104 protein-coding genes, 1 tRNA gene, 1 other RNA gene and 1 other annotated feature are annotated in these 114,679 nt (G+C 55.8%); of the genes, 57 read left to right on the forward strand and 49 right to left on the reverse strand.

Features of this window, described 5'->3' with window-relative positions; all coding sequences use genetic code 11:
• Positions 1-4 precede the first annotated feature (4 nt).
• Both glnK and amtB read left to right on the forward strand, forming a co-directional pair.
• On the forward strand, positions 5-343 hold the full coding sequence (gene glnK / locus B3511_RS04055) for a P-II family nitrogen regulator (protein ID WP_040076890.1): 339 nt from the start codon (positions 5-7) through the stop codon (positions 341-343).
• A 33-nt stretch (positions 344-376) separates the two neighbouring features.
• Positions 377-1,663, forward strand: a complete 1,287-nt coding sequence (gene amtB / locus B3511_RS04060) for an ammonium transporter AmtB (protein ID WP_046884446.1) — start codon at positions 377-379, stop codon at positions 1,661-1,663.
• 62 nt (positions 1,664-1,725) lie between these two features.
• Here amtB and tesB read toward each other — a convergent pair whose 3' ends face one another.
• Entirely contained in the window at positions 1,726-2,586 is an 861-nt protein-coding gene (gene tesB / locus B3511_RS04065; protein ID WP_040076888.1) for an acyl-CoA thioesterase II, read from the reverse strand.
• Positions 2,587-2,793: 207 nt separating this feature from the next.
• Here tesB and B3511_RS04070 point away from each other — a divergent pair, with 207 nt between their 5' ends.
• Positions 2,794-3,363 carry a YbaY family lipoprotein gene (locus tag B3511_RS04070; protein ID WP_040076887.1) on the forward strand — a complete coding sequence of 190 codons (570 nt, stop codon included), beginning with the start codon at positions 2,794-2,796 and terminating at the stop codon, positions 3,361-3,363.
• A gap of 30 nt (positions 3,364-3,393) precedes the next feature.
• On the opposite strand, the gene B3511_RS04075 is transcribed toward B3511_RS04070, so the two are convergent.
• A complete protein-coding gene (locus B3511_RS04075) occupies positions 3,394-3,705 on the reverse strand; it encodes an MGMT family protein (protein WP_212477014.1) in 312 nt (103 codons plus the stop codon).
• 161 nt (positions 3,706-3,866) lie between these two features.
• Between B3511_RS04075 and ffs the strand changes: the two genes are divergently transcribed.
• Together ffs and yhdJ are read left to right on the forward strand one after the other, a co-directional pair.
• An RNA gene (gene ffs, locus B3511_RS04080) (signal recognition particle sRNA small type) lies at positions 3,867-3,963 on the forward strand.
• 130 nt (positions 3,964-4,093) lie between these two features.
• A complete protein-coding gene (gene yhdJ, locus B3511_RS04085) occupies positions 4,094-4,999 on the forward strand; it encodes an adenine-specific DNA-methyltransferase (protein WP_286777583.1) in 906 nt (301 codons plus the stop codon).
• Here yhdJ and B3511_RS04090 read toward each other — a convergent pair.
• Positions 4,971-5,993, reverse strand: a complete 1,023-nt coding sequence (locus B3511_RS04090; protein ID WP_286777584.1) for a type II restriction endonuclease — start codon at positions 5,991-5,993, stop codon at positions 4,971-4,973. The two genes, yhdJ and B3511_RS04090, sit on opposite strands and share 29 nt — an antisense overlap.
• Before the next feature lie 317 nt (positions 5,994-6,310).
• On the opposite strand from B3511_RS04090, the gene B3511_RS04095 reads away from it, so the two are divergent.
• On the forward strand, positions 6,311-6,562 hold the full coding sequence (locus B3511_RS04095) for a hypothetical protein (RefSeq protein ID WP_040076884.1): 252 nt from the start codon (positions 6,311-6,313) through the stop codon (positions 6,560-6,562).
• Positions 6,559-6,777: a hypothetical protein gene (locus B3511_RS04100; protein WP_286777585.1), complete on the forward strand. Its 219-nt coding sequence runs from the start codon at positions 6,559-6,561 to the stop codon at positions 6,775-6,777. The genes B3511_RS04095 and B3511_RS04100 overlap by 4 nt, the downstream gene beginning before the upstream one ends.
• 144 nt (positions 6,778-6,921) lie before the next feature.
• Here the strand turns inward: B3511_RS04100 and B3511_RS04105 are convergent, their stop codons facing one another.
• On the reverse strand, positions 6,922-8,343 hold the full coding sequence (locus B3511_RS04105; protein WP_286777586.1) for a PLP-dependent aminotransferase family protein: 1,422 nt from the start codon (positions 8,341-8,343) through the stop codon (positions 6,922-6,924).
• Positions 8,344-8,427: 84 nt separating this feature from the next.
• On the opposite strand from B3511_RS04105, the gene B3511_RS04110 reads away from it, so the two are divergent.
• The 4 genes from B3511_RS04110 to B3511_RS04125 all read left to right on the forward strand — a co-directional run bounded on the left by B3511_RS04110 (position 8,428) and on the right by B3511_RS04125 (position 13,790).
• Positions 8,428-9,039, forward strand: a complete 612-nt coding sequence (locus B3511_RS04110) for a YczE/YyaS/YitT family protein (protein WP_046884518.1) — start codon at positions 8,428-8,430, stop codon at positions 9,037-9,039.
• Between the two features lie 76 nt (positions 9,040-9,115).
• Positions 9,116-10,186, forward strand: coding sequence for a LacI family DNA-binding transcriptional regulator (locus B3511_RS04115; RefSeq protein ID WP_046884517.1), 1,071 nt, complete (start codon positions 9,116-9,118; stop codon positions 10,184-10,186).
• 103 nt (positions 10,187-10,289) lie between these two features.
• Positions 10,290-13,376 (forward strand): beta-galactosidase, encoded by a 3,087-nt coding sequence (locus B3511_RS04120; RefSeq protein ID WP_286777587.1) that lies wholly within the window; start codon positions 10,290-10,292, stop codon positions 13,374-13,376.
• A gap of 60 nt (positions 13,377-13,436) precedes the next feature.
• Complete coding sequence (locus B3511_RS04125) at positions 13,437-13,790, forward strand: DUF1428 domain-containing protein (RefSeq protein WP_046884438.1); 354 nt, start codon at positions 13,437-13,439, stop codon at positions 13,788-13,790.
• A 42-nt stretch (positions 13,791-13,832) separates the two neighbouring features.
• Here B3511_RS04125 and B3511_RS04130 read toward each other — a convergent pair whose 3' ends face one another.
• The gene (locus B3511_RS04130; RefSeq protein WP_046884437.1) at positions 13,833-15,392 is read right to left on the reverse strand and encodes an EAL domain-containing protein; all 1,560 of its coding nucleotides are present in this window, start codon (positions 15,390-15,392) and stop codon (positions 13,833-13,835) included.
• 219 nt (positions 15,393-15,611) lie between these two features.
• Between B3511_RS04130 and B3511_RS04135 the strand changes: the two genes are divergently transcribed.
• Together B3511_RS04135 and ykgO are read left to right on the forward strand one after the other, a co-directional pair.
• Positions 15,612-15,872: a type B 50S ribosomal protein L31 gene (locus B3511_RS04135; RefSeq protein ID WP_046884436.1), complete on the forward strand. Its 261-nt coding sequence runs from the start codon at positions 15,612-15,614 to the stop codon at positions 15,870-15,872.
• A gap of 2 nt (positions 15,873-15,874) precedes the next feature.
• Entirely contained in the window at positions 15,875-16,015 is a 141-nt protein-coding gene (gene ykgO, locus B3511_RS04140; protein WP_063451669.1) for a type B 50S ribosomal protein L36, read from the forward strand.
• A gap of 71 nt (positions 16,016-16,086) precedes the next feature.
• Here the strand turns inward: ykgO and B3511_RS04145 are convergent, their stop codons facing one another.
• The 5 genes from B3511_RS04145 to acrA form a co-directional block, all read right to left on the reverse strand.
• Complete coding sequence (locus tag B3511_RS04145) at positions 16,087-16,551, reverse strand: YlaC family protein (RefSeq protein ID WP_040076876.1); 465 nt, start codon at positions 16,549-16,551, stop codon at positions 16,087-16,089.
• Between the two features lie 275 nt (positions 16,552-16,826).
• The gene (locus B3511_RS04150) at positions 16,827-17,045 is read right to left on the reverse strand and encodes an HHA domain-containing protein (RefSeq protein WP_040076875.1); all 219 of its coding nucleotides are present in this window, start codon (positions 17,043-17,045) and stop codon (positions 16,827-16,829) included.
• Positions 17,046-17,053: 8 nt separating this feature from the next.
• A complete protein-coding gene (tomB, locus tag B3511_RS04155; protein WP_046884434.1) occupies positions 17,054-17,446 on the reverse strand; it encodes an Hha toxicity modulator TomB in 393 nt (130 codons plus the stop codon).
• A gap of 491 nt (positions 17,447-17,937) precedes the next feature.
• Positions 17,938-21,075, reverse strand: a complete 3,138-nt coding sequence (acrB, locus tag B3511_RS04160) for a multidrug efflux RND transporter permease subunit AcrB (RefSeq protein ID WP_286777588.1) — start codon at positions 21,073-21,075, stop codon at positions 17,938-17,940.
• Positions 21,076-21,097: 22 nt separating this feature from the next.
• Positions 21,098-22,291, reverse strand: coding sequence for a multidrug efflux RND transporter periplasmic adaptor subunit AcrA (gene acrA / locus B3511_RS04165; RefSeq protein WP_040076872.1), 1,194 nt, complete (start codon positions 22,289-22,291; stop codon positions 21,098-21,100).
• 142 nt (positions 22,292-22,433) lie between these two features.
• On the opposite strand from acrA, the gene acrR reads away from it, so the two are divergent.
• Positions 22,434-23,087: a multidrug efflux transporter transcriptional repressor AcrR gene (acrR, locus tag B3511_RS04170; protein WP_046884432.1), complete on the forward strand. Its 654-nt coding sequence runs from the start codon at positions 22,434-22,436 to the stop codon at positions 23,085-23,087.
• A gap of 112 nt (positions 23,088-23,199) precedes the next feature.
• Positions 23,200-26,553 (forward strand): mechanosensitive channel MscK, encoded by a 3,354-nt coding sequence (gene mscK / locus B3511_RS04175; protein WP_286777589.1) that lies wholly within the window; start codon positions 23,200-23,202, stop codon positions 26,551-26,553.
• 3 nt (positions 26,554-26,556) lie between these two features.
• Here the strand turns inward: mscK and rsmS are convergent, their stop codons facing one another.
• On the reverse strand, positions 26,557-26,718 hold the full coding sequence (rsmS, locus tag B3511_RS04180; protein ID WP_046884430.1) for a pleiotropic regulatory protein RsmS: 162 nt from the start codon (positions 26,716-26,718) through the stop codon (positions 26,557-26,559).
• Between the two features lie 12 nt (positions 26,719-26,730).
• Positions 26,731-27,258 (reverse strand): primosomal replication protein N'', encoded by a 528-nt coding sequence (gene priC, locus B3511_RS04185; RefSeq protein ID WP_286777590.1) that lies wholly within the window; start codon positions 27,256-27,258, stop codon positions 26,731-26,733.
• A gap of 50 nt (positions 27,259-27,308) precedes the next feature.
• Between priC and B3511_RS04190 the strand changes: the two genes are divergently transcribed.
• From B3511_RS04190 to B3511_RS04230, 9 genes are all read left to right on the forward strand, one after another.
• Entirely contained in the window at positions 27,309-27,686 is a 378-nt protein-coding gene (locus B3511_RS04190) for a DUF454 family protein (RefSeq protein ID WP_040076868.1), read from the forward strand.
• A 152-nt stretch (positions 27,687-27,838) separates the two neighbouring features.
• Positions 27,839-28,390, forward strand: coding sequence for an adenine phosphoribosyltransferase (gene apt / locus B3511_RS04195; RefSeq protein ID WP_040076867.1), 552 nt, complete (start codon positions 27,839-27,841; stop codon positions 28,388-28,390).
• Between the two features lie 88 nt (positions 28,391-28,478).
• On the forward strand, positions 28,479-30,413 hold the full coding sequence (gene dnaX, locus B3511_RS04200; RefSeq protein WP_040076865.1) for a DNA polymerase III subunit gamma/tau: 1,935 nt from the start codon (positions 28,479-28,481) through the stop codon (positions 30,411-30,413).
• Positions 29,743-29,807, forward strand: a sequence feature (DnaX frameshifting element). It overlaps the preceding gene by 65 nt.
• Positions 30,414-30,466: 53 nt before the next feature.
• Positions 30,467-30,799: a YbaB/EbfC family nucleoid-associated protein gene (locus B3511_RS04205; protein WP_032616874.1), complete on the forward strand. Its 333-nt coding sequence runs from the start codon at positions 30,467-30,469 to the stop codon at positions 30,797-30,799.
• Complete coding sequence (recR, locus tag B3511_RS04210) at positions 30,799-31,404, forward strand: recombination mediator RecR (RefSeq protein WP_286777591.1); 606 nt, start codon at positions 30,799-30,801, stop codon at positions 31,402-31,404. Before B3511_RS04205 ends, recR begins: the two co-directional genes overlap by 1 nt.
• 111 nt (positions 31,405-31,515) lie before the next feature.
• The gene (gene htpG / locus B3511_RS04215) at positions 31,516-33,390 is read left to right on the forward strand and encodes a molecular chaperone HtpG (protein ID WP_207293127.1); all 1,875 of its coding nucleotides are present in this window, start codon (positions 31,516-31,518) and stop codon (positions 33,388-33,390) included.
• A gap of 218 nt (positions 33,391-33,608) precedes the next feature.
• A complete protein-coding gene (gene adk, locus B3511_RS04220) occupies positions 33,609-34,253 on the forward strand; it encodes an adenylate kinase (RefSeq protein ID WP_040076861.1) in 645 nt (214 codons plus the stop codon).
• Positions 34,254-34,377: 124 nt separating this feature from the next.
• On the forward strand, positions 34,378-35,340 hold the full coding sequence (gene hemH, locus B3511_RS04225; RefSeq protein WP_040076860.1) for a ferrochelatase: 963 nt from the start codon (positions 34,378-34,380) through the stop codon (positions 35,338-35,340).
• A gap of 62 nt (positions 35,341-35,402) precedes the next feature.
• The gene (locus B3511_RS04230; RefSeq protein WP_286777592.1) at positions 35,403-36,707 is read left to right on the forward strand and encodes an inosine/guanosine kinase; all 1,305 of its coding nucleotides are present in this window, start codon (positions 35,403-35,405) and stop codon (positions 36,705-36,707) included.
• 72 nt (positions 36,708-36,779) lie between these two features.
• On the opposite strand, the gene ybaL is transcribed toward B3511_RS04230, so the two are convergent.
• Together ybaL and B3511_RS04240 are read right to left on the reverse strand one after the other, a co-directional pair.
• On the reverse strand, positions 36,780-38,459 hold the full coding sequence (gene ybaL, locus B3511_RS04235; RefSeq protein ID WP_046884425.1) for a YbaL family putative K(+) efflux transporter: 1,680 nt from the start codon (positions 38,457-38,459) through the stop codon (positions 36,780-36,782).
• Between the two features lie 232 nt (positions 38,460-38,691).
• Positions 38,692-39,912, reverse strand: coding sequence for an MFS transporter (locus B3511_RS04240; protein WP_286777593.1), 1,221 nt, complete (start codon positions 39,910-39,912; stop codon positions 38,692-38,694).
• Positions 39,913-40,075: 163 nt separating this feature from the next.
• On the opposite strand from B3511_RS04240, the gene ushA reads away from it, so the two are divergent.
• The gene (gene ushA, locus B3511_RS04245; protein WP_046884423.1) at positions 40,076-41,728 is read left to right on the forward strand and encodes a bifunctional UDP-sugar hydrolase/5'-nucleotidase UshA; all 1,653 of its coding nucleotides are present in this window, start codon (positions 40,076-40,078) and stop codon (positions 41,726-41,728) included.
• A gap of 40 nt (positions 41,729-41,768) precedes the next feature.
• Here ushA and ybaK read toward each other — a convergent pair whose 3' ends face one another.
• The 3 genes from ybaK to copA all read right to left on the reverse strand — a co-directional run bounded on the left by ybaK (position 41,769) and on the right by copA (position 45,833).
• A complete protein-coding gene (ybaK, locus tag B3511_RS04250; RefSeq protein ID WP_040076855.1) occupies positions 41,769-42,248 on the reverse strand; it encodes a Cys-tRNA(Pro)/Cys-tRNA(Cys) deacylase YbaK in 480 nt (159 codons plus the stop codon).
• A 199-nt stretch (positions 42,249-42,447) separates the two neighbouring features.
• A complete protein-coding gene (locus tag B3511_RS04255; protein WP_286777594.1) occupies positions 42,448-43,242 on the reverse strand; it encodes a TraB/GumN family protein in 795 nt (264 codons plus the stop codon).
• 92 nt (positions 43,243-43,334) lie between these two features.
• Positions 43,335-45,833, reverse strand: a complete 2,499-nt coding sequence (gene copA / locus B3511_RS04260; RefSeq protein WP_286777595.1) for a copper-exporting P-type ATPase CopA — start codon at positions 45,831-45,833, stop codon at positions 43,335-43,337.
• A 107-nt stretch (positions 45,834-45,940) separates the two neighbouring features.
• Between copA and cueR the strand changes: the two genes are divergently transcribed.
• Positions 45,941-46,351: a Cu(I)-responsive transcriptional regulator gene (gene cueR / locus B3511_RS04265; RefSeq protein WP_207293133.1), complete on the forward strand. Its 411-nt coding sequence runs from the start codon at positions 45,941-45,943 to the stop codon at positions 46,349-46,351.
• On the opposite strand, the gene B3511_RS04270 is transcribed toward cueR, so the two are convergent.
• The 5 genes from B3511_RS04270 to tesA form a co-directional block, all read right to left on the reverse strand.
• Positions 46,348-46,800, reverse strand: coding sequence for an NfeD family protein (locus B3511_RS04270; RefSeq protein ID WP_207293134.1), 453 nt, complete (start codon positions 46,798-46,800; stop codon positions 46,348-46,350). The two genes, cueR and B3511_RS04270, sit on opposite strands and share 4 nt — an antisense overlap.
• Positions 46,797-47,711, reverse strand: a complete 915-nt coding sequence (locus tag B3511_RS04275; protein WP_040076850.1) for an SPFH domain-containing protein — start codon at positions 47,709-47,711, stop codon at positions 46,797-46,799. The genes B3511_RS04270 and B3511_RS04275 overlap by 4 nt, the downstream gene beginning before the upstream one ends.
• A gap of 168 nt (positions 47,712-47,879) precedes the next feature.
• Entirely contained in the window at positions 47,880-48,734 is an 855-nt protein-coding gene (locus B3511_RS04280) for a co-chaperone YbbN (RefSeq protein ID WP_046884418.1), read from the reverse strand.
• A gap of 57 nt (positions 48,735-48,791) precedes the next feature.
• Positions 48,792-49,601, reverse strand: coding sequence for an SDR family oxidoreductase (locus B3511_RS04285; RefSeq protein WP_286777596.1), 810 nt, complete (start codon positions 49,599-49,601; stop codon positions 48,792-48,794).
• On the reverse strand, positions 49,591-50,214 hold the full coding sequence (tesA, locus tag B3511_RS04290) for a multifunctional acyl-CoA thioesterase I/protease I/lysophospholipase L1 (protein ID WP_040078576.1): 624 nt from the start codon (positions 50,212-50,214) through the stop codon (positions 49,591-49,593). Before tesA ends, B3511_RS04285 begins: the two co-directional genes overlap by 11 nt.
• Here tesA and ybbA point away from each other — a divergent pair.
• The 3 genes from ybbA (at position 50,185) to B3511_RS04305 (ending at position 54,610) form a co-directional block, all read left to right on the forward strand.
• Positions 50,185-50,871, forward strand: coding sequence for a putative ABC transporter ATP-binding protein YbbA (gene ybbA / locus B3511_RS04295; RefSeq protein ID WP_046884516.1), 687 nt, complete (start codon positions 50,185-50,187; stop codon positions 50,869-50,871). The genes tesA and ybbA overlap by 30 nt on opposite strands.
• Positions 50,868-53,282 (forward strand): putative ABC transporter permease subunit YbbP, encoded by a 2,415-nt coding sequence (gene ybbP / locus B3511_RS04300; RefSeq protein ID WP_286777597.1) that lies wholly within the window; start codon positions 50,868-50,870, stop codon positions 53,280-53,282. Before ybbA ends, ybbP begins: the two co-directional genes overlap by 4 nt.
• A 182-nt stretch (positions 53,283-53,464) precedes the next feature.
• Positions 53,465-54,610, forward strand: a complete 1,146-nt coding sequence (locus B3511_RS04305; protein WP_046884415.1) for a porin — start codon at positions 53,465-53,467, stop codon at positions 54,608-54,610.
• A 119-nt stretch (positions 54,611-54,729) separates the two neighbouring features.
• Here the strand turns inward: B3511_RS04305 and mnmH are convergent, their stop codons facing one another.
• The 7 genes from mnmH to ppiB form a co-directional block, all read right to left on the reverse strand.
• Entirely contained in the window at positions 54,730-55,800 is a 1,071-nt protein-coding gene (gene mnmH / locus B3511_RS04310) for a tRNA 2-selenouridine(34) synthase MnmH (protein WP_286777598.1), read from the reverse strand.
• Between the two features lie 79 nt (positions 55,801-55,879).
• On the reverse strand, positions 55,880-56,947 hold the full coding sequence (gene purK, locus B3511_RS04315) for a 5-(carboxyamino)imidazole ribonucleotide synthase (protein ID WP_212476997.1): 1,068 nt from the start codon (positions 56,945-56,947) through the stop codon (positions 55,880-55,882).
• A complete protein-coding gene (purE, locus tag B3511_RS04320; protein WP_046884412.1) occupies positions 56,944-57,453 on the reverse strand; it encodes a 5-(carboxyamino)imidazole ribonucleotide mutase in 510 nt (169 codons plus the stop codon). The genes purK and purE overlap by 4 nt, the downstream gene beginning before the upstream one ends.
• Before the next feature lie 173 nt (positions 57,454-57,626).
• Positions 57,627-57,815: a hypothetical protein gene (locus B3511_RS04325; RefSeq protein ID WP_286777599.1), complete on the reverse strand. Its 189-nt coding sequence runs from the start codon at positions 57,813-57,815 to the stop codon at positions 57,627-57,629.
• A 70-nt stretch (positions 57,816-57,885) separates the two neighbouring features.
• A complete protein-coding gene (locus B3511_RS04330) occupies positions 57,886-58,095 on the reverse strand; it encodes a YdgH/BhsA/McbA-like domain containing protein (RefSeq protein WP_040076836.1) in 210 nt (69 codons plus the stop codon).
• A 143-nt stretch (positions 58,096-58,238) separates the two neighbouring features.
• Positions 58,239-58,961 carry a UDP-2,3-diacylglucosamine diphosphatase gene (lpxH, locus tag B3511_RS04335; RefSeq protein WP_286777600.1) on the reverse strand — a complete coding sequence of 241 codons (723 nt, stop codon included), beginning with the start codon at positions 58,959-58,961 and terminating at the stop codon, positions 58,239-58,241.
• Between the two features lie 3 nt (positions 58,962-58,964).
• Positions 58,965-59,459 carry a peptidylprolyl isomerase B gene (ppiB, locus tag B3511_RS04340; RefSeq protein ID WP_040076834.1) on the reverse strand — a complete coding sequence of 165 codons (495 nt, stop codon included), beginning with the start codon at positions 59,457-59,459 and terminating at the stop codon, positions 58,965-58,967.
• Between the two features lie 174 nt (positions 59,460-59,633).
• Between ppiB and cysS the strand changes: the two genes are divergently transcribed.
• Positions 59,634-61,019 (forward strand): cysteine--tRNA ligase, encoded by a 1,386-nt coding sequence (gene cysS, locus B3511_RS04345; protein ID WP_040076833.1) that lies wholly within the window; start codon positions 59,634-59,636, stop codon positions 61,017-61,019.
• Positions 61,020-61,147: 128 nt separating this feature from the next.
• Here cysS and B3511_RS04350 read toward each other — a convergent pair whose 3' ends face one another.
• The 5 genes from B3511_RS04350 to folD all read right to left on the reverse strand — a co-directional run bounded on the left by B3511_RS04350 (position 61,148) and on the right by folD (position 65,826).
• Positions 61,148-61,672: a metal-dependent hydrolase gene (locus B3511_RS04350; protein WP_212476987.1), complete on the reverse strand. Its 525-nt coding sequence runs from the start codon at positions 61,670-61,672 to the stop codon at positions 61,148-61,150.
• A 71-nt stretch (positions 61,673-61,743) separates the two neighbouring features.
• Complete coding sequence (malI, locus tag B3511_RS04355; protein ID WP_046884407.1) at positions 61,744-62,760, reverse strand: Mal regulon transcriptional regulator MalI; 1,017 nt, start codon at positions 62,758-62,760, stop codon at positions 61,744-61,746.
• 84 nt (positions 62,761-62,844) lie between these two features.
• Positions 62,845-64,344 (reverse strand): PTS transporter subunit EIIC, encoded by a 1,500-nt coding sequence (locus B3511_RS04360; RefSeq protein ID WP_046884406.1) that lies wholly within the window; start codon positions 64,342-64,344, stop codon positions 62,845-62,847.
• 401 nt (positions 64,345-64,745) lie between these two features.
• Complete coding sequence (ybcJ, locus tag B3511_RS04365) at positions 64,746-64,958, reverse strand: ribosome-associated protein YbcJ (RefSeq protein WP_233801038.1); 213 nt, start codon at positions 64,956-64,958, stop codon at positions 64,746-64,748.
• 1 nt (position 64,959) lies between these two features.
• On the reverse strand, positions 64,960-65,826 hold the full coding sequence (gene folD, locus B3511_RS04370; RefSeq protein ID WP_040076827.1) for a bifunctional methylenetetrahydrofolate dehydrogenase/methenyltetrahydrofolate cyclohydrolase FolD: 867 nt from the start codon (positions 65,824-65,826) through the stop codon (positions 64,960-64,962).
• Positions 65,827-66,147: 321 nt separating this feature from the next.
• Between folD and fimA the strand changes: the two genes are divergently transcribed.
• From fimA to sfmF, 5 genes are all read left to right on the forward strand, one after another.
• Positions 66,148-66,711 (forward strand): type 1 fimbrial major subunit FimA, encoded by a 564-nt coding sequence (gene fimA / locus B3511_RS04375; protein WP_040076826.1) that lies wholly within the window; start codon positions 66,148-66,150, stop codon positions 66,709-66,711.
• Between the two features lie 226 nt (positions 66,712-66,937).
• A complete protein-coding gene (gene fimC, locus B3511_RS04380) occupies positions 66,938-67,603 on the forward strand; it encodes a type 1 fimbria chaperone FimC (RefSeq protein ID WP_286783330.1) in 666 nt (221 codons plus the stop codon).
• A 14-nt stretch (positions 67,604-67,617) separates the two neighbouring features.
• Entirely contained in the window at positions 67,618-70,182 is a 2,565-nt protein-coding gene (locus B3511_RS04385; protein ID WP_286777601.1) for a fimbrial biogenesis usher protein, read from the forward strand.
• A 19-nt stretch (positions 70,183-70,201) separates the two neighbouring features.
• Positions 70,202-71,200 (forward strand): type 1 fimbria D-mannose specific adhesin FimH, encoded by a 999-nt coding sequence (fimH, locus tag B3511_RS04390; protein ID WP_286783332.1) that lies wholly within the window; start codon positions 70,202-70,204, stop codon positions 71,198-71,200.
• Positions 71,193-71,714, forward strand: coding sequence for a fimbria assembly protein (gene sfmF / locus B3511_RS04395; RefSeq protein ID WP_286777602.1), 522 nt, complete (start codon positions 71,193-71,195; stop codon positions 71,712-71,714). The genes fimH and sfmF overlap by 8 nt, the downstream gene beginning before the upstream one ends.
• A gap of 48 nt (positions 71,715-71,762) precedes the next feature.
• On the opposite strand, the gene fimZ is transcribed toward sfmF, so the two are convergent.
• From fimZ to B3511_RS04410, 3 genes are all read right to left on the reverse strand, one after another.
• Positions 71,763-72,395, reverse strand: coding sequence for a fimbria biosynthesis transcriptional regulator FimZ (gene fimZ, locus B3511_RS04400; RefSeq protein ID WP_040076822.1), 633 nt, complete (start codon positions 72,393-72,395; stop codon positions 71,763-71,765).
• Between the two features lie 734 nt (positions 72,396-73,129).
• Entirely contained in the window at positions 73,130-73,870 is a 741-nt protein-coding gene (locus B3511_RS04405; protein WP_286777603.1) for a DNA-binding response regulator, read from the reverse strand.
• Positions 73,871-73,896: 26 nt separating this feature from the next.
• Positions 73,897-74,529, reverse strand: a complete 633-nt coding sequence (locus tag B3511_RS04410; RefSeq protein ID WP_286777604.1) for an EAL domain-containing protein — start codon at positions 74,527-74,529, stop codon at positions 73,897-73,899.
• 350 nt (positions 74,530-74,879) lie between these two features.
• On the opposite strand from B3511_RS04410, the gene B3511_RS04415 reads away from it, so the two are divergent.
• The 11 genes from B3511_RS04415 (at position 74,880) to B3511_RS04465 (ending at position 88,266) form a co-directional block, all read left to right on the forward strand.
• Positions 74,880-74,956, forward strand: a tRNA-Arg gene (locus B3511_RS04415).
• 254 nt (positions 74,957-75,210) lie between these two features.
• The gene (locus tag B3511_RS04420; RefSeq protein ID WP_286777605.1) at positions 75,211-75,666 is read left to right on the forward strand and encodes a hypothetical protein; all 456 of its coding nucleotides are present in this window, start codon (positions 75,211-75,213) and stop codon (positions 75,664-75,666) included.
• Positions 75,667-75,975: 309 nt separating this feature from the next.
• Positions 75,976-76,251: a DUF1471 family periplasmic protein YahO gene (gene yahO / locus B3511_RS04425; protein ID WP_286777606.1), complete on the forward strand. Its 276-nt coding sequence runs from the start codon at positions 75,976-75,978 to the stop codon at positions 76,249-76,251.
• 317 nt (positions 76,252-76,568) lie between these two features.
• Positions 76,569-77,654 carry a YncE family protein gene (locus B3511_RS04430; RefSeq protein WP_046884399.1) on the forward strand — a complete coding sequence of 362 codons (1,086 nt, stop codon included), beginning with the start codon at positions 76,569-76,571 and terminating at the stop codon, positions 77,652-77,654.
• Between the two features lie 53 nt (positions 77,655-77,707).
• Entirely contained in the window at positions 77,708-79,897 is a 2,190-nt protein-coding gene (locus B3511_RS04435) for a TonB-dependent receptor (protein WP_233801058.1), read from the forward strand.
• A 120-nt stretch (positions 79,898-80,017) separates the two neighbouring features.
• Positions 80,018-81,991: a PhoX family protein gene (locus B3511_RS04440; RefSeq protein WP_286777607.1), complete on the forward strand. Its 1,974-nt coding sequence runs from the start codon at positions 80,018-80,020 to the stop codon at positions 81,989-81,991.
• Between the two features lie 104 nt (positions 81,992-82,095).
• A complete protein-coding gene (pheP, locus tag B3511_RS04445; RefSeq protein ID WP_286777608.1) occupies positions 82,096-83,484 on the forward strand; it encodes a phenylalanine transporter in 1,389 nt (462 codons plus the stop codon).
• A gap of 312 nt (positions 83,485-83,796) precedes the next feature.
• On the forward strand, positions 83,797-85,035 hold the full coding sequence (locus B3511_RS04450) for an MFS transporter (protein WP_046884396.1): 1,239 nt from the start codon (positions 83,797-83,799) through the stop codon (positions 85,033-85,035).
• A gap of 14 nt (positions 85,036-85,049) precedes the next feature.
• The gene (locus B3511_RS04455; RefSeq protein ID WP_286777609.1) at positions 85,050-86,075 is read left to right on the forward strand and encodes a sugar phosphate isomerase/epimerase family protein; all 1,026 of its coding nucleotides are present in this window, start codon (positions 85,050-85,052) and stop codon (positions 86,073-86,075) included.
• Complete coding sequence (locus B3511_RS04460; RefSeq protein ID WP_286777610.1) at positions 86,068-87,210, forward strand: Gfo/Idh/MocA family protein; 1,143 nt, start codon at positions 86,068-86,070, stop codon at positions 87,208-87,210. Before B3511_RS04455 ends, B3511_RS04460 begins: the two co-directional genes overlap by 8 nt.
• 75 nt (positions 87,211-87,285) lie before the next feature.
• Positions 87,286-88,266: a LacI family DNA-binding transcriptional regulator gene (locus B3511_RS04465; RefSeq protein ID WP_207293149.1), complete on the forward strand. Its 981-nt coding sequence runs from the start codon at positions 87,286-87,288 to the stop codon at positions 88,264-88,266.
• Between the two features lie 3 nt (positions 88,267-88,269).
• Here the strand turns inward: B3511_RS04465 and B3511_RS04470 are convergent, their stop codons facing one another.
• Together B3511_RS04470 and B3511_RS04475 are read right to left on the reverse strand one after the other, a co-directional pair.
• The gene (locus tag B3511_RS04470; RefSeq protein ID WP_040076718.1) at positions 88,270-89,514 is read right to left on the reverse strand and encodes a mechanosensitive ion channel family protein; all 1,245 of its coding nucleotides are present in this window, start codon (positions 89,512-89,514) and stop codon (positions 88,270-88,272) included.
• A 79-nt stretch (positions 89,515-89,593) separates the two neighbouring features.
• On the reverse strand, positions 89,594-91,030 hold the full coding sequence (locus tag B3511_RS04475) for an MFS transporter (RefSeq protein WP_286777611.1): 1,437 nt from the start codon (positions 91,028-91,030) through the stop codon (positions 89,594-89,596).
• Positions 91,031-91,138: 108 nt separating this feature from the next.
• Here B3511_RS04475 and B3511_RS04480 point away from each other — a divergent pair, with 108 nt between their 5' ends.
• The 3 genes from B3511_RS04480 to B3511_RS04490 all read left to right on the forward strand — a co-directional run bounded on the left by B3511_RS04480 (position 91,139) and on the right by B3511_RS04490 (position 93,840).
• Positions 91,139-92,017, forward strand: a complete 879-nt coding sequence (locus B3511_RS04480) for a helix-turn-helix transcriptional regulator (RefSeq protein ID WP_286777612.1) — start codon at positions 91,139-91,141, stop codon at positions 92,015-92,017.
• A gap of 24 nt (positions 92,018-92,041) precedes the next feature.
• Positions 92,042-93,076 carry a DUF2157 domain-containing protein gene (locus B3511_RS04485; RefSeq protein WP_286777613.1) on the forward strand — a complete coding sequence of 345 codons (1,035 nt, stop codon included), beginning with the start codon at positions 92,042-92,044 and terminating at the stop codon, positions 93,074-93,076.
• A 155-nt stretch (positions 93,077-93,231) separates the two neighbouring features.
• Positions 93,232-93,840 carry a hypothetical protein gene (locus tag B3511_RS04490; protein WP_286777614.1) on the forward strand — a complete coding sequence of 203 codons (609 nt, stop codon included), beginning with the start codon at positions 93,232-93,234 and terminating at the stop codon, positions 93,838-93,840.
• 28 nt (positions 93,841-93,868) lie between these two features.
• Here the strand turns inward: B3511_RS04490 and nfsB are convergent, their stop codons facing one another.
• The 3 genes from nfsB to B3511_RS04505 all read right to left on the reverse strand — a co-directional run bounded on the left by nfsB (position 93,869) and on the right by B3511_RS04505 (position 95,591).
• Complete coding sequence (nfsB, locus tag B3511_RS04495) at positions 93,869-94,522, reverse strand: oxygen-insensitive NAD(P)H nitroreductase (protein WP_040076712.1); 654 nt, start codon at positions 94,520-94,522, stop codon at positions 93,869-93,871.
• A gap of 120 nt (positions 94,523-94,642) precedes the next feature.
• Positions 94,643-95,011 carry an MmcQ/YjbR family DNA-binding protein gene (locus tag B3511_RS04500; protein ID WP_286777615.1) on the reverse strand — a complete coding sequence of 123 codons (369 nt, stop codon included), beginning with the start codon at positions 95,009-95,011 and terminating at the stop codon, positions 94,643-94,645.
• Positions 95,004-95,591, reverse strand: a complete 588-nt coding sequence (locus B3511_RS04505) for a TetR/AcrR family transcriptional regulator (protein WP_040076710.1) — start codon at positions 95,589-95,591, stop codon at positions 95,004-95,006. The genes B3511_RS04500 and B3511_RS04505 overlap by 8 nt, the downstream gene beginning before the upstream one ends.
• Positions 95,592-95,781: 190 nt before the next feature.
• Here B3511_RS04505 and B3511_RS04510 point away from each other — a divergent pair, with 190 nt between their 5' ends.
• Entirely contained in the window at positions 95,782-96,885 is a 1,104-nt protein-coding gene (locus tag B3511_RS04510) for an MBL fold metallo-hydrolase (protein WP_286777616.1), read from the forward strand.
• Between the two features lie 32 nt (positions 96,886-96,917).
• Positions 96,918-97,259 carry a RamA family antibiotic efflux transcriptional regulator gene (locus B3511_RS04515; protein WP_040076707.1) on the forward strand — a complete coding sequence of 114 codons (342 nt, stop codon included), beginning with the start codon at positions 96,918-96,920 and terminating at the stop codon, positions 97,257-97,259.
• A gap of 40 nt (positions 97,260-97,299) precedes the next feature.
• Here B3511_RS04515 and B3511_RS04520 read toward each other — a convergent pair whose 3' ends face one another.
• Entirely contained in the window at positions 97,300-99,444 is a 2,145-nt protein-coding gene (locus tag B3511_RS04520; RefSeq protein WP_286777617.1) for a TonB-dependent siderophore receptor, read from the reverse strand.
• A 123-nt stretch (positions 99,445-99,567) separates the two neighbouring features.
• On the opposite strand from B3511_RS04520, the gene B3511_RS04525 reads away from it, so the two are divergent.
• Positions 99,568-101,136, forward strand: coding sequence for an alpha/beta hydrolase-fold protein (locus B3511_RS04525; protein WP_286777618.1), 1,569 nt, complete (start codon positions 99,568-99,570; stop codon positions 101,134-101,136).
• Here the strand turns inward: B3511_RS04525 and B3511_RS04530 are convergent.
• Positions 101,122-101,370 (reverse strand): DUF1158 domain-containing protein, encoded by a 249-nt coding sequence (locus B3511_RS04530; RefSeq protein ID WP_040076702.1) that lies wholly within the window; start codon positions 101,368-101,370, stop codon positions 101,122-101,124. The two genes, B3511_RS04525 and B3511_RS04530, sit on opposite strands and share 15 nt — an antisense overlap.
• A 486-nt stretch (positions 101,371-101,856) precedes the next feature.
• On the opposite strand from B3511_RS04530, the gene B3511_RS04535 reads away from it, so the two are divergent.
• Positions 101,857-104,580 (forward strand): cation-transporting P-type ATPase, encoded by a 2,724-nt coding sequence (locus B3511_RS04535; RefSeq protein WP_286777619.1) that lies wholly within the window; start codon positions 101,857-101,859, stop codon positions 104,578-104,580.
• Positions 104,581-104,668: 88 nt separating this feature from the next.
• On the opposite strand, the gene B3511_RS04540 is transcribed toward B3511_RS04535, so the two are convergent.
• Positions 104,669-105,790, reverse strand: a complete 1,122-nt coding sequence (locus B3511_RS04540; RefSeq protein ID WP_286777620.1) for a YbdK family carboxylate-amine ligase — start codon at positions 105,788-105,790, stop codon at positions 104,669-104,671.
• A 256-nt stretch (positions 105,791-106,046) separates the two neighbouring features.
• On the opposite strand from B3511_RS04540, the gene B3511_RS04545 reads away from it, so the two are divergent.
• The gene (locus B3511_RS04545; protein WP_046884380.1) at positions 106,047-106,520 is read left to right on the forward strand and encodes a cold-shock protein; all 474 of its coding nucleotides are present in this window, start codon (positions 106,047-106,049) and stop codon (positions 106,518-106,520) included.
• 63 nt (positions 106,521-106,583) lie between these two features.
• Here the strand turns inward: B3511_RS04545 and B3511_RS04550 are convergent, their stop codons facing one another.
• Positions 106,584-107,039 carry a hypothetical protein gene (locus tag B3511_RS04550; RefSeq protein ID WP_286777621.1) on the reverse strand — a complete coding sequence of 152 codons (456 nt, stop codon included), beginning with the start codon at positions 107,037-107,039 and terminating at the stop codon, positions 106,584-106,586.
• Positions 107,040-107,425: 386 nt separating this feature from the next.
• Here B3511_RS04550 and B3511_RS04555 point away from each other — a divergent pair, with 386 nt between their 5' ends.
• The gene (locus tag B3511_RS04555; RefSeq protein ID WP_286777622.1) at positions 107,426-108,124 is read left to right on the forward strand and encodes a GNAT family N-acetyltransferase; all 699 of its coding nucleotides are present in this window, start codon (positions 107,426-107,428) and stop codon (positions 108,122-108,124) included.
• A gap of 42 nt (positions 108,125-108,166) precedes the next feature.
• On the opposite strand, the gene betA is transcribed toward B3511_RS04555, so the two are convergent.
• The 3 genes from betA to betI are packed head-to-tail and all read right to left on the reverse strand — an operon-like array spanning position 108,167 to position 111,918.
• Positions 108,167-109,831 carry a choline dehydrogenase gene (betA, locus tag B3511_RS04560; protein ID WP_286777623.1) on the reverse strand — a complete coding sequence of 555 codons (1,665 nt, stop codon included), beginning with the start codon at positions 109,829-109,831 and terminating at the stop codon, positions 108,167-108,169.
• A gap of 13 nt (positions 109,832-109,844) precedes the next feature.
• On the reverse strand, positions 109,845-111,317 hold the full coding sequence (gene betB, locus B3511_RS04565) for a betaine-aldehyde dehydrogenase (protein ID WP_286777624.1): 1,473 nt from the start codon (positions 111,315-111,317) through the stop codon (positions 109,845-109,847).
• A gap of 13 nt (positions 111,318-111,330) precedes the next feature.
• Positions 111,331-111,918 (reverse strand): transcriptional regulator BetI, encoded by a 588-nt coding sequence (betI, locus tag B3511_RS04570; RefSeq protein ID WP_046884375.1) that lies wholly within the window; start codon positions 111,916-111,918, stop codon positions 111,331-111,333.
• A 128-nt stretch (positions 111,919-112,046) separates the two neighbouring features.
• On the opposite strand from betI, the gene betT reads away from it, so the two are divergent.
• Entirely contained in the window at positions 112,047-114,080 is a 2,034-nt protein-coding gene (gene betT, locus B3511_RS04575; RefSeq protein ID WP_046884374.1) for a choline BCCT transporter BetT, read from the forward strand.
• A gap of 245 nt (positions 114,081-114,325) precedes the next feature.
• A complete protein-coding gene (locus B3511_RS04580) occupies positions 114,326-114,667 on the forward strand; it encodes a DUF6572 domain-containing protein (RefSeq protein WP_286777625.1) in 342 nt (113 codons plus the stop codon).
• Positions 114,668-114,679 lie beyond the last annotated feature (12 nt).

The raw sequence follows: 114,679 nt of genomic DNA on the forward strand, positions 1-114,679 counted from the left end.
ATTTATGAAGCTGGTTACCGTGGTAATCAAACCGTTCAAACTCGAAGACGTTCGCGAAGCGCTGTCTTCCATTGGTATTCAGGGGCTGACTGTCACCGAAGTGAAAGGCTTTGGTCGTCAGAAAGGCCATGCAGAGCTCTACCGCGGGGCGGAATACAGCGTCAACTTCCTGCCAAAGGTAAAAATTGATGTGGCGATTGCCGACGATCAGCTGGAAGAGGTGATAGATATCATCAGCAAAGCGGCCTACACCGGCAAAATTGGCGACGGCAAAATTTTCGTTGCCGAACTGCAACGCGTCATTCGTATTCGTACGGGCGAAGCCGACGAAGCAGCGCTGTAAAACACCGGGCACACAGTGATAGGGATCAAGATAATGAAGAAAACAACTCTTAACGCGGTTCTGGGATCGTTGGCGTTGTTGCCAGGCCTGGCAATGGCAGCGCCGGCGGTCGCCGACAAAGCGGATAACGCTTTTATGATGATTTGCACCGCACTGGTGCTGTTCATGACCATTCCCGGGATCGCGCTGTTCTACGGCGGCTTGATTCGCGGTAAAAACGTCCTCTCTATGCTCACTCAGGTTGCGGTAACTTTTGCGCTGGTCTGCGTGTTATGGGTGGTATACGGCTACTCGCTGGCGTTTGGCGAGGGTAACGCCTTCTTTGGCAGCTTCAACTGGGCGATGCTGAAAAATATCGAACTGACCGCGGTAATGGGCAGCTTCTATCAGTATATCCACGTAGCATTCCAGGGCTCTTTCGCCTGCATCACCGTCGGGTTGATTGTGGGGGCGCTGGCGGAACGTATTCGTTTCTCTGCGGTGCTCATTTTTGTCGTGGTCTGGCTGACGCTCTCTTATGTGCCCGTGGCGCATATGGTTTGGGGTGGTGGTCTGCTGGCTTCTCACGGCGCGCTGGACTTTGCCGGCGGGACGGTGGTGCATATCAACGCCGCCGTTGCGGGTCTGGTTGGGGCGTACCTGATTGGCAAACGCGTTGGTTTTGGCAAAGAAGCCTTTAAACCGCACAACCTGCCGATGGTCTTCACCGGCACCGCGATCCTCTATTTCGGCTGGTTTGGCTTTAACGCCGGTTCAGCAAGCTCAGCAAACGAAATCGCGGCGCTGGCTTTCGTCAACACCGTGGTCGCGACCGCCGGTGCGATTCTCTCCTGGGTATTTGGTGAGTGGGCCGTACGAGGCAAACCCTCTCTGCTGGGCGCCTGTTCCGGTGCCATTGCGGGCCTGGTCGGTATCACCCCCGCCTGTGGTTTCGTTGGCGTCGGCGGCGCGCTGATCATTGGTATCGTCGCGGGTCTGGCGGGTCTGTGGGGCGTAACGGCACTGAAACGTATTCTGCGTGTGGATGACCCTTGCGATGTGTTCGGCGTGCACGGCGTTTGCGGTATCGTCGGCTGCATCATGACCGGTATCTTCGCAGCCACCTCGCTCGGCGGCGTCGGTTACGCAGAAGGTGTGACCATGACTCACCAGGTGCTGGTGCAGCTCGAGAGCATCGCGATTACGGTAGTGTGGTCTGGCGTGGTGGCCTTTATCGGTTACAAGCTGGCCGACATGACCGTGGGTCTGCGCGTACCGGAAGAGCAGGAGCGCGAAGGGCTGGACGTCAACAGCCACGGCGAGAATGCTTACAACGCATAGTCAATAACGAAACGGCAACCCTGGGTTGCCGTTTTGCTTTTATGAGCATCCCCCTGTCTGGGTTAGCCGCGGTTGCGCATGACCCCTTCCTGTACCGTCGATGCCACCAGAACACCGTCCTGCGTATAAAACTCACCCCGCACAAACCCACGCGCGCTGGATGCCGAGGTGCTCTCCACGCTATACAGCAGCCACTCGTTCATATTAAACGGACGGTGGAACCACATAGAGTGATCGATGGTGGCTACCTGCATTCCTTTTTCCAGGAAGCCTACTCCGTGCGGTTGCAGCGCAACAGGCAGGAAGTTGAAATCAGAGGCGTAGCCCAGCAGGTATTGATGCACGCGAAAATCTTCCGGCACCGTACCGTTGGCACGGATCCACACCTGGCGCGCAGGCTCTGCGGTGTGACCTTTCATCGGGTTATGAAATTCCACCGGGCGGATCTCCAGCGGTTTATCGCAAAGAAACTTCTCTTTGACCTGCGGTGGCAACAGATGTGAAAGGTCGCGGGCGATTTCGGTTTCAGAACGGAGATCATCCGGTGCCGGGGCAGGGGGCATGGTTTTCTGATGCTCGTAGCCCGGTTCTGGTGCCTGGAAAGAGGCGGTCATATAGAAGATGGGTTTACCATTTTGCACCGCGGCAACGCGACGGGCACTAAAGCTGTTGCCGTCGCGCAGCACCTCGACGTCATAAACGATAGGTTTTTGACTGTCGCCCGGGCGTAAAAAGTAGCTGTGGAAGGAGTGGACCAGGCGTTCTGCGGGTACGGTCTCTTTAGCCGCATAGAGAGCCTGCCCCACAACTTGACCGCCAAAGACCTGGCGTAAACCCAGATCTTCGCTTTGCCCCCGAAAGAGTCCTTCCTCTATTTTTTCCAGGTTAAGTAATGTCAGCAGATTGTTTAGTGCCTGACTCATAATCGTCCTCAATAAATACGCCGTGGCGAAAGATAGCCAGAGTATAACGCAGAAATACAAGTGGTCCGATGGGTGCAATAGTCTGAATAACGAGGCGAATCCAGGCATAAATAAGTGATGTGTGCCACACTTACTCACGTTAACTTTGTTTAACCACTCTTCTGGCGGTATCGATCCCGCTGGTGCATTGAAGATAAGGAGAACTCAATGAAACTCGTGCACGCGTTAAGTGGTTTAGCGGTAGCGGTTGCTCTGACCGCCTGTGCAGACAAAAGTGCAGACATTCAGACGCCAGCGCCTAATCCAAATACCTCCGGCGTAGCGACACAGCCAACTATTCAGCAGCCATCAGTAACCGGTTCAGTCTGGATCCGTCAGAAAGTGGCGTTACCGCCTGACGCGGTGTTGACCGTCACCCTGTCTGATGCCTCGCTGGCCGATTCTCCATCAAAAGTTTTGGCACAGAAAGCGGTGCGAACCGAGGGCAAACAGGCGCCATTTAGCTTCGTCCTGCCTTTCAATCCGTCTGATGTGCAGCCCAACGCCCGGATTCTGTTAAGTGCAGCGATCTCGGTCGACGATAAGCTGGTGTTTGTCACCGATACGGTGAAACCGGTGATTAACCAGGGCGGTACCAAAGCCGATCTGGTGCTGGTGCCTGTACAGCAAATGGCAGTCCCGCTCCAGCAGAGCGGTGGCGCGACGACGACGGTGCCATCAACCTCACCGACGCAGGTTACGCCATCTTCCGCAGTGCCTGCACCAACGCAGTACTAAGACCCTATCCCCTCCCGCCCGGGAGGGGATTTAGTAAATCCACCGGTAGTGCTGCAAATCAATTTCACCCTTTCCCGATACCTGTATCCCTTCAGCCAGCAGTGCCTGACGCTGGCGTTGTAAATCCGGGCCTGTGAGGGAAATTTGCCCGTGGCGGTTGACCACCCGATGCCAGGGCAGAGTGCTGCCTTCCGGGAGCCGTTTAAGCACGCCGCCGACCTGTCGTGCGGCACGTGGCGAACCCGCCAGACGTGCTACATCGCCATAGGTGGTAACCGTTCCCTCGGGGATGGAGGCGACAATTTGCCATACCCGCTGCGGGAATCCGTCGTGCTGTTCCATGAATACTCCTGCTGACTGAGCGAAATAACGGAGAATAATAGCGCAATCACGGGCCATGCTGCGCAATAAACCATCATCCGATCGCGGTTAACTTGCAATTGCGATCCTGTGCAGGGATAATGCGCCAGCGCGTTGGTTATCAACGCTCTCAATGGGGGCTCTGTTGGTTCTCCCGCAACGCTACTCTGTTCACCAGGTCAGGTCCGGAAGGAAGCAGCCAGGGCAGACGACGTGTGTGCCGGGATGCAGCTGGCAGGGCCCCCACCCAATTCCCCCGCTGTAAATTCTCTTTTTCCCATTCAGGCTACAATAACCCTCTGGCAGATAGCTTGAGTATGGTTATTTATACAGTTAATATTGACGATAAACGTTCCTGGTGAGATGGCGCATGAAAATTGACATCAACGCAAAATATTACGGAGATAACAGCACTAAAATCGTCCATGGCGATGCGCTGACAGAGCTTAAAAAGCTGCCAGATGCCAGTGTCGATCTGGTTTTTGCCGATCCTCCCTACAATATTGGCAAGGATTTCGATGGCCTGCGTGAACTGTGGGACGAAAAGGAATTTCACGCCTGGCTGTTTGAGTGCATTGATGAGTGCCACCGCGTCCTGAAAGAGACGGGCACCATGTACATCATGAACAGCACTGAGAACATGCCCTATATCGACATCAAATGTCGCGAGCTGTTTGAGATTAAAAGCCGCATCGTCTGGGCTTACGACAGCTCTGGCGTGCAGGCAAAGCGTTTCTTCGGCTCAATGTATGAACCGATCCTGATGATGGTTAAAAACGCGAAGAAGTACACCTTTAATAGCGATGCTATCCTGGTCGAAGCGCCTACCGGTGCGAAACGCGCCCTCATTGATTACCGAAAAAACCCGCCGCAGCCCTATAACACCCAAAAGGTGCCGGGCAACGTCTGGGAGTTTCCGCGCGTGCGTTTTTTGATGGATGAATATGAAAACCATCCGACGCAAAAGCCGACGGCGCTGCTGAAAAGAATTATTCTGGCGTCCTCTAATCCGGGCGATGTGGTGCTCGATCCTTTTGCGGGCAGCTTTACCACTGGCGCGGTCGCCATTGAGTGTGGGCGTCAGTTTGTGGGAATTGAGATCAACGAAGAGTATGTGAAGATGGGGATCCGTCGCCTGGCGGTGGCCTCGCACTTCACAGAGCAAGAGCTCGAAAAGGTGAAAAAGCGCAAAACCAAAAACCTCTCTAAAAACGTAAGGGGCACCAATACCCCTCACGACGGGCCGACTAATCCAGAAGACCATATTCCAGTTTGAAGTTTTCGCAGATTACCGCTTTTAGCTGCTGGATCTGCGCCTCCGACTTCGCCACCGTGCCGAGGATAGCTTGCAGCGTCGGCACGGTGATAATCTCTTCAAACAGCGACATATAACCGTCTGCCACCGCCTGTTCCATCGATTTTAGCGCCTTGTTGCGAATGGCGTTAAAGGCCTCGTCGGGCGTCTTCAGCGTTTTGATAACAAAGCTGATCGGGAATTTGTTGGTCTTATCAAAGTCGAGAAAGTACTTCTTAAAATCCAGCACCTCAGTAACCTGGAAGAAGCGGCCTTCAGGACGTAACACGAAATCAATTCCGCCATCGTTGGCGTTGGTGCGCCCGGTCTTGAAAAGCTCGTAGGGCTTAACCACGTCATTAATTTTGACCGTCAGCCTGTCGTAGTGCAGCTTAAGCACTGAATAGGAAACCACTTCAAACAGTCGGGCATCGGCTTTCGGGTGCCATGATTTTTCAACAAAGCTCAGTATCTCCTGTGCGGTGGTGGCGCCTTCGATCTCTTTGAGAAAGGCGTTCTGATTTTCCGTAATTTCGGCGACATAGAGATCGATAGCACGGGTGATAAACAGCGCCGCCGAGTCGGCGTTCATACCATGCTGGGTCAGAAATTCTGCGGAGATTTTGCGCTTCTTTTCTGGCACGGCGCTAACCGGAAGTAACGCATCACTGGCGCCAAAACCGCGGCGAATTTTATCGTTCAGGCGGTTGTCCAGTGCATGGTTTTGTAATTTGGAGCCAAACGGCAGGCGACGCATCTCCTCCATTAGCGCGGTGAAGGTGGTGCCTTCACGCTGATTGTTGTTCCAGGCATTACAGAGCACGTAAAGCGCATAAAGCGTGCCGAGTGAGCGTCGGGCTTTACTACCGCGATCGGACGCCAGGGTGTTATTGATGATGAACTGATACGCAATGGTGTGGCGGGGGATGTTAAGTTCGTCTGCCAGCTGATCAATCTTGTCGCTAAAGGTGCTCATGCACCACTCCTTGTGGCCTTCCCGGATGGAAACTTATTATCTTATTGATGAACATGATTTTTTAGCTGATGTGACCCCCGTCAGGCAAATTTTTTTACGATAGCGCGAAGGCTTAATTAATTTATGGGTAATAAAAGTTTCACCTGACTATACTTAAGCTGTCATTCAACTGAAATGTAATTGTCATTATTTTGTCATAAAGGACGGGCAGGTTAATTATGATTTATCAGTAGGTATATAAGCTATGAATATATATCTGGATAATAATGATAACTTCGTGTATTAAATTAAGAAATTATGACAAAGGACGCCGCACCATGACAACAGCTGTATTGAATGTGAAAATTGACGGAACCTTAAAAGAGAGACTCCGTGAGTATGCAGAAGCTAATAACGAGAATCTCAGTGTTACGACAGAAAAACTGCTGCTGCTGGCGTTCGAAGCAGTAGAAGAGGCGGGAGTAACGGAAGAGGATATCGACAATCAGCATACGGAAGAAGAGAACGTTACGCCATTTACTCCTAAAGAAATCAAGGCATTGCGTAAAATTCTGAAGAAGAAAAAATGAAACATTCACAACAATCTACTGCCAGTGACTATCAGGAAGCCTGTTCACTCCTGCGATCTGGCTATGTCAAACATGTCCGCCTGGGCTGGAATGTAGGTAGTGATGAATTCTTTCGAATTGCGTCAGACTGGTGCGATACCGGCGCAAAAATACAGAAAGAGGGCGATGATTTTGTTATTTCGCTAAAAGGTTTCCCCATTCCTCCGCAGCACTGAACAGGCGTCGCCAGAAAGCGTCTGACTGTATCAGTTACAGTCAGACGCTTTTTACATTAGACCTGGAAAATCATAATTGTGCACGGCATCACTTTTCTGCCGAATAAAGCAAGCGCGTGCCGTTTGCTTTTTTTTATATTCAGGCTACACAATATTTCGTTTTATTGCCGACCCACCATTATTAAGGGGCTGCCACAGCGGTTTTATTCGTAAAAGTGCGCTCTCCAGCTCGGCCGGTTCCAGCGAAAAAGGCATACGCAGATAACGATCGAAGGCACCCGACAGGCCGAACCTTGTGCCGGTGCCCAGATGAATACCGACCGTTTCGGCGCGCGCGGCCAGTTGCGTTGCCAGCAGATCTGGCAGCTCCACCCAGAACGATAAGCCTCCCTGCGGCTGCTGGAAACGCCAGTCGGGGAAGTGCGCCTGCATCAACTCGCTACAGTGTCGCCGCCGTGCGTTAAGCATCTCTCGCCGGGCAGGCAGAAATTCGTTGCTCCGTTCAATCAGCCATAGCGTCGCCAGTTGCTCCAGTAGCGGCGAACCCAGGTCAAGCGTATCTCGCGTCTGAGTCAGGGAGGCGATGGTACGGGAAGAGGCGCGGATCCACCCCAGCCGCAGGCCGCCCCAGAAACTTTTTCCTGCGGACCCAAGCGTAATGACGTTGGCCTGCTTATCGAACGCGGCGAGGGGCGGCGGGGGCGGGGCGTCGTACCAGAGGTCAACCATGGTCTCATCCACCACCAGCGTCGTGCGGGTGCGGGCGGCGATGGCGGCGATGGCTTCTCGCGTATTGCTGTCCATGCAGCGTCCGGTCGGGTTATGAAAATCTGGCATCAGGTACGCAAGCCGCGGCGCGGTCTGGGCCAGCGTGGCGGCAAAACCGTCGATGTCCCAGCCTGTCTGGGGAAGCGAAACCCCGACCGGGCGACAAGCCGCTCCCTGAATGGCCGCAATGGCTAACGGGTAGGTAGGGTGATCCACCACCACCCGATCGCCCGGGCCGGTTAGCATCCGCAATACCAGGGCCAGGCCGCTGACGGCACCGTTCACCACCATGATCTCTTCTGGCCGGGTCGGTAACCCCCGGGCGGTGTAACGCGAGGCGATGGCTTCCCGCAGCGGCTGGAGGCCAGCCTGGTCATAACCGGTATGGGTCAGATGTTGGCTAAGCGCCGTAAGCGCATGCGTATAGGCCTGAAAGATCTCCGGCCCGGCGCCGAGGGCGGCAGTGGAGAGATCCAGCGCTTCGCTGGCAACTGCGCGGGTGGGAATGGCGCGACTATCGGGAAGGATTACGCGGGAACCGCTACCGAGCCGGCTTTCAAGATAACCCGCGTCACGCAGATGGGCGAGGGCGCTGCTGATCGTGGTGCGACTCACCCCCAGCGAGGTCGCCAGTTCACGCTCCCCCGGCAGGCGCGTATCGAGCGCCAGCCGTCCATCCAGGATCAGCAGACGCAGCGCGTCGGCAAGCTGGCGCCAGATCGGGGTGCGTGAGTGCTCTTGCTGCCAGTGCCCCAGCAGCCGCATTAATGACTGAGTTCCAAAGCGACGAGATGACATATGCAGTCCACTTTTTCAAAACTGGATATTAATCATAATGCCATTTCAGGTAATGATGAAAGCCGGGATATTCGGAGAGAAATCATGTTACGTCGTTTACTTCAGCTGTATGTGGGATTGAGTTTATACGGGCTCTCTACCGCTATGTTTGTGCGCGCCAGCCTCGGCGCAGATCCCTGGAACGTCTTTCACCTGGGGGTGACAAAATTACTGGCGATGGACATTGGTACCGTAATGATCCTGACCGGTGCGGCCGTGCTGCTGTTCTGGATCCCGCTGCGCCAGCGCCCTGGGTTAGGGACTATCAGTAACGTGATTGTGATTGGCCTTGCAGCGGATGCGTCTCTGGCGCTGATCCCCCCTATCGACTCGCTGGTAGTCCGCAGTGCCTTACTGGCGAGTGCGGTAATCGTTAATGCGCTGGCAACGGGTATGTATATTGGCGCGGGCTTCGGCGCCGGACCGCGCGATGGGCTGATGACCGGCATCCATGCCCGCACCGGCTGGTCGGTGCGCAGCGTGCGTACGGCGATTGAAGTCTCCGTTCTGCTTATCGGCTGGGCGCTGGGGGGCAACCTTGGCGTAGGAACCGTACTTTACGCACTCTGCATCGGCCCGCTGATTCAGCTCTGTCTGCCCTGGTTTCGTCATACGCCGGCGCGTATTGTTACCGGGCAGGCTGAGCGCTCTGTCTAATTTTGCGAAGCGCTCACAAGCTTTGTCTTGTGCATTGTGACAGAATGGACGCCTCTCTCCTCACCACGCAATGCGCATGAAATCGATCACGTTATATGACGTCGCTCGCCTCGCGGGCGTCTCTTATCAAACCGTCTCCCGCGTCATTAACGACGCGGAACACGTTTCCACCCGTACGCGGGAAAAGGTGCAGCAGGCGATGGCCGAGCTGCACTATGTCCCGAACCGTGGCGCACAGCAGCTGGCGGGAAAACGAACCCATACGCTCGGGCTGATTACCACCGATCTGGCACTGCATGCGCCTTCCCAGATCGCCTCGGCGGTGAAATCCCGCGCCGGGGAGCGGGGCGCCAGTGTCTTGATTTCGATGGTGGAGCAACCGCAGCAGTGTCTGGCCGCGCTTCAGGATCTTCTTGCCCAGCGGGTTGAAGGGCTGCTGGTTAACGTTCCGCTGGAAAACGCGCAGGCGGAACAGCTGCAGGCCCAGGCCGCGCCGGTCCCGGTGCTTTTCCTGGATGTTTCGCCCGATGCGCCAGTGCAGAGTCTGGTCTTCGATGCGGAACAAGGGGCACGACTGGGCGTCGAACATATTCTCGCGCTGGGACACCGGCAGATCGCTCTGCTGAGCGGGCCGGATAGTTCGGTCTCCTCCCGCGCAAGGCTGAGCGGCTGGCGAGAGGCGCTGGCGCAGGCTGGAATCGAACCCTGCGCGGTGGCCTGGGGAGACTGGAGCGCCGCATCGGGCTATGAAAAGGCGCATCAATTGTTAGCTGGACCCGCCCTGCCGCAGGCGATTCTGGTCGCCAACGATCAGATGGCGCTGGGGGTGCTGCGTGCCTGCGCTGAAAAAGGCGTGGCGGTGCCCGGACAGATCTCGGTGGTGGGCTTTGACGATACTGCAGACAGCGCCTGGTTTACCCCGCCGCTGACCACGATACGTCAGGCCTTCCGCGAGGCCGGGCAGCGTAGCGTCGAGTGGCTCCTGTCGCCACCAACAGAAAAAGAGGCCGGGCAAACGCAACTGCCCGTAAGCCTGGTCGAGCGCCATTCAACGGCGCGGCAGGGCGCGCAACAGCAAGGTAACGAGGAACTTGCTCAACAGTTGAAATCGCTGGCGATCCTGGCTGGCCAACTGGCACGTCGATAAGACTTTTGTGATCTGCCTCGCTTCACGAGGCGCTCCTGCTTTACCCCATCCTTTCTCCAGGGCATGTTAGCTAAAATTGTGAGCGCTTCGCAAAGAGGTAATTATGTCCTGTCCTGCTCCGCTGACTCTCAGCGCTATCCTTGCCCGCCGTGACTGGGAAAATCCCGGCGTCACTCAATGGAATCGACTTCCTGCCCATGCCCCCCTCAGCGGCTGGCCAGAGGAGAACAGCGCGCGTGACGAGCAGCCCTCGTCGGCATTGCGCTCTTTAAACGGTGAGTGGCAATTCAGCTTTTTCAGTGCACCAGAACAGGTTCCGGAGAGCTGGATACACAGTGATTGCCCGGATGCTGCCGGTATGCCGGTGCCTTCAAACTGGCAAATGCAGGGTTTCGATACCCCCATCTATACTAACGTTACCTATCCCATTGCGGTTAATCCCCCTTTCGTGCCTGCAGAAAATCCTACCGGCTGTTACTCGCTCACATTTGAGATGGATAGCGCGTCTCTGCAAAGCGGTCAGACGCGCATCGTCTTTGATGGAGTGAACTCGGCCTTTTACCTCTGGTGTAATGGCCAGTGGGTGGGGTATTCCCAGGATAGCCGTCTACCCGCTGAGTTTGATCTGACGAATGTACTGCGCGTGGGGAGTAATCGCCTGGCGGTGATGGTGCTGCGCTGGTGTGACGGGAGCTATCTGGAAGATCAGGACATGTGGCGCATGAGTGGCATCTTCCGTGATGTCACGCTGCTGCATAAACCGGACACACGCATTGCTGACTACCAGGTGGTCACCGCCCTGAACGCGGAATTTGACCGGGCGACGTTACAGCTGGAGGTGAAGCTGGAAGGGCCAGATTATGCGGATTGCGAAGTGCTGTTCACGCTTTGGCGTGATGATGCGCGGGTGGGCAATGTCAGCGGCAGAGCGGGTACCCCGGTCATAGATGAGCGGGGTAACTGGCAAGAGCGAGTGGTGGCGACCCTGCCCGTGGCGGAACCGGCCCTCTGGAGTGCGGAGTCACCCGAGCTTTACCGTCTGACCATTGCGCTCCACGATGCGCAAGGCAAGGTTCTGGATACGGAAGCCTGTGACGTTGGCTTCCGCCACGTGGAAATCAGCAACGGATTGTTGAAAGTCAACGGCAAACCGCTGCTGATTCGCGGGGTGAACCGTCATGAGCATCACCCTGAGCGCGGCCAGGTTATGGATGAGGTGACCATGCGTCGCGACATTGAGCTGATGAAACAGCACAACTTTAACGCTGTACGCTGCTCACACTACCCTAATCATCCTCTCTGGTACCGTCTGTGCGATCGCTACGGGCTGTACGTGGTCGATGAGGCCAATATCGAAACCCATGGCATGGTGCCGATGAGCCGACTGGCCGACGATCCACGCTGGCTGCCTGCGATGAGCGAACGTGTCACCCGGATGGTGCAGCGCGATCGTAACCATCCGTCGATTATTGTCTGGTCCCTGGGCAATGAGTCCGGACATGGCGCTAATCACGACGCCCTCTACCGCTGGATAAAAACTACCGATCCCACCCGTCCGGTACAGTATGAGGGCGGTGGAGCAAACACGGCAGCAACCGATATTGTCTGCCCTATGTACGCCCGTGTCGATCAGGACCAGCCTTTCCCCGCAGTGCCAAAATGGTCAATCAAAAAGTGGATAGGGATGCCGGATGAAACGCGTCCGCTCATCCTCTGTGAATATGCCCATGCGATGGGCAACAGCTTCGGCGGGTTCGCCAAATACTGGGAGGCGTTTCGCAGCTATCCACGCCTGCAAGGGGGATTCGTCTGGGACTGGGTTGACCAGGCGCTAACCCGGCATGACGATGAGGGCAGGGCTTACTGGGCGTATGGCGGCGATTTTGGCGATAAGCCTAACGACCGTCAGTTCTGCCTGAATGGGCTGGTATTCCCGGACCGCACGCCGCATCCCGCGCTTTACGAAGCCCAGCGCGCGCAGCAGTTCTTCACCTTTACCCGCATCAGTAGCTCCCCGCTGGAGATTGAGGTGCAGAGCGATTATCTGTTCCGCACGACAGATAACGAGCTGCTGCGCTGGTCAGTGGCGCGCGACGGTGAAGTGCTGGCCTCTGGCGAGGTGACGTTGAATATTGCTCCGCAAGGAACGCAGCGCGTCGTGCTGGAACTGCCAGAGCTGAAGGCAGCGCCGGGTGAGGTCTGGTTGAACGTGGAGGTTATTCAGCCTGCGGCGACCGCCTGGTCGCCAGAAAATCACCTTTGCGCATGGGATCAGTGGCAGCTTCCTGCTCCGCTGTTTATTGCCCCGGCCGTGGCGGCAGGGGAAAAACCCTGCTTAATCGTTGAAGATGATGCGCTGGTGGTCACCCACGGCGAGCAGCGCTGGCAATTCAGTCGGCAGAGTGGGGATCTGACCCAGTGGTGGAAGGCGGGTGACGCCACGCTGCTGGCTCCCCTTTGCGATAGCTTTACCCGTGCGCCGCTCGATAATGATATCGGCGTCAGCGAAGTGACCCGCATCGATCCCAACGCCTGGGTTGAGCGCTGGAAAGCGGCAGGTATGTATAATCTGACCCCGCGCCTGCTGCAGTGCGAAGGTGAACAGCATACCCGTGACGTGACGATCACCACGGTGCACGCCTGGGAGAGTCAAAGCAAACTGCTGTTTATCAGCCGCAAGAACTGGCGTATCACCGATCAGGGCGTGCTGATGGGGGATGTCGAGGTGCAGGTGGCTAATGATATTCCTGAGCCGGCACGTATCGGGCTGAGCTGCCAACTGGCCTCTGTACCGCATACCGTGAGCTGGAGTGGGCTTGGGCCATATGAAAACTATCCGGACCGCAAACTGGCCGCGCGCCAGGGCCGCTGGGCCTTGCCGCTGGCAGAAATGCATACGCCCTACATTTTCCCTACGGATAACGGCCTGCGCTGTGATACCCGCGAACTCCGGTTAGGCGCTCATCACCTACGTGGGGCCTTCCATTTTGCCGTGAGCCGCTACAGCCAGGCGCAGCTGCGCGAAACGTCGCATCATCATCTCCTGAAGGAAGAGGCGGGCTGCTGGCTGCATCTTGATGGATTCCATATGGGCGTCGGCGGCGATGACTCCTGGAGTCCGAGCGTATCCCCGGAGTTTATCCTGCAACAGAAACGGGTGCGCTACGCGTTTAGCTGGCAGCAGAACTAAACTTGATCGGCAGATACGGCTACACCACGTAGCCGTACAGTCACTTCGGAGGTTTTACTGATGAAGTATGTCGATGGTTTTGTCCTCGCCGTTCCTGCAGGCAGTAAAGAGGCGTATCGCGAGCTGGCGGCGAAGGCTGCGCCACTCTTTAAAGAATTTGGCGCACTTCGCATTGTCGAGTGTTGGGCTGACGACGTGCCGGATGGCAAACTGACCGATTTTCGCATGGCGGTGAAAGCGGAAGAGGGGGAAGAAGTTGTCTTTAGCTGGATCGAATATCCCTCGAAGGAGGTGCGTGATGCGGCGAACCAGAAGATGATGAACGATCCCCGCATGAAAGAGATGGGTGATTCCATGCCTTTCGATGGCAAACGGATGATCTACGGAGGTTTTTCTCCGCTGCTTGACGAGTAATCCTGTCGCCCGGCACCCGCCGGGCTTTCTGTCAGGTTCGAATTACTCGGGATCCAGGTTGTGCTCGGCCCAGGTGATAAAGGCCTCCTTCGGTAGTGCCTTGCTGTACAGCCAACCCTGACCATATTGCACACCGTGGCGACGCAACCACTCCAGCTGGCCTTCGGTTTCTACCCCTTCTGCCACCATGGCCAGTTTCAATGACTTCGCCATTTCAATGATATGGGGCGTCACGTTTTTATACTCCAGCGCATCAACGAAAGATTTATCGATCTTGAGCGTGTCTACGTCCAGATCCTGCAAATAGCTGAGGCTGGAGTAACCTGTTCCGAAATCATCAATATAGATCGCGTGGCCGGCACGCCGAAAACCCGCAATGGCGGGGGCGCTGACGGCAGGGTCGGCAAATCCCCGCTCGGTGAGCTCCAGCGCTATTTGCGCAGGCGGGATCTGCCACTGGTTCAGTAAGCGGCTTAATAGTGCAGGCAGCGAGCGGCAAAGCAGATCGGCGGGAGCCAGATTGATAGAGACATGCAGGTGCGGATGCTGGTGTAGCCACTCACCCAGATCCTCAAAGACCTGCTCAATGATCAACGCCGTCAGATTTGTGATAAGACCGGTCTGTTCCGCCAGCGGGACAAAAATGTCCGGCGAAAGATAGCTCTTATCTTGCTGCGGCCAGCGGGCAAGTGCTTCTGCACCGATGATGCGACCGCTACTGAGTTCAACGATTGGCTGATAGTGCACAACGATCTCGCGGGCGTTAATGGCATCCAGCAGGCGATGCCGGGGAGATTGCAGACGCTTTAAAATTCTCAACACGAACCCGGTCGTTAACACGCTAAGCAAGATACCAAAAGGGAGCCAAAAATAGAGCTGATTGAGCCAGTTTTCTTGTAGCGGGCGCAGGGAGGACCATGTCACGATTGCGATACCGAGGTCGGGCACGTTATGAATGTTATAGAGGGTACCGTCGTACTGCAGATGATTATCTTCGGCTTGCTGAAGCCGATTCAGAAGAGGTATCTCGAGATGGCTACTGCTCGCGAAGACGATATTGCGGCGTAATCCAACCAGCGCAACCTCAATGGGCCAGGAGCCGAAGGGGAGAACATCGATGAGCGATGCCGGATCCATCATCACGATATAATTGTGCGTGCCAAGCGCCGCCATATAACGGTCAACGCCGATATCGTTTTGTGCGGTAAGCCAGGCGCGATAGCCGTCCGGGGTTATCCGCATTGCCCGGGGAAAAGGCTGCCCGTGGCTGGTACGTTCCAGCGATGAGCAGAGCGGTTTCAGGTTATCGACGTAAATCACTTCCTGCAGATAGCGATGAGAGAAAGAGACCCGACGCATTTCCAGCGCATGCTCTGGGCCACAGATCGGTCCCTTAAACTGCTGCATGTGCATCAGAGCGGATTTTCCCTGTTCCAGTACCCGATTCGTACGAAGCAGTATGCGGGACGCGTAATTATCCAGGTCTGTATAAAACTTCTCTTCGGCATGGCGGTGAGCGAGCCATACGCTCAGGCCCAGCGGTGCAAGCACGGCAAGAATCAGTACGCAGGTCACCAGCTTGACCAGGTGTCGGGTTGTCATGCTCCAGTTTCCTTTTTGCAACGCCAGTACCTGTGGCGCGCAAGCGAATGACGGAATAGAGAGAGTGGCTTAATAATAGTGTTATAGCACGCGGCTGACGTTGATTTCATTCAACACAATCACGCTGTGAAAAGAGCGCGAGGGTTTAAGGCGGTTGTTTTTATCATCAGCCTCAGATAAGCTAATTGTTATGTTATAACAAAACATGACGAGATGAAGATGAAACAGAATATTCACCCCCACTACCGTACTGTCGTGTTTCACGACACCAGCGCCAATGCGTTCTTCAAAGTCGGCTCAACCATCAAAACCGATCGTGAAATCGAGCTCGACGGGCAGACATGGCCCTATGTGACCATCGACGTGTCGTCGCAGTCACATCCATTTTATACCGGCAAACAGAAAGCGTTCTCCAGCGAGGGCAGCACAGCGCGTTTCCGTCAGCGCTTTGGCCGTTTTATCGATGTTAAAAGAGGTTAAACATGCAGGTTCTGAACTCATTACGCAGTGCAAAACAGCGCCACCCTGATTGTCAGATCGTAAGGCGTAAAGGGCGACTTTATGTTATCTGCAAATCAAATCCGCGCTTTAAGGCGGTGCAGGGGCGTAAAAAGAGACGTTAAGCGTAGCGTCTGTTTATCGGATAAGGGCTGCTTGCTGCCGACGGGATGTCGGCGGCAAGTCAGGCGCAACATCAGGCAGGCGTGCGGGAGAGGGTAAACACGTCGTAGAAAGAGAGCTCGCCTTTGGTGGCGATCATTTTTTGCAGCTTAGCTTTTTGTTCTTCTTCGACCTGCGGTGAGTGCAGGATATCGTCGATCAGCTGGCCCGGCACATAGCGGGTGTTGTACCACTCCCCGTTGTAGCACACGCGGAAATCAAGCACATCGATATCTTCATAGCGGTAGCGGGGATTCACATCGAAGAAAAAGAATGCGTTAAAGACGATAAACAGAATCACCAACAACCACACGGATCCCACCAGGGTCTCCGACTGCAACATCACCACCAGTGTCGCCAGCCAGGCGGCGTACATGGCAACGAATAACCCAGGGTGTTTACGAATAAAGCTGATGCTAAAACGCGGCTTGTTGTCGCGCTTTTCACGCGCGTTGAGATCGTCGATGGTTTCGGTGAGCAGGCGCTGTATTTCGGTCATCTTCTGCCTTTAAAAGTCGGTACACACAGGGGAACCTGTACATTTTAAGTGACCCTATTGTTCGAAAAAAGTAACAGTTTCACCGCGAAAAAACATAACAGTTGCAGTGGCGTGGACGGTGGTCAACATTAAAGGGCGGCTTAAGGCGAAGCAGGGTATCCCGGGGCGATGAGTTTCGCCCGCACGTGCCGGAAGCGGCGAACCGCCATAGTGACATAAAATCGAGAAGTTAACGACAAACGGGGTTTCGCTGTCTCATTAAATCAGGCAAATGATTAACGTACAAATTTCCACACAGATGTAGGGATTTTATCGTACAGCTTATTCATCGTCAGTTCTGCAAGGCGATGATCGGCTGCTGAATAAAATACCGCCAGCTCATTATCCGAAAGCTCATATTTATTTTTTTCAATAACGCGCTCCAGCGTATCAATTGACTGACAACGTCGCAGACGCATCAAATAATCTGTTTTAGTTAATGGTTTTTCAGACATAAATCCACCTAATTGTTTGTAATAGTTTTAACATACGAGCCTAAAGGATTTGCTCTGCTTGCATTCACAAAACAGCGAAAGAGGCGATTGCCAGATTTACGCCATTTCTGCAAATCTTGTGAGTTAATGCCATAGCTACTGAACAGCATAAATGTATCGTCCAGGTACTCGTCAATTTGCTCGATCAACTTATTATCTTCGTTGTACTTAATTTTATAATTAAGAGCGAAGGTCGCTATATGTTCAATGAGCTCGTTTAACTGCAAATTGATGGCAGAGGTTGGGTCATTAACCCAGCCATGGTTGCTGTCATCAAGGTTGGCGAGGCAATCATGGTACAAGGATTCACAGAGAAATTTCAACTGCGCAATATCATGCCTTTTTGGAGAGTATTCGTCCATAGCGCATCCCCTTCTGAGTGATTTTTTACTCACCGAACATCGATTTCGGGATGGATACAACTTACTAAAAACCTTTCAAACGGCGCTTTTTCCTCTTCTCTTTAACTATAAGACACTCTGATTCGGATTTCACCGCGCTATTACGAAAAATTACAATTACGCAGCGCGAACGCAGGATGTCGACATCTAATCGGATGAGTTAAAGGAAAAATTATCTTACATCTATAGCAATCATGATGTTACTGGCGAACCCGGTATGGAAACAGACATAACTTAAGAACATTAAGAGCAGTCGCCAGGAATAATCTTATTATAGTGGGGGCTTTCCACAAATTTGAGAATTTATGTAAAAGATTTCGTTTAAATATGATATGCCCTCAGAGAATGGCATTAAATAAATAATTCGCAATAAGCGTATTTTATGATTTTCATTAGAGATAAAAAAGGCCGCAAATGCGGCCTTTTTATCGAGTGAAACCGGTATCGGTCACTTAAACCGGGTGGTTATGCTCAATATCGTCGTTCTTACGGCTGAAGCGGCGACGTACCACCACGAAGAACACCGGAACGAAGAAGATAGCCAGAATGGTTGCAGTAACCATCCCACCCATTACGCCCGTACCTACGGCGTTCTGCGCACCGGAGCCTGCGCCAGAACTGATAACCAGCGGCATAACCCCGAGGATAAATGCCAGGGAGGTCATCAGGATTGGACGCAGACGCATACGTACCGCTTCCAGAGTCGCTTCAATCAGCCCTTTGCCCTCTTTATCCATCAGATCTTTGGCGAATTCGACGATAAGTATCGCGTTCTTCGCCGACAAGCCAATGGTTGTCAGCAGGCCCACCTGGAAGTATACGTCGTTGTTCAAACTGCGGAAGGTTGCGGCAAGTAGCGCACCGATAACCCCCAGTGGGACAACGAGCATGACCGAGAACGGAATGGACCAGCTCTCGTACAGTGCAGCCAGACAGAGGAAGACCACAATCAGCGAGATGGCATACAGGGCAGGGGCCTGGTTACCGGAGAGGCGTTCCTGATAGGACATCCCCGTCCAGTCGTAACCGATACCCGCAGGCAGTTTACTTGCCAGCTCTTCCATCATGTCCATGGCTTCACCGGTACTTCTGCCTGGTGCTGCCTGACCGAGGATTTCCATCGACGGCAGACCGTTATAACGCTCCAGACGTGGCGAACCATATTCCCAGTGGGAAGTGGAGAAGGCAGAGAACGGTACCATCTGGCCATTGCTACCACGCACGTACCAGTTGTTGATATCGTTCGGCAACATACGGTATTCCGCTTCGGACATCACGTACACTTTCTTCACGCGACCACGGTCGATGAAGTCGTTAACGTAGCTACCGCCCCAGGCTGCGCCCAGAGTTGTATTGATGTCGCTGATAGACACGCCCAGGGCTTGTGCTTTTTCCTGGTCAATATCGATCTTGTACTGCGGAGTATCTTCCAGGCCGTTAGGGCGCACGCCTACCAGAAGGTCAGGGTGTTTCGCGACTTCGCCAAACAGCTGGTTACGCGCCTGAGTCAGTTTGTCATGGCCCAGGTTACCCTGGTCAATCAGCTGGAAGTCGAAGCCGGTTGCCGTACCCAGATCCACAATCGCTGGCAGGTTGAAGGCGAAGACCATCGCATCTTTAATCTGCGAGAAGGTGCCCATCGCACGGCCAGTAATGGCTTCGACCTTGTTCTCATCGCCCGGACGGTCAGCCCAGTCTTTCAGAGAGACGAAGGCGATACCGGTGTTCTGACCACGACCCGCAAAGCCGAAGCCGTTTACCGCAAACACGGATTCAACGTTGGCTTTCTCTTTGGTGAGGTAGTAATCCGTAACTTCATCCAGCACTTTCTGGGTACGTTCTTGCGTAGCACCCGCAGGCAACTGCGCCATGGTCAGGAACACGCCCTGGTCTTCTTCTGGCAGGAACGAACTTGGCAGACGAACAAACAGGTAGGCCATACCGACCACAATAATGATATAGAGCAGCAGATAACGACCGGTGCTGCGCAGAATGTTGCCTACGCTGTCGGTGTAGTGGTGCGTGCTCTTATCGAACATGCGGTTAAACCAACCGAAGAAGCCTTTATGCTCGCCGTGTTCACCTTTCTGAATCGGTTTCAGCATGGTGGCACAAAGCGCTGGCGTCAGGATTAACGCCACCAGCACCGACAGTGCCATCGCTGACACGATAGTGATAGAGAACTGACGGTAAATGGCACCGGTCGAACCGCCAAAGAAGGCCATCGGGATAAATACAGCGGACAGTACCATCGCGATACCGACCAGTGCGCCCTGGATCTGGCCCATTGATTTACGCGTGGCTTCTTTCGGCGGAAGGCCCTCTTCGGACATAACGCGCTCAACGTTCTCAACCACCACGATGGCGTCATCCACCAAGAGGCCGATGGCAAGTACCATCCCGAACATCGTTAACGTGTTTATCGAGAAGCCGAAGGCTGACAGTATCGCAAAGGTACCCAGCAGTACGACCGGAACGGCGATGGTTGGAATCAGCGTCGCACGGAAGTTCTGCAGGAACAGATACATTACCAGGAACACCAGGATGATCGCCTCGACCAGGGTTTTCACAACTTCGTGAATCGAGATCTTAACGAACGGGGTGGTGTCGTATGGATAAACAATTTTCAGGCCAGACGGGAAGAACGGTTCCATTTTCTTCAGTTCTTCACGGATGGCAGTCGCAGTATCAAGGGCGTTCGCACCGGTCGCCAGTTTAATACCCAGACCGGATGCCGGCTGGCCGTTAAACTTAGCAATGACGTCGTAGTTCTCGCCGCCCAGCTCAACCTTCGCCACATCGCGCAGGCGAACCTGAGAACCGTCCTGGTTTACTTTCAGCAGAATTTTGCTGAACTCATCGGCAGAGGTCAGACGCGTTTGCGCGATGATTGAGGCGTTCAGTTGCTGGCCTTTCACCGGCGGTGTACCGCCTAACTGACCGGCCGCAACCTGGGCGTTCTGCGCTTTAATCGCGTTAATCACGTCAACCGGCGTCAACTGGAAGTTGTTCAGTTTGTTCGGATCCATCCAGATGCGCATCGCGTACTGGGAACCGAACAGCTGTACGTCACCCACACCCGAAGTACGGCTGATGGCGTCCTTCATGTTGGCGCCCACGTAGTCGGAGATATCCTCCTGGGTCATGGTGCCATTGGTGTTGATTACGCCGACAACCATCAGGAAGCTACTGGACGATTTCTCGACGCTCACGCCCTGTTGTTGTACTTCCTGCGGCAGCAATGGCATCGCCAGCTGCAGTTTGTTCTGCACCTGTACCTGCGCGATATCCGCATCGGTACCGGATTCGAAGGTCAGGGTGATCTGAACCGTACCGGTGGAGTCAGAGTTGGAGGACATGTACATCAGGTTATCGATACCGTTCATGTTCTGTTCGATAACCTGCGTTACGGTGTCCTGCACCGTTTTCGCATCAGCCCCTGGGTAGGTTGCGGAGACCGTCACCGCCGGCGGCGCAATCGTTGGATATTGCGCGACAGGCAGCTTCAGGATCGCAAGTCCCCCAGCTAGCATGATAATAATGGCGATCACCCATGCGAATATGGGGCGATCGATAAAGAAATTAGGCATGTCTTAACGGCTCCTGTTTAAGTTAAGACTTGGACTGTTCTGACTGGCCAGCGGCCGAAGCTTGTTGTTTTTCGTCAGAGGCAACTTCCTGCGCTTTAACTTGTGCGCCTGGACGTACTTTCTGCAAGCCGGTCACAATGACGCGATCGCCATCTTTCAGACCTTTCGTTACCAGCCATTTATCACCAATTGCCTGAGTGGCAGTGATGTTGCGGGTTTCGACTTTATCTTCTGCGCCAACAACCATTACGCTCGCATCACCGCGCGGTGTACGAGTGACACCCTGCTGAGGTACCAGCAGCGCTGTTGGGTTTGTCCCTTCTTCCAGGTTCGCACGCACGAACATACCTGGCAGCAGCGTATGGTTCGGGTTCGGGAAGATGGCACGCAGGGTAATAGAGCCAGTGGTCTGGTCAACGGTGACGTCCGAGAATTCCAGCGTTCCGGCTTCAGGGAATTTAATGCCATCGCTGGTCACCAGTTCCACTTTCGCTTTACCGTTCTCTTGTTTCAGCGTGCCGTTTTCCAGCTCCTGCTTCAGGCGCAGGAAATCGTTGCTGGATTGGGTGACGTCTACATAAATCGGGTCGAGCTGTTGCACGGTGGCCAGCGCGTTGGTTTGACCGTTCTGCACCAACGCCCCTTCGGTGACGGACGATTTACCGATACGGCCGCTGATAGGTGAGGTGACCTTAGTATAGGCCAGGTTAATACGTGCAGTCTCAACGGCGGCTTTTGCCGCGGTAACCGCCGCACTCGCCTGCTGGGCATCTGCCAGTGCGCTATCATATTCTTGTTGGCTAATGTACTGGGTACCCAACAGTTTCTGATAACGGTTAACCGTCAGCTGTGCGATCTTCGCCGCGGCCTGTGCTTTGGCCAGATCGCCTTTCGCGCTTTCGTAAGAGGCCTGATAGGTTGCTGGATCAATCTGATACAGAGAGTCACCCGCTTTAACATCGCCACCTTCGGTGAAATTACGTTTCAGGATAATGCCATTCACCTGAGGACGAACTTCCGCAATACGGTAAGCGCTGGTACGACCGGGCAATTCAGTTGTTATCTGAAGAGGTTCAGTTTTGAGCGTCACAACGCCAACTTCTGGCATCTGTTGCGCTCCTTGTTGAGCCTGTTTGTCGTCACATCCTGTAAGCGCTAAGCTGCCTGAGAGCATCAGAACGACCGCCAGAGGCGTTAACCCTCTGTTTTTGTTCATATGTAAACCTCGAGTGTCCGATTTCAAATTGATCAATGGATCAAACGTCCACAAACCCATTGCTGCGTTTATATTATCGTCGTGCTATGGTACATACATTCATAAATGTATGTAAATCTGACTCCTGTTAATTCACCAAGGTATGGCACGAAAAACCAAACAACAAGCACTTGAGACGCGACAACACATTCTTGATGTTGCTATGCGCTTGTTCTCGCAACAGGGTGTCTCTTCCACCTCGCTGGCGCAGATTGCGCAAGCGGCGGGCGTGACACGGGGCGCGATTTACTGGCATTTCAAAAATAAGTCAGATTTATTCGGTGAAATTTGGGAGCTTTCAGAATCCAGTATTGGCGATCTAGAGACTGAGTATCGGGCAAAATTCCCTGACGATCCACTGTCCGTTCTCAGAGAAATTCTGGTCTATGTTCTTGAGGCGACAGTTAATGAAGAGCGTCGCCGATTAATGATGGAAATTATCTTTCATAAATGTGAATTTGTCGGCGAAATGGCCGTTGTGCAACAAGCGCAGCGACGCCTTTGCCTTGAGAGCTACGATCGTATAGAACAGTCACTTGTGCACTGTATTAATGCGAAAATGCTCCCCGCCAATTTACTTACCCGCCGTGCCGCAATTCTGATGCGCAGTTATATCTCCGGCATAATGGAGAACTGGCTCTTTGCCCCCCAGTCGTTCGATTTAAAACGCGAAGCGAGGGACTATGTAGAGATTCTGCTGGAGATGTACCAGCTCTGCCCCACGCTGCGATCCAGCCCCGATATCTTATCCGCCTGAGTAGCCAGGAATTTTCCTGGTCGAAAGCGTTGGCGCTATTCCGCTTCCGGTTGCCGTGATATTCTTCACGCCTAACCAATTTGGCCATCCATTGCACAGCATACCAACCACTATGTCGCACTTCACTCGCAGGCAAAATCCGTTTTTTGCTTTGGTTTTGTTCATACTGTTCTTCTTTATAACTTCACACACGGCGTTTGCCCGAGCCGCTAATGGCACCGACACGCCAACCCGGGCAGATCTGCAAAGCCAACTGGATGCGTTAAGTAAGCAGAAAGACCTTTCGCCGCAAGATAAACTTGTTCAGCAAGACCTGAACGAGACGCTGGAAACGCTCGATAAAATCGAGCGTATTAAAGCCGAAACCACCCAGTTGCGTCAGAAAGTGCTTCAGGCACCTGAAAACATGCGTAAGGCGACCGAAGGGTTAAACGCCCTGAGTGATGTAGATAACGACGCTGAAACACGCAAAACCCTGGCGACGCTCTCTCTGCGCCAGCTTGAATCACGCGTGGCCCAACTGCTGGATGATCTGCAAACCGCCCAGAGCGATCTCTCGACGTACAATAGCCAACTGGTTTCACTGCAGACACAGCCAGAGCGCGTGCAAAACGCTATGTATACCGCCTCCCAGCAGCTGCAGGAGATCCGCAATCGTCTGAACGGCACGGCGGTGGGCGAAACCGCGTTACGACCGACCCAGCAGACTTTGCTGCTGGCACAGCAAACGCTATTGAACGCGCAAATCGACCAGCAACGTAAGAGCCTGGAAGGGAATACCATCCTGCAGGATACGTTGCAAAAACAACGTGATTACGTCAATGCCAACATCAACCGTCTGGAACACCAACTGCAACTGCTGCAGGAGGCGGTTAACAGTAAACGCCTGACCCTGACCGAGAAGACAGCACAAGAAGCCGTCACACCGGACGAGACCGCCCGTATACAGGAAAACCCGTTGGTGAAGCAGGAGCTGGAGGTGAACCATCAGCTCAGCCAGCGTTTGATCAATGCTACCGAAAACGGCAACGCCCTGGTTCAGCAGAACATCAAAGTTAAAAACTGGCTGGATCGCGCCCTGCAGTCGGAACGCAATATTAAAGAGCAGATTGCGGTTCTGAAGGGCAGTCTGCTGCTCTCCCGTATTCTCTACCAGCAACAGCAAACATTGCCTTCAGCCGATGAACTGGAGGATATGACCAACCGCATCGCCGACCTGCGTCTTGAACAGTTTGAGGTGAATCAGCAGCGCGATGCGCTCTTCCAGAGCGACAGTTTTGTCGCCAAAGTGGAAGAGGGGCATACCAGCGAAGTGAACGATGAGGTGCACGATGCGCTGCTGCAGGTGGTGGATATGCGCCGCGAGTTGCTTGACCAGCTGAACAAACAGCTGGGGAATCAACTGATGATGGCGATCAACCTGCAGATCAATCAGCAACAGCTGGTGAGCGTATCGAAGAGCCTGCAAGAGATCCTGACCCAGCAAATCTTCTGGGTGAATAGCAATAAACCCATGGACTGGGAGTGGATCAAATCCTTCCCCGCCACCCTGAAAGATCAGATCAAGGCGATGAAAATCACCGTGAACTGGGAAAAAGCATGGCCTGCCGCCGCGATTGCGTTTCTGGCCGGACTGCCGCTGTTGCTGATTGCGGGCCTGATTCGCTGGCGTCTGAACTGGCTGAAAAATTACCAGTCGAAGCTGGCGCATGAAGTCGGGCAGTTGCGTAACGATAGCCAGATGCACACGCCGAAAGCGATTCTGATTGATTTGCTACGTGCCTTGCCCATCTGCCTGGTGATTCTGGCGGTAGGGCTGATTCTGCTCACTATGCAGTTGAATATTAGCGATCTGCTGTGGGCCTTTAGCAAGAAACTGGCGCTGTTCTGGCTGGTCTTTGGCCTGTGCTGGAAGGTACTGGATAAAGACGGCGTGGCGGTGTGCCACTTCAATATGCCGGAGAAACTGACCAGCCACTGGCGTCGTCAGATTGTTCGCATCAGCCTGGCGCTGCTGCCGCTGCACTTCTGGTCAGTAGTGGCGGAGCTTTCGCCATTACACCTGATGGATGATGTCTTAGGCCAGTTTGTGATTCTGTTCAACCTGCTGTTGATCGCCGTACTCATGTGGCCGATGTGCCGCGACAGTTGGCGCGATAAAGAGTCGCACACGATTCGCCTGGTTACGGTGACTATACTGTCGATCATCCCGCTGGCGTTAATGGTGCTGACCGCGACGGGCTATTTCTATACCACGCTGCGCCTCTCCGGGCGCTGGATTGAAACCGTCTATCTGGTCATCCTCTGGAATCTGCTCTACCAGACCGTGCTCCGCGGCCTGAGCGTTGCTGCGCGTCGTATTGCGTATCGCCGCGCACTGGCGCGCCGCCAGAACATGGTGAAAGAGGGGGCGGAAGGGGCCGAGCCGCAGGAAGAGCCGACCATCGCGCTGGAGCAGGTTAACCAGCAGACATTGCGTATTACTATGCTGGTGATGATCGCCCTGTTTGCCGTCCTGTTCTGGGCAATCTGGTCTGACTTAATCACCGTATTTGCTTACCTCGATAGCATAACCCTGTGGCACTACAACGGTACCGAAGCGGGCGCGGCGGTGGTGAAAAATGTCACCCTGGGTAGCCTGCTCTTTGCGCTGGTCTCGTCGATGGTGGCCTGGGCGCTAATTCGCAACCTTCCGGGCCTGCTCGAGGTGCTGGTGCTCTCGCGCCTGAATATGCGCCAGGGGGCGTCGTACGCTATCACCACTATTCTCAATTATGTGATTCTGGTGGCGGGGGCGATGACCGTCTTCGGCTCGCTGGGGGTCTCCTGGGATAAACTCCAGTGGCTGGCAGCGGCCTTGTCGGTAGGTCTGGGTTTTGGTCTGCAGGAGATCTTCGGTAACTTCGTCTCCGGCCTGATTATTCTGTTCGAACGCCCGGTGCGCATTGGCGATACCGTGACTATCGGCACCTTCTCAGGCACCGTCAGTAAGATCCGTATTCGTGCAACAACCATTACCGATTTCGATCGCAAAGAGGTGATCATCCCGAACAAGGCCTTCGTGACGGAGCGTCTGATCAACTGGTCGCTCTCTGACACCATTACGCGCGTTGTGATTCGCCTCGGTGTCGCTTATGGTTCGGATCTCGATAAGGTGAAAAAAGTGCTGCTGAAAGCGGCGATGGATCATCCGAAAGTGATGCACGATCCCGAGCCATCGGTCTTCTTCACCACCTTCGGGCCAAGTACGCTCGATCATGAGCTGCGTTTATATGTCCGTGAGCTGCGTGACCGAAGCTACACAGTGGATGAGCTGAACCGCACGATCGACCGTCTGTGCCGTGAAAACGACATCAATATCGCCTTTAACCAGCTTGAAGTTCACCTGCGAAATGAGAAGGGTGAGGAGCATACGGAAGTTAAGCGCGACGTTAAGGGAGACGATCCTACCCCCGCGCAAGCATAATACTTAACCCTCTCCCGCTCCGGGGGAGGGTAATTTCCCCTCAAAATCCCGTCTGACAATATCCAGCGCTTTCAATACCGTCTCGGCCGGGATGGCGTGGTTTTCCAGCAGCATAATTAAATCCACAGCCAGTTTGACTTCATCCGGTGCACTGTCGAGCGACATAGGTCTCTCCTGTTATCGGGTTAATTGCGCGATGACGCGCTCAATTTCGTCCAGCGCCTGGCGACAGCGCAGCAGGCGTCCATCCAGTGCGGTGATTTCGCGCAGCAAACGCTGCTGCTCTTCCAGAGTTTGCGCCGCGTTCAGGCGCGCTTCGCGATCGCGTTTCATGTCATGCAGACGGCGTTCAAACTCCTGATGTTCCAGCCGCTTACGCTGCCATTTCTCGCGGCCGTGGCCGGGGCTATCCCATGCCCTTAGCGGCCAGGCGGCAATTTCCCGGTGCAGGGCGGCAATCTGTTCTGTCAGGTGTTCAGCCAGCCAGGCCACCTGGGCGGTCTGCTCTTTTTCTACCGCATGACGGAGTTCATCCAGATTGTGCTGCGCCTCGGCCAGATAATCCTTCATCACTGTGCTGCGGCTACGAAACAGTTGCCTGTCAAAACGCGGTTTGAGTGTGGCGTGCTGCATCAGCGGCCTGGCCTGCTCGTGCAGGGCCGTCAGCTGCTTTTGCAGCGTCTGTAAAAGCAAGGCTGTTTTCAATCCGCTCTCCAGTGGTACAGTAGCCATTCAGTTTGATAACGATTCGCATTATGCAGCGTACTATTCTAATCATCATTGGCTGGCTTGCGGTAGTGCTCGGCACCCTGGGTGTCGTATTACCTTTATTACCGACGACCCCCTTTATCCTGCTGGCGGCCTGGTGTTTCGCCCGCTCGTCGCCGCGTTTTCACCACTGGCTGCTCTGGCGCTCGTGGTTTGGTGGCTATTTGCGCCACTGGCAGCAATACCATGCTATGCCGCCGGGCGCCAAACCCCGGGCCATCGCCGTGATACTTATTACGTTCGCCATTTCATTATGGTTGGTGAAAATGATGTGGGTGCGGATCCTGTTGCTGGTGATATTGAGCTGCCTGCTGATATTTATGTGGCGGATCCCGGTGATTGACGAAAAGCAACAAAAGCAATAATGGTCTGCAATGGCAGTTGCAATTCTCGCGCGCAGCCAGTAAATTCGACCGTTTTCGAGCACAGGCACGCCTGGTTAAAGGATAAACAAACTCTCCTTTAGCCGTTTCGACGCGCGCCGTGAGTAACACCGTTTTTTATCAGGCATAAACTTATGACCGCAACTGCGCAGCAGCTTGAATTTCTCAAAAACAGTATCAAAAGTATCCAGGACTATCCAAAGCCTGGCATTCTTTTCCGCGACGTCACCAGCATGCTGGAAGACCCGAAAGCGTACGCCCTCAGCATTGAACTGCTGGTAGAGCGTTTTAAAGACGCCGGGATCACGAAAGTGGTTGGCACCGAAGCACGCGGTTTCCTGTTTGGCGCTCCGGTTGCGCTGGCGCTGGGCGTCGGTTTTGTGCCGGTACGTAAACCGCGCAAACTGCCGCGCGAAACCATTGCCGAAAGCTACGAGCTGGAATATGGCACCGATCAGCTGGAAATCCACGTGGATGCCATTAAACCGGGTGACAAAGTCCTGGTTGTGGACGATCTGCTGGCAACCGGCGGTACCATTGAAGCGACCGTGAAGCTGATCCGTCGCCTGGGTGGCGAAGTGACCGATGCTGCGTTCATCATCAACCTGTTCGATTTGGGTGGTGAGCAGCGCCTCGAAAAACAGGGCATCACCAGCTACAGCCTGGTGCCATTCCCGGGTCACTAATCCCTCTCCCACAACCTCGCCCATTGGGTGAGGTTGTGTTAGCATTACCTCCCTGTTTATCCACCTTCCAGCGTTGCAGAGCCTGCCCATGAGTTATCAGGTGTTAGCCCGAAAATGGCGACCCCAAACCTTTGCTGACGTTGTCGGCCAGGAACATGTGCTCACCGCCCTTGCGAATGGTTTATCGCTAGGACGCATTCATCACGCCTGGCTCTTCTCCGGCACGCGCGGCGTGGGGAAAACGTCCATCGCCCGTTTGCTGGCGAAAGGTCTCAACTGCGAAACCGGCATCACCGCCACGCCGTGCGGTGTATGTGACAACTGCCGCGAGATCGAGCAGGGGCGGTTTGTCGATCTGATCGAGATCGATGCCGCTTCGCGCACCAAAGTCGAAGATACCCGCGATCTGCTGGATAACGTTCAGTACGCCCCGGCCCGTGGTCGCTTCAAGGTCTATCTGATCGATGAAGTGCACATGCTTTCGCGCCACAGCTTCAATGCGCTGTTAAAGACGCTGGAAGAGCCGCCTGCGCACGTGAAATTCCTGCTGGCGACTACCGATCCGCAAAAGCTGCCGGTAACGATCCTCTCCCGCTGCCTGCAGTTCCACCTGAAGGCGCTGGATGTTACGCAAATCCGCGATCAGCTGGAGCGCATTCTTACTGCCGAACAGGTTGAGCATGAGCCACGTGCCCTGCAACTGCTGGCTCGCGCCGCCGACGGTAGCCTTCGCGATGCGCTGAGCCTGACCGATCAGGCCATTGCCAGCGGTGATGGCAAACTCTCCACCGAGGCGGTCACCTCCATGCTGGGCGCTCTCGACGACGATCAAGCGCTGTCGCTGATCGAAGCGGTGGTTGCGGCGGATGGCGAACGCGTGATGTCGCTGGTGAATGCCTCTGCGGCCCGCGGCGTCGAATGGGAAGCCTTGTTGGTTGAGATGCTGGCGCTGCTGCACCGTATTGCGATGGTTCAGCTTTCACCCGCCGCGCTCGGCAGCGATATGGCTGCTATTGAGCAGCGCATGCGCGAACTGGCCCGTACCGTCCCGCCAGCGGATGTACAGCTCTACTATCAGACGCTGCTGATCGGCCGCAAAGAGCTGCCGTTCGCGCCGGATCGTCGGATGGGCATTGAAATGACGTTACTGCGTGCGCTGGCATTCCACCCGCGCATGCCGCTGCCTGAACCCGAAGTTCCCCAGCAGTCGTTCGCCCCGGTCGCGCCCACGGCGGTACTCACGCCGACGCAGACCGCACCGCAACCCTCGGCTCCGCCTGCGCCACGCCAGGAGGTGCCGCTGTCGGATGCCACCAGTTCGGTGCTGGCTGCCCGTAGCCAGTTGCAACGTGCTCAGGGAGCATCTAAACCAAAAAAGAGTGAACCGGCAGCGCCAGGCAGAGCGCGGCCGGTGAATAACGCCACGCTGGAACGCCTGGCATCGGTTACCGAGCGCGTGCAAAAGCAGCCATCTGCGGCCAACGCTGAGCAAAAAGCGCCGGCGAAGCCAGAGGCTTACCGCTGGAAAGCGACGACCATAACCGAAGAGGTGAAGGTTCAGGTCGCGACCCCGAAGGCGCTGAAAAAAGCGCTGGAGCATGAAAAGACACCGGAGCTTTCGGCGAAGCTGGCTGAGGAGTCGCTGGCACGCGATGAATGGGCCGCAGAGGTCAACAAACTGAAGCTGCCCAAGCTGGTGGAGCAGGTGGCGCTCAACGCCTGGCGTGAACAGGAAGAGAATCGCATCTGTCTGCATCTGCGCCCGGGTCAGCGACACCTCAATTCTGCCAGCGCGCAGCAGGTATTGACTGAGGCGCTCAGCACATTACGGGGTGCGCCGGTTGAATTGACCATCGTTGAAGATGATAATCCGGCGGTGCGCACGCCGCTGGAGTGGCGTCAGGCGATTTATGAAGAGAAACTCGCGCAGGCGCGTGAGTCAATTATCGCGGATAATAACATTCAGACTCTGCAGCGCTTCTTTGATGCTGAGCTGGATGAAGAGAGTATTCGCCCCATTTGATCGTGAGTTTGGCTTACGGTTGTCCTGTTTAACGTGAAAGAAGAGAGAAGCCTATGTTTGGTGGTAAAGGCGGTCTGGGTGGTCTGATGAAGCAAGCCCAGCAGATGCAGGAAAAAATGCAGAAGATGCAGGAAGAGATCGCGCAGATGGAAGTCACGGGCGAATCGGGTGCCGGTCTGGTGAAAGTGACCATCAACGGTGCGCATAACTGCCGTCGCGTTGAAATCGACCCAAGCCTGCTCGAAGATGACAAAGATATGCTGGAAGATCTGGTTGCGGCAGCTTTCAACGATGCCGCTCGTCGTATCGACGAAACCCAGAAAGAGAAAATGGCCTCTGTCTCCTCCGGAATGCAGTTGCCGCCAGGCTTTAAGATGCCGTTCTGATGCAAACCAGTCCGCTGCTCACGCAGTTAATGGAAGCCTTGCGCTGCCTGCCGGGTGTAGGCCCGAAGTCAGCGCAGCGCATGGCGTTTACGCTCTTGCAGCGCGATCGTAGCGGCGGGATGCGTCTGGCGCAGGCACTGACCCGCGCCATGTCAGAAATTGGTCACTGTGCAGACTGCCGTACCTTTACCGAGCAGGAGGTGTGCAATATCTGTACGAACCCGCGTCGCCAGGAAAACGGCCAGATTTGCGTGGTGGAGAGTCCTGCGGACATCTACGCCATTGAGCAAACCGGGCAGTACTCTGGTCGCTATTTCGTGCTGATGGGGCATCTGTCGCCGCTTGACGGTATCGGTCCGGGCGATATTGGCCTTGATCGGCTTGAGCAGCGACTTGAGTCCGAGACCATCAAAGAGGTGATCCTCGCCACCAACCCAACGGTGGAGGGGGAAGCCACCGCCAACTATATTGCCGAGCTGTGTGGGCAATATGGCGTTGATGCCAGCCGCATCGCCCACGGCGTGCCGGTGGGCGGCGAGCTGGAAATGGTGGACGGCACCACGCTGTCACACTCCCTGGCCGGACGACACAAGATTATTTTCTGACCAAACGGAGGCGGCGTTCACCGCCTCCGCTTGAAAACTCCCCCCCTTATCCCCATCTCTCACTCAACGTTTTTACCACCCCATTAAATGGCATTGTTGAGGTCGACTTAGATGAAAGGACAAGAAACCCGCGGTTTCCAGTCAGAAGTAAAACAGCTTCTGCACCTGATGATCCATTCCCTGTATTCCAATAAAGAGATCTTCCTGCGCGAGCTGATTTCCAACGCCTCGGATGCGGCGGACAAGCTGCGTTTCCGTGCGCTCTCAAGCCCGGATCTGTATGAAGGTGACGGCGATCTGCGCGTACGCGTCTCGTTTAATAAAGAAAACCGCACCCTGACCATCGCCGATAACGGCATCGGTATGACTCGCGATGAAGTGATCGACCATCTCGGTACCATCGCCAAATCCGGTACCAAAGCGTTCCTCGAGTCCATGGGCTCCGATCAGGCGAAAGACAGCCAGTTGATCGGCCAGTTCGGCGTGGGCTTCTACTCGGCGTTCATCGTGGCGGACAAAGTCACCGTGCGTACCCGTGCGGCAGGCGAAAGCGCTGAAAATGGCGTGTTCTGGGAATCTCAAGGCGAAGGCGAATACACCGTTGCCGATATCACCAAAGCGGATCGCGGGACCGAAATCACCCTGCACCTGCGTGAAGGCGAAGATGACTTCCTGAACGACTGGCGCGTGCGCTCAATCATCGGTAAATATTCCGACCACATCGCGCTGCCGGTTGAGATCGAAAAACAGGAAGAGCAAGACGGTGAAACCGTCGTCTCCTGGGAAAAAATCAACAAGGCGCAGGCGCTGTGGACGCGTAATAAGTCTGAGATCAAAGACGACGAGTACAACGAGTTTTACAAGCACATCGCCCACGACTTTACCGATCCGCTGACCTGGAGCCACAACCGCGTGGAAGGGAAGCAGGAGTACACCAGCCTGCTGTACATCCCGGCGCAGGCACCGTGGGATATGTGGAACCGTGATCACAAGCACGGCCTGAAGCTGTACGTGCAGCGCGTGTTCATTATGGACGACGCCGAGCAGTTCATGCCGAACTACCTGCGCTTCACCCGTGGTCTGATTGACTCTAACGACCTGCCGCTGAACGTCTCCCGTGAGATCCTGCAGGACAGCACCGTGACCCGCAACCTGCGTAACGCGCTGACCAAACGTACGCTGCAGATGCTGGAAAAACTGGCGAAAGACGACGCAGAAAAATACCAGACCTTCTGGAAACAGTTCGGTCTGGTACTGAAAGAAGGCCCGGCGGAAGATACCGCTAACGTTGAAGCGATCGCTAAATTGCTGCGCTTTGCCTCCACGCATAACGACTCCTCCGCGCAGACCGTGTCGCTGGAAGAGTACGTCTCCCGCATGAAGGAAGGGCAGGAGAAGATCTACTACATCACCGCCGACAGCTACGCCGCGGCGAAGAGCAGCCCACACCTGGAACTGCTGCGTAAGAAAGGCATCGAAGTGCTGCTGCTGTCTGACCGCATCGACGAATGGATGATGAACTACCTGACCGAGTTCGACGGTAAATCCTTCCAGTCCGTTGCAAAAGCTGACGAGTCTATCGATAAGCTGGCAGACGAAGTGGATGAAAGCGCGAAAGAAGCCGAGAAAGCGCTGGAGCCGTTCGTTGAGCGTGTGAAAACCTTCCTGGGCGATCGCGTGAAAGAGGTGCGCTTCACCCACCGTCTGACCGATACCCCGGCGATTGTGACCACCGATGCCGATGAAATGGGCACTCAGATGGCGAAACTGTTCGCGGCGGCGGGCCAGGCGATGCCGGAAGTGAAATATATCTTCGAGCTGAACCCGGATCACCCGCTGGTGAAACGCGCGGCGGATACCCAGGACGAAGCACGCTTTGCCGAGTGGGTTGAGCTTCTGCTGGATCAATCCCTGCTGGCCGAACGCGGTACGCTGGAAGATCCTAACCTGTTCATTAAACGTGTGAATGCGCTGCTGCTGGCGTAACAATTTCCCTCACCCCCGCCCTCTCCCACAGGGAGAGGGTGTAAAAGTTCCCTCTCCCTGTGGGAGAGGGGTAGGGTGAGGGCAACAGACCACACTCCGCCAAATAATCTCCCCCATTAACCGTTTCAGCCGTCCCGCCTTCCTTGAGCCACATCCGTTCTGATGGTATTGTTTAGCGCTTTTGAAAAATTGAACCAACTTTTGAGGGGATTTTCGCAATGCGTATTATTCTGCTTGGCGCTCCGGGCGCGGGTAAAGGAACTCAGGCTCAGTTCATCATGGAGAAATACGGTATTCCGCAAATCTCTACCGGTGACATGCTGCGTGCCGCTGTTAAATCTGGCTCCGAGCTGGGTAAACAGGCGAAAGACATCATGGACGCAGGCAAGCTGGTCACCGACGAGCTGGTTATCGCCCTGGTGAAAGAGCGCATTGCGCAGGAAGACTGCCGTAACGGTTTCCTGCTGGACGGCTTCCCACGCACCATTCCGCAGGCTGATGCCATGAAAGAAGCGGGCATCAACGTGGACTACGTTCTGGAGTTCGACGTTCCAGACGAGCTGATCGTTGACCGTATCGTTGGTCGTCGCGTGCACGCTGCCTCTGGTCGCGTTTACCACATCAAATTCAACCCGCCGAAGGTTGAAGGTAAAGACGATGTGACCGGCGAAGAGCTGACCACCCGTAAAGACGATCAGGAAGAGACCGTGCGTAAACGCCTGGTGGAATATCATCAGATGACCGCGCCGCTGATCGGCTACTACTCTAAAGAAGCGGAAGCGGGTAACACCAAATACGCGAAAGTTGACGGCACCCAGGCCGTTGCTGATGTCCGTGCAGAGCTGGAAAAGATCCTCGGCTAAGTGCACGTTTCTCACCCGGATCTCCGGGTGAGAAAAATTCTCATCCCACCTATTACAGCAATGGGTTTCGTTTACCCACATTTCCGCTACAATTGACCCCTATTCAAATGGTTAAGAGGCGTGAATGAGTCAGGCGAAAACAGGCATCCTGCTTGCCAATCTGGGTACCCCAGAAGCCCCCACCCCTGCGGCGGTAAAACGCTACCTGCGTCAGTTTTTAAGCGATACGCGCGTCGTGGATACCCCGAGATTACTCTGGTGGCCGCTGCTGCGCGGTGTCATTCTGCCGATTCGTTCCCCGCGCGTCGCAAAGCTCTATCAATCCGTCTGGATGGAAGAGGGCTCGCCGCTGATGGTCTATAGCCGTCGTCAGGAGAAAGCCCTGGCCGCCCGGTTACCGGATATGCCCGTTGAGCTGGGGATGAGCTACGGCAAACCCTCCCTGAAAAGCGCCGTCGAAGCGCTGCTGGCCCAGGGGGTTGAGCACATTGTGGTACTGGCGCTCTATCCGCAATACTCCTGTTCCACGGTAGCCGCCGTCTGGGATGAGCTGGCGCGCATTCTGGCGACCCGCCGCCGCATTCCGGCCGTGACCTTTATTCGCGACTACGCCGATAATGAACTTTACATCCAGGCGCTCGCCAGCAGCGCGCGCGCGTCGTTTGAAAAGCATGGCGAACCGGACCTGCTGCTGCTCTCCTACCACGGCATTCCCCAGCGTTTTGCCAACGAAGGGGACGACTACCCGCAGCGTTGCCGTGATACCACGCGCGAGCTGGTCTCTGCGCTTGGTCTGCCGCCCGAGAAGGTGATGATGACCTTCCAGTCGCGCTTTGGCCGCGAGCCGTGGCTGACGCCGTACACTGACGAAACCCTCAAAATGCTCGGTGAGAAAGGCGTGAAGCATATTCAGGTGATGTCGCCGGGCTTTGCGGCGGACTGTCTGGAAACGCTCGAGGAAATTGCGGTACAAAACCGCGAATTCTTCCTTGAAGCCGGGGGGACAAAGTACGAGTACATTCCGGCACTTAACGACTCGCCGGAACACATTGAGATGATGGCCTCGCTGGTGACTCAAAGCCGCTGATCGCGCTGAAGGCCGGGTTTGTGCTACCATTCCCGGCCCATAATCCTTGCACAGTTCAGACCATGAAATTTCCCGGTAAACGTAAATCCAAACACTACTTTCCCGTCAACGCCCGCGATCCGCTTTTGCAGCAAATTCAGCCGGAAACCGAGACCAGCGCAGCCTGGGTGGTGGGTATCGATCAGACGCTGGTGGATATCGAAGCCAAAGTGGATGATGCGTTTGTCGCGCGTTACGGTCTGAGCGCCGGCCACTCGCTGGTCATTGAAGATGACGTCGCCGAAGCGCTGTACCAGGAGCTGGTGCGTGAAAACCTCATCACCCACCAGTTTGCCGGGGGCACCATCGGCAACACCATGCACAACTACTCCGTGCTGGCCGACGACCGCTCGGTGCTGTTGGGCGTGATGTGCAGCAACATCGAAATCGGGGGCTACGCCTACCGCTACCTGTGCAACACCTCCAGCCGTACCGACCTGAACTATCTGCAGGGTGTAGATGGGCCGATTGGCCGCTGCTTCACGCTGATTAGCGACTCCGGCGAGCGTACGTTCGCCATCAGCCCGGGGCACATGAACAAGCTGCGCGCGGAGAGCATCCCGGAGGCGGTGATTGCGGGCGCGTCCGCGCTGGTGCTTACCTCCTATCTTGTGCGCTGCAAGCCCGGCGAACCGATGCCGGAAGCGACCATGAAGGCGATCGAGTACGCCAAAAAATACAACGTGCCGGTCGTCCTGACGCTGGGCACCAAATTTGTTATCGCCGATAACCCAGAGTGGTGGCAGGCGTTTCTGAAAGAGCACGTCTCGATTCTGGCGATGAACGAAGAAGAGGCCGAAGCCTTAACGGGCGAAAGCGATCCGCTGCTGGCGTCGGATAAAGCGCTGGACTGGGTGGATCTGGTGCTCTGTACCGCCGGGCCGGTTGGGCTGTATATGGCGGGCTTTACGGAAGAAGAGAGCAAGCGTAAAACCCAGCATCCGCTGCTGCCGGGGGCGATTGCCGAGTTTAACCAGTACGAATTCAGCCGCGCATTGCGCCACAAAGACTGCGTTAACCCGCTGCGTATTTTCTCCCACATCGCGCCGTATATGGGCGGACCGGAGAAAATCATGAACACCAACGGCGCGGGCGACGGTGCGCTGGCGGCGCTGCTCCATGACATTACCGCCAATGCCTACCATAAAACCAACGTGCCGAACTCCAGCAAGCACAAGTTCAGCTGGCTGACCTATTCGTCGCTGGCGCAGGTGTGTAAGTACGCGAACCGCGTGAGTTATCAGGTGCTCAACCAGCACTCCCCGCGCTTAACGCGTGGCCTGCCGGAGCGGGAAGATAGCCTCGAAGAGGCGTACTGGGATCGCTAAAAGCAAAAAGGCAACGTCAGTTGCCTTTTTATATTGGCTCTCTCTCCCACAGGGAGGGCCGGGGTGAGGGCATCAGCCCGCCGTTACCGTCTCATTTGCTGGCGGCTTCGTCAGCAGCGTCAGCATCGTATTGGCAATCTCGCGTTCGCCCATCACCACCTGATTGGCACCACGTTCAGTAATGTAATCCACCTCATCGTCATAATGGGCGCGGGCGATAATCTCGATATTCGGGCACTTTTCGCGGGCGGTCGCTACAATCTCTCCCGCTTCATAGCCATTCGGAATAGTCAGCAACAGCCAGCGGGCGCAATCCAGATGGGCCAGATTCATGATCTCTTCGTTGGCCGCATTGCCCAGCACAGCACGTATTCCGCGCTCTCGCAGCTCATCCACGCGGGTGCGTGACGTCTCAATTACCACCAGCGGTACGCCCTGTGCCATCAATTTCTCACCCAGCAGGCTGCCGACGCGGCCGAAGCCCACCAGCAGCGCGTGGTTGCAGATATCGACCGGGATCTGTTTCTCATCTTCAATGGCCTCTTCCAGCGTCTGCTCATCCAGGGTCTCGGTCTTGTCGAGGTACTTCTCCAGCAGGGCAAACAGCACCGGATTCAGCATAATGGAGAGGATCGCCCCCGCCAGCACCAGATTCTGTCCGGCCTGCGGCAGCAGATTCAGCGCCATCCCCAGACCCGCAAGAATGAAGGCAAACTCACCAATCTGCGCCAGACTGGCGGCGATGGTCAGGGCGGTGCGCGGCGAGTGGCCGAACATACGCACCAGGAAGAAGGCAATAAGCGACTTGCCGAAGATAATGATGGCCAGCGTACCCAGCACTGCCAGCGGCTGGTCGATCAGAATGAGCGGATCGAACAACATCCCCACCGAGACAAAGAACAGCACCGCAAAGGCATCACGCAGCGGCAGCGTGTCGTGGGCGGCACGATGGCTCAGCTCGGATTCATTCAGCACCATACCGGCGAAGAACGCTCCCAGCGCGAAGGAGACGTCGAAGAGTTCAACGGCACCGAAGGCAATGCCCAGCGCCAGGGCCAGTACGGAGAGGGTAAACAGTTCGCGTGAACCGGTAGCAGCGCTGCGGGCCATAATCCAGGGGACCAGACGGCGGCCCACCAGCATCATGATAGCGATGAAGGCCACTACCTTACCGATGGTGATACTCATATCCAGCGCCAGCGTGGCCAGGCCGACGTTATCTTTCTCGATCATCCCTGCGACGGCTGGCAACAAGACCAGCGTCAACACCATCACTAAATCTTCCACAATGAGCCAGCCGATAGCGATCTGCCCGCGCTGGCTGTCTATTAACTGTCTCTCTTCAAGCGCACGCAGCAGCACTACGGTACTGGCGGTAGAGAGGCAGAGCCCAAAGACGATACCGGTCATCAGCGACCAGCCCAGCAGTGCTGAAAGCGCCATTCCCAAAAGCGTCGCCACCCCTATCTGGGCGATTGCGCCGGGTATGGCGATCGACTTTACCGCCATTAAGTCCTTCAGAGAAAAATGCAGACCCACACCAAACATCAGCAGGATCACGCCCAGTTCTGCCAGTTCAGGCGCAAGTTTAGTATCAGCAACGAAACCCGGAGTAAATGGCCCTGCCAGCACACCCGCTAATAAATAACCGACCAGAGGAGATATACGAAGTTTGTTGGCAATCATGCCAAGAATAAAAGCGAGCACAAGACCACCAACAATGGTGGTGATAAGCGGTGTGGCGTGGTGCATTCCGTCTCCTTTCGTAGCTGTGTTGATCCATTTTTGGTGGTTAACCAAAAAACCTGGTAATAGTTTATGACAAAATTAATGATTATGTTTATGAATAATTGTTGAAATTTGAATAAAAGAGCAATAAGCGTGAAAAAAAGCAGATTCGGACAAATTAACCCGAGGAGAGAGAGGAGAGGCTTGTGCCATAAGGGAAAGACGCGGCCAAAGTTTGAGTTTGGCCGCGGGTAAATCAGTCTTTTTGCCGGTTATCAGGCAGGAATATGGTCAACATCCCCAGAAGAGGCAGGAAGGCGCATATTTTGTAGACCAAAAAGATACTGGTATGGTCGGCGATTAGCCCCAGAACCGCTGCCCCAAGGCCTCCCATCCCGAAGGCAAAGCCGAAAAAGAGCCCTGAAACCATACCGATACGGCCCGGAAGCAGCTCCTGAGCGTAAACCAGAATGGCGGAAAATGCCGAAGCGAGGATAAACCCAATTATCACCGTTAAAACGCCCGTCCACCAGAGGCTGGCATAGGGTAAAACAAGGGTGAAAGGGGCAACGCCAAGGATAGAGCCCCAAATTACATATTTACGCCCAATCTTGTCGCCCAGTGGCCCGCCAATAAAGGTCCCGGCAGCAACCGCAAACAAGAACGCAAACAGGTGGAACTGGGCGTTCTGCACCGATAAGCCGAATTTTTCCATCAAATAAAAGGTGTAATAGCTGCTAATGCTGGCCATATAGAAGTATTTCGAGAAAATCAGCATTAACAGAATGCTGATGGCCAGGATCACCTTATCCCTGGGCAGCGGATTAACTACAGGTGTCTTAGGTTTGCCCTTGTTGACACGATGTTGAGCAGCATACCAGCGGCTGATTTGCGCCAGGACCACGATGGCCAGAAGCGCTGCCAATACAAACCACGCGACATTCCCTTTACCGTAAGGGGCGATAATTACTGCTGCCAGCAGTGGCCCCAGTGAGCTCCCAAAGTTACCGCCCACCTGGAATAAGGATTGCGCCAGACCGTGACGGCCACCGGAGGCCATCCGCGCCACGCGCGATGACTCAGGATGAAATACGGAAGAGCCCGTACCCACTAGCGCCGCCGCGACCAGCACGGCTTCAAAGCTGCCCGCCATCGCCAGCAGAACTAGCCCGCTTAGGGTAAAGCACATGCCAATCGGTAGCGACCAGGGCATCGGATACTTATCTGTCCAGTAACCCACCACCGGCTGCAACAGCGATGAGGCCAGCTGGAAGGTGAGGGTAATCATGCCTATCTGCACGAAAGTGAGTGAGAATTCGCTCTGCAGCAGCGGATAGATCGCCAGAATCAGCGACTGAATCATATCGTTAAGCAGATGCGAAAGGCTGATGGCACCGAGAATGCCAAAAGAAGTGCGCGCCTTCGATGACGATGGCGGAGCGCCGGAGGCCGGCTGGGTTGTTTCACTGATTGCCATAAATACCACGTCGGATGTTATTAGAAATGCAGGGTGTAATTATTATTCAACTAACATACCTTTCAGCGACATTTGAAGGAAGTCGCAATTCTGAAAACTTATTTGTCTATTCTGATTACTCATTGTAATTTTTGCGTTTGTCTAAAGGTCAGGGAGAGAGAATATGAAGTTTGTGAAGCGAGGCGTCGCGTTGGCGTTGCTGGTGGCCGGGAGCGTGGCAAGCCTGCCTGCCCAGGCATATGAAAAAGATAAAACTTACAAAATCACCATCCTGCACACTAACGATCATCACGGTCACTTCTGGCGCAGCGAATACGGCGAATACGGTCTGTCCGCGCAAAAAACGCTGGTAGACGGCATTCGTAAAGAGGTGGCAGCCGAGGGCGGCAGCGTATTACTGCTTTCCGGCGGCGATATCAATACCGGGGTACCGGAGTCAGATTTGCAGGATGCGGAGCCTGATTTCCGTGGCATGAATTTAATCGGCTATGACGCGATGGCCGTGGGTAACCATGAATTCGATAATCCGCTTACGGTATTACGCCAGCAGGAAAAATGGGCCAAATTCCCGTTCCTCTCTGCCAATATTTATCAGAAAAGCACCGGCGAACGTTTATTTAAGCCGTGGGCCATCTTTAAACGTCAGGATATTAAAATCGCGGTGATTGGTCTGACGACAGACGATACGGCGAAAATCGGAAATCCGGAATTTTTTACCGACATCGAATTTCGCAAACCCGCTGAAGAGGCGAAACTGGTCATCCAGGAGTTACAACAGAACGAAAAACCGGATGTCCTGATCGCTACCACCCATATGGGCCATTACGATAATGGTGAACACGGTTCAAATGCGCCGGGCGATGTGGAGATGGCGCGCAGCCTGCCTGCCGGCTCGCTGGCAATGATTGTGGGTGGACACTCACAAGATCCGGTGTGCATGGCCTCTGAAAACAAAAAACAGGTTGATTACGTGCCAGGGACGCCGTGTGCCCCCGATCAGCAGAACGGGATCTGGATTGTACAGGCGCATGAGTGGGGCAAATATGTCGGTCGCGCCGATTTTGAGTTCCGCAATGGCGAAATGAAGATGGTTCGTTATCAACTGATTCCGGTCAATCTGAAGAAGAAAGTGACCTATGACAACGGTGAGAGTGAGCGTGTGCTCTTCACCCCCGAAATTGCCGAAAACCAGCAGATGCTCTCCATGCTCACCCCTTTCCAGAATAAAGGCAAAGCGCAGCTGGAGGTGAAAATTGGTACGCTCAATGGCCGTCTTGAGGGCGATCGCAGCAAGGTACGCTTTGTGCAGACCAATATGGGGCATCTGATCCTGGCGGCGCAGATGGCGCGCACCAATGCCGATTTTGCGGTGATGAGCGGTGGTGGGGTACGTGACTCTATCGAAGGGGGCGACATCACCTACAAAGATGTGCTGAAGGTACAGCCGTTTGGCAACCTGGTGGTCTATGCCGACATGACCGGTAAAGAGGTGACCGAATATCTTACCGCCGTAGCGAAGATGAAACCCGATTCCGGTGCCTATCCTCAATTTGCCAATGTCAGCTTTGTGGCAAAAGAGGGTGTGCTCAACGATCTGAAGATCAAAGGCGAGCCCGTCGATCCGACAAAAACCTATCGCATGGCAACCCTGAGTTTTAACGCCACCGGGGGCGATGGTTATCCGCGTCTGGATGAGAAACCGGGGTATGTGAATACTGGCTTTATTGATGCTGAAGTGCTGAAGCAATATATCCAGCAGAATTCACCCCTGGATGTGAATAGCTATGAACCTAAAGGTGAAGTGAGCTGGCAGTAACGATTCACAATACCGGCCTGGCATCAGGCCGGTACGGCGTTTAATCCCGGCGAGCGATATCCGCAAACTGCGCATCCAGCATTTTCGCCAGATCCGCCGCGGCCAGCTCAATATCCAGGCCGCGTTTGCCACCAGAAATATAGATAGTGTCAAACGTCTGTGCCGGGGCATCAATGACCGTTGGCAGGCGTTTTTTCTGCCCCAGCGGGCTTATCCCCCCCACCAGGTAACCTGTGATACGTTGCGCAACCATCGGGTCAGCCATATCTACCTTCTTCGCCCCCAGCGCCTTTGCCACCTTTTTTAAATCTAACTGACCGGCCACCGGGGTAACCGCCACCGCCAGGTGCTTCATATCGCCATTAATCGCCACTAATAGCGTCTTATAAACCTGATCGGCATTGAGCCCAAGTTTTTGCACGACTTCATCGCCGAAGTTCGTTTCGTTAGGGTCATGATCGTAGGCGTGGATGCGGAAAGAAACCTTGTTTTTTTCGAGTAATTTAACGGCGGGTGTCATAACAATCCTTCTTACCAAAGACAGTGTATGTGCTCAGCATACGTCCGGATGTTGCTTAAAAAATAGCACCATCTTGCGCAATAGTGTTGGCAGTGATGGGCACTTTGAGCGACAATCGAGAGATCCGGAGGCTTCCTCCGGCATAACTAAAATAATGAAATTCCTCTTTGACGGGCCAATAGCGATATTGGCCATTTTTTTAACGCAGCAATGCGGGCAAATTTCCCTCGCCATACAAATGCAGCGCCCCCACGGCCACGACATAACGTCCCGGCGGTAGGGCGTGGAGCTTCTCACACCAGGCCTGGTTTCGGGCGTGCATTAATACGTCGTAGAGCGATTCACTAAAGGTGGCTGGCAGCGCCTGCGGGCTGGCGGCGGGCGGCGCATCCAGCCACCAGCTAATCATCGTCTGTAGCAGCCGGGCGTTGGTGTGCCAGTGGGTCAACGTATCTTCCAGCAACAGTATTCCGTCATTTGGCAACTGACGCAGCAACGCTATCTGGCTGTCAGCCCCTTCCAGCTCTATCACCGGAATGGCGCGTTCACGCGCCAGATGCAGCAACTGATAATCAATGCCGTAATCGCCCCGAAGCCCCAGACGCTGCGCCTGTGTGGCCTGCAATACCATGGCAATTTGCCACAACGGCTGAGTTTCGAGCATCGACAGCGGTAAGCTCAGCTCGCCGGCCAGCCGTTCCAGCTCGGTGAGCTGTTCAGGGCTGAGGCGTTCCGCCAGAGGAGGGGGGATCGCCAGATCGGCGAAGGGTGAGTCGTTGCCCGAAATATCGGCTTCAACGATTAACGCATCGGCTTTTTGCACCAGGCGGATCAGTCCGGCAGGTAGCGGCGACATATCTTGCGTGCCCATATGAATACTGCCTACCAGGTGCAGATGTTGCCCGCCGGGCAATACGATATCCAGCCCCGGCCAGGGATAACGGCGTGGGAAGTGCGCGCTCAATGCGGATCTTATACGGCTAAACAGACTCATACGCGCTTCCTGTAGCGAAAGGTTCATGCTAGCGCGCAGCAGGGAAAGGTGCAAACTTTAGCCCCTCCCGGCAGGCGGGAAGGGCTGTTACGTCAGGCCTTAGGTTTGAAGCGCAACAAACGGTTCGCGTTACTTACCACAGTAATGGAAGAGAGCGCCATTGCCGCTCCGGCCACGACCGGATTAAGCAGAGTCCCGGTTAGCGGCCATAAAATCCCCGCCGCAACTGGAATGCCCAGCGCGTTATAGACGAAGGCCCCCATCAGGTTTTGCTTCATGTTGCGCAACGTCGCCTTTGCAATGGCCAGCGCGTCCGCTACGCCCGTCAGGCTATGACGCATCAGGGTGATGGCGGCGGTTTCAATTGCTACATCGCTACCGCTGCCCATGGCAATCCCCACCTCTGCCTGGGCCAGCGCCGGGGCATCGTTAATGCCATCGCCCACCATGGCCACCTGGCGCCCCTGGCGCTGCAGATTTTTAATGGCGTCGGCTTTGCCATCCGGCAGCACCCCGGCAATAACTTCATCAATACCCGCCTCTTTTGCAATGGCCGCCGCGGTGGTGGGATTGTCGCCGGTCAGCATCACCAGCCGATACCCGGCGCGGTGCAGTCTTTGCAGTGCCTCGACGCTGTCCTGGCGCAGCGGATCACGAATGGCGAACAGCGCGGCCACTTTACCCTCCACGGCCAGCAGCACCGGCGTAGCCCCTTGTGATGCCTGCGCGTTCAGCTCATCGGCCATCGCGGCGGTATCAATGCCGTTCTCATTCAACAGCGCTTCGTTCCCCAGCAGCAGGGGACGCTGGTCTGCTTCGCCGCTAACGCCCAGGCCGCGCAGGGTGCGGAAATTGACCACCTGCGGCAAGTTCGCCTCTCCGGCTTTTTCGATGATGGTGCGGGCCAGCGGATGGCTTGAGCCCTGCTCCAGCGCAGCGGCGAGGCGCAGCGCATCATCGGCCTCAATGCCTGTCGTCTTGACGGCAACCACCTGCGGTTTGCCTTCTGTCAGGGTGCCGGTTTTATCAAAGACCAGCGTATCCAAAGTACTGGCGCGTTGCAGAGCATCGGCATCGCGCACCAGCACACCAAATTCCGCGGCACGGCCTACGCCTGAGATAATCGACATGGGCGTTGCCAGCCCCAGGGCGCACGGACAGGCGATAATCAGCACCGTGGTGGCGATCACCAGGGTGTAAACAATCTGCGGTGCCGGGCCAAATAGATACCAGATCCCAGCGCTGAACAGCGCAATCAGGACGACCACGGGGACAAAAATGGCGGAGATGCGATCGGCCAGCTGACCGATTTCAGGCTTGCTGCTTTGTGCCTGGCGCACCATACGGATAATTCGCGACAGTGTGGTATGGCTTCCCACCGCGCTGGCACGGAACAGCACGCTGCCGTCCTGTACCAGGGTGCCGGCGTGCACGTTTTCACCGCCGCTCTTTTGCTGCGGGACAGGCTCACCGGTCAGCATCGCTTCATCGAACCAGGCTTCACCTTCGGTGATCTCCCCATCGACCGGAACGCGGTCGCCGGTGGTCAGACGCAGAATCATGCCAGGCTGGACATCCGCCAGTGAGAGGCTCTTTTCACCCTCTTCCGTGATGACACGCGCGGTAGGGGGCGTCAGATCCAGTAACCGCTCCAGCGCTTTCGAGGAGCGCTGACGTGCGCGCGCCTCCAGCATATGGCCAAGATTGATCAAACCAATGATCATCGCGCTGGCTTCGTAATAAAGATGGCGGGCTTCCATCGGGAACCACTGAGGCCAGAGGTTGACGCTCATGGAGTAGAGCCATGCCGCGCCCGTACCCAGCGCCACCAGCGTATCCATGGTAGCGGTGCGGTTCTTCAGGCTCTTCCAGGCGCTGGTATAGAAGTGGCCCCCGGCAAAGACCATCACCCCCAGGGTAAGCAGGCCAATGGCCAGCCACAGGCTGCGGTTTTCGGCGGTGACCATCATGTTGTCGCCGAGCATCCCCCAGCCCATGACCGGGATCCCCACCAGCAGCGCGACTATCGCCTGCCAGCGGAAGCGTTTCATGGTGGCAACGGCGGTCTCTTGCTGGCGGGCGCGGCGTTCGGCATCGTCTTCAATCGCCTCCGCGCCGTAGCCTGCTTTTTCGACAGCCTGCACTAAATCAGCGGCGGAGGCGTTGCCCATCACAAGGGCAGTGCGCTCCGCCAGGTTGACCCGTGCCTGTACTACCCCCGGCACTGTTTGCAGTGCACTCTGTACCCGGGATACGCAGCTGGCGCAGCTCATGCCGTTGATCAACAGCTGCTGGCTGTCGTCAATGTCATCGGCTGCCGGAAGCTCAGAGGGGGCCGCTGTCAGTGCTTCCGACGGGATTGATGACGCTGTCAGCGGATCAGCCTTTGGGTGGCTTAACTCCGCCCCGTAGCCGGCTTGTTTGATGGTATCGATCAGGGCTTCCGCGCTGGCGCTGCCGGTGACGGCGGCGTGATCGATAGTCACGTCCGCCGTTTCCACGTCGGCGCGTTGCTCCAGGCTCTCTTTAACGCGTTTGACACAGTGGCCGCAGGAGAGGCCGTCCAGTGTCAGGTCGATGGTGTGAGACATAGTAAACTCCTTTATAATGACCCGGTCAGATAATAACCGTCATACTGTTCTCTGCTAACTATTATGAAGGTTAAACCTTCCATCAAGGGGAAGGTCAAGGGGGAAAGGTGAATATCAGTGATGTGGCAAAAAAAACCGGTTTAACCAGCAAAGCGATTCGCTTCTATGAAGAGAAGGGGCTGGTGACGCCGCCGCTGCGCAGTGAAAATGGTTACCGCAGTTATACGCAAAAACATCTCGATGAGCTTACGCTGCTGCGCCAGGCCCGGCAGGTGGGATTTAACCTGGAGGAGTGCGGCAATCTGGTGATGCTGTTTAACGATCCCGAGCGACACAGCGCGGATGTGAAACGCAGAACCCTGGAGAAGGTGGCGGAGATAGAACGCCATATTGTCGAACTGCAGGCGATGCGGACGCAGCTGCTGGCGCTGGCCGAAGCCTGCCCGGGCGATGACAGCGCCGATTGTCCGATCATCGACAATCTTTCCGGCTGCTGCCATCGTAAGTCGGGGGCTTAACAGGATCTCACACGCAGGGTGATCCCTTCGACCGCCACCACCTCAACCCGGGTTCCTGCCTGGAGGTCCTCGTCGGCCAGCACTGGCCAGGAGCTGTCGCCAACCCGCATATGGCCGCGCCCGTTAACCAGGGCGGTCTCGAGGGTGAAGCGTTTACCCACCAGTTGTTGACCACGCTGATTGAGCGTTGCATCGGCCGGTTTTTGTTCCCGCACCTGACGCGACAGCCAGCGCCACCACAGCCAGGCAGCCAGCAGGGTCAGCGCCGCGAACAGGATGCCCTGCCACTCCCAGCCGAACGGCATAAGCCACACCGCAAGCCCGGTGACCACTGCCGCCACGCCGCTCCAGAGTAAATACCCGTTGCCGCCAAGCATTTCGGCCGCCAGAAGCAGGCCGCCGAGGCTGAGCCAAAAAACATGCGGATGGGCGAGGATCAGCGCGATCATGATTTGCGCTCGTTACCGCTCTCTTTAATGAGCTCGGCAATACCGCCAATCGAGCCCATCAGGCTGCTGGCATCCAGAGGCATCATCACCACTTTGCTGTTGTTCGCGGCACCGATGTTCTGCAGCGCCTCAGTGTATTTTTGCGCTACAAAGTAGTTAATCGCCTGAATATCCCCGGCGGCAATCGCCTCAGAGACCATCTGCGTTGCCCGGGCTTCTGCTTCTGCGGAACGTTCGCGCGCCTCAGCCTGTAAGAAGGCAGACTGACGTTCCCCCTCGGCTTTCAGGATTTGTGACTGCTTCTCCCCCTCGGCCTTAAGGATTTCAGCCTGACGCACCCCTTCGGCCTCAAGAATATAGGCGCGCTTGGTTCGCTCGGCTTTCATCTGCGCGTTCATGGAGGAGATCAGTTCTGCTGGCGGGCGTACGTCGCGAATTTCGATACGCGTAACCTTAATGCCCCAGGGGTTCGTGGCTTCATCCACAATATGCAGCAGGCGAGTATTGATGCTGTCGCGCTGGGAGAGCATCTCATCCAGCTCCATCGACCCCAGCACGGTACGAATATTGGTCATGGTTAAATTGATGATCGCCAGCTCAAGGTTGCTGACCTCATAGGCCGCCTTCGGCGCGTCAATCACCTGAATAAAGCAGACGGCATCGATGGTGACGTTGGCGTTATCCCGGGAGATGACCTCCTGAGAGGGGATATCAAGAACCTGTTCCATCATGTTGATCTTGCGACCAATTCTGTCCATAAACGGAACAATAAGACTCAGGCCGGGCTGCAACGTCGTGGTGTAACGCCCAAAACGTTCGACGGTCCATTGATAGCCCTGAGGGACGATTTTGACCCCGGCGCCGACAACGACCAGCACCACAAAGATCAAGACGGGTATAACGATAAGCATAAAGAAACCTCCTGTTTTGCCTTCCATGTTTCGAGAACAACTGTTCGTTTGTTGCTCATGAGTATATCGGCTATCACAGGAGAATTCGCCCTGAAAGCGAGGGCAAAGCAAGATTCAGATATAAAAAAGCCCCGCTAACGGCGCGGGGCGACAGGAAGGAGATGCGGATCAGTACAGCAGCGCATACAACTGACGACGATATTTCGACGCCAGCGCATCACCGGTACCCAGCGCAGCCAGGATCTCCTGGAACATCTTGCGCGCCTGGCCGTCAGCGGCAGCCAGATCCGTTTTCAGGTGACCAAACAGCAGCTCCAGCGCCTCTTCATTGCGGCCAACCTGATGCAGTTGCAGCGCCAGCTGGCTGGCCAGTGCGGCATCGTTAGGGTTATCGGCAACTTGCTGTTGCAGCTGCTGAATTTCTGGGGTGTCTGCCGCCTGCTTCAGCAGGTCAATCTGGGCGACCAGCCCCTGATAGCGGGTATCTTGATCCTGCATCGGCACGGTTTTCAGCACCGCTTCGGCATCGTCCGGGCGGTTCAGCACCAGCTGGGTTTCAGCCAGCAGCAGGCCAATCTGGCTATCCTGGTTCGACAACTGCCACGCCTCTTTTAGCAGCGGCAGCGCCTCGTCGTGCTTCCCTTCCTGAATCAGCGCCAGCGCCTCTTGCGCCTTTAACTCATCTTCGCGAGGCAGTACTTTTTCCAGCAGGGCGCGGATGGCCTCTTCCGGCTGTGGGCCCTGGAAACCATCGACGGGCTGGCCATTCTGGAACAGGTACACCGTAGGAATGGCGCGCAGGCCAAACTGGGAGGCGACCATCTGTTCGGCGTCGCAATCCACCTTCGCCAGAATAAACTGGCCGTTATACTGGGCGGCGAGTTTTTCGAGCACGGGGGTGAGTTCCAGGCAGTGCTGGCTACGCTCAGACCAGAAGTAGAACAGCACGGGCTTCGCCATCGACTGTTCAAGGGTCTGATGCAGGTTCGCTTCGGTAATGTTAACGATATTCTGAACTGACATGCGGCCTTCTCTTTTATGCGTTTTTATTTACATGGGGGCGGGGCGGTTAGCTTCAACTCAGCCCTGTAAAAATTTGTCCATTATCCGGCCAGGCAACAGCCGTTTCAGCAGGATAACGGCATGGGTCACCAGCGTGACCGGATAGCGCATCTTTGGACGATTGCTCTCAAAAGCATGGCGCACTTTGGCGACAACCGCCTCCGGACCGAGGATAAAACGTGCGGCGATACCGGGATTTTCCACCGGGTTATCCGATTGGGTCTGATTCACATTTTCGGTAAAGCGGGTGCGGATTGGGCCTGGCTCAATCAGGCTCACTTTGATACCGCTGTGGCGCAGTTCCATGCGCAGCGCATCAGACCAGGCTTCAAGGGCGTATTTACTGGCGGCATAGGCACCACGGCCCGGGGTTGAAATAAGTCCCATGACCGACGAGGTCATCACAATGCGTCCCTCTCCGTGAGGGAGCATGGCGGGCAGCAATTTCATGGTTAACTGATGCGCGCCGAAAAAGTTGGCAGAAAACTGCTGTTCGAGTTGCTCGCGAGAGATGGTCTGCAGCGCGCCATAGAGGCCAAATCCGGCATTATTGAACAAGCCGTATAACTTGCCGTTGGTCAGGGCAATCACCTCTTCGGCCGCGTGGTCGATACTTTCCGGGCTGTCCAGATCCAGCAGCACGCCGGTAAGCCCTTTGCCGTTCATCCGTTCGACATCTTCCGGTTTTCGACAGGCGGCTAACACCCAAAACCCCTGGCGCTTCAACTCAAGGGCGCTTTCAAGACCAATTCCGCTGGAACATCCTGTAATTAAGACCGATTTTTGCATAACTTTACCTGTCAGGATCTCCGCTGAATTACGAGTCATGTTTAACTAAAGGAGCCAGCCGTGTTGCCATCCAGTCGGCAATAAACGGCTGAGCATCGCGATTAGGATGGATACCATCGTCCTGCATCCATTGTGGTTTCAGATAAACCTCTTCCATGAAAAAGGGCAGGAGAGGAATATCAAACTCTTTGGCAAGACGAGGATAGATCGCGCTGAAGGACTCATTATAGCGACGTCCATAGTTTGCGGGCAGGCGAATTTGCATTAACAGCGGCTGTGCGTTGGCGGCGCGGATATCCTGCAAAATTTTACGCAGCGTCTGCTCGGTTTGCTGCGGCTGAAAACCGCGCAGGCCGTCGTTGCCGCCCAGTTCCACCAGTACCCAGCGCGGCTGATGTTGTTTCAGCAGAGCGGGCAGTCGGGCAAGCCCCTGCTGCGAGGTATCGCCGCTGATACTGCCGTTGATCACCGAAGTTTGCGTCTGCCATTTATCATTAAGGAGCGCGGGCCAGGCGGCATTCGCCGCCATCCGGTAGCCCGCGCTCAGGCTGTCGCCCAAAATTAATAACGTGTCCGCCGCCGCGGCGCGGAATGTCATCAGAATCAGAAACAGGAAGGGCAAATGCCAGCGGAAAACATTGTTGAAGTTCATCATCTTAAGAAGTCCGTGGGTCAGGGTGAGCACGAGCTTTCCATCCTTACCGGAGTTGAACTCATTGTCAAACGCGCGCAGAGCATCGCGCTGATTGGCGAATCCGGTTCCGGTAAATCCACGCTGCTGGCGATCCTCGCCGGGCTGGATGATGGCAGCAGCGGTGAGGTGAAGCTGGTGGGCCAGCCGCTGCACAGCATGGATGAAGAGGCGCGTGCAGCGCTGCGGGCAAAACATATTGGCTTTGTCTTTCAGTCATTTATGTTGATCCCGACGCTTAATGCACTGGAAAACGTCGAACTGCCAGGGTTGCTGCGCGGCGAGAACAGCAGCCAGAGCCGGCGTAGCGCCAAAGCCTTACTGGAACAGCTGGGTTTGGGCAAGCGCCTTGATCACCTCCCGGCGCAGCTCTCCGGCGGCGAGCAGCAGCGCGTGGCGCTGGCCCGCGCCTTTAACGGTCGCCCGGAGGTGCTCTTTGCCGATGAACCCACCGGCAACCTCGATCGCCAGACCGGTGATAAAATTGCCGATCTGCTCTTCTCCCTGAACCGTGAGCACGGTACCACGCTGATTCTGGTGACCCACGATCCTCAACTGGCGGCCCGCTGCGATCGGCGTCTGCGTCTGGTGAATGGCGTACTGCAGGAGGAAGCATGATTGCCCGCTGGTTCTGGCGCGAATGGCGCTCCCCCTCGCTGCTGATAGTCTGGATGGCGCTAAGCTTAGCGGTAGCCTGCGTACTGGCGCTGGGGAGCGTCAGCGATCGCATGGAGAAAGGCCTGAGCCAGCAAAGCCGAGAATTTATGGCGGGGGATCGGGCTTTGCGCAGCTCGCGCGAGGTACCGCAGGCCTGGCTTGATGAAGCCCGCCGGCAGGGGTTGAAAGTGAGCGAACAGCTCAGCTTCCAGACCATGACCTTTGCCGCCGATACCCCGCAGCTTGCCAGCGTCAAAGCCGTTGACGATCGCTACCCGATGTACGGTGAGCTACAGACGCAGCCACCGGGGATGAAGCCTGCCGCCGGGACGGTGCTGCTGGCACCGCGTTTGATGGCGCTGCTAAACCTGAAAGCGGGCGATAGCATCGATGTGGGTGATGCCACTCTCCGGATTGCAGGTGAAGTGGTGCAGGAGCCCGACTCCGGGTTTAACCCCTTTCAGATGGCCCCGCGCCTGTTGATGAACACGGCCGACGTGGAAAAAACCGGCGCCGTGCAGCCCGGCAGCCGCGTCACCTGGCGCTATAAATTTGCCGGTACCCCGGCTCAACTCGAGTCCTATGAGAAATGGCTCCTGCCACAGCTCAAGCCCGAACATCGCTGGTATGGGCTAGAGCAGGATGAGGGGGCGCTGGGCAAATCGCTGGAACGCTCTCAACAATTCCTGCTGCTCTCGGCGCTGTTAACCCTGCTGCTGGCGGTGGCGGCGGTGGCGGTAGCGATGAGCCACTACTGCCGCAGTCGCTACGATCTGGTGGCAATCCTCAAAACCCTCGGCGCGGGTCGGGCGCAACTGCGTAAACTGATTGTCGGTCAGTGGCTGATGGTATTGGCTTTGTCAGCCCTCACCGGCGGGGTAATGGGGCTGCTGTTCGAAAAAGTGCTGATGGTGCTGCTCAAACCGGTGCTACCTGCAGCGCTGCCGCCAGCCAGCCTCTGGCCATGGCTTTGGGCGATGGGAGCGATGGGGGTGATCTCGCTGCTGGTGGGCCTGCGTCCCTACCGGCTGTTGTTGGCCACCCAGCCGCTGCGGGTACTGCGCCGTGATGCGGTGGCGCGCGTCTGGCCGTTGAAAATCTATCTGCCAGTGATGACGGCAGTGGTCGTGGCGCTGCACGCCTGGCTGATGGGCGGGAGTATGCTGCTGTGGGCGGTACTGGCGGGGGCAGTTGTGCTGGCCTTGCTCTGTGGCCTGCTGGGCTGGATGCTGCTGAGCGTGCTGAAAGGGTTAACCGTTAAATCTCTGCCGGTGCGTCTGGCCATCAATCGCCTGCTGCGTCAGCCCTGGTCAACGCTCAGTCAGCTTTCCGCGTTTTCGCTCTCGTTTATGCTGCTGGCGCTGCTGTTGGTGCTGCGCGGCGATCTGCTGGATCGCTGGCAACAGCAACTTCCACCGGAGAGTCCGAACTACTTCCTGATCAACATTGCGCCGGAACAGATCACGCCCCTGAAGGCGTTTCTCTCAGAGCACCAGATTGTCCCGGACTCCTTCTACCCCATTGTGCGGGCGCGTCTGACGCAAATTGACGGCAAGGCGACCGAAGGTAACCAGGACGAAGCGCTCAACCGCGAACTGAACCTTACCTGGCAGGAGAAACGTCCGGATCACAACCCGATCACGGCGGGAAGCTGGCCGCCTGGGGCCGGTGAAGTGTCGATGGAAGAGGGGCTGGCGAAACGTCTGAACGTCAAGCTCGGGGATACGGTGACCTTTACCGGCGATACGCAGGACTTCAGTGCGAAAGTGACCAGCCTGCGTAAAGTGGACTGGGAGAGCCTGCGGCCTAACTTCTTCTTTATCTTCCCGCCCGGAGCGCTGGACGGGCAGCCGCAAAGCTGGCTGACCAGCTTCCGCTGGGAAAACGGCAATGGCATGCTCACGCAGCTTAACCGGGAATTTCCCACCATCAGTCTGCTGGATATCGGCGCGATCCTGAAACAGGTCGGGCAGGTGCTGGAGCAGGTAAGCCGCGCGCTGGAAGTGATGGTGGTGCTGGTCACTATCTGCGGACTGTTGCTGCTGCTGGCTCAGGTACAGGTGGGCATGCGCCAGCGTCATCAGGAGCTGGTGGTCTACCGCACTTTGGGTGCCGGCAAATCACTGCTGCGCACCACGCTGTGGTGTGAGTTTGCGCTGCTGGGGATGGTCTCCGGGCTGGTGGCCGCCATTGGTGCCGAAACGGCACTGGCACTGTTGCAGACCCGGGTCTTTGACTTCCCGTGGGAGCCGGACTGGCGCCTGTGGATCACGCTGCCTGTCTGCGGTGCGGTTCTCCTCTCGCTTTGCGGCGGCTGGCTGGGAGCGCGCTTGCTGAAAGGCAAAGCGTTATTCCGTCAGTTTGTCGGTTAATTCCCCTTCGTGAACATCACGTACCGGTTGATATGCCGGTACGTGCCTCTTTAGTAGCACACAAAGATAACTCCTTGATAGTTAGCAGCACAAAACATTAAAAACCGGACAACACGGCGCGATAAATCCCGGTTAATATTCGCCTGCTAAATAAATAGCAGAGTGTCTATCAAGGAATAATAATGTCTAAAAATAAAACAGCGCTGGCAGTGGCCATCGGCGCGGCAGTGGCATTGACGTCTTTCGCATCCCAGGCAGAGATTACCGTTCTGAAGCAAGATCCGCAGGCGGGTAATCCGCTGAGCCGTTTAAACTTCACCGTAGGCGGCAGTATCCGTCCGCAATTCCAGAACATGACCGGCGATGACGGTAAAAACGGCTACAAGCGTAACGGCTTTGATGGCGGTACCCGTTTCCGTTTCGCGGCAGATTACTACCTGTTTGATGACATCAGTTGGGTGAGCTACTACGAGCTGGGCGTGAATATTCCGGCTCAGTTTAACTGGGATAACCACTATGCTGATGGCGCGCACGATACTTCGCGTCGTATGCTCTATACCGGTCTGAAGAGCGACACCTGGGGCACCCTGACCTTCGGTCAGCAGAACAGTGTTTACTACGATGTGGTGGGCGCGAAAACCGATATCTGGGATTACGACATGATCGGCCAGGCATCGGGCAACGGTATTAACGGTGATTACGATGGCTCTTACCGTTCTCGCAAAATGCTGAAATATAAGAAAACCATCGGCGATGCCAATATTTATGCCTCTTACCTGTTTGCGGATAGCACCTATCTGGCGAACGACGGCATGCGTTATAAGCGTAAAGGCGGCGGCTCGCTGGGCGTGGATTACAACCTGACCACCGACCTCACCTGGGGTGCGGCATGGAACTACACCCGCGCAGAAATGCGTAACCCGGGCAACGGCGACAGCAAAGCCTACGATCAGAACATCCTGGGTACGGCGCTGAGCTGGACGCCAGAACAGTGGACCTTCTCCCTGGGCGGCGGCTGGTATCAGAACTTCATGACCACCAAGAAAACCGACGTGAACCACTACTTCGCGGGTGATGCCTGGGGTATTGAGTACTTTGCCGGTTATAAATTCCCGATCGGTCAGTATGCGGTGAAATCCATCCAGCCTTACTTCATGGGCGATCGTATCGAGTACATGAATGGTCGCAACTACCAGCGCATCGACAACGGCGTGGGGATTAGCTTCCAGCTGGATTACGGTTTCCGTGTGGATTACGAGCACGTGTTCACCTCCAGCACCGACGACCTGGGCGACATGAACCTGGTACGTCTGCGTTACGACTTCTAAGTTGTGTGCCCCGGTGGCCTGGCCACCGGGGTAGCAGCGAGGCACCGTCGCGGCTGCTGTAGATTGTGTAGGTATTCGGTGGCTGGCAAAGCGCGCCGACAACCGTGATCGCCGCTAAATCAAGCCGCCAGCCAGGCGGCCACGTCGTGCCAGGTGCCCCGAAAGACCACGTTGTCAGCCTTCTTTTCAAGCTGATAGCGGTACATAGGGTCGTAATAGTCATTGAGCAGCGGCGCAAGCCAGGCGTCGTGGGCCTCCGTGCCGCCGGTGCGCTGCTGCGCAATGAGCGCACTTTCCAGCAGGGCCGTGAGTTCAGCAAAGCGCTGTAAACCCAGGCGACGGCGGATAGCGTACAGACCCTGGTGCAGATAGTCACTGTACTCCTGCCAGCCGCGCACTTCCCCGTATGCGCCGAGAAATGCCTGCCACATCTGGACAAAATACTCCTCGCGCAGGCGATCCAGACGAACATCAAAGGGATCTTCTACGACTGCAATGGGAGCGTTAGTCATGCGCTCACGCAGGCTTTCAGGAAGATGATTCGAACCAATCATCCGCCCCTCATCCTCCAGCACCCAGCGCGGTGCGGCCTTTTGCAGTAACGCAACGGCAAGAGCGTTTTCAAAGCTCGCCTGTGAAAGCTGCGGCCTGAGCGTACGGCCAAAAGAGGAGCCGCGGTGGCGCGCCAGCCCTTCCAGGTCGATCCCGTCAGGATGCTGTTTCACCAGTAGCGTTTTGCCGCTGCCCGTACAGCCGCCCACCAGCACCAGCGGTTTTTTAACCTGCTCGTCGGTAGCCTGTATCGCGGCCTGACGCAGCGCTTTGTAGCCCCCGGTAATCAGCGGATACTCCACGCCCGTCTCTTTTAGCCATGCCTGCGCAATGTGTGAACGCTGTCCACCACGAGCGCAGCAGAGGTAGCCCTCAGGATGGGCCAGACAGGCGTCGCGCCAGGCGTGAATACGCGCTTCACGGGTTACGCCACTGACCAGCCGATGGCCCAGCGCCAGTGCGGCGTCGGCGCCCTGACGTTTATAGCAGGTGCCCACCGCGGCGCGCTCATCATCATTCATCAAGGGCAGATTCAGGGCAGTAGGCATACTGCCCTGGGCAAATTCGACAGGGGCGCGTACGTCAAGCAGGGGCGTTCCGGCAGCCAGAATGGCGCGGTAATCCGTTCCATTGTTCATGATCATTCCAGGAGAAGCGAAAGCAATGGGCGGGATTGTACGCCGGGGAGGGGGAAGGTCAACTCCCCGGCGGAAGGGATTACTGCAGCTTTGCCTGCGCCCAGGCGATACCGCTGGCGTACTCTGCCGGCAGCAGCGGAACCAGGGCTTCAAGCGTGGCGCTCAGGCGGCCCGTATCGGTATCGTTCAGGTTGAGGTGACCCACCTTACGACCCGGACGCACCTCTTTGTCGTACCAGTGCAGATGCACCAGCGGCAGTTTCAGCCAGTCATCGTTGAGATCGGTGCCGATCAGGTTGATCATCACCGACGGGCTATTGACCACCGGCTGCGGCAACGGCAGGCCGGTAATGGCGCGCAGGTGCAACTCAAACTGGCTGATGGAGGCGCCGTTTTGCGTCCAGTGGCCGCTGTTGTGGACGCGGGGCGCCAGCTCGTTGATCAGCAGGCCGCCAGGGGTGACAAAACACTCCATCGCCATCACACCCACGTAGCCCAGCTCCTGCATAATGGCGCTGAGCATGCTCTCTGCCTGCGCTTGCTGTTCGGCATTGGCCAGCGGGAAAGCGACGCTGGTACGCAGGATGCCGTCCTGATGCAGGTTGTGGGTCAGCGGATAAAAGACGGTGCTGCCATCATGAGCCCGGGCGCCCACCAGCGAGACTTCGCCGCTGAAGTTGATACCCTGTTCAACGATGCACTCACCGTAGCAGTCGTCCGGAAGTTCGGCGGTTTCGTGTGCGCGTAAACGCCACTGGCCGCGTCCGTCGTAACCGCCGACGCGGCGCTTAACAATAGCCAGTTCGCCAAGGGTCGCAAAGATGGCGGGCCATTCGCCTTTATCGGCCAGCAACTGCCACGGCGCGGTGGCGAGGTGCAGCTTGTCGAACAGCTGTTTCTGGGTAAAACGATCGGCAATGATGGGGAAGACATCACGGTTTACAAAGGCGTTATGGCGCGCCAGTTCGCGAGTCAACGCGGTCTCTGGCCAGCGTTCGATTTCGGCAGTAATTACGCTCTGCTGAAAGGGAACCGCTTCGGGTTCCGCATCCAGACCAACCGGCCAGACGGCAATTCCCAGCGGTTCACCGGCCTGGCGCAGCATGCGGCCTAGCTGACCGTTACCCAGGACGCAAACCTGCTTCATGCCGCACCCCGCGGATCCGGGTTTTCCAGCACCTCGTCTGTCTGGGCTTTACGCCAGGCATCCAGACGCTGGTGAAGGTCTTTATCATGGGTCGCCAGGATTTGCGCCGCCAGTAACGCAGCGTTAGCCGCGCCTGCTTTACCAATCGCCAGGGTGCCGACCGGAATACCGCGTGGCATTTGCACGATAGAGTAGAGGCTATCGACGCCGCTCAGCGCCGCGCTCTGTACCGGTACGCCAAGCACCGGCACCAGCGTTTTGGCGGCAATCATACCCGGCAGGTGTGCTGCACCGCCCGCACCGGCAATAATCACCTGATAGCCGTTCTCTTCTGCACTTTCGGCGAAGCTAAACAGTTTATCGGGGGTGCGGTGTGCGGAGACCACTTCTACGTGGTGAGGAACATTCAGGATGTCAAAGATGTCGGCGGCGAACTGCATGGTAGCCCAGTCGCTTTTGGACCCCATCACGATGGCGACACGCGCCGGATTATTGCGGGAAGACATGCGTCTTAAAACTCCTGTGGTGCGGAACACTCTGCTTTCGAGGGCACAGAGAATAGCACGTAATACAGGCAAGGAAAACGGTTGCGCGGCTAAAACTTCCCCGTTTATTGCGGGGAAGCAGCAACAAAAAGACCGCCTTTTGGCGGTCTTTTTAGTTATAAATTCAGCCTCATTTACAGCAGAGTACCTGCGGTCAGGCTCTCTTCATCGAAGGCGTGGCTGACATTGATATGATTCTCAAGAATCACCGTGTCCATATTAGAGCCCGCCTCCGGCATGGAGAAGCGGTTTTCTGCAGCCATAGCGCCAGATGACAGTGAAGCGGCCAGCAGCAGGGCGCTGACGAGGGTCATTTTTTTCATGTTCTGTTCCTTGCTCATCATATTGTCGCTGTCGCTGGGCATCTCTCTGGCGGCACGGCAATCAGGTTGATTATTTGGTCAGTTCTGCGGTCATGTGCACGCGGTTGTCGAACTGAGCGCTGGTGATTTTATAAGAGGCACCTTCGCGGGCGGCCTGAGCGGCGATTTGGGCTTCTGCACGGTCAATCGTGGAGGCGGTAGTGCTCACGCTCTGCGCAAAAGAACCGAAAGAGATCAGTGAAAGAGCGGCAACTGCAACGAAAGTTTTGATGGATTTCATGGTCGTGATCCTTAAGCTGTTTTGTTTGGGGTAGGGCGTTGTTGCCCTGATGTGAATAATGATAGGCCGACCAGAGTGTGATTAAAATCAAAACAATTTGCGCGTGCAATTCAAAATATTTGAATGATTTTTAGGCAGGGATTTTAGAACGGAAACGCGATGAGTTCGACGCCGTCCGGGGTTACTTTGACCATCGAGCCTTCCGTATGCCAGGCACCTAATACTACACGGTGGGCAGGCTCGCCGTGGACCATAAGGTTATGCACGTCAGGACGATGGGTATGGCCGTGAATCAGCCAGTGAACCTGGTGCTTTTCCATCACGCGGACAACCGCCTGGGGGTTCACATCCATGATGGTCATGGATTTGCTGCTGTTAGCGGCTTTACTGCCCGCACGCATTTTGGCGGCGATGCGATTGCGGATAAACAGCGGCAGGGCGAGGAAGAGGGTCTGGATCCAGGGGGTATGAACTTTAGCACGAAACGCCAGGTACCCGATATCGTCGGTGCACAGCGTATCACCGTGCATGATCAGCACCTTGCGGCCATAGAGGTCCAGCACTTGCTCTTCGGGCAGCAGGGTCATACCGCTTTCGCGGGCAAAGCGTTGACCAATCAGGAAATCACGATTGCCGTGGATAAAGAAGCAGGGCGTACCGGCATCGACCAGCGCTCTGATGGCGGCAGCGATTTCGCGGTGCAGCGGGTTAGGATCGTCGTCGCCAATCCAGGCTTCGAACAGGTCACCCAGAATATAAAGCGCATCGGCGCTTTTCGCTTCACCGCGTAAAAAACGCAGAAAACCGGCGGTGATCGCCGGTTCTTCTGTTTGCAGATGGAGATCTGCAATAAAGAGTGTCGCCACGAATTATTCGCTGACGGTCACGCTTGTAATCACAACGTCTTCTTTTGGAACGTCCTGATGCATACCGCTGCGGCCAGTAGAGACAGCTTTGATTTTATCAACCACGTCCATCCCTTCTACCACTTCAGCGAACACGCAGTAACCCCAACCTTGCAGGCTCTCACCGGAGAAGTTCAGGAAGTCATTGTCTGCTACGTTGATGAAGAACTGAGCAGTGGCAGAGTGAGGAGCCTGAGTACGCGCCATCGCCAGCGTACCACGGGTGTTTTTCAGACCGTTGTTCGCTTCGTTTTTGATCGCTTCTTTGGTCTCTTTCTGCTGCATGCCAGGTTCAAAACCGCCGCCCTGGATCATAAAGCCGTTGATCACACGGTGGAAAATGGTGTTGTTGTAGAAACCTTCGCGGCAGTAGTCCAGGAAGTTTTTAACTGTTTCAGGCGCTTTGTCATCAAAGGTTTTGATTACGATATCGCCATGATTAGTGTGGAAAGTAACCATTTTTGCATCCTGTTCTGTTATTGCAGTGCTTCGACCCCGGTTCGGGCCACATATAGGGGCTTGTTATAGCATAACCACTGGACGCGATCACCTTGCATTGTGTGCTGCTTCGATGATGAATAATAGGTATGATAAGAAAGTTTCTATCCACACACGTCTCATATGGAACCTTCGATGTTAAAAATTTTTAATACAATGACGCGCCAAAAAGAGGAATTTAAGCCTATCCATGCCGGGGAAGTCGGCATGTACGTGTGTGGTATTACGGTTTACGATCTCTGTCATATTGGCCATGGCCGTACCTTTGTTGCGTTTGACGTGGTTTCGCGTTACCTGCGTTTTTTGGGCTACAACCTGAAGTACGTGCGTAACATTACCGACATTGACGATAAAATCATTAAGCGTGCTAATGAAAACGGCGAGAACTTTGTCGCGCTGGTCGATCGAATGATCGCCGAAATGCACAAAGATTTTGATGCCCTGAATATCCTGCGCCCGGACAACGAGCCGCGCGCCACCCACCATATCCACGAGATCATCGAGATCACCGAGAAACTGATCGAGCGCGGTCATGCCTATGTGGCTGACAACGGCGACGTGATGTTCTCCGTGCCGACTGACCCGGCATATGGCCAGCTCTCTCGCCAGGATCTGGAGCAACTGCAGGCCGGTGCGCGCGTAGACGTGGTGGATGTGAAGCGTAATCCGATGGACTTCGTCCTGTGGAAGATGTCCAAAGCGGGTGAACCGAGCTGGCCGTCGCCATGGGGCGAAGGCCGTCCGGGATGGCACATCGAGTGTTCCGCCATGAACTGCAAACAGCTGGGTAACCATTTTGATATCCACGGCGGCGGATCGGATCTGATGTTCCCGCACCATGAGAACGAAATTGCCCAGTCCACCTGCGCCCACGGCGGCGAGTACGTCAACTACTGGATGCACTCCGGGATGGTGATGGTCGATCGTGAAAAGATGTCCAAATCACTGGGCAACTTCTTCACCGTGCGCGACGTACTGAAGTATTACGACGCGGAGACCGTGCGCTACTTCCTGATGTCTGGCCACTACCGCAGCCAACTGAACTACAGCGAAGAGAACCTGAAGCAGGCACGTTCGGCGCTGGAGCGTCTGTATACTGCGCTGCGCGGTACCGATAAATCTGTCGCACCGGCCGGCGGCGAGGCGTTTGAAGCCCGCTTTGTTGAGGTGATGAACGACGACTTCAACACCCCGGAAGCCTACTCCGTGCTGTTCGATATGGCGCGTGAAGTAAACCGCCTGAAAACGGAAGATGCCGCGGCCGCGAATGCGCTGGCTGCCCATCTGCGTAAGCTCTCCGCGGTGCTTGGCCTGCTGGAGCAAGAGCCGGAAACCTTCCTGCAGAGTAGCGCGCAGGCGGACGACGGCGAAGTGGCGGAGATCGAGGCGTTGATTACTGCTCGTCTGGAAGCGCGTCAGGCGAAAGACTGGGCGGCAGCAGATGCAGCGCGTAATCGTCTGACCGAGATGGGTATCATTCTGGAAGATGGTCCTCAGGGGACGACCTGGCGTCGTAAGTAAGTTCTCCCCCTCACCCTAACCCTCTCCCTCAGGGAGAGGGGATCGTCCGGTTTTCTCCCTCACTCCGTGCCAGCGGGCATCGTCCGCTTTTCTCCCTCTCCCTGGGGGAGAGGGCCGGGGTGAGGGCCTCAGCGCGCACGCTTCCACCACAATACTCCCATTAACACCACTCCAGGCAGCCACACCCACAGCAGTTCCGAAATGATCACCTGATGCCCGTACGGGGTGGTATAGCGCGACAGCGCAAACGGCGCGACCTTAATCACCTGCCAGGGGGCGAAAAAGCGTTCATCCGACCAGGGCCACAGCCAGCCAACCCCTTTGCCTCCGGTCGTGATCGAATCCAGCAGACTGTGCGATAGCAGCGATACGGTTAAAAACAGCCAGCAGCGAATCAGCCCGGCCCTGAACCATCGTCGACCCGCCCAGACGCAGAGTAGCGGAACCACAAATGCAAACAGCAGGGAGTGCGTAAAGCCGCGATGACCAAAAATATTGCCGTAGGCCACGCCGAACTTAAAAGAGAGCACGTCGGCGTCTGGCAGCATGGCCAGCACCACACCGGCAAACAGGAGGCGAGGAGGTATAACGCGGGTGCCGAGCCCTAAGCCCAGGCAGAGAGGCACAGCAGCATGAGTAATAATCGTTGGCATGGTCATTTTCCACGGTAAATCATGGAAATATAGCAGGCTTTACCCGCCGCCAACCGAAACGAATTCTGAATTCAGGCCGATTCCCGGGCAATGAGCTGGCCCGAGAGCGTAATACGCTGAGTTTGCAGATCCGGCTCCTTCAGCTTGCGCATCATTAAGCCCGCGGCCTGACGTCCGGTCTCTTCACTGGCGGAGGAGACATAGGTAAACGACGGCGAGGTGAGATTAACGTGCAGCATATCTTCAAAGCCGACAAGGGCGACCTGCTGAGTCAGAAAGACATCTTTGCCCACCGTGCGCCCCACCTGATGAATACCGGAGATCGAGCCAATCATCGCATCGGGCGAATGGCAGAGCAGGGCGGTGATGGTATTGTTTTTTTCCAGCAAATGGCGGGTGGCGAGCCCGGCGGCTCGGGTGTCGTCGCTACAGGCCGGGGCAAACTCGTCACGATTAATTAGCCCATACTGGCTCATGGCGCTGCGAAAACCGAGCAGGCGCTGCTCGCGAATCAGGCAGTTTTCCTGCCCGCCGATATAGGCAATATTACGGTGTCCCCGCTCAATCAGGTAACGCGTTGCAAGATTCGCCGCCTGGCGATTATCCCGCAGCACCAGATTACAGGGTTCATCCAGAAAAGATTGCGAGACGGCGACCAGCGGAAGGGGGCATTGACGAATCTGTTCGGGTAAACGGGCATGCTGCGTATCGGAAGATAAATAGATCACCCCCGCCACGCCCTGCTGTTTAAATGAAAGCAGGCAGCGCTCAAGATGTTCGCCATCGTTTTGCGGCTGCCCAAGAAAGACCATATAGCCCTGTTTTTCCAGCTCTTGCACGACGCTTGCCATCACTTTGATAGAAAAGCTGTCGCTAAAATCACGCAGAATCAGGCCGATCAGGTTGGAGGTGTTGGCGCGAAGGTTAGCAGCGGCGACATTATGAACATAGCCGAGCGTATTGATGGCAGCATGGACTTTCTCAATCGTTGCCTCTGAGATTTTCCCTTTCTGGCGTAGCACCAGCGAGACGGTGGATACCGAAACGCCTGCCTCTCTGGCGACATCAATAATGCTGACTTTCTTCAAACTCGCTCCCTGAAATTTCCACATTATCAGCCTGTTCAGACAACGCCTCCCAGATTACAGGAGACGTGTCAGCCAGGCATCTTATTATTTTCCGATCAGCGTGCTCATAGTCTGGGCGATAAACTGTGCCCTGGCACCAAAGATCACCTGAATCCCCTTATCGCCAACGAAGACCACACCGCGTGCCCCCAGGCCGTTAAGCCCGTCTTTATCCACCTCATCGCCTTTGGCCACTTCCAGACGCAGACGGGTGATACAGGAGCCGACGGAGTCAATGTTGTTCGCCCCGCCCAGCAGCGCAATGATTTCGGTGGCAAGCTCAGTATCGGTCTTGTCATCGGTTGTCGCGCTCACGTCAGTACGGCCCGGTGTTTTCACGTCAAAACGACGGATCACAAAGCGGAAGGTGAAGTAGTAAATCAGCGCCATCGGAATACCGATAATCACCGCGTTCAGGAAGTTGGTCTGGTAGCCGTTAAACGACGGCAGGATCCCGAACGACAGATAATCGATAAAGCCCGCAGAAAACGACTTGGCGATATGTGCATGCATCAGGTACATGGTCATATAGGCCAGACCCGCCATGATGGCGTTGAAGACGTACAGAATCGGTGCCACGAAGATAAAGGTAAACTCAACCGGCTCCGTAATCCCCGTCAGGAAGCAGGTCAGTGCGGCAGAGAAGAGAATACCGGCCGCGATTTTCTTATTCTTGGTGTGCGCTTCGTGATACATCGCCAGACACGCCGCAGGCAGCGCGAACAGCATCAGCGGGAACTCGCCCTGCATGAACTTACCGGCATTCTGGTAAGTATCGCTGCTGAAGGATTTAGTCCCTTCTTCCAGCATTTTAAACCAGATAGTCTGGTCGCCGTGGATCACCTGGCCCGCCTGGGTGGTGTAATCACCGAAGGAGTACCAGAACGACGGGTACCAGATGTGGTGCAGGCCGAGCGGGATCAGCGCGCGCTCCACCAGACCGAAGATAAAGGTCGAGGCCGCCTGATTATCGCCGTTTACCACCACCGAAAGCGCGTCGATGCCGGACTGGATATGCTGCCAGATGTACGGCAGCAGCAGGCCGAGCAGGAACGACAGAAATGCCGTCGCAATCGCTACAAAACGCTTACCGGAGAAGAAGCCGAGGAACTCCGGCAACTGCATGGTATGGAAGCGGTTATAGCACCAGGCGGCGAGAATACCGCAGATCAGGCCGCCAAAGACGCCCATCTGCAGAGTAGGAATGCCGACCACCATGGCGTATTTACCGCCCTGAGAGGCCATCTCCGGCGTGATGCTCAGTAGCGTGCCGATGGTAATGTTAGTAACAAATACCGACACTGCCGCAGAGAGCGCAGCGATGCCCGATTCTGACGCCAGACCCACCGCGGAACCGATAGCGAAGAGCATGGGCAGGTTATCGAAAATAACCCCGCCCGCATTCATCATCAGCGGCAGATGGAATTTATCCCCGAACGCCAGCAGCAAGCCGGCAGCGGGAAGCAGTGAAATTGGCAGCATTAAGGCGCGGCCAATCATCGATAACTTAGACAACGATTTAACAAACCCTGATATCAGACTCATGCTGAAATCTCCCCCGAGAAGCGCTTTTTTCGCGCTGTTATAGTAAGTATAACGTTTTAGTAGAACGTTCTACTTATCGTGAGGAAAGGTGGAATTACGCGCAACTAAATTTTCACATTTCAACAAACGAAATAGTGATTCTTTGAAGTCGATCGATAATTAACCGTGATGGGAATGGGGGATAAAGTGAGAGGAGAGCGGTTTGTTCCCCTCACCCTAACCCTCTCCCCCTAGGGGAGAAGGGACTGCCCGGTGCGGTCTTCTCCCTCGCCCCTGTGGAGAGAGGGGGCTGCCCGGTGCGGTCTTCTCCCTCGCCCCTTTGGGGAGAGGGCCGGGGTGAGGGGAAATATACACTCAGTATTTAGGCCCGGTAAGCGTCGCGCCACCGGGCATCACACGCCTCAGGCGGTAACAGTCACGCTATGGCCTGCAAAACTCACGGTCTGTCCCGCAACAACCTTGCAGCGTTTGCGGGTCTCCACCGCACCATCAACCGTAACCAGACCTTCAGCAATGACGATCTTGGCCTGCGCGCCGCTCTCGCTCCAGCCTTCCAGCTTCAGGAGATCGCACAGCTCTACGTGTGGGTGTTTACCTAATGAAAAAGTGGCCATCTTACGCTTCCTCTACATCGTGATACTCTTCGCATGCTTGCAAAGTATTTTGAATCAGTGTTGCTACCGTCATTGGGCCTACGCCGCCCGGCACCGGGGTGATGTAAGAGGCGCGCGCGGCGGCATCCTCGTAAACCACATCGCCCACGACTTTGCCGCTCTCGAGACGGTTAATGCCTACGTCCACCACAATCGCACCTTCTTTGATCCACTCACCGGGAATGAAGCCAGGCTTGCCGACGGCGACGATCAGCAGATCCGCGTTTTCAACGTGTTGACGCAGATTTTTGGTAAAGCGGTGGGTAACGGTCGTGGTACAGCCAGCCAGCAGCAGCTCCATGCTCATCGGGCGGCCAACGATATTCGAGGCGCCAATCACCACGGCGTTCAGACCGTAGGTATCAATGTTATAGCGCTCAAGCAGGGTAACGATACCGCGTGGCGTGCAAGGACGCAGACGCGGCGCGCGCTGGCACAGGCGACCGACGTTATACGGATGGAAACCGTCCACGTCTTTATCGGGTGCGATACGCTCCAGAACCTTCACGTTGTCGATGCCTGCAGGCAGCGGCAGCTGAACCAGAATGCCGTCGATCTCTTTATCAGCGTTCAGGGTGTCGATCAGCTCCAGCAGCTCTGCTTCGCTGGTGGTTTCCGGCAGATCATAAGAGCGGGAGACAAAGCCCACCTCTTCACACGCCTTGCGTTTGCTGCCGACATAAATCTGGGATGCCGGGTTACTGCCAACCAGCACAACAGCCAGTCCGGGGGCGCGTTTACCGGCCGCTGTACGCGCCTTCACTTTTTCCGCGACCTCAGAGCGCACCTGCTGCGCAATCGTTTTACCGTCAATAATCTGTGCTGCCATCAGAGAGAGGATTCCATCTGTAAGGTTTAAAGGGGGGATTGCCTATATTTTGTCAGAAGCGAGCGCTGCTGTCAGTCACCCATTGCGAGATTTCCTGATCGCCTCCCGGCTGAGCCATTCAGTCCCTGCGTTTTGTACGGTTTTTTTCTTAGGGATGATTAAGACCAGACCTGGGCCATTTACAGCGTTTGGGCATATTTAAATATTTCGCCAGAGGCTACTTTAGCGTTGCCAAAAATAAGCGTTCAATCCTCACATTGAATGCCTCATTTATTCCCGCTATTTGTTGGGAAGGGTATTTTATATTTTAAAGGAATAGACATGAAAATAACCTATGCTGCATCTGTTGTAATTGCTTCGCTGACCTTTTTTGCTGGAACTGTTCAGGCAGAAGAGACGAAAACACCAGTATCTGTAAATGGTGGCACAGTTCATTTTACGGGTGAATTAGTGAATGCCGCCTGTGCAGTGAATACCGAATCGTCAAACCAGACGGTCAACCTGGGCCAGTATCGTACGGCGAAGTTCACCAAAGTCGGTGATACCACCAGCAATGTTCCCTTCACTATTGAGCTGAATGATTGCGATCCGACCGTAGCGACGACGGCCGCCGTGGCCTTTACCGGCCAGGTTGATGCCACCGATAAAACCCTGCTGGCCGTCTCCTCCGGCAGTAATGACACCGCTGCAAAAGGGGTTGGGATTGAAATTCTCGACAGTCAATCCACCACGCTGACACCGGATGGCGCCAGCTTCTCGGCAACCCAGGCACTGATCAAAGGGACCAATACCCTGAACTTTGCCGCGCGCTATAAAGCCACGGCGGCAACTACAGAGCCGGGTCAGGCCAACGCTGACGCGACCTTCGTCGTTAAATACGAATAAGCCTGACAGCAGGGAGGATGAAGGTCTCAGGGAGGAGGCCCGACTGTCTGGATTGAGTATCAGAATGAACGCTAAGGAGCATGATTTGGGTTGCTCCTTACTATTGAGTGCAGTGGCGTGGGGCTGGCTATTTTTAGCTCCGACTGCAGCCACTCGTGCCTGACATACCTGCGAATAAATAATTATAGGCTCCGCTGTGAAATATGTATTTTTTAAACCAGGGTTCATCGTATTTTTATTCTGTCTACTGGTATCGCTGCCGACATACGCTGCAGGTGGAATTGCACTGGGTGCGACTCGGGTTATTTATCCTGCCGAAGCGAAACAGACTTCACTGGCTATTACCAACAGCCACAAACAGGAACGTTATTTAATTAATGCCTGGATTGAAAATGAGCAGGGAACAAAAGAAAAATCGTTTGCCGTCACGCCTCCGCTGTTCGTCAGCGAGCCGGATAGCGAAAATACCTTGCGCATAATCTATGCGGGCCCTGCGCTTGCGAAGGATCGTGAGTCGCTGTTTTATCTAAACGTGAAGGCGATTCCGTCGGTTGATAAAGCCAGCATTGAGGGAAAAAACGTCCTGCAACTGGCGGTGCTGTCTCGCATCAAGGTCTTTGTCAGGCCGGGCAATCTCGCCATGCAGCCCGATGAGGCGCTGTCACATCTGCGCTTTGAACGGGTGGGTAACCAACTCAAAGTCAGTAATGCCTCACCCTATTACATCACGCTGGTCAATCTACGCCTCGGCGAACAGAGAGTGGAGAATCTGATGATTGCGCCAGGGCAGTCGGCACAACAGCACCTTCCGTCCGGTGCCGGCAACATGCTGAGCTGGCAAAGCGTGAATGATTATGGCGCGATAACCCCCGCGCGTAGCATCAATCTTTGAGCCTGGTTCGAATCATGCACACTCAGCGAGGGCTGCCTGGTCTCATCGCACTGGCCTTAATCGTCAACTGGCCGCAGACGGGGCGGGGTGAGAGCTACTTTAACCCGGCATTTTTATCCGATAGCGCGGCAGACGTCGCCGATTTATCGCGCTTTGAGCAAGGTTATCAGCAGGCTCCGGGCCTATATCGGGTCGATATTTGGCTCAATGAGGCCTTTATTGGGACGCAGGATATCCGCTTTGAGAGCGCGTCTGAACCGGTTCCCACCGTGGCGGGAGGGCTGGCGCCCTGTATCACGCGCGCGCTGCTGGAGCGGTTTGGTGTAAACCTTGCGGCATTTCCGACACTCGCCGGCGCGGAAGGAGAACACTGTGTTCCGCTGACCCAGGTGATTGCGGGAAGTCAGATCATCTTTAATTTCGCCGCGCAGCGGCTGGACGTAAGCCTGCCGCAGGTGGCAATGCAAAATAGCGCGCGGGGATACATCTCTCCTGAGCAGTGGGATAACGGTATTCCGGCGGCATTGTTGAATTACAGCTTCAGTGGCAATCGCGGTAGCGACGACGACAGCTATTACCTCAATCTACAAAGCGGGCTGAACTATGGGGCCTGGCGATTACGTAATACCGGGGCGTGGCGCTATACCCGCAGCAACGGAACGCGGCACAGCGAATGGCAAAATATTGGAACCTGGGCGCAGCGTACGCTGGTGCCGCTAAAAAGCGAGCTGGTGCTGGGAGACAGCAATACGGGTAACGACGTCTTCGACAGTATCGGTTTTCGTGGGGGGCGACTTTACGCTGCAGACAGCATGTACCCGGACAGTATGCAGGGCTACGCCCCCACCGTGCGCGGTATCGCCAGGACCCCGGCCAAAGTTGTCATCCGTCAGAACGGATATGTCATTTATCAAAGTTACGTTCAGCCCGGCGCCTTTGCCATTACCGATCTCAATCCCACCTCATCGAGCGGCGATCTGGAGGTGACGGTGGAGGAAAAGGAGGGAAGCGTCCAACGCTATAGCGTGCCCTATTCCACGGTCCCTCTGTTGCAACGCGAAGGGAGACGAAAGTTTGACCTGGTCGCCGGCGCCTACCGCAGCGGTAATCAGGGGCAGGATAGGCCAGTATTTGCGCAGGGCACGCTGCTCGCAGGTCTGCGCGACGGTTATACCCTCTACGGTGGCGCGCAGGTTGCCGCACGTTATAGCGCTCTGGCGCTGGGGGCGGGCAAGAATCTGGGGGAGTGGGGAGCGGTCTCGATCGATGTTACGCATGCCCGTAGCCAGCTTGCCGACGAGAGTCGCCATCAGGGCCAGTCCCTGCGCTTTCTCTATGCAAAATCATTGAACGGCTATGGCACAAATTTCCAGCTGCTGGGCTATCGCTACTCCACTAAAGGGTTTTACACCCTGGATGATACTGCCTGGAAATCGATGGAGGGTTACCAGTATGGCGAAAGCCTGACGAAGGACGGCGTGCCGGATGTGCAGAGCTATCACAACCTGGCGTGGAGCAAAAAGGGGCGTATCCAGCTCAATATCTCCCAGTCACTGGGGGAGTGGGGGTCGGTCTATCTGTCCGGCAGCGAGCAAAGCTACTGGGACACCTCTGAAACTAACACCTGGTATCAACTCGGCTATGCGGGTGGGATGCAGGGGATCAGCTACGCCTTTACCTGGGCCTGGAGCCGGGCGGCGGGCATTGAAGGCACCGACAGGATTGCCTCTTTTAACGTCAGCGTGCCTTTCTCGATCTTTATGGGCGGAGGCTACCGTCGCGATAACGCCTTTGAACGCGCGTGGGCGACCGCCTCGGCCAGCCGCAACAGCGACGGGCAAAGCAGCTGGCAAACGGGCGTGAGCGGCACGTTGCTTAAGGATAAGAACCTGAATTACAGCGTGATTCAGGGGCACTCCAGCAGTGGAGGCGTAAGCGGAAGTGCCAGCGCGAACTGGCAGGCAGCCTGGGGGAACCTGGGCGCGGGGTATAACACCAACCGCGAAAAACGCGACTGGAACTGGCAGCTGGCGGGCGGCGTGGTGGGTCATGCCGACGGTATTACCCTGAGCCAGCCGCTGGGGGACACCAACGTTTTGATCAAAGCGCCAGGCGCATCGGGCGTCAGCATTGAAAACCAGACCGGGGTAAAAACCGACTGGCGTGGCTACGCCGTTATGCCTTACGCCACCGTGTATCGCTATAACCGCGTCGCGCTGGACACCAATTCTATGGGTAACAGTATCGATATTGAAAACAACGTAAGCAGCCTAGTGCCGACTCGGGGGGCACTGGTGCGGGCCAGCTTTGATACCCGCATTGGCGTGCGCGCGTTAATGACCGTAACGCGATCCGGCAAACCGGTGCCCTTCGGCGCGCTGGTGCGTGAGAACCAAAGCGGTATCACCAGCATGGTGGGTGATGATGGACAAATTTACCTTAGCGGATTGCCGCTGGTGGGAGAGTTAATGATTCAGTGGGGTCGCGATGCGCAGTCTCAGTGCCGGGCACAGTACCGGCTGCCTGACGATAGTCAGGAAAGGAATATCACTCTGGCGGAGGTGGAGTGTGAACCATAAAGGGCAATCTCGGCGCGCCATTGCCGGGGCAGTGTTAAGTGGCCTGCTGGCGCTGAGTGCCCTCCCGGCCAGGGCAACCGTGTGTCAAAACGTGGACGGCGGGGCGAAAGATATCTCGTATGACCTCTCGGATGTCTTTAACAGCGCCAATAACAAACCAGGCCAGATCATCACGCTTTCCCAAAAATCCGGGCTGGTGGGGGTGAATGCTATCTGCCCGAAGGGCACCACCGGTAAATCGACAATGCGAAGTTATGTGACCGATCTGCCTGTCACCAGCGTGGAGGATAATTACCAGTACGTAAAACTGAACGATTATCTGGAGGGGGCCATGCAGATACACGATAATTTTGCCGGCACCTTCTATCCGCCCGCTAATTTCATCCAGATGGGACAGCACCCCAACGTGCCAAAACAGAAAGCCTTCCCGGTGACGGACTCGAAACTGATTTTTCGTCTGAAGGTGACCCGGCGGTTCATTAACCTGGTGGTCATCCCACGTCAGACCATGTTTCGGGTTTACGTCACCACCGCGAAGGGCGATCCCTTAACCACGCCGGTGTATACCATTAGCTACAGCGGAACCATACAAGTGCCGCAAAGCTGTATGTTGAACGCCGGCTCGATTGTGGAGTTTGATTTCAAAGAGATGGCGGCCTCCCTCTTTAGCGAGGCGGGGGCAGGAAATCGTCCGCAGAAAATTTCGCCCCAGAGTAAAACCATTGCCATCAAATGCACTAACGTCGAGGCGCAAGCCGCGCTGACCATGCGTATTGAAGCGGATAAGGTGGCAGGCAATGCGCTGGTCTCCGATAACCCGGATCTGGGCTTTGTCGTGGCGACGGAGGGCGGCACGCCGCTTACGCCAAATACGCTGGCAAGCAAGATCCCGTTCCGCCTGGATGAAAACGCCGAGGCGTCAGTGGCTATTCGCGCCTGGCCGGTGAGCATTACCGGCATTAAACCGGCGGAAGGGAAATTTACCTCGTTGGGCTATCTACGCGTGGATTATGAATAAGATAAAACCTCTGATCGTCCTGGTCACATTATTAACGCAGGGTTTCGCCAGTGCCAGTAACTCCCTGGGGCAGGTGAATATCAAACTCTCTGGCACCATCGTGGATTTTACCTGCGTGGCAGAGGTGGGCGACAGCGTCAAATCCGTGCCGCTGGGGCGCTGGTCGACTAAACTGCTGAGTACGACGGGCAGCCGAACCCCGGCGGTACCCTTTAGTTTGAAACTGGAGGGCTGTCCGCCGGGCGCGGCATCGTTAACCTTCACCGGCAAAGCCAATGCACAAGATAGCGAACTGCTCGCACTCAATGAGGCTAGTCATGCCAGCAATGTTGCCATTGAGATCCGCAATCAGGATAAAACGCGTTTGCCATTGCAGCAGGCCAGCCAGGAGGTGAAGGTGGATGCGCAGGGGCATGCCGTTTTGCAGTTTTATGCTAATTACATTGCCACGGCCAATGACCCTCAACCGGGGCGTGCCGATGCCGATGCGACTTTTGTTATCAATTATTACTAATACCGTTGCCAGGCCCTGCCGTCTCTTCGCGGCAGAGCGCAACAGTAATTACAGCAATTCGTGCATTTTTGCGTAATCAATTAATTCGACAATGCTCTGCACGCCGAGTTTAGCGTAAATATTCGATTTGTGGGCGCTGATGGTTTTGTTACTTAACATCATTTGTTCGGCAATTTCTTTATTAGTCATGCCATTGGCAAGGTAGCGTAAAACGGTTACCTCGCGATTGGATAAAGGCATGTCGCTGAATTTGCCCCGTCTGGACTTGAAATGATTTATAAAATTTAACGTCTCCGCCGGGAAAAAGGAGTAACCTGATAAAATCATTTCTACGGCGTTATAGATATCATTTAAATCCTTACGTTTACTCACAAAACCGTTGGCGCCGGCAGCTAAAGCTCGCCCGGCATAGAACGCCTCTGATTTTGAAGATAAAAAAAGTACCTTTATATCTTTATTTATGTCTTTGATTCTTTTCAGTAAAGAAAAGCCATCCGCGCCGGGAAGTTCAATGTCGAGGATGACAAGATCGACAGGGTGATTCCGAAGATACTCAAGCGTCTCATGGCAATCCCCTGACTTGAGTGTAATCTCAATATTTTTATTTTTCTGTAGCAGGACCTCTATCGACATTCTGACGATAGGATGTTCGTCCATAATGATTACGGATGCCGGTTTCATTGTTATGCCTCAGATGGTTAAAGCGTGGGTAAGTCGGAAGGATATTTTGCACATCCTTATGCGGGGTTCGTCGTTAAAAAGTCATCACTGCCTTATTGGCATAGTGATGTTCAGGGCACCTCTTTATTGTGAATAAAATACAAGCTCACCACAGCGTGAGATATTATTCAGGAAATTAATCTTATAAGTCTTATTATACCCGTTACGTTTTATCCGAAAAGCAGGTAAATGATTGTTAATGGCTTGCCTAATATGATGTTCTGGAGAGGAAAAACTATTATTTTAAAATTGGGTTAATAACCTACTTATCAGAAGAACGGCAGCGAAACATGTGAATGTATCAGGAAAAAATAATACATCTCGCCAATTGTTGGCAAAATGTTAATAATCGAGCGACGGCTTCCGTAGTTGAAATTCCCAGCATCGTCAGCGAAGAGGGTGCGCAGCCTGCGCTGTACCTTCATATGAAACATTCAGAGAAAGTTTTTCTACCAAAAGCCATATCTGCTGCGCGCCTGCCCGGAAGCCAGCGTCCCGTCTACAACCAATCCTTGTTTACATTGCTATTACATTAATTACGCAAAACAGCCCGTAATCGTAACCAGACGAATATTCTTTTTTGACCGTGTTTCTGGTGTTTAGCATCGTCAGAGCGGTGCCGTTAGGAATAGTTATATTTGTTGTTGTTTTGTTTTTATTTAACAAAATTTTAACCAGGTAATCTACGTCATTTCTTAACATTCTCCAGGAAGAGAGGGGCGGTCGAACGTACTGGACGAGGCTGGAAGCTGGCTCAGTAGATGAAAGAGCTCCTGACGATGACTCAGCCCCAGCTTATTCAGGATGCGGCTAAGCCGGTAAACGACGCGGCTATAGGGCTGGCTATTCTCCTGTGCTATCTCCTTCAGGGATTGTCCACACGATAACGGGAACAGCAGTTTCCACTCGTTGGCTGAAAACCACCCCTCTTTCGGTATATCGTGCGGATCCAACGCCTCTGGCAAGGCGGTAGCGCAAAGCTGGCGTTCGACGACGTGAAACGGGCCCGCCGTTTTGCAAAACAGGCGGCCCGGGTAGTTATCAGCGCGTACCAGCAAAGTGACCGGGGTATAGGGAGGGTAGAGCGTTATCCTGCGCAGGGCGTCAAGGAGTTCAAGCCACGGCGCGATGTCGCTTTCAATATCAATCACTAGCCGGGCGGAGGGCCAGAGCTGACTGGCGCCCAGGGCCTCGTCCAGAGTGTCATAACTGCGGCAATGCTTCACCGGTGAGGGACTGCGTTGTAGCCCCGCGCAGAGATAGTTATCGCGGGAGACCAGGATCATCCAGGGAACTTCAGGTTTGCGCGTTTGATTTATAGCCTGGCTGAGATAGACCAGCCGATCAAAGAAAGGCGCGCTAAAACGGGACTGTGCGAAGCCTAACGAATCACTTCCCGTGCGACGTCGCCGGTAACGGCGTACGGTCATGCGCATAGTTGTTCCCTCAGGCAAGCCTCCTTTTAGCCATGCCGTCTGCCGACGGAGGGCCATAAATATCCCTGGCCGAATCCGGCCCCCGCCTGACGCGCAAGCGCTAAATCCTCTTGTGATTCGATTCCTTCAACAAGGACGTTTCGCGCAAGCGTTGCGCAGAGGTTTACCAGGGATGAAAATGCGGGAGTCGTCTTCAGACGCCAGAACGCCATCTTATCGATCTTGATCCCGCTCAAAGGTAAATGCGCGTCGATGAAACCGTGGATTTGCGCTTCATCAACGTCATCGAGCCATATACGGCAGCCACGCCCGGACAAAAGATGCAGATGCTCTATCGCCCGGATGCGTGAGGTGTAGGGCAGGGAGAGAAGCTGAGCGGGTTCAACGATCTCAATATTCGCACCCGGACCGGGTAGCGGCAGCAACTGGTGAAATAAATCCACCTCTGTTAGCAGGGTTATCGGCAAGTTGATGAAAAGGTTGTGCCAGGGAAAGTGATTTTTGAGCGTCTCGCACTGTACTTGTAGCAAGGCGAGTGCGTGTTCCGCAGAGAGTTGTTGAAACCACGGCTCGCTTTGCAGGGTCGGCGACAAAAGGCTCAGCACTTCCACACCGACAGTATGAAATGTGGCGAGGTTGACGATGGGTTCCAGCTTCATGCCGACGATGCCGCAGGGGAGAGACTGCAACGGACTCTTTTGCGGAGGGGAGGCCAAAAACGAGGTTAAGCTCACTTCACTGTCCTTTATACCGGCTTCCAGGGCGCCGGGTTACCGCAGAACAGTGTGTCGGGTGGCGGAGGGGGATAAAACTGGGCGTTACTTAATGTCGACTAAGCTATTTCGTAGTTGGCTGATCCGCCAGTAAATGTTGAAATTTTAAACGTATTGTTAAGGGGGAAAGAGACATCTGCTGAGATGCACGGCAAACGCGCCGAAAGGCATTGACTCACCTGCTATTGACCGTATAATTCCACGCGTTTCACCACTGCGTAGTACCCGCATTCAGTGCGCCCTTAGCTCAGTTGGATAGAGCAACGGCCTTCTAAGCCGTAGGTCGTAGGTTCGAATCCTACAGGGCGTGCCATTTCACATCAGAGACTCACCTCACTCCTCCCGCTTCACAAATGTCATGCTGAGACAGAGTTGGGACATCAGCCGTCAAAATCAAAAAGCAACGTCTGAAATAAACGCCTTCATACGGTTACTATGCGTTTAATCAATCTGAAACATAAGGTTAGGGTAAAACAGCACCGCCAGAACTGGTAGGAATAATCCTAATGAGTTGCGGTTGAAAGTTCATTCTGAATAATGGACGCAAACGTGTTATGGAAAACGCTTATGAGAATCTGGCTTGGTATCCTTTCATTTCTGGCTGTAATCAGTTCAAGTGCTTCGGCTGCGTCTCTCCAGCGGGAATACAACACATGGTATTCGGATGGGGTGGTACTTTACGGCATGACGCAAACCTCGGATGAGCTTCCGGTTATGGTGAGCATCTCACAGCAGGGTCATCCGGGCGCCAACATGGTTGTTTCCTATATCGCTGAAGGTGGGTGTGATACGCCTGAAAAGCCTTTCGAGGTGAGTGGGCACGAAGTTCCCGCAACATACAAATGCGTGAATATCGGACACAATCAAAAAATTGAACACTTTGCAGTGACTGATGCGGAGCGGGTAAATGGGATGGTTCAAAACCTGAAATCAGACTTTACGCTCGTCTTACAGAATGACATTAAAGTGTGGGCAGCGAATATTAAGACACCGAAGTTTGGCGTTGCCCCCAACTTCTTATAGCTCTGCAGAGTCGGCGCCTGGAATGTTTTCGTTACTTTTGCTTTTATAACTCACGTCGTTAAAGCGATGAACAGGCGCCCCTTTTACAAAATGCCCGTTGCACGGTACGGGCTGATTGAGACCATTAACCTTTGCTCGCCCGAACGCAACTGCCGCTTACCATTAAAGAACCAGAGCCTGCATCCCGCACTGTCATAAATAATGCGTTCCAGCACATGGAATTTGTACGCTTTCTCACCCATGCTGTTTAAACTTTGCGCACTGTCGCAAGGTCAGGTAGATCCTGTATTAATCAAAAGGAATCAGGTTATGAGAAAGACGACTGCTATTTTGTTAGGAACCGCTTTTTTCTTTACCACCAACGCCTTTGCTGCAGAACTTATGACGAAAGAGGATTTCTCTAAGGTCGAGTCTCAATACGAGAAAATCGGTACGGTTAATACCTCGGGTGAAACGGCGGTTTCGGATGCAAAAGAAGAGCTGATCAAAAAAACCGATGAGAAAGGCGCTGATGTGCTGGTGCTGACCTCCGGCAATACCGATAAAAAAATCCACGGCACCGCCGACATCTACAAAAAAAAATAACCCTTCCACCGCCCCGGGCGACCGGGGTGGTGTTCAATCACTTCCCCTCTTTATGTCCCCCTTCGGCTTTTATGTCGGGAGATGTCCATATTTACACTTGATTACGAAAGGATAATAAGTATAGTTCTCATTCTCTTTAGTGTTTGCGGGTGACAGGGATCTTTCCGCAGCAGGAGTGAGCGCAGATCTCACAAGGAACACTGAGTGTTACGGTGGAGTCTGCAGGGGCGTAAGCCCAACATCACAACCATAAACGCATTTTCATGCGACGCAGACATCCGCCTCTAATTCGATTTGTACGGTAAAGGATGTTCCTGATGACCCAAAAACTTTCCGCCCTGGCGCTATTCGTTGCCCTCTCCCTGACGGGCTGCGCCACACAGCAATCCGCCGTCACCAAACCGGTAGCACAAACTCCCGACGCTGCGACAGCGCCCGCCCAGACCGGCGTGGTTAAACGCGAGCTGGCAGAGGGGCTGTATGAAATGGTGCTCAGCCCGAAAGGCGATGCGCTCTACGTAGCCAGCGCTGAAGGCTTTAAAGACGTGCAGGGTGGGGTGGTGTACAAGCTCGATCCCACCACGCTGAAAACCCTCGGCCGCAGCCATACCGACCTGAAAAACTTTGCGCTGGCGATCTCTGACGATGGCAAAACGGTCTATACCACCAATTCGCTGGATGGCGGCATCAGCGCTATCGACACGGCCGACGGCAAAGTGAAACAGCGTCTGCTCTTTAGCGAGCGCAATAAAGAGGGGTATCCGTACGGTGCGCGTCAGGTCTTGCTGCATGAAGGCACTCTCTATATCGGCGGTGTCGCCGATCCGGCAGTGGTCTGGGTTGTGGATGCAAAAACGCTGAAGCTGAAAAAGACCATCAAGAACGCCGGTCAGTGGGTGACAGGCCTGCTGTGGTCTGAGCAAACCGACCGTATCTATGTGGCTAACGGCGGCGGTGAGATCCTGGTGCTTAACCCGCACACCAACCGTATCGAAAAACGCTGGAAACCGCTGGGCGATAAACCGGCGTTGCTGCTGAACTTCGCTGAAGACAAGGCCACAGGCCGTCTCTTTGTCACCGATAACTCGAAAGCGAAAACCACGCTGGTGCTGGATATCCACAGCGGCAAGGTGATTAAGCAGCTGGATGTCGGCGATTCGCTGGCGGTGAAATTTAACGCCAAACGTAATGAGCTCTACATCTCCCAGCGTGAGGCAGGAAAAGTGCTAAGCCTGGATGCGACCACCTATGCGGTGAAGCAGAGCTGGGATCTGCCGCCGAACCCGAACAGCCTGCTGCTCTCTGAAGATGGCCAGACCCTGTACGTTACCGTCAAACAGCCGTTCAACAAAGATCACTCCACCAGCGGGCCGGATAGCGTCGTCAGAATCTCTCTTAAATAAAAATAGTCAGGCCCGGCAACGGGCCTTTTTGCGCGTATTTGAACGAGTTAACCATGAACAACACCAGAAAATTAAATAAAACGTTGCTGGCGCTGGCTATTGGCGCCGTCACCCACTCCGCCTGGGCTGCCGTTGACCCCAAAGAAGAGACCATTGTGGTGCAAGCCGCGCCAACCGGTGAGTTCAAGCCCGGTGGCGATCAGCTGGTGCCGGCCTTCCTGGATGGGCAGGTCGCCAACGGCGGACGCCTGGGGATGCTCGGCCAGCAAAACGCCATGGACGTGCCTTTTAACATCATCAGCTACACCTCCAAGCTGGTGGAAGATCAGCAGGCGCGCACCATCGGCGATGTGGTCTCTAACGACGCGGGCGTGCAGCCGCTGCAGGGCTATGGCAACTACGCGGAAAGTTTCCGCATTCGTGGCCTGAAGTTTGATGGCGATGATATGACCTTCGGTGGCCTCTCTGGCGTGCTGCCGCGCCAGGTCGTGGATGCCCAGATGGTCGATCGCATTGAGATCTTCAAAGGTTCTAACGCCCTGATGAACGGCGCGGCCAGTTCGGGCGTGGGTGGGATGATCAACCTTGAACCCAAACACGCCGGTGACATTCCGCAGGTGAAGCTGGGGATGGATTACACCTCTGATGCGCAGATTGGCACCACCCTGGACGCAGGTCGTCGCTTCGGCGAAAGCGATCAGTTCGGCGCCCGCGTTAACCTGGTGCATCGCGAAGGAGATACTGCGATTGACAACGATCGTCGTCGTACCACCCTGGCGTCTGTTGGTCTCGATTACAAAGGCGATAAGTTCCGCACCTCCGTTGACATGGGCTACCAGAAGAAAACCTTCCACGGCGGTGAAACCGGTCTGAACATTATGTATGTCGACTTTGTTCCTTCGTTACCGAAAAACGATCGCAGCTATTCGCAGAAATGGGCCTGGAGCGATGTCGAAAACGAATTCGGCATGTGGCGCAGCGAGTACGACATTAACGACAGCTGGACAGCTTACACCGGGCTTGGCGCGCAGCATGCGCATGAGCTGGGTCTGTACAGCGCCCCGAGGTTGCAGGACGAGAGCGGCAACGCTACCGCCAGCCGCCTAGATACCAACCGCATCAGCGACACGATGAGCGGCATGGCGGGCATTCGCGGTAACTTCGATACCGGATTTGTTTCGCACAAAGTGAACCTGGGTTATTCCGCCCAGACCAAAGAGGAAAAAATTGCCTGGAAGATGTCAAAACTGGCCGATAATCCGCTGGTCAATATCTACCACCCTTATCCGGTCAATCCGCCGGTCAGCACCAACTCTGATGGTAAAGGGGGCAATTACAGCGATCCGATCACCAGTGGACGTACCCGTACTCAGGGCTGGCTGCTGAGCGACACTCTGGGCGTGCTGGATGACAAACTGCTTTTCACCCTTGGCGCGCGTCATCAGAAAGTGGTGGTTCGTGGCTATGACAAGCAGACCGGGCAAGAAAATCTGGCTGATAACTTCGATGGCAGCCGGTGGATCCCGGTTTACGGCATCGTCTACAAGCCGCTGCAAGAGCTTTCGCTCTACGCAAACCATACCGAGTCGCTGCAGCCGGGTAAAACTGCGCCAAACACGGCGGTCAACTATGGTCAGAGCACCGGTATTGTTCACTCGAAACAGAATGAAGTGGGCGTCAAAGCCGATTTTGGTCGCGTTGGCGGCTCGCTGTCGTTGTTTGAGATCACCATGCCCGTCTCGACTCTCAACAGCGCAACGAAGGTCTATAGCCTGAATGCCGAACAGCGTAACCGCGGCGTCGAGCTGAGCGTCTTTGGCGAGCCGATGCTGGGCCTGCGTCTGAATGGCGGGGCGACCTGGCTGCAGGCAGAGCTGACGAAAACCAGCACCGGCCTGTATGAGGGCAATGATGCCATCGGCGTGCCGAACTTCTACGCCGTGCTGGGCGCAGAGTATGACATCAAGCCGGTCGAGGGGCTTACCGCGATCGCGCGCGTTAACCACTCCGGCTCACAGTATGCTAACCAGGCGAACACCAAAAAGCTGGATAGCTACACCACGCTGGACCTGGGCGTGCGTTACCGCGTAGCGCTGAACAACAATCAGAATCAGATGACGGTACGTGCCGGCGTGGAAAACGTTACCGACGAAAACTACTGGGCGGGTGCGGACGACAGCGGCACCTATATCTACCAGGGTGAGCCGCGCACCTTTAAAGTCTCTGTTGGCTACGAGTTCTAAGTTTTACCTTCGTTATCCGGGGCAGGGATGCCCCATTCTTGCGTCTGTTATAAAACTGTCATGCGGAGTTTTTATAGTGTTCCCACCGTGCTATTTTCGAGCCAATGACAGGAAGCCATCGTGGGTAAACCTCTTAAGTCCGTATTTAAAAAAGAACATCGCGACGATGTCAGTAATCCCTCTACCAACCCGGCCTTTTTCAGCGTAGCGGAGATATTTCTCTCCCGCCGACGTCTTCTGCAGTTGGGTGCCGTTGCCGGAGCCGCAGCCGCGTTTCCCCTGCTGATTAAACCTGAGCAAGCCTTTGCGGCAGTTGCTACGCCCTCACCGCTGGCGAAAGCGGTCTCACTCGGTTTTACCAGCATCGCCGTGTCCACAGAGGATAGCGTCAGGGTCCCCGAAGGGTATCTTGCGCGGCCATTCTACCGCTGGGGCGACGCCACCGGCATTCAGGGGAATATGCCTGCCTTTAAACTGGATGCCAGTAACACGGCAGAGGAGCAGGCGGTACAGGCCGGTATGCACCACGACGGCATGGCGTGGTTCAGTCTGCCGCAGAATCAAGACAACCCCGCTCATGGCCTGCTGGCAATGAACCACGAGTATATCGATAACGGCATGCTGTTCCCCGACGGCGCGGCGAACTGGAATCTTGAGAAAGCGCGCAAAGGGCAGAACGCTATGGGCGTGTCGGTCATCGAAGTGAAAAAAGGGGACAGCGGCTGGGAGGTCGTTCGCCCCTCCGGCTACGCCCGTCGCATCACGGTTAATACACCGATGCAGCTTACCGGCCCGGCGCGCCACCAGCCGTTGATGAAAACGGCAGCCGATCCGCAGGGTGAGCAGGTGCTGGGCACCATGCAAAACTGCGCCAACGGCCATACGCCCTGGGGCACCTATCTCACCTGTGAAGAGAACTGGTCAGATATTTTTGTCAAAAAAGGCGATCATAACGCGCTGGAAAAGCGCTACGGCATTAGCGATAGCGATGAGTCCTACCGCTGGAATGAAGTCGATGACCGTTTTAACGTTGATAAAACCCCGAATGAACCTAACCGCTTTGGCTGGGTGGTCGAGATCGATCCCTATAATCCCACCTCGACGCCGCGTAAACACACCGCGCTGGGCCGCTTTAAGCACGAGGGGGCCGCGGTAACGCTGGCGGCCGACGGACGGGCGGTCGTCTATATGGGTGACGATCAGAAATTCGAATATATCTATAAATTTATCTCAGAGAACAAATACGACCCGGCGAACCGCGATGCCAACATGCGTCTGCTGGAAACGGGCACGCTCTACGTGGCCCGCTTTAACGACGATGGCAGCGGCGAATGGCTCCCGCTGATCTACGGGCAGAACGGTCTGGATGCGCACAAGGGCTTTGAAAGCCAGGGCGATCTGTTAATCAAAACCCGACTGGCCGCCGATGCGGTAGGGGCGACGAAAATGGATCGTCCTGAGTGGATCGCGGTGGATCCACTCAGCAGCGGTAGCGTCTATTGCACGCTGACCAATAATAGCGATCGCGGGAAAGAGGGCAAGGCGGCACCGGATGCGGCGAATCCGCGGGCGAATAACCAGTACGGCCATATTATGCACTGGCTGGAAGCCGGGAACGATCCTGCCGCCCAGGGTTTTGCCTGGGATATCCTGGTGCTGGCGGGGCGCGCCCAGAGCGACGATCCGCGCGCGAAAGGGACGATGAAAGGGGCCGAGTTCGGCAGCCCCGACGGCCTCTCCTTCGATCATCAGGGAGTGCTCTGGATCCAGACCGATGTCTCCTCCAGTACCATCAATAAGAAAGCGTACGAAGGGATGGGCAACAACCAGATGGTGGCGACCATTCCTGGCACCAATGATTATCGACGTTTCCTGACGGGACCGCGTGGCTGTGAGATCACCGGTATCGCCTTTACGCCAGATAACCGCACGCTGTTTATCAATATTCAGCATCCGGGGGAGGGCGGGGATGATATTACCGATCCGGCTAACCCGCGCGCCGTCTCTAACTGGCCCGATGCCAATCCGAACGGACGCCCGCGCGCCTCGACGGTGGTGATCACCAAAGCGGACGGCGGTATTATCGGATCTTAACCTCTGCATGCCGGGCGGCGTCTGCTGCCCGGCGATTCACTTGCTCCCATCTGCCTGAAGTGTTAAAAGGTGCCCCTTCTATTAGAAAGAGACAGGGGTAGGACGTGAAAGACGCGTCATCCGCTTCAGCCACTGGTGCTGCTGAAGCCTCGTCGGAACAGGCTCCGACGCTGCATCGTGGTTTGCAAAATCGCCATATTCAACTTATTGCCCTTGGGGGCGCTATCGGTACCGGCCTTTTTCTCGGTATCGGACCTGCAATTCAAATGGCCGGGCCAGCCGTACTGCTGGGCTACGCTATCGCCGGGATTATCGCCTTTCTGATCATGCGCCAGCTCGGCGAGATGGTGGTGGAAGAGCCGGTATCCGGTTCCTTTGCCCACTTTGCTTATAAATACTGGGGCCCGTTCGCCGGCTTCCTCTCCGGCTGGAACTACTGGGTGATGTTTGTGCTGGTGGGCATGGCTGAGCTCACTGCGGCAGGCATCTATATGCAGTACTGGCTGCCGGACGTGCCGACCTGGATCTGGGCCGCGGCCTTCTTCATCATCATCAATGCCGTCAATCTGGTGAACGTGCGCCTGTATGGCGAAACCGAGTTCTGGTTTGCGCTGATCAAGGTGTTGGCGATCGTCGGCATGATCGGCTTTGGCATCTGGCTGCTGTTCTCTGGTCATGGCGGGGAACGGGCATCGATCGACAACCTGTGGCAGCACGGGGGCTTCCTGGCGACCGGCTGGAAAGGGCTGATTCTGTCGCTGGCGGTCATTATGTTCTCCTTTGGCGGGCTGGAGCTGATTGGTATCACCGCCGCTGAAGCGCAGGATCCGCATAAGAGCATCCCTAAAGCCGTAAACCAGGTGGTCTACCGTATTCTGCTGTTTTATATCGGTTCGCTGGTGGTGCTGTTGGCGCTCTATCCGTGGGTAGAGGTGAAATCGGACAGTAGCCCGTTCGTGATGATTTTCCACGATCTGAACAGCAACGTTGTGGCCTCTGCGCTGAACTTTATTATCCTGGTCGCCTCGCTGTCGGTCTATAACAGCGGCGTTTACTCCAATAGCCGGATGTTGTTTGGTCTCTCCGTGCAGGGCAATGCGCCGAAATTCCTGACCCGGGTCAGCCGTCGCGGCGTACCGGTGAACTCGCTGATCCTCTCCGGGGCGATTACGTCATTGGTGGTGCTGGTTAACTACCTGTTGCCGCATGATGCCTTTGGCCTGCTGATGGCACTGGTGGTCGCTACGCTGCTGCTGAACTGGGTGATGATCTGCCTGGCACACCTGCGTTTTCGCGCGGCGATGCGCCGTAAAGGGCGTGAAACGCAGTTTAAGGCCCTGCTTTACCCGGCGGGTAACTACCTCTGTATCGCTTTCCTGGCGATGATCCTGGTGCTGATGTGCACCATGGATGGTATGCGTACCTCAGCCATTTTGTTACCGGTGTGGGTGGTGTTTTTGTTTGTGGCGTTTAAGCTGTCGCGTAAAAAGTAACGGCAGGGTTTAAGGGCAGTGGCAACCTAGAGTGTCATGCCGGGCACGGTAGAATCGTTCCGTTCACCTCATGTTCAGCAGAATATGGCATTACCCTACCCGTGAACGTGACAAGGGGGACCGCCGGGTCCCCCTTGTCAATCCCCGCGGCCCCGCGACAAAATCGGTGCTTCGCACTGCGCTAGCGCATAAGAATCTTTATCGTGACCCCTCTCCCAATTCTGTTTCGATCCCCATGATCTTTCTTTTGTAATCGATTACTTTTCAATTGATGTAATTTGTAATCGATTACTTTTGAGGGTGGGGCAGATCATGGTGTCAACAACTGAAAGTCGTGGAAAGGCGATAGTCCAGCACCGCATGCTGGTGCCGCGCCTGTCGCTGATGATGTTCTTACAATTTTTTATCTGGGGGAGCTGGTCAGTTACGCTCGGCCTGGTAATGACCCAGCACAATATGTCACTGCTCATCGGTGACGCATTCTCGGCGGGGCCTATTGCGTCAATCTTGTCGCCGTTTGTGCTCGGCATGTTAGTTGACCGCTTCTTCGCCTCGCAAAAAGTGATGGCGGTGATGCACCTCGCCGGGGCAGTGATCCTGATGTTCGTCCCCGGGGCACTGGTGGCGGAAAACGGCGCGCTGTTAATTGGCCTGCTGTTTGGCTACACGCTCTGTTATATGCCTACGCTTGCCTTAACCAACAACATTGCATTCCATAGCCTGGCGAACGTCGATAAAACCTTCCCGGTGGTACGCGTGTTCGGCACCATCGGCTGGATTGTGGCGGGGATCTTTATCGGTGTGACGGGCGTCGCCTCCAGCGTCACCATCTTCCAGGTGGCGGCGGTAAGCTCCGTGCTGCTGGCGCTCTATAGCCTGACGCTGCCGCATACGCCCGCGCCTGCAAAAGGGCTGCCGGTCAAGGTGCGCGACCTCTTCTGCGCCGATGCGTTTGCGCTTCTGAAAACGCGTCACTTCTTTATTTTCTCCCTGTGCGCAATGCTGATCTCAGTACCCCTCGGGACCTACTACGCCTACACCGCGTCGTACCTGGCCGACGCCGGTATTGCCGACGTCAGTACCGCCATGTCCTTCGGACAGATGTCCGAAATCTTCTTCATGCTGGTGATCCCGCTGCTGTTCCGCCGTCTTGGGGTGAAGTACATGCTGCTGATCGGCATGCTGGCCTGGTTTGTCCGCTATGCCATGTTTGCGCTGGGGGTCAGTGAAGAGGGGCGGATCCTGCTCTATCTCGGCATTCTTCTGCACGGTGTCTGTTACGACTTCTTCTTCGTGGTGGGCTTTATCTACACCGACCGCGTGGCGGGTGAAAAGGTAAAAGGGCAGGCGCAGAGCATGATCGTGATGTTCACTTACGGTATCGGCATGCTGCTCGGCTCGCAGATTTCTGGTGCGCTCTATAACCGCCTGGTGGCGGGTCAACCCGTGCCAGCGGCGTGGGTCACATTCTGGTGGATCCCGGCGGTAGCCGCTGCCGCGATCGCACTGATTTTCCTTGTCTCATTCAAATATGAAGATGACAAGGCGTAATAACGGGAGGGGGTATGAGGACAATTAAAGGACCGGGTATTTTTCTGTCGCAGTTCATCGGGGGGCAACCCCCCTTTAACACCCTGGACGGGCTGGCAGGCTGGGCGGCGGAGAAGGGCTACAAAGCGCTGCAAATCCCCTGTAATCATCCGGCGATATTTGATGTGGCGCAGGCGGCAGCCAGCCAGACTTACTGCGATGAAATCCGCGGAAAACTGGCCGAGTTTGGGCTGGTGGTCAGCGAGCTGTCCACGCATCTGGAAGGGCAATTGATTGCCGTTAATCCCGTCTACGATGACGCCTTTGATCACTTTGCACCACAGGCCGTGCGGGGGAATGCCGGGGCGCGTCAGGCGTGGGCGACCCAAACGCTAAAACAGGCGGCGGTGGCGTCGGCCAGACTCGGGCTTACCGCCCACGCCACCTTTTCCGGCTCGCTGGCCTGGCCGTGGATGTACCCCTGGCCGCCTCACAATGAAGCGCGCTTCCGCGATGCCTTCAGCGAACTGGCGCGCCGCTGGCGTCCCATTCTGGATGCGTTTGATGAGCAGGGGGTCAATGTCTGCTACGAGATCCACCCAGGGGAAGATCTGCACGATGGGGTGACCTTTGAACGCTTCCTGGCGCTGGTGGATAACCACCCGCGCTGCAACATGCTCTACGATCCCAGCCACCTGTTGTTGCAGCAGATGGACTATCTGGCCTTTATCGATCACTACCATACCCGCATCAAGGCGTTCCACGTGAAGGATGCAGAGTACCGCCCGAACGGACGCAGCGGCGTCTATGGCGGGTATCAAAGCTGGATCAACCGTGCCGGGCGCTTCCGCTCGCCGGGAGATGGGCAGGTGGATTTCAAGGGCATCTTCAGCAAGCTAACCCAGTACGATTTTGACGGCTGGGCGGTGCTGGAGTGGGAGTGCTGCCTGAAGGATGGCGACACCGGCGCCCGGGAAGGCCGCGAGTTTATCTCCCGGCATATCATCCCCGTTTCGGCGCGCGCCTTTGATGATTTCGCGGCAGGAGAGAGTGATGATTAACGTTGGCATTATCGGCAGCGGCTTTATCGGCCCGGCGCACATTGAAGCGCTGCGCCGCCTCGGCTGCGTGCAGGTGGTGGCGCTTTGCGACGGGTCGTTTGCGCAGGCCCAGGAGAAAGCACAGGCGCTGAATATTCCCCACGCCTACGCCAGCGTGGAGGCGCTCCTGGCCCATCCGGATCTGCACGTGGTGCATAACTGCACGCCGAACCATCTGCATGCGGAGATTAACCGCCAGATCCTGCGCGCGGGTAAACACGTCTTCTCAGAAAAGCCGCTGTGCATGACCCCGGAAGAAGCCCAGGAGCTGGTGACGCTGGCGGAGCAGGCCGGGGTGATCCACGGGGTGAGCTTTGTCTATCGCCAGTTTGCGATGGTACGCCAGGCGGCCAGCATGGTGCGCGACGGCACTGTCGGGCGGCTTTTTGCCGCCCACGGTAGCTATCTGCAGGACTGGATGCTGCTGGAAACCGACTACAACTGGCGGGTGGATGCCGCACTCGGCGGCGCGTCGCGCGCGGTGGCGGATATCGGCTCTCACTGGTGCGATACGGTGCAGTTTATCACTGGCCGCCGCATTACCGAGGTGATGGCCGATCTTGCCATCGTCTGGCCAATCCGTAAGGCGAACGTTGCCGGCAATCAGACCTTCAGCCACGCAGCCGAGGCGGAGTATGAAGATAAACCCGTTACCACGGAGGATTTCGGTTCGGTGCTGTTCCGCTTTGACGACGGCAGTAAAGGCTCTTTCAGCGTCTCGCAGGTGAGCGCAGGGCGCAAAAATCGCCTCAGCGTCGAAATCAATGGCAGCGAATGCGCGCTGGCCTGGGACCAGGAGGTGCCGCAACGGTTATGGATTGGTCGTCGCGCCGAGGCTAACCAGCTGCTGACCGACGACCCTGGCCTTATGCACCCGGACGCCGCCGACAGCGCCCACTTCCCCGGCGGGCACACTGAAGGCTGGCCGGATGCCTTTAAAAACATGATGGCGCAGTTCTATCGCGCCGTTCAGGCCGGGGCAATGCCTGCGCAGCCGCTGTTTGCCACCTTCCACGACGGCGCCAATGTGATGCACATCATTGATGCCATTGTGCAGAGCCATCAGCAGCAACGCTGGGTGAAAGTCGCCGTGTAACACGCAGCCCGGTACGCCGGGCCGCGAATTTATGGTAGCCTGCCGGGAATCTTAACTGCAGGATCACTCGTTGTTATGTCCATTCAGAAAATCGCCCGGCTGGCGGGCGTGTCGGTCGCGACGGTCTCGCGCGTGCTTAATAACAGCGATACCGTCAAAGCCAAAAACCGCGACCGCGTCTTGCAGGCGATAAAAGAGGCCAATTACCAGCCCAACCTGCTGGCGCGCCAGCTGCGTACTGCGCGCAGCTACATGATTTTGGTCATGGTCTCGAACATCGCAAACCCTTTTTGTGCCGAGGTGGTGAAGGGCATCGAAGAGGAGGCGGAAAAGAACGGTTTTCGCATTCTGCTCTGTAACTCCGGCTCGGATATCGAACGTTCACGCTCGGGCCTGAGCCTGCTGTCGGGCAAGATGGTCGACGGTGTCATTACCATGGATGCGTTCTCACGCCTGAACGAACTGGCGGCGCTGATTGGCGAGGCACCCTGGGTGCAATGCGCCGAATATGCCGATGCCGGGGCGGTTTCCTGCGTCGGTATTAACGATGTGGATGCGTCACAGCACGTGGTCAGCCGTCTGGCTGACGCCGGCCGGCAGCGCATTGCCCTGATTAACCACGATCTCAGCTACAAGTATGCCCGCCTGCGCGAGCGCGGTTATAAGAGCGTGCTGCATCTGCGGGATCTGGAGTATCAGGCGGTGGAGTATGCCAGCGAGCTGAGTTCGGCGGCCGGCATGGCGGCGATGGAAGCGCTGCTGGCAGCGCCCACCCGGCCGGATGCGGTCTTTGCTGTTTCCGATACCCTTGCCGCCGGGGCGCTGCGCGCCATTGAGCAGGCGGGTTTACGGGTACCTGACGATATCGCCGTGGCCGGCTTCGACGGCACCGAGCTTGCCGGGCTGGTCTCACCACCGCTCAGCACCATCGAACAACCCTCGCGGGATATCGGGCGCAAGGCGGTGGAACTGCTGCTGAACAAGATTGACAACCCCGATGCGCCCACGGAGCGGGTGATGATGGACTGGCACTATATTGAGCGTGCCAGTACCTGATCGTTATTTTGTCAGGGCGCCTGCCAGCGAACGAATATCGTTACCGGTAGGGGCCTGATGAATACGCAGCCCAAACTCCTCAATCACGGCATAGATATGATCGAAAATATCGGCCTGAATAGCTTCGTATTCTGCCCAAATTACCGTATTGGTAAACGCATATATCTCGATGGGCAGACCGTTTGCCTCCGGTGCCAGTTGACGCACCATTAAGGTCATATCCTGGCGAATACGAGGGTGGTTGCGCAGATATTCATTCAGATAGGCCCGGAAGGTGCCAATATTGGTCATCTTTCGCAGATTCAGTACCGAATCACCCTCACCGTTCTCCTGATTCCACAGCGTAATCTCTTCATGGCGTGCGGCCATATAGGGCTTCAGTAACTTCGCCTGTATCAGTTGCTGCTGCTCCCCGGCATCCAGAAAATGGATGCTGGTGGTATCAATGTTCAGGCTGCGCTTAATACGTCGCCCCCCGGAGGCGGACATCCCGCTCCAGTTGATAAAGGCATCGGAGACCATGGCCCAGGTCGGAATGGTGGTGATGGTATTATCAAAATTGCGCACTTTTACGGTGGTCAGCCCAATGTCGGTGACCGTGCCATTCGCGCCATATTTCGGCATCTCCAGCCAGTCGCCCAGCTTAAGCATGTCGTTGGCAGAGAGCTGGATCCCGGCGACCAGCCCCAGAATCGGATCTTTAAAGACCAACATCAGCACGGCGGCCATCGCGCCCAGACCGCTTATCAGAATCGCGGGAGACTGACCAATCAACAGCGAGATAATTAAGATCCCCACCAGGATTGCGCTCACTAACTTAATACCCTGGAAGATCCCTTTCAGCGGCAGTTGCGAGGCGGTCGCCAGCTTTTGCGACAGGTTGAAAATCACATCCAGCAGGGAGAAGAAGGCGAGCAGGGCGTATACCATCACCCACAGCTTTGCGCAGGTGGTGAGTATTTCAGCCGCTTCGCTGCCACGCTGCAGCCATAACACCGCCTGCACATTGACGATAATCCCCTGCAGGGTAAAGGCTAAGCGGTGAAATAATTTATTCTGGGTAATAATCTGCAGCCATAAATGGCTGCTGGCCTGCGCCCGTTTTTCGAAAATGCGCAGCACCAGCTTGTGTAAAATAAGATGAATAATGAGGGCGGTAAGAAAAATAATGCCAAAAATAATCACCAGCGAGGTGGTGTGATTAATTTCAATGCCTAACTCTTCGACCTGAGCAATGAATTCCTGCATAACGTCTCCTGTATTGATGCGGCTACATGATGACGGCTGCGAATTTATTATGCAAACCGCGACGTTATGCAGGAGAGGGTTATTTCACGGCGGTGCAGCCCGCCGGGACTGTAGCACTCAGGCGATGGCGCAGGCGGAGCGTGGCCGCGGCAAGTATCCCCATCATGGCCGTTTCCACCAGCAGGAAGACGTTAATTGCCCTGGCATAATCGCCCCCGTGCGTCTGCAGCGCGTGCAACAAGATCGCGCCAAATATAGCGGGGCCCAGCCCCAGCGCGGCCTGTTGCAAGGTGCTAAGAATGGCGCTGGCCGCGCCGGCGTCGTCCGGTCCGATATCACGCATCCCCATGCGATAAAAGCTGTTCACAATCAGCGCCTGGCCGTAGCCCACCAGCCCGGTGGCGGGGGCCAGCGTCAGGGCGGTATTGTGCAGCCCCCAGTAACGGAAGGTCGCGATCAGGGCCAGCAGGCCGACCATCTGAATCCCCAGCCCCATCAGCAGAATGGTGCTTGTGCTGTAGCGGGCGATCAGGCGCGGGGCAAACCACGCCGAGACAAAATAGGTCACCCCGAGGGCGATAAAGCTGTTGCCCGACTGCCAGGGCGCCATCCCCAGCCCGGTCTGCATGGTCAGCGCCATGCAGAACATAAATCCGGACCAGACGCTGAAAAACAGCATCGCAATCAGTACACCAAAACGGATACTGTGAAGCTGCATCAGGCGCGGGGGGATGAGCGGATGTGCCTGCTCACGCTCTTTTTTTCGGGCGCTGATAATCATCAACCCCGCCAGCGGGATGATGGCGATAAGCGCGGCCTTAAGCGGCCATGCCCAGTGCCACTGAGGGCCGAGCGCCATCGGGAACAGCAGGCAACAGAGGATCGCGGCCAGCAACGCCGTTCCTTGCCAGTCGATGCGTGAGGGGGTATCACGATGCGTCTCCGGAATGTACTGACGGCTTAATGTCAGCACCAGCAGGCAGATGGGCACGTTGATAAAGAAGGCGTTACGCCAGCCCAGCCCGGCAATATCTGCCGATACCAGCCAGCCGCCGCCCATCTGGCCGACAATAAAAGCAATCCCCCCTATGCCGCCAAACAGGCTAATGGCCTTCGCATGGGCGCTGCCTTTTAGCGTGACGTGCAGGGTGGCCAGGATCTGCGGCATGATCAGCGCCGCGCCAGCGCCCTGCACCACCCGGGCGGCCAGCAGTTGCGACACGCTGCCTGCCATACCGCATAGCAGTGAAGCCAGGCCGAATATCGCCACCCCGGTCATAAACAGACGACGGCGACCAAGGTTATCCCCCAGTTTGCTACCGAGAGCCAGGCAGACGGCGAAAGCGACCCCATACAGGGCGACGATTAACTCCAGTTCGGTCGCGCTGGCGTGCAGCGAATGCGTGATGGAGTCCAGCGCGACGTTCGTGATCGAGGTGTCAATCAGCGGCAACATCTGGCCGGTGAGCAGTAAAATGAGGCCGGCGCGCCCCGGTGAAACGGCAGAGGTTTTCATGGTAACTCCATTGCATGTAACAGCTGAGGGACGTAGCATCAACGATCTGATAAACGGGTACCAGTTCCTGCTTATACTGGTACTGGCACTACCACGCAGGAGTGATGTATGGCGTTGATAGCAGACCCCCTCCCTTCGTTACAGGAAGAGAACCGTAAACAGCTCGGCGCGTTTTTACGTTCCCGCCGCGAAAGCCTTGATCCGCAGCGGCTGGGGCTGCCGCGCAGTGGCCGCCGGCGTACCCCAGGGCTGCGCCGGGAAGAGGTGGCGATGCTGGCAGATGTGGGCGTGACCTGGTACACCTGGCTGGAGCAGGGCAGGGATGTCAACCCCTCAGGCGTGGTGATGGCGGCGGTGGCAAAGGCGCTACAATGTACCCCTACCGAGACGCGTCATCTGTTTGTGCTGGCCGGGCTGCCGCCGGGAGAAGCGCCGCATACGCTGCCGTGCGAGGGGATAAGCGAGGGCACACGGCGCCTGCTAGATACCCTGATGCCGAAACCGGCCAGCATCCAGAAACCGAACTTTGACATCGTGGCCTGGAACGACAGTTTTGGGCATCTGATGGGGGTGGATTTCAATACTATCCCGCCGGAGGATCGCAACTGTATTTACCTCTACCTGACCCATCCCACATGGCAGGCCCGCCTCGGCAGGCGTGATGACGTGCTGGCGATTTTTGTCTCTTATTTCCGCGCGGCGATGGCCGAGCATCGCGGCGATCCCGCCTGGGAAGCTCAGCTGGCGCGCTTTTTTGCGGTCTCGGCGGAGTTCGAAGCCTTGTGGCACCAGCGCTACGACGTGCGTGGCGTAGAAAACCAGTTGAAGCTGTTTTCCCATCCGGAACTGGGTGATTTTCATCTGCAGCAGATGTACTGGTACTCAGCGCCGCGAAACGGATCCCGGCTGCTGGTCTATCTGCCGGTGGATGAGCAGGGTGAGCATGCACTAACGTGGCTGGCTCAACAGGCTGTTATACTCAGTTAACTCTATCGGCTTCAGGGATTGAACATGCAGGTAACGCGTAAACAAGAGCGTCTGCTACGCCGGGCGCTGGCCCAGTGGGAGCAGGAAGGGGCGCTCAGCGCCAGCGATCATCAGCGGCTGGCTGCAACCTTAAAACGTACCGTGCTGGACTGGCAGCGGTTGAGCCGCTACGCCATCTGGACGGCGCTGGCCTGCGCAATTATCGCCCTCGGCAGCCTGTTTGCCGACAGCGAACTGATGGCCTGGATAATCGATTTTCTCTCCTTCTCCTCGTTGGCCCGCATTGGCCTCCCGGCCGCGCTGGCGGTAGGGTTTTACCTGTGGGGGTTTGCCCGCCAGCGACACGAAACCCAGTGGCACTACACCACTGAAGGTCTGCTTTTTCTGGGCGTGCTTTTTACGGCAGTCGCCCTCTGGCAACTGGGCGAACGGCTGGATAACGGCAGCGGGCATCTTGCCCCCCTCTTCCTGGTGGGGTGTGCGGTCTATGGGCTGGTGGGCTTTTTCGGGCGTTCCGGGCTGGTGTGGCTCTTCTTTTTGCTGTCGCTGGGTAACTGGTTTGGCGCCGAGACGGGGTATGTATCCGGCTGGGGAGCTTACTGGCTGGGCATGAACTACCCGGTGCGGTTTATCTTCTTCGGTGGGGCATTACTGGCGCTCTGCTGGCTGCTGCGTAAGACTCTTATCCAGCGTCATCTCTACACCACCAGTAAGGCTATGGGGCTGACGTATCTCTTCGTCGCGCTGTGGATCATGTCGATTTTCGGTAATTACGATATCGATAACTGGTATGGCGTGACACGCGCGGCGTTACTCCCCTGGGCGTTACTCTTTGCCGTGGCCGCGGTGGTCGCTATTTACATCAGTCTAAAAACCGACGACGGCATGCTACGCGGATTCGGCCTGACCTTCCTCGCGATTAACCTCTACACCCGCTATTTCGAATACTTCTGGGACGGCATGCACAAGGTGCTGTTCTTCCTGATTCTGGCGGTGTCGTTGGCGATGCTGGGGCGTTATGCGGAGAGGATTTGGCACGCCACCGAACCCGGTAGCTAATTTTTTGCGAGTCGCTTTCCGGGAATCAATTCGAGTTGAGGTGGCGCGGTAAAAATTGCGTATTGTTCATTGCGTTAACAAAATAACTCACTGAACTTCCGTCATTTCGATGGAAAGTAAAGTGGCCTATAATGACGAAATGAGCAACAACCCCCATGTCGCCACTGATGATTGAATCTGCTGAATTCAGCCAGAAGCTGGGGCTTATCGCCCGTAATATCGAACATACGGAAGCCTTTCTGGCCCGCGGTACTGCAGCCTTCGCGCTGCCGGGTTTTGTCCTGCCTGTCGGCTATCGCCTCTTAAAATCCTTTTATGGGGACGAATACCGGATAGTGACAACGGATGAGGGGCAGCCCTATACGGCCTATGCCGTTAAGTTGCAATTTCAAAATGAGATCACTTTTCCCCACGGGGCAGCCACTCAGGTTATGGTCTGGCGTACCCCGCGTACGGTTCACCAGCCTGTCATTAGCGGGTTTCCGCAGCTTTTTTTCCAGTGGCTCTTAAATGAGTACGACATTGTGGTATCAGACAGCGAACAGACCGGCGATGGCCAGCGTTTTTGGTTGCGGATGATCGATTGGGCGTACAGCATGCAGTATCAGATTAGCGTAGCAGACGGCACAGTCGGGGAGGTCTGGCAATTAACGCCCGTAGCATCTTACGCTGAACTGGAGGCGCGATGGATTACCTTTGCATGGGGTGACGATAAAAATGTGCATCCACATCGCAGGCTGGTGATCAGTAAGGTAAAAGTGTAACGGGCCGCAGAGTGCGGCCCGTTTGCTTTTAGCACTCGGTCACGATAGTGCTTAACGGCAGGCGAGATTTCGGCAGGGAGGCGTTGAAATCTTCCACGCTGTGATAGCCCACCGGCACCACCACGACGCTGGTGAAGCCCTGCGCTTTGAGGCCAAACTCTTCGTCCAGTACCGCGGCATCAAAGCCTTCGATTGGCACGGCGTCCAGTCCGAGCGCCGCCACGCCCAGCAGGAAGTTACCCACGTTCAGGTAGACTTGTTTCTCCATCCAGTGGTTGTCATCTTTCAGATCTTTGCGGTGCATATCGGCAAAGAAGGTGCGGCCTTTATGGTTGGCGGCTTTGGCCTCTGGGGTGGCGAAGCGGCCATCGGCCTCTTCCTGGTTTACTACGCGCTCCAGCCAGGCGTCGTCCATCGCGGTTTTGGCGCAGAACACCACCACCAGCGACGCGTCCAGCATTTTGCGTTCGTTAAAAACAAAACCGCCCGCGGCCGATTTTGCCACGCGGGCTTTGCCCTCTGGCGTACGGGCAACGATAAAGTGCCAAGGCTGGGAATTGGTGCTGGACGGGCTGTACTGCAGCAAGGTTTTCACCTTCTCTACCTGCTCGTCGGTCAGGGTTTTGCTCGGGTCAAAGGCTTTGGTGGAGTGGCGTTTCAAAGCAACAGAAATAATATCCATAACAGCTCCTGGTGAATAAGATCCGCCCCTCAGCGAGGCGTAAGCTGAGCAGATTACCAGGGGAAACGTGAAATGATAAGTGCGTTAAATGCGCTTAAACTGTTCGCCTGAGGCGAACAATCACTGAGGGCGAATACGCTTCTGGTCACGTTTGGGCAGTTTATCCACCACCAGATGCCAGGAGTCCAGCACCAGATCGGTAACCAGCTCAGGGGTGATATCATCGCCGGTATAGAGGGAGATCCAGTGTTTTTTGTTCAGGTGATACCCCGGCTCCAGGCTGCGGTAGATGGCCTGGTTGAGCAGGGATTTTTCTGGATCGGCTTTCAGGCTCACGTGCGCCCGTCCACGCGCCACGCCCATCAGCATAAATATTTTCCCGCCCACCTTAAAAACATCATACTCCGGACCAAACGGCCAGCAGTGTTCCGTAAAGGGGAGCTCCAGCGCCACTTTTTTGGCCTGCTCCTGCAAGGTACGACTATCCATTGTCCTCCTCCGAGGCGAGGCCGCGCCACATTACTTCAAAGCCCAGCGATTTAAATTCCACGGCGCGAGAGGGATCGCGGGTGGCAAATTCCATCGTGGTCTCGGCCAGGGATAAGAAAATGGCATCGCCAAAGGTGCGGAACTCATCGGACATAAAGACCTGGCGGATAGAGCGGCGGCAAAGCTCATGCAGCTCCGGGAACATCTCTTTTACGGCCTGCTCGGTCTCATTGTTGATTTTCTCGCTGACGCCCAGCTGGCGAATGGCCGCGTGGGAGACCGGATTGCGGATACCCCATTCAACGTAGCTGTTCCAGATATTACGCGTATATTCTTTTGGCAGCGTGATGGTGCGATCAAGGTTCGCCAGCATCGACTGGCAGAGATCCTGCTTCAGGTGCAGATAGAGGGCATTCAGCAGATCGTCTTTGGTAGCAAAGTAGCGAAACAGAGTCCCTTCAGCGACCCCCGCGTTACGGGCAATTAATGCCGTCGAGGCGGCAATGCCGGACTGGGCAAATGCAGCCGTTGCCGCCTCCAGTAACGCCAGTTTCTTATCTTCGCTTTTCGGACGTGCCACTAAATATCCTCCCGTGTCAATTGTAAAAAAGCGTATTGAAGCATGCGTTTCATATGGCTGCAACGCGGAATGTCAAAGATTGAAAACGTCTTGACGACATTCTATTCACTCCTATAATGAGTGCTTACTCACTCATAATCAAGTTTTGCCCGCGCATACCATCGGATGGAGCGCGAAATCGGGTCGGGATATGAAGAAACCTCTCATTGTAAGCGTGGTGTTGGTCATGATTCTTGCGTCAGCGGCGAGTTTGCCTTTTGTCTTCAATGCGGGTTTTGGACAACCGCCTCAGGGCGCACAGCTAAGCGAAGTGGAGGCCTCTCCTCACTACCGCGACGGCCAGTTCCACAACACCCTGCCAACGCCGGGCTATACCGGTCAGAAAAATATGCTGGCGGCATGGTGGGGCTTTTTGATGACCAAAACCGAAAATGCGCGCCCGGCGGCACCGCTGCCAATGGTCAACACCGATCTGGCCAGCCTGCCGCTGGAGCAGGAAACCCTGGTCTGGCTGGGTCACTCTTCCTGGTATCTGCAGCTGGCGGGCAAGCGCATCCTGATTGATCCGGTGTTCAGTAACTTCGCGGCGCCTTTCTCGTTTCTGAATAAAGCCTTTACCGGGGACTACCCGTGGCGGGCAGAGGCGATGCCGGAGATCGATCTGCTGATCATCTCTCACGATCATTACGATCATCTCGATTACGCCACCATTAAGGCGCTGATGCCAAAGGTGAAGCGTGTCATTACGCCGCTGGGCGTGGGCTCACACCTGCGTTATTGGGGCATGAACCCGGACATTATTGACGAACGCGACTGGAACCAGTCGGTGCCGGTGAGCGATGCACTCACCGTTCACGTTCTGCCCGCTCGCCACTTCTCCGGGCGCGGCCTGAAGCGTAACCAGACATTGTGGGGCAGCTTTATGTTCGTCACCCCGCAGCGCAAGGTTTACTACAGCGGGGACTCTGGCTACGGGCCGCACTTCAGCGCCATTGGCGAGCAGTTTGGCGAGGTGGATCTGGCCATCATGGAAAACGGTCAGTACGACCAGGACTGGAAATACATTCACATGCAGCCGGACGAAACGGCACAGGCCGCGGTGGATATTAAGGCCAAAGCGGTGGTGCCGGGGCATAACGGACGCTTCGTGCTGGCTAAGCACACCTGGGACGACCCGTTGATCCAGCTCACCCGCGCCAGTAAAGATAAAAATTATCGGCTGTTAACGCCAGAACCCGGCGAGCCGGTAGATGTTAGTAGCGCCACGCAGCACTTTCGCGAGTGGTGGAAATAATGTTAACCCGAGGAAGAGAAGGGGAGAGCAGTATGACTATTTCCGCTCAGGTCATTGATACGATTGTCGAGTGGATCGACGACAACCTCCATCAGCCGTTGCGCATTGATGATATCGCCCGTCACGCGGGATATTCGAAATGGCATTTGCAGCGGCTTTTTATGCAGTACAAAGGAGAGAGTCTGGGACGCTATATCCGCGAGCGCAAACTCTTGCTGGCGGCGCGCGATCTGCGCGAGTCAGATGAAAAGGTCTATGACATCTGCCTGCGTTACGGCTTTGATTCCCAGCAGACCTTTACCCGGGTCTTTACCCGCACCTTCAATCAGCCGCCTGGCGCGTATCGCAAAGAGAACCACTATCGGGCGCACTGAAGGTTGACCTCTCCCGCCAGGGGAGAGGGCGACATTCCTCTTACCAACGATAGTTCACGGTGGCGGTCATCGTCCGGCCAATGCCATAGAAGCATGCCGTATCGCTTGCACACGAAGCCACATACCGGGTATCCGCCACGTTATTCACGTTGAACTGCACGCTGGCGCCTTTCAGCGTGCTGTTCAGCTCGCCGAGATCGTAGCTCACCATGGCGTCATACAGATCGACCGAGGGCACCTTGAACGTATTCTTCGCATCGCCGTAGCTGGTGCCGATGTAGCGCATACCCACGCCTGCGGTCAGGCTCTTTAGCGCGCCTCCGGGAATGGTATAGCTGGCAAAGGCAGAGGCCATATGGGCGGGTATACGCGCCGGCGTTTTGCCCTCCGTCCCTGCCACCGTGGTGCTTTTGTTTTCTGCATCCGTCCAGGTATAGGAGCCAATCAGGTTGATGTTCTCCATCAGCGTGGCGTGGATCTCTGCTTCAACCCCTTTCGAGCGAACTTTGCCGGCGTTCTCAAACCAGCCTTCGGCGCTGTTGTACGTTGCGACGTTCTCCTGGGTTAAATCGTACAGCGCCAGGGTCATCAGGGTGGTATCCACTGGCTGATACTTCAGGCCAATCTCCGTCTGCTCGCCGGTGGTCGGTTTAAAAGGCCCGACGCCCGGCGCGCGGTTGGTTTGCAGGTTCGGTTCGAAGGAGGTGCTGTAGCTAATATAGGGCGACAGGCCAAAATCAAAGGCGTACAGCAGGCCGGTACGCCAGGTGAATTTGCTGTCGTTTTGCTGGGTGACGCTGCTGTCCGTGAAGTCTTTGGTGCGAACTTCGCTCCAGTCGTAGCGCCCGGAAACCAGCCACTCCCAGTTTTTCCAGCTCATTTGATCCTGCAGATAGAGGCCCATCTGGTCGAGATTTTGCTGTTCATCCGTTGCGGTGCTGAACGTGCTTTCATCGACATTCACGCCGTAGACCGGGCGGGTCCAGTCGAGGTCGTACTGCGTGCCGGCGCCGCGCGCCAGCAGCTGTTTATCTTTGCTGGCCTTGTAGTCAACGCCACCCAGCAGAATGTGGCTGACTTCGCCAGTATTGGCCAGAGACTCCAGCTGATTATCCAGTCCAAACTCGTTGGTGGTGCGCACTTCACGCTGCGCCCGGCGGGTCAGCAGCGTGCTGTTGGCGGCGCTATTGGCATAAACAAGGTAGCGATACTTCTGCTTGATAGTGGCGTAACGCGCGTTCTGGCGGAAGGTCATATTATCGGCGAACTGGTGCTCCAGCTCGTAGCCGATAAGGGTCTGCTCGCGCCAGGACTGGTCGTAACTGGGATCGCTCGCGTTAAAATCGTAGGGAATGTACTGGCCGTTAGCGCTCTTTACCGTGCCGTAGGCGGGCAGGAAATTGCGGTAACCTGCATCGGGATCTTTCTGGTAGCTGGTGAGGAGCGTAAAGCGCGTCTGATCGTTTGGATACCAGGTGATCGCCGGGGCTATCGCCATACGCGTCTCTTTATAATCGTCCACCTGGTTATGCTGGGTGCGGGCAATGCCGTTCACACGATACAGTACGCGACCATCGTCGCTAAGCTTGCCGCCGAAATCAAATGCGCCTTCTGCCAGATCATGATTGCCGGTGCGAAACTGCACATTATGAATAGCCTCTGCGGTGGGGCGTTTGCTGGTCATGCTGATTAAACCACCAGGGTTCACCTGACCGAACAGAACGGATGCCGGACCCCGTATCAGCTCCACCCGTTCCAGTAACCATGGATCGATCGTCCCCGTCTGGGAAGAGGCGGTTGCGCCAAAGCTCAGCCCGTCGAGGAACTTTGGCACATAGCTAAAGCCGCGCACAAAGACCTCGTCGTTACGGTTGGATGATCCGCGGTATTCTGTAAAGACCCCAGCGGAGTAGCGCAGCGCCTGCGATACGGAGGTGACATCCTGCATTGCCATCTGGTCGCGGGTGATCACCGAGACCGACTGCGGCGTCTTCACAATTTCTGCGCTGGTTTTCGTCGCGGAGAGCGTTTTGGTGGCCACAATGCCGGTGACCGGGGCCGTGGGCTCCTGACTCACACCCTGCGTAACCACAAGCGTTTCTTCATTGTTTGCAGCCTGAGCCACCATGCTGACTGTCGCCAGGCTCATAAGCCAGAGGCGCATTACTTTATTCTTTTTAAACATTTTTATTATCTGTCCTTGGTTGCTATCGCCATAAAAACACCGGTAAAAACGTTTTAAATGATATTGCAAACAATTACCATTTGCATTAGCGTTACTGACAAATTTTGCGAGGAAAGGGTGTAAATGAAAAGGGTGTGGAGTGGGTTGCTGTTAGGAATAAGTACACTGCCAGCCATGGCGGCGACCTGTGAACACGCTTCCCTTCAGGGGGATGTGCAGGGGAAATTTGATACCAGCGGCGAAGTCTGTTTTACGCTGCCGAAACTGAATGAAAACTATGTCTCGGCCACGCTAAAAGGGGTAACGGACGCCCGACTGCTGGATGGGCAAAATAGCCGGATTCGCACCCTGATTGAGAATGGCCCGGCGGACGGCGAACACTCGCTACTCTTCGCTTTGCCGGTGCGTCAGAACACCTCCCTGATGCTGCACGGCGAACCGGGTCAACCCTGGCATTTTCAGTGGCGAATAAGAGAAACCTCCGCATTACCGCGCGTGCAGATTCTTGAGCCTGAAAGTCCGACCCTGAATGCGCTGGCAAAAACGGTTGCTGCTGGTGGGAGTACTGAGGCGTTCTGGCAGGCGCAGCGTCGGCAGGGAACGCCGATGGTGGAGCCGGTGGACGCCGACCACAAGCGGGTGACCTTTCTCTGGCGCGGCGCGCGGGAGAACGTCTTTATTCTTGGATCACCGGCGGGCGACCATGACCCCCTGTTCCGGTTAGGGCAAAGCGACGTCTGGTTTCGCAGCTATGTGGTGCCTTCCGATACCCTGATGCAGTACAAGCTGGCGCCGGATGTGCCGGTTATCACCGGCTCCCCACGCGATCAACGTCGGGCGATCCTGGTCAGCGCACAGGCCGATCCGCTCAACCCCCACACTGCCGTGCAGGGTAAGCAGGATCGCTGGAATCGTTATTCACTGCTTGATCTCAGCCCGACGCGCTACTGTTCCGCGCAGGCCGCCGCCACGCCCATTGTGAATGGCTCGCTTACCCGTCACACCTTTACCAGCACCCAGCTTGGCAACAGCCGCGACGTGTTGCTCTACCGGCCGCGCAGCGCGCAGCCAGCGCGCTGGACACTCATCCTCTTCGACGGGCAGATCTATCAGCGTGACTATCACGTCGCCAATATCTTCGATAGCTTAATTGCGCGGCATGTTCTGCCGCCGATAAATGTGGTCTTTATCGATAGCCTCGATCACGCCCGCCGTAGTCAGGAGTTGCCGCCTAATCCGCGCTTCGCCAATGCCATGGCCCACGAGCTTCTGCCCTGGCTACGGGGTCAGGGCGTGGCTTTACAGCGGCAAAAAACGGTGCTGGCGGGCTCCAGCTACGGTGGCCTTGCCGCCTCGTGGGTGGCTTTACGCTATCCACGCCTGTTTGGCAATGTGCTGAGTTTGTCCGGCTCTTACTGGTGGGCGCCTGAAGGCGAAGAGGCAAGCTGGTTAACACGTCAGTATCAGCACGCTCCGCGCTACCCGATTCGCTTCTGGCTGCAGGCCGGCAGGTTTGAGAGTAGTGGTCCGGATGGCGGTATCTACCGGAATACGCTGGAGTTTGAGCAGGTGCTAAAAGAGAAAGGGTATCGGGTGAGTTTTCACCCGTGGTCCAGCGGTCACGATTACACGGCGTGGTGCGAAGCGCTGGTCCAGGGGATGCGCGATTTCACCGGTTTACGACGCCCGTGAGAACCAGCGGCGCCAGATGAAACGCAGGACGAAAAATTCAATGGCGCCCAACAGCAGAAACCACAGGCAGAACAGAATAGTGTAGAGCTGATTCAAATCGACCATATGGAAAGTGGTCATCAGCTTTTGCGCCAGCCACAGGCCCAGCGAGGGCGCGGGCAACAGTAGCACGGAGAGAAAGGCCATCAGCAAAATGCCGCCTGCCGTTAACAGCGATTCTAACGGGTGTTTCATAGTAATGTTAATCGTCAGTTAAAAATAGCATTGTCCGGGATAGCGCAACGTAAAGCAATATAAACCTCTGGCCGCGTGGGCGGATAATAATCCGCCGATGCGCGCCGGAATTGCATTATTTTAGTGGCGAATATTCAAGTAATCCTTATCCGTGTAAATTAATGTCATCCCACGGAAAATAATTTAACGAAAGTGTAGGTGCTATATCCAATTAACGTGGCGATAACAATGGCCGCGATAATATATAACGCCAGACGGCGACCGCGATAAATACCAAACATGCTTCCCCCTTGTTTAAGGTTGGTTTAGAAATATTTTGTGAAAATCATTACATGAAATAAGTTGTGCTGAGTTTTGCCATTATCTTTTTAGAATATATTGCGATAAATCAATTTTTGCCACAACTTATTATTTTATTTCACGCCCATTTTAATAAGCCAGAAAGGAATTCCGGCTGCCATTCACATGAAATTAAAGGAACTGACTATGACGAAAATGCCTAACCCGCCGTCTTCGCCATCCACTGACAACAAGGCTTCTGGTCTGGCGTACCAGCAGACCGTAGAGCAGACCCTGGCCGGACTGCAAACGCACGCTAGCGGTCTGAGCCGCGCCGAGGCAGATGAACGCTTAAATAAATATGGCCCCAATGCGTTGCCAGAGAAAAAAGCGAAACCTGCCTGGCTGCGTTTTCTGGCCCATTTTAACGATGTCCTGATTTATGTACTGCTGGCGGCAGCGGTATTAACGGCGGTAATGGGGCATTGGGTCGATACGCTGGTTATTCTTGGCGTGGCGGTCATTAACGCTTTAATTGGTCATGTTCAGGAAAGCAACGCCGAGAAATCGCTGCAAAGTATTCGAAATATGCTCTCTAGCGATGCGCGTGTTATTCGTCACGGCGAGCACGAAACCATTCCAACCACTGAAATCGTTCCGGGCGATATTATTGTCTTGCGCGCAGGGGATCGTATTCCGGCGGATATGCGTCTGATTGAAGCGCATAATTTACGCGTGGAAGAGGCGATTCTGACCGGGGAATCCACTGTGGTGGATAAACATACCGATGCGCTGCACGGCGAACTGCCGCTGGGCGATCGCACCAATCTCGTCTTTTCAGGCACGACCGTCAGCGCGGGCGGTGGCGTGGGCGTGGTCATCGCCACCGGGCAAGAGACTGAACTTGGGCACATCAACCAGATGATGGCCGGTATAGAGAAGCACCGCACACCGCTGCTGGTACAGATGGATAAGCTGGGCAAAGCGATTTTCGCCATTATTCTGGCGATGATGGCGGCGCTGTTTGTCTTCAGCATCCTGTTGCGCGATATCCCGCTGGGTGAACTGCTTCTCTCCCTGATAAGCCTGGCGGTCGCCGCCGTGCCGGAAGGTTTGCCGGCCATTATTTCGATTATCTTGTCGCTGGGCGTGCAGGCGATGGCGCGTAAGCGGGCGATCATCCGCAAACTCCCTACCGTGGAAACGCTGGGGGCAATGACCGTGGTCTGTTCGGATAAAACCGGCACCCTGACCATGAACGAGATGACCGTGAAGGCAATCATCACCGCCGAAAGTTGCTACAGCGTGGACGGTAATAGCTACGAGCCGGAGGGGAAGATCTGCCTTGAGGGCAGCGACGAGCCGGTACAAATCCAGCCAGACACCGTACTGGAGCAATATCTGCGCACGATTGACCTCTGCAATGACAGCCAGTTGATTAAGGACGAGCGCGGCCTGTGGGGCATTACCGGCGGGCCGACCGAAGGGGCGCTGAAGGTGCTGGCCGCTAAAGCGAAGCTAAGCCCCGTGGCGACCACGCTTATTAGCAAAATCCCGTTCGACTCCCAGTACAAGTACATGAGCACGCACTACCAGGTGGGCAACGACGCGCAGATTTTAATTACCGGCGCGCCGGACGTGATTTTCGCCCTTTGCGAGCAGCAGCAGACCGGCAACGGCGCCGAGCCCTTCAACCGCGCGTACTGGGAAGACGAGATGGCGCGCTTTGCCCGGCAGGGGCTGCGCATGGTTGCCGCCGCCTTTAAGCCGGCTGCCGCCGACAAGCCAGCATTGTGTCACGAGGATCTCAGCAGCGGGCTGATCATGCTGGGGATCGCCGGCATGATGGATCCACCGCGCCCGGAAGCGATCGATGCCATCCACGCCTGCCAGCAGGCGGGGATCCGAGTGAAGATGATCACCGGTGACCACCCGCAGACGGCCATGAGCATCGGTCAGATGCTGGGAATTGCTAATAGCAGCCAGGCGATAACCGGCTATCAGCTGGAGCATATGGACGATGCGGCGTTGGCGACCGCGGCGGTGCAGTATGACATTTTCGCCCGTACCAGCCCGGAGCATAAGCTGCGCCTGGTGAAAGCCTTGCAGGAGAAGGGCGAGATTGTCGGCATGACGGGTGACGGGGTGAACGATGCGCCCGCGCTGCGTCAGGCGGATGTGGGCATTGCGATGGGTATTAAAGGCACCGAAGTGACTAAAGAGGCGGCCGATATGGTCTTGACCGATGACAACTTCGCCACTATCGCCAGCGCGGTAAAAGAGGGGCGCCGCGTTTATGACAATCTGAAGAAGACCATTCTCTTCATTATGCCGACCAACCTCGCGCAGGGGCTATTGATTATCATCGCCCTGCTGGCGGGGAACGTCATTCCGCTGACGCCGGTACTGATTTTGTGGATGAACATGGCAACCTCCGCCACGCTCTCTTTCGGCCTGGCTTTCGAAGCCGCCGAGCGCAACATCATGAAGCGTCCGCCGCGCCAGACTGCGCAGCATGTGATGGATGCCTATGCCGTATGGCGCGTGGCGTTCGTTGGCACCATGATTGCCATCGCCGCCTTTGCGCTGGAAGCCTGGCTGGCGCCGCGTGGGCACAGCGCCGAATTTACCCGCACTGTGCTTCTGCAGATGCTGGTCTGCGCCCAGTGGGTCTATATGATTAACTGCCGCAACACCGAGGGCTTCTCCCTCAACCGCGGCCTGCTGGCTAACAAAGGTATCTGGCTGGTAACGGGTGTACTGCTTCTGCTGCAGCTGGCGATTATCTACCTGCCATTTATGCAGATGTTGTTCGGTACTGAGGCGTTGCCACTGCGTTACTGGTTCGTCACCCTGGCGGTGGCTGGCGCAATGTTCTTCGTTGTCGAAATTGAGAAACGATTGACCCGCAGGTTCCGTAAGGCGGCATAAGATACATGGCTCCTCCCGCCCTCTCCTTAACGGGGAGAGGGCGAGGGGAGATCACGCGCCTTTAGGCCATCATTCCTGTCCGTAAGCGTTACGGACTCGTCGCCCACAGCTCAGCATGTTTCTGCACCAGGGTGATCAGCGACCCGCCGTCGGCGACGAAATCACGCATGCGCTGCGCCTCGCTTTTACCCTGTTTCAACATCAGGCCAATCTCCTGAATCGCGCTTGTCGCCCCCAGCTTTTCGGCTGACGGGGTGACGCGCTCCAGCAACCATGCGATATCCTCTGCGATGGTCTTCTGCTCACCGCTGTGAACATCCGTCAAAATGCCCGCCAGACCGTAGCGGCAAGCCTGGAAACGGTTGAACCGATACAGTAGAAAATCCTGTTCCTGATGTTTGTAAGGCCGGGTGGTCAGCAGCCAGTGTGAGGTGGCCTGAATCAGACCCGCGATATTAATGGCATGGCCCAGCGTCAGGGGGGTGTCCATTACCCGCACCTCTACGGTGCCGAAATGGGGGCTAGGGCGGATATCCCAGTGCAGATCTTTGATGCTGTCGATCATGCTGGTGGCGCTAAGCCGGCGGAAAAGCCCTTCGAACGCCTGCCAGTTAGGTACCCAGGGCATCAGCCCGTTATCCGGGAAGCCTGAAAAGATATTCAGCCGTGATGAAGCAAACTGGATGTCGGTGCCCTGCATATAGGGCGAGGAGGCCGCCAGCGCAATAAAGTGCGGCACAAAGCGGGATAAACCGTGCAGCAGATAGATAGCGTCGTCACCGGTGCGGCACCCCACGTGCACATGCTGCCCGAAGACCGTCGCCTGTAAAATCAGGTAGCCAAAGCGCTCCAGGGTGACGTTATAACGCTCGTCGTCGCACACTTCCTGGCGTTGCCATTTCTGGAAGGGGTGGGTACCACCGCCGCAAATCTGCACATGATGCTCGCTGGCTGCGCGCAGAATGGCCTGCTGGATAGCCGAAAACTGTGCGGCGGCCTGGTCAATGCTCTGGCACACGCCGGTGGCAATTTCGAGCATGCTTTCGGTGATATCGTGTTTGACTTCACCGGCCTGGATCTCGTTTTCAACCGCGGCAATCAGCGCGGAGGAGTCCTGGCTAAGGTCATAGCCCGGTGGGTTGACCACCTGGAGCTCCAGTTCAATGCCAAGCGTGAAGGGTTCAGAGGCGTGGAAGTCAGGTAAAGGCATGGCACACTCCGTTGTCAGGTATCATTTCAGTATAGACAACGCAGGCGGTTCGCCCTCGCTGGTGAGTTGCCGGTATCGGCACGCCCCGGCAACTCACCGCGTGTTACCGGGGCGCGTTTCATCCCGCTTTGATCTTCACTTATCGTTATTGCCGATTTTTTCTCACCTTGTCTCCCCATAGCCTCAAAACCCATTGTGCTTTACACTGCGCGCTGCAAAAATTGAGTTATGAACGATCAGACAGGCGGTAAAAGCGATGAACGGAACAATCACAACGTGGTTTAAAGATAAAGGCTTTGGATTTATCAAAGATGAGAACGGTGACAACCGCTATTTTCATGTGATTAAGGTCGCTAACCCTGATCTGATCAAAAAAGATGCGGCGGTGACCTTTGAACCGACCACCAATAACAAAGGCCTCTCGGCGTATGCCGTGAAGGTGATCCCCGAAAGCAAATACCTCTTTATTGCGGGCGAGCGTGTGAAGCTTACCTCGATCAAATCTTTCGTAGTCTTCAGTGAGGATGAACCTGTTGAGACCGGGATCGATAAAGAGAACGCGGTGCTTTCAGTAGGGATCCTGATGAGCAATATCAGGCCAAAAGCGGATAAGAAGCCAGGCGAAATGCGCGCCGTGAAGAAGCTGGCCATTACCACTTTCCAGAACACAACGCTGATCTTCACCGAAGATGAGATCGACATCGATGCCACGGTGAAGCTGCTGAAGTGATCCTGTGCCGAAATTCTGCAGCAATGAGAAGCAGAATTTCGGCTTTATAGGTTGTCTCTGCACTTACTGTGCCGCGCCGGACGACTCCTTCACAAATTCCGCCAGCATCCACACCATGTCATGCAGTAGCCCCGTAAGTGAACTCTCCACGCTGGCTGGCAACGTTCCGCCCAGAACGGCCTGCGTCAACGCCAGGGCATAATCCACCTGAACGGTTATCTCCTGCCAGCACGCCGGCACGCTGGTGCTGAATCTTTCACCTTCGATCAACTGCGCAATCAGTTCCGGGGAAGGCTCGCTCGTGTCGCACTCCCGCATCTGCCCAAGGGTTTGCAGCAGCTTTTCGCAGAGGGCTTTACGCGTGTCGTGCGCGTCGGTCTCCTTCAGCACGCTAACCAGTGCCGCGCTGATATCAGCCAGTTCGGGAAGTTCTGCCGTTGTGGCAAGCGGCGTATCGATCAGTTGTTGAACTAACGCGTTAGTGGATGAGGCGTAAACGTATGTCGATTTTGTTGTCATGTCGTGTTCCTTCTCTATAAAAGCTCCTGACAGCGAAATTTTCTGTGCTCGTGAGGGGTAGCACTGACGGAGGTAGGAATACCGTACACGACAAAACGGCCAGCCAACCGGCTGCTCCGCCAGCGCTACCGCGATTTTAACGGCGTGGCAAAGTGACTGTCGTGTCATCCTGTCTGGGTTCCTACACCCGGTTGCAGAACGCCCGCAACTCAGGCACTTTACGACCCCGCCCTGGCAAATAACAGTCAAAACCGCGAAATGCACCCGCTAACTTTTCGATTTGCGAGGCGCTTTCCAGAATGTCAGGATCCAGGCGGGAAAATCCTCTGTTCGCCTGCTTTTTATCCTGATATAACAAAGTGTTTACATTTTAAGGGGGGCTCGCCGTGCCGGAAATTAATGAATTTGGTCAGACTGTTAATGACGTCGTTCCCGGCTGGAATGGCGCACGCGTTTTACCCCGCTCGCTTCTGTCAGGACGCTTCTGCCGACTGGAGCCGCTGGATGCCGCCCGCCACGCCGTCGATCTGTTTGAGGCTTTTGCGCTGGGTGATGGCAGCGACTGGACGTGGATGGCCAGCAACCTGCCGGAAAACCTGGAGGTCACCCGACACTGGCTGCTGGGCAAAGTCATGGACGATGCCCTGGTGCCCTATGCGGTGATTGATACCCGCACGGACCAGGCCGTGGGGGTAGTGTGTTACATGGCGATCGACCGCCAGATGGGAACGGTAGAAATTGGTCACGTGACCTGGTCGCGTAAAATGCGTCACAGCCCGATGGGTACCGAAGCCATCTGGCTGCTGTTGAAAAATGCTTTCGCGCACGGCTATCGCCGGCTGGAGTGGAAGTGCGACTCAATGAACGTGGTCTCGCGCCGGGCCGCCGAACGGCTGGGGTTCACCTGGGAAGGGCGGTTGCGACAAAAAATTGTGCGCAAGGGCCGAACGCGCGACAGCGATATGCTTTCGATTATCGATGGTGAGTGGCCAGAAAAAGAGGCGGCGCTGTGTGCCTGGCTGGCGGCGGAGAATTTTGACGGGGAAGGGCGGCAGATTAAAAAACTGGAAGCGTTTCGCGAATAATCCCCCTCTCCAGTGAGGAGAGGAGGAGAAGTGAAGGGCGACTTACCGGCGAACCGGTGCGCCGTTCGCCACATAATAGGCTGCCGTGCTTTTCGCCAGCGGCTCGCGCCCGCGGATCGCATCAGCAATTTTCTCGCCAATCATAATGGTGGTGGCGTTCAGGTTGCCGGTGATGATTTGCGGCATGATCGACGCATCCACCACGCGTAACCCTTCCAGCCCGTGAACACGGCCTTCGCCGTCTACCACCGCCATCTCGTCGTAGCCCATCTTGCAGGTGCCGCACGGGTGGAAGGCGGTTTCAGCGTGGTTACGCACGAACTCGTCCAGCTGCTCGTCGGTCTGGCACTCCACGCCCGGGCTGATTTCCCGGCCACGGTATTTGTCCAGCGCGGGCTGGTGCATGATCTCGCGGGTGATGCGGATCGCGTCGCGGAACTCCTGCCAGTCCTGTTCGTGGGACATGTAGTTGAACAGGATTGCCGGATGCTGATGCGGGTCGCGGGATTTGATCCGCACGTGCCCGCGGCTCGGCGAACGCATGGAGCCGACGTGACACTGGAAGCCATGCTCTTTCACCGCGTTCGAGCCGTTGTAGTTAATCGCTACCGGCAGGAAGTGGTACTGAATGTTCGGCCATTCGAACTCCTCGCGGCTGCGGATAAACCCGCCCGCTTCGAAGTGGTTGCTTGCGCCCACGCCGGTGCCGCCAAACAGCCACTCCGCGCCAATCTTCGGCTGGTTCCACCACTGCAGGGCAGGGTAGAGGGAGACCGGCTCTTTGCATTCGTACTGGAGATACATCTCCAGGTGATCCTGCAGGTTTTCACCCACGCCGGGTAAATCATGCACCAGTGGAATGTCGAACTGCTTCAGCAGTTCAGCGCTGCCCACGCCGGAACGCTGGAGGATCTGCGGAGAGGCAATCGCCCCCGCGCACAGCAGCACCTCTTTGTTCGCCGTTGCTTTCGACGGAATAGTGCTTTCACCCTCCAGCCACTCGACGCCCACCGCGCGTTTGCCGTCAAAGATAATGTGATCGGTCATGGCGTGAGTGCGGATGGTCAGGTTCGGGCGCGGTTTCGCCTGGTCCAGGTAGCCGCGCGCGGTGCTGGCGCGTCGACCCTGCGGCGTGACCGTGCGATCCATCGGCCCGAAGCCTTCCTGCTGGTAGCCATTGAGATCGTCGGTGCGCGGATAACCCGCCTGCACGCCCGCTTCTACCATCGCCTCAAACAGCGGGTTCACGCCCGGTTTAGAGGTAGTAACGCTCACCGGACCGTCGCCGCCGTGGTAGTCATTCGGACCCACGTCGCGGGTCTCCGCCTTGCGGTAGTAGGGCAGGCAGTTGAGATAGCTCCAGTGCTCCAGCCCGGTTTCCTTCGCCCAGTTATCCAGATCCATGGCGTTACCGCGCACGTAGCACATGCCGTTGATCAGCGATGAGCCGCCCAGCCCTTTACCGCGTCCGCACTCCATGCGACGGTTGTTCATAAACGGCTCTGGTTCGGTTTCATACGCCCAGTTGTAGCGCTTGCCCTGCAGCGGAAACGCCAGCGCGGCGGGCATCTGGGTACGGAAGTCAAAGCGGTAATCCGGACCGCCTGCTTCAAGCAGCAATACGGTGGTGTTGGGATCTTCAGTCAGTCGTGTTGCCAGCACGTTGCCGGCAGAGCCGGCTCCGATAATGATGTAGTCAAATTGCAAATAAACCTCCCGGTTAAAATATGGACTGGAATTTAGCCATCTCAACCTGGATGGACTTCACCTGGGTATAGCTCTGGAGCGTCATCACTCCGTTCTCGCGGCCAATGCCGGAGTGTTTATAGCCGCCGACCGGCATCTCTGCGGCGGATTCACCCCAGGTGTTGATCCAGCAGATGCCCGCTTCGAGCTGATGAATGGCGCCGTGGGCGCGGTTCAGATCGGCGGTGACGATGCCCGCCGCCAGCCCGTAGTCGGTGTCGTTGGCGCGACGAATCGCTTCCTCGTCGGTTTCATAGGTGAGGATGGACATCACCGGCCCGAAGATCTCCTCGCGTACGATGGTCATCTCGTCGGTGCAGTCGGTGAACACGGTCGGGGCCACCCACGCACCGTTGTTAAAGCCTTCACCTTTCAGCACGTCGCCGCCGCACAGCACGCGCGCGCCTTCCTCTTTGCCTTTGGCGATGTAGCGCAGCACGTTTTCGCGGTGCGGGAAGCTGACCAGCGGGCCGAAGTTGGTGTTTTCATCGAACAGATCGCCCGCACGGATGCGACCCACGCGCTCGACAATTTTCTGCTCAAATGCGGCTTTAAATTTTGCAGGCACAAACACGCGGGTGCCGTTAGTGCACACCTGGCCGGAGCTGAAGAAGTTGGCCATCATGGCGATGTCTGCCGCAAGATCGAGATCCGCATCATCGAAAATAATCAGCGGTGATTTGCCGCCCAACTCCATCGTCACCTCTTTCAGGGACGAGGCCGCCGAGTTCGCCATCACCTTTTTGCCGCTGGCGACGCCGCCGGTAAAGGAGACCTTCTCGATGCCCGGATGTTCGGTCAGGAACTGGCCGGTTTCCGCGCCCACGCCCGGCAGGACGTTAAACACGCCGTCCGGCAGACCCGCCTCGGTGTAAATTTCGGCAAGTTTCAGGGCGGTGAGCGGAGTAACCTCACTCGGTTTGAAGATCATTGCGTTACCCGCCGCCAGCGCCGGGGCAGATTTCCACAGGGCGATCTGAATGGGGTAGTTCCACGCGCCGATCCCCGCCACCACGCCCAGCGGCTCGCGACGGGTGTAGACGAAAGAGGTATCGCGCAGCGGGATCTGGCTCCCTTCCAGCGCCGGGATCAGGCCCGCATAGTACTCCAGCACGTCCGCGCCGGTGACGATGTCGACGGTGCTGGTTTCAGAAAACGCTTTACCGGTATCGAGGGTTTCCAGCTTCGCCAGTTCGTCGTTACGTTCGCGCAGGATCTCCACGGCGCGGCGCAGAATGCGCGAACGCTCCATGGCGGTCATCGCTGCCCAGATTTTTTGCCCGCGCTGTGCGCTTTCAACCGCGCGGTCGACATCCTCGCGCCCGGCGACCTGTACGGTCGCCAGAACTTCGCCGTTGGCCGGGTTGATGGTCTCGAAGGTGCGACCGCTGGTGGCCGATGTATAACCACCATTGATATAAAGCTGCTGTTCTGCCATTCGGGACATAATTTCTCCTCGGTTAATCGGTCGGTAAATGCTGGCTAATAAAGTGGCTGGTGAGCGACTGGGCCAGGGTTTTGTCCAGCGGTTTGCCGCTCAGTGCGGCGCGTAGCCACAGCCCGTCGATCAGGGCCGCCAGTCCGTATCCTGCCTCCTGCGCCTGGTCACGCGGCAGTTCACGACGAAACTCGTACACCAGATTCGACAGCAGGCGGCGGCTGCTCACCTGCTGCAATCGATAAAGCATCGGCTGGTGCATACTGCTCGCCCAGAAGGCCAGCCAGGCTTTCATCGCCGCGCTGCTTACCTGGGTTTCATCAAAGTTGCCGCCGACAATCGCCTGTAATCGCTGCTCCGCGCTGCCGTTGGGCAATGCATGTAAACGGCTTAATACCGCATCGCGTAGCTGGCCGGTAATGTCGCGCATGGTCGCTTCCAGCAGACCGTTTTTGTCTTTGAAATAGTGACTGATGATCCCCGTGGACACGCCCGCCCGACGGGCGATCTGCGCGATGGTCGCATCGTGCATGCCCACCTCATTAATTGCTTCCAGCGTGGCGTCGATCAGTTGCCTGCGCCGGATTGGCTGCATCCCCACTTTGGGCATTTTTGCCACTCCATTCATCAGCGTTGGTAATACATTAAAGCGGTTTTTGATTGGACGTTCAATATAAAATGTGTCTTAATTGTTGCGGATTTGGATTTCAATAGTTACAAAAACAGTGGGGATACTGGATGACAGACCTTTCACAAGACAGAGAAAAAGACAAAATCAACCCGGTCGTGTTTTATACTTCCGCCGGGCTGATTTTGTTGTTTTCCCTGACGACGATCTTCTTTCGTGATTTTTCTGCCGAGTGGATTGGGCGCACCCTCAACTGGGTGTCGAAAACCTTTGGCTGGTACTATCTGCTGGCGGCGACGCTCTATATCGTCTTCGTGGTGTGCATTGCCTGCTCGCGCTTCGGTTCGGTGAAGCTCGGGCCGGAGCAGTCAAAGCCCGAGTTCAGCCTGCTGAGCTGGGCCGCCATGTTGTTTGCCGCAGGCATCGGCATCGATTTGATGTTCTTCTCGGTGGCCGAGCCGGTCACGCAGTATATGCAGCCGCCGGAAGGGGCGGGGCAGACCATGGAGGCTGCGCGCCAGGCGATGGTCTGGACGCTGTTCCACTACGGCCTGACCGGCTGGTCGATGTACGCCCTGATGGGGATGGCGCTGGGATACTTTAGCTACCGTTATAATTTGCCCCTGACCATCCGCTCTGCGCTCTATCCGATTTTCGGTAAAAAAATCAACGGGCCCATTGGGCATAGCGTAGATATTGCGGCGGTGATCGGTACCATCTTCGGCATCGCCACCACGCTGGGTATCGGTGTGGTGCAGCTTAACTACGGGCTGAGCGTGCTGTTTGATATCCCGGATTCGATGGCGGCCAAGGCGGCGCTGATTGCGCTGTCGGTGATTATCGCCACCATTTCGGTCACCTCCGGCGTGGATAAAGGGATCCGCGTGCTCTCCGAGCTGAACGTCGCGCTGGCGTTGGGGCTGATTCTGTTCGTGCTGTTTATGGGCGACACCTCGTTCCTGCTTAACGCGCTGGTGCTGAACGTTGGCGACTACGTGAACCGCTTTATGGGCATGACGCTGAACAGCTTTGCCTTTGACCGCCCGGTGGAGTGGATGAACAGCTGGACGCTCTTCTTCTGGGCGTGGTGGGTGGCCTGGTCGCCGTTTGTTGGCCTGTTCCTGGCGCGTATTTCACGCGGACGCACCATTCGCCAGTTCGTGCTGGGGACGCTGATTATCCCGTTCACCTTTACCCTGCTGTGGCTCTCGGTGTTCGGCAACAGCGCCCTGCACGAGATTATCCATGGCAATGCGACCTTTGCTCAGGAGGCGATGGCGCACCCGGAGCGCGGTTTCTACAGCCTGCTGGCGCAGTATCCGGCGTTCACCTTTAGCGCCTCCGTGGCGACCATTACCGGCCTGCTGTTCTACGTCACCTCGGCGGATTCCGGCGCGCTGGTGCTGGGGAACTTCACCTCGAAGCTGAAGGACATCAACAGCGACGCGCCAAACTGGATCCGCATCTTTTGGTCGGTCGCCATTGGCCTGCTGACGCTCGGCATGCTGATGACCAACGGCATTTCCGCCCTGCAGAACACCACGGTGATCATGGGGCTACCGTTCAGCTTTGTGATCTTCTTCGTGATGGCCGGGCTGTACAAATCGCTGAAGGTGGAAGACTACCGCCGCGAAAGTGCCAATCGCGACACAGCCCCGCGCCCGATGGGCTCGCAGGACCGCCTGAGCTGGAAGAAACGTCTGTCGCGCCTGATGAACTACCCGGGCACGCGTTACACCAAACAGATGATGGAGACGGTCTGCTTCCCGGCAATGGAAGAGGTGGCCCAGGAGCTGAAGCTGCGCGGCGCGCGCGTCGAGCTGAAAAGCCTGCCGCCGGAAGAGGGCGAAACCCTGGGGCACCTGGATCTGCTGGTGGATATGGGCGACGAGCAGAACTTTGTTTACCAGATCTGGCCGCAGCAATATTCCGTGCCCGGCTTTACCTATCGGGCCCGCAGCGGGAAATCAACCTACTACCGGCTTGAGACGTTCCTGCTGGAGGGCAGCCAGGGCAATGACCTGATGGATTACAGCAAGGAGCAGGTCATTACGGATATTCTGGACCAGTATGAACGGCACCTGAACTTTATCCACCTGCACAGGGAAGCGCCGGGGAACAGTGTGATGTTCCCGGATGTGTAAGCTGGAGTGTTAAACTGAGAGCGGCGCCATGCGTAAGTGTGGTGCCGTTTTTTTTGGCCTAAGCGCCAGGCACCACGAAAAAGGGTATGTGTTTGGGGGTAGGGATGAATGTCTGACTGGTGCCTGAGGCCATCCTGAATTCAATTTACGCTGGCCAGGTTAAGCAGGGGCAATGATTCATACGTAGGGTCTATGTTAATTTACGGTGATAATTCATCATTGTATGCCGGATAAGTAGATAAATTATGTCAGTAGAAGACCTCAATACGATCGACTGCATTGGTATACCGATAGAAACTCCGCATGAAGTAAATCTGGGGATTTCTGATCATCTTGAGTGGGATGCCTCGTTGGATGAGCACCTGTATTTGCTTCAGGAAAAAATTAATACCTACCTCCGTTTTATCGAGTCGGGAGAAATCTATCAATGTTTTCCACCTGCCACTCCAACGACAAAAAAAGTTATCGAGATCTTTTTTAAATATGAACCGCCAACTCAAGCAAACGCTTTTCTGAATCATGTTACTGATTGCTTAAATGAATTGGGCATAAAGCTGAAAATGAAGGTGGTAGAGTTCTGCAAATAACTGTCGCATCTT

Origin of the sequence: Leclercia sp. UBA1284 (genome assembly GCF_002308415.1) — a bacterium.
Classification (GTDB): domain Bacteria; phylum Pseudomonadota; class Gammaproteobacteria; order Enterobacterales; family Enterobacteriaceae; genus Enterobacter; species Enterobacter pneumoniae.

Excerpts from the sequence above, each read along its gene's own strand:
- B3511_RS04535 (WP_286777619.1), top strand. The coding sequence starts at position 101,857 with ATGACGAAAATGCCTAACCCGCCGTCTTCGCCATCCACTGACAACAAG.
- B3511_RS04525 (WP_286777618.1), top strand. The coding sequence starts at position 99,568 with ATGAAAAGGGTGTGGAGTGGGTTGCTGTTAGGAATAAGTACACTGCCA.
- B3511_RS04230 (WP_286777592.1), top strand. The coding sequence starts at position 35,403 with ATGAAATTTCCCGGTAAACGTAAATCCAAACACTACTTTCCCGTCAAC.
- fimA (WP_040076826.1), top strand. The coding sequence starts at position 66,148 with ATGAAAATAACCTATGCTGCATCTGTTGTAATTGCTTCGCTGACCTTT.
- B3511_RS04500 (WP_286777615.1), bottom strand. The coding sequence starts at position 95,011 with ATGGATAGTCGTACCTTGCAGGAGCAGGCCAAAAAAGTGGCGCTGGAG.
- fimZ (WP_040076822.1), bottom strand. The coding sequence starts at position 72,395 with ATGAAACCGGCATCCGTAATCATTATGGACGAACATCCTATCGTCAGA.
- B3511_RS04135 (WP_046884436.1), top strand. The coding sequence starts at position 15,612 with ATGAAACAGAATATTCACCCCCACTACCGTACTGTCGTGTTTCACGAC.
- B3511_RS04130 (WP_046884437.1), bottom strand. The coding sequence starts at position 15,392 with ATGACAACCCGACACCTGGTCAAGCTGGTGACCTGCGTACTGATTCTT.
- ybcJ (WP_233801038.1), bottom strand. The coding sequence starts at position 64,958 with ATGGCCACTTTTTCATTAGGTAAACACCCACACGTAGAGCTGTGCGAT.
- B3511_RS04420 (WP_286777605.1), top strand. The coding sequence starts at position 75,211 with ATGAGAATCTGGCTTGGTATCCTTTCATTTCTGGCTGTAATCAGTTCA.
- B3511_RS04410 (WP_286777604.1), bottom strand. The coding sequence starts at position 74,529 with ATGAAGCTGGAACCCATCGTCAACCTCGCCACATTTCATACTGTCGGT.
- B3511_RS04490 (WP_286777614.1), top strand. The coding sequence starts at position 93,232 with ATGTCGCCACTGATGATTGAATCTGCTGAATTCAGCCAGAAGCTGGGG.
- B3511_RS04405 (WP_286777603.1), bottom strand. The coding sequence starts at position 73,870 with ATGCGCATGACCGTACGCCGTTACCGGCGACGTCGCACGGGAAGTGAT.
- B3511_RS04520 (WP_286777617.1), bottom strand. The coding sequence starts at position 99,444 with ATGTTTAAAAAGAATAAAGTAATGCGCCTCTGGCTTATGAGCCTGGCG.
- B3511_RS04120 (WP_286777587.1), top strand. The coding sequence starts at position 10,290 with ATGTCCTGTCCTGCTCCGCTGACTCTCAGCGCTATCCTTGCCCGCCGT.
- B3511_RS04515 (WP_040076707.1), top strand. The coding sequence starts at position 96,918 with ATGACTATTTCCGCTCAGGTCATTGATACGATTGTCGAGTGGATCGAC.
- nfsB (WP_040076712.1), bottom strand. The coding sequence starts at position 94,522 with ATGGATATTATTTCTGTTGCTTTGAAACGCCACTCCACCAAAGCCTTT.
- apt (WP_040076867.1), top strand. The coding sequence starts at position 27,839 with ATGACCGCAACTGCGCAGCAGCTTGAATTTCTCAAAAACAGTATCAAA.
- B3511_RS04325 (WP_286777599.1), bottom strand. The coding sequence starts at position 57,815 with ATGAAAAAAATGACCCTCGTCAGCGCCCTGCTGCTGGCCGCTTCACTG.
- yahO (WP_286777606.1), top strand. The coding sequence starts at position 75,976 with ATGAGAAAGACGACTGCTATTTTGTTAGGAACCGCTTTTTTCTTTACC.
- purK (WP_212476997.1), bottom strand. The coding sequence starts at position 56,947 with ATGAAGCAGGTTTGCGTCCTGGGTAACGGTCAGCTAGGCCGCATGCTG.
- ykgO (WP_063451669.1), top strand. The coding sequence starts at position 15,875 with ATGCAGGTTCTGAACTCATTACGCAGTGCAAAACAGCGCCACCCTGAT.
- amtB (WP_046884446.1), top strand. The coding sequence starts at position 377 with ATGAAGAAAACAACTCTTAACGCGGTTCTGGGATCGTTGGCGTTGTTG.
- htpG (WP_207293127.1), top strand. The coding sequence starts at position 31,516 with ATGAAAGGACAAGAAACCCGCGGTTTCCAGTCAGAAGTAAAACAGCTT.
- B3511_RS04270 (WP_207293134.1), bottom strand. The coding sequence starts at position 46,800 with ATGATCGCGCTGATCCTCGCCCATCCGCATGTTTTTTGGCTCAGCCTC.
- B3511_RS04190 (WP_040076868.1), top strand. The coding sequence starts at position 27,309 with ATGCAGCGTACTATTCTAATCATCATTGGCTGGCTTGCGGTAGTGCTC.
- ybaK (WP_040076855.1), bottom strand. The coding sequence starts at position 42,248 with ATGACACCCGCCGTTAAATTACTCGAAAAAAACAAGGTTTCTTTCCGC.
- B3511_RS04385 (WP_286777601.1), top strand. The coding sequence starts at position 67,618 with ATGCACACTCAGCGAGGGCTGCCTGGTCTCATCGCACTGGCCTTAATC.
- B3511_RS04480 (WP_286777612.1), top strand. The coding sequence starts at position 91,139 with ATGGCGTTGATAGCAGACCCCCTCCCTTCGTTACAGGAAGAGAACCGT.
- ybaL (WP_046884425.1), bottom strand. The coding sequence starts at position 38,459 with ATGCACCACGCCACACCGCTTATCACCACCATTGTTGGTGGTCTTGTG.
- betB (WP_286777624.1), bottom strand. The coding sequence starts at position 111,317 with ATGTCCCGAATGGCAGAACAGCAGCTTTATATCAATGGTGGTTATACA.
- B3511_RS04145 (WP_040076876.1), bottom strand. The coding sequence starts at position 16,551 with ATGACCGAAATACAGCGCCTGCTCACCGAAACCATCGACGATCTCAAC.
- B3511_RS04100 (WP_286777585.1), top strand. The coding sequence starts at position 6,559 with ATGAAACATTCACAACAATCTACTGCCAGTGACTATCAGGAAGCCTGT.
- B3511_RS04110 (WP_046884518.1), top strand. The coding sequence starts at position 8,428 with ATGTTACGTCGTTTACTTCAGCTGTATGTGGGATTGAGTTTATACGGG.
- tesB (WP_040076888.1), bottom strand. The coding sequence starts at position 2,586 with ATGAGTCAGGCACTAAACAATCTGCTGACATTACTTAACCTGGAAAAA.
- dnaX (WP_040076865.1), top strand. The coding sequence starts at position 28,479 with ATGAGTTATCAGGTGTTAGCCCGAAAATGGCGACCCCAAACCTTTGCT.
- B3511_RS04360 (WP_046884406.1), bottom strand. The coding sequence starts at position 64,344 with ATGAGTCTGATATCAGGGTTTGTTAAATCGTTGTCTAAGTTATCGATG.
- betI (WP_046884375.1), bottom strand. The coding sequence starts at position 111,918 with ATGCCCAAAGTGGGGATGCAGCCAATCCGGCGCAGGCAACTGATCGAC.
- acrB (WP_286777588.1), bottom strand. The coding sequence starts at position 21,075 with ATGCCTAATTTCTTTATCGATCGCCCCATATTCGCATGGGTGATCGCC.
- tesA (WP_040078576.1), bottom strand. The coding sequence starts at position 50,214 with ATGAACTTCAACAATGTTTTCCGCTGGCATTTGCCCTTCCTGTTTCTG.
- B3511_RS04545 (WP_046884380.1), top strand. The coding sequence starts at position 106,047 with ATGAACGGAACAATCACAACGTGGTTTAAAGATAAAGGCTTTGGATTT.
- B3511_RS04125 (WP_046884438.1), top strand. The coding sequence starts at position 13,437 with ATGAAGTATGTCGATGGTTTTGTCCTCGCCGTTCCTGCAGGCAGTAAA.
- B3511_RS04275 (WP_040076850.1), bottom strand. The coding sequence starts at position 47,711 with ATGCTTATCGTTATACCCGTCTTGATCTTTGTGGTGCTGGTCGTTGTC.
- B3511_RS04115 (WP_046884517.1), top strand. The coding sequence starts at position 9,116 with ATGAAATCGATCACGTTATATGACGTCGCTCGCCTCGCGGGCGTCTCT.
- acrA (WP_040076872.1), bottom strand. The coding sequence starts at position 22,291 with ATGAACAAAAACAGAGGGTTAACGCCTCTGGCGGTCGTTCTGATGCTC.
- ushA (WP_046884423.1), top strand. The coding sequence starts at position 40,076 with ATGAAGTTTGTGAAGCGAGGCGTCGCGTTGGCGTTGCTGGTGGCCGGG.
- B3511_RS04240 (WP_286777593.1), bottom strand. The coding sequence starts at position 39,912 with ATGGCAATCAGTGAAACAACCCAGCCGGCCTCCGGCGCTCCGCCATCG.
- glnK (WP_040076890.1), top strand. The coding sequence starts at position 5 with ATGAAGCTGGTTACCGTGGTAATCAAACCGTTCAAACTCGAAGACGTT.
- ybbA (WP_046884516.1), top strand. The coding sequence starts at position 50,185 with ATGCCAGCGGAAAACATTGTTGAAGTTCATCATCTTAAGAAGTCCGTG.
- B3511_RS04255 (WP_286777594.1), bottom strand. The coding sequence starts at position 43,242 with ATGAGTCTGTTTAGCCGTATAAGATCCGCATTGAGCGCGCACTTCCCA.
- acrR (WP_046884432.1), top strand. The coding sequence starts at position 22,434 with ATGGCACGAAAAACCAAACAACAAGCACTTGAGACGCGACAACACATT.
- betT (WP_046884374.1), top strand. The coding sequence starts at position 112,047 with ATGACAGACCTTTCACAAGACAGAGAAAAAGACAAAATCAACCCGGTC.
- mscK (WP_286777589.1), top strand. The coding sequence starts at position 23,200 with ATGTCGCACTTCACTCGCAGGCAAAATCCGTTTTTTGCTTTGGTTTTG.
- mnmH (WP_286777598.1), bottom strand. The coding sequence starts at position 55,800 with ATGAACAATGGAACGGATTACCGCGCCATTCTGGCTGCCGGAACGCCC.
- adk (WP_040076861.1), top strand. The coding sequence starts at position 33,609 with ATGCGTATTATTCTGCTTGGCGCTCCGGGCGCGGGTAAAGGAACTCAG.
- B3511_RS04330 (WP_040076836.1), bottom strand. The coding sequence starts at position 58,095 with ATGAAATCCATCAAAACTTTCGTTGCAGTTGCCGCTCTTTCACTGATC.
- ybbP (WP_286777597.1), top strand. The coding sequence starts at position 50,868 with ATGATTGCCCGCTGGTTCTGGCGCGAATGGCGCTCCCCCTCGCTGCTG.
- B3511_RS04450 (WP_046884396.1), top strand. The coding sequence starts at position 83,797 with ATGGTGTCAACAACTGAAAGTCGTGGAAAGGCGATAGTCCAGCACCGC.
- B3511_RS04305 (WP_046884415.1), top strand. The coding sequence starts at position 53,465 with ATGTCTAAAAATAAAACAGCGCTGGCAGTGGCCATCGGCGCGGCAGTG.
- tomB (WP_046884434.1), bottom strand. The coding sequence starts at position 17,446 with ATGGACGAATACTCTCCAAAAAGGCATGATATTGCGCAGTTGAAATTT.
- B3511_RS04550 (WP_286777621.1), bottom strand. The coding sequence starts at position 107,039 with ATGACAACAAAATCGACATACGTTTACGCCTCATCCACTAACGCGTTA.
- B3511_RS04455 (WP_286777609.1), top strand. The coding sequence starts at position 85,050 with ATGAGGACAATTAAAGGACCGGGTATTTTTCTGTCGCAGTTCATCGGG.
- B3511_RS04095 (WP_040076884.1), top strand. The coding sequence starts at position 6,311 with ATGACAACAGCTGTATTGAATGTGAAAATTGACGGAACCTTAAAAGAG.
- B3511_RS04280 (WP_046884418.1), bottom strand. The coding sequence starts at position 48,734 with ATGTCAGTTCAGAATATCGTTAACATTACCGAAGCGAACCTGCATCAG.
- B3511_RS04075 (WP_212477014.1), bottom strand. The coding sequence starts at position 3,705 with ATGGAACAGCACGACGGATTCCCGCAGCGGGTATGGCAAATTGTCGCC.
- B3511_RS04070 (WP_040076887.1), top strand. The coding sequence starts at position 2,794 with ATGAAACTCGTGCACGCGTTAAGTGGTTTAGCGGTAGCGGTTGCTCTG.
- B3511_RS04285 (WP_286777596.1), bottom strand. The coding sequence starts at position 49,601 with ATGACTCGTAATTCAGCGGAGATCCTGACAGGTAAAGTTATGCAAAAA.
- B3511_RS04350 (WP_212476987.1), bottom strand. The coding sequence starts at position 61,672 with ATGCCAACGATTATTACTCATGCTGCTGTGCCTCTCTGCCTGGGCTTA.
- B3511_RS04485 (WP_286777613.1), top strand. The coding sequence starts at position 92,042 with ATGCAGGTAACGCGTAAACAAGAGCGTCTGCTACGCCGGGCGCTGGCC.
- B3511_RS04475 (WP_286777611.1), bottom strand. The coding sequence starts at position 91,030 with ATGAAAACCTCTGCCGTTTCACCGGGGCGCGCCGGCCTCATTTTACTG.
- B3511_RS04460 (WP_286777610.1), top strand. The coding sequence starts at position 86,068 with ATGATTAACGTTGGCATTATCGGCAGCGGCTTTATCGGCCCGGCGCAC.
- B3511_RS04205 (WP_032616874.1), top strand. The coding sequence starts at position 30,467 with ATGTTTGGTGGTAAAGGCGGTCTGGGTGGTCTGATGAAGCAAGCCCAG.
- B3511_RS04150 (WP_040076875.1), bottom strand. The coding sequence starts at position 17,045 with ATGTCTGAAAAACCATTAACTAAAACAGATTATTTGATGCGTCTGCGA.
- copA (WP_286777595.1), bottom strand. The coding sequence starts at position 45,833 with ATGTCTCACACCATCGACCTGACACTGGACGGCCTCTCCTGCGGCCAC.
- purE (WP_046884412.1), bottom strand. The coding sequence starts at position 57,453 with ATGTCTTCCCGCAATAATCCGGCGCGTGTCGCCATCGTGATGGGGTCC.
- sfmF (WP_286777602.1), top strand. The coding sequence starts at position 71,193 with ATGAATAAGATAAAACCTCTGATCGTCCTGGTCACATTATTAACGCAG.
- ppiB (WP_040076834.1), bottom strand. The coding sequence starts at position 59,459 with ATGGTTACTTTCCACACTAATCATGGCGATATCGTAATCAAAACCTTT.
- B3511_RS04540 (WP_286777620.1), bottom strand. The coding sequence starts at position 105,790 with ATGCCTTTACCTGACTTCCACGCCTCTGAACCCTTCACGCTTGGCATT.
- B3511_RS04430 (WP_046884399.1), top strand. The coding sequence starts at position 76,569 with ATGACCCAAAAACTTTCCGCCCTGGCGCTATTCGTTGCCCTCTCCCTG.
- B3511_RS04435 (WP_233801058.1), top strand. The coding sequence starts at position 77,708 with ATGAACAACACCAGAAAATTAAATAAAACGTTGCTGGCGCTGGCTATT.
- yhdJ (WP_286777583.1), top strand. The coding sequence starts at position 4,094 with ATGAAAATTGACATCAACGCAAAATATTACGGAGATAACAGCACTAAA.
- cysS (WP_040076833.1), top strand. The coding sequence starts at position 59,634 with ATGTTAAAAATTTTTAATACAATGACGCGCCAAAAAGAGGAATTTAAG.
- recR (WP_286777591.1), top strand. The coding sequence starts at position 30,799 with ATGCAAACCAGTCCGCTGCTCACGCAGTTAATGGAAGCCTTGCGCTGC.
- B3511_RS04510 (WP_286777616.1), top strand. The coding sequence starts at position 95,782 with ATGAAGAAACCTCTCATTGTAAGCGTGGTGTTGGTCATGATTCTTGCG.
- B3511_RS04470 (WP_040076718.1), bottom strand. The coding sequence starts at position 89,514 with ATGCAGGAATTCATTGCTCAGGTCGAAGAGTTAGGCATTGAAATTAAT.
- B3511_RS04580 (WP_286777625.1), top strand. The coding sequence starts at position 114,326 with ATGTCAGTAGAAGACCTCAATACGATCGACTGCATTGGTATACCGATA.
- B3511_RS04530 (WP_040076702.1), bottom strand. The coding sequence starts at position 101,370 with ATGAAACACCCGTTAGAATCGCTGTTAACGGCAGGCGGCATTTTGCTG.
- B3511_RS04465 (WP_207293149.1), top strand. The coding sequence starts at position 87,286 with ATGTCCATTCAGAAAATCGCCCGGCTGGCGGGCGTGTCGGTCGCGACG.
- B3511_RS04090 (WP_286777584.1), bottom strand. The coding sequence starts at position 5,993 with ATGAGCACCTTTAGCGACAAGATTGATCAGCTGGCAGACGAACTTAAC.
- B3511_RS04105 (WP_286777586.1), bottom strand. The coding sequence starts at position 8,343 with ATGTCATCTCGTCGCTTTGGAACTCAGTCATTAATGCGGCTGCTGGGG.
- hemH (WP_040076860.1), top strand. The coding sequence starts at position 34,378 with ATGAGTCAGGCGAAAACAGGCATCCTGCTTGCCAATCTGGGTACCCCA.
- rsmS (WP_046884430.1), bottom strand. The coding sequence starts at position 26,718 with ATGTCGCTCGACAGTGCACCGGATGAAGTCAAACTGGCTGTGGATTTA.
- folD (WP_040076827.1), bottom strand. The coding sequence starts at position 65,826 with ATGGCAGCACAGATTATTGACGGTAAAACGATTGCGCAGCAGGTGCGC.